Annotated in this window: 109 protein-coding genes, 1 other RNA gene and 1 pseudogene (2 of these 111 running past the window's edge); 50 read left to right on the top strand and 61 right to left on the bottom strand. The window is 66.3% G+C overall.

The features are described 5' to 3' along the window. Both BLW38_RS04580 and BLW38_RS16145 read right to left on the bottom strand, forming a co-directional pair. Positions 1-357: the beginning of a cupin domain-containing protein gene (locus BLW38_RS04580; RefSeq protein WP_177167420.1), read on the bottom strand. Its footprint begins 729 nt before the window's first position; only the first 357 of its 1,086 coding nucleotides appear in the window; the start codon lies at positions 355-357; the stop codon falls past the left edge of the window. An 86-nt stretch (positions 358-443) separates the two neighbouring features. Continuing rightward, the gene (locus tag BLW38_RS16145; RefSeq protein ID WP_177167421.1) at positions 444-614 is read right to left on the bottom strand and encodes a hypothetical protein; all 171 of its coding nucleotides are present in this window, start codon (positions 612-614) and stop codon (positions 444-446) included. Positions 615-705: 91 nt separating this feature from the next. On the opposite strand from BLW38_RS16145, the gene BLW38_RS04585 reads away from it, so the two are divergent. The 5 genes from BLW38_RS04585 (at position 706) to BLW38_RS04605 (ending at position 6,652) form a co-directional block, all read left to right on the top strand. After that, positions 706-1,398 carry an MBL fold metallo-hydrolase gene (locus tag BLW38_RS04585; protein WP_177167422.1) on the top strand — a complete coding sequence of 231 codons (693 nt, stop codon included), beginning with the start codon at positions 706-708 and terminating at the stop codon, positions 1,396-1,398. Positions 1,399-1,470: 72 nt separating this feature from the next. Then, positions 1,471-2,889 carry a CoA-binding protein gene (locus tag BLW38_RS04590; protein ID WP_092814891.1) on the top strand — a complete coding sequence of 473 codons (1,419 nt, stop codon included), beginning with the start codon at positions 1,471-1,473 and terminating at the stop codon, positions 2,887-2,889. Continuing rightward, positions 2,882-3,649, top strand: coding sequence for an acetate--CoA ligase family protein (locus BLW38_RS04595; RefSeq protein WP_092814895.1), 768 nt, complete (start codon positions 2,882-2,884; stop codon positions 3,647-3,649). Before BLW38_RS04590 ends, BLW38_RS04595 begins: the two co-directional genes overlap by 8 nt. Before the next feature lie 133 nt (positions 3,650-3,782). Beyond that, positions 3,783-5,300, top strand: coding sequence for an SLC13 family permease (locus BLW38_RS04600; RefSeq protein WP_218143026.1), 1,518 nt, complete (start codon positions 3,783-3,785; stop codon positions 5,298-5,300). Positions 5,301-5,422: 122 nt separating this feature from the next. Continuing rightward, positions 5,423-6,652, top strand: coding sequence for an FAD-dependent monooxygenase (locus BLW38_RS04605; protein WP_092814898.1), 1,230 nt, complete (start codon positions 5,423-5,425; stop codon positions 6,650-6,652). 35 nt (positions 6,653-6,687) lie between these two features. Here BLW38_RS04605 and BLW38_RS04610 read toward each other — a convergent pair whose 3' ends face one another. The 7 genes from BLW38_RS04610 to BLW38_RS04640 all read right to left on the bottom strand — a co-directional run bounded on the left by BLW38_RS04610 (position 6,688) and on the right by BLW38_RS04640 (position 13,828). Further along, complete coding sequence (locus BLW38_RS04610) at positions 6,688-7,011, bottom strand: hypothetical protein (protein ID WP_092814901.1); 324 nt, start codon at positions 7,009-7,011, stop codon at positions 6,688-6,690. A 523-nt stretch (positions 7,012-7,534) separates the two neighbouring features. Next, positions 7,535-8,296, bottom strand: a complete 762-nt coding sequence (locus tag BLW38_RS04615; RefSeq protein WP_092814904.1) for an IclR family transcriptional regulator — start codon at positions 8,294-8,296, stop codon at positions 7,535-7,537. A 104-nt stretch (positions 8,297-8,400) separates the two neighbouring features. After that, positions 8,401-9,447 (bottom strand): metal ABC transporter permease, encoded by a 1,047-nt coding sequence (locus BLW38_RS04620; protein ID WP_092814907.1) that lies wholly within the window; start codon positions 9,445-9,447, stop codon positions 8,401-8,403. Positions 9,448-9,449: 2 nt separating this feature from the next. Next, positions 9,450-10,190, bottom strand: coding sequence for a metal ABC transporter ATP-binding protein (locus tag BLW38_RS04625; protein WP_092814910.1), 741 nt, complete (start codon positions 10,188-10,190; stop codon positions 9,450-9,452). Next, positions 10,187-11,278 carry a metal ABC transporter substrate-binding protein gene (locus BLW38_RS04630; RefSeq protein WP_092814913.1) on the bottom strand — a complete coding sequence of 364 codons (1,092 nt, stop codon included), beginning with the start codon at positions 11,276-11,278 and terminating at the stop codon, positions 10,187-10,189. The genes BLW38_RS04625 and BLW38_RS04630 overlap by 4 nt, the downstream gene beginning before the upstream one ends. A 166-nt stretch (positions 11,279-11,444) precedes the next feature. Next, positions 11,445-12,911, bottom strand: a complete 1,467-nt coding sequence (locus BLW38_RS04635) for a hypothetical protein (protein ID WP_143040795.1) — start codon at positions 12,909-12,911, stop codon at positions 11,445-11,447. Next, on the bottom strand, positions 12,908-13,828 hold the full coding sequence (locus BLW38_RS04640) for a hypothetical protein (RefSeq protein ID WP_177167423.1): 921 nt from the start codon (positions 13,826-13,828) through the stop codon (positions 12,908-12,910). Before BLW38_RS04640 ends, BLW38_RS04635 begins: the two co-directional genes overlap by 4 nt. A gap of 120 nt (positions 13,829-13,948) precedes the next feature. On the opposite strand from BLW38_RS04640, the gene BLW38_RS04645 reads away from it, so the two are divergent. Further along, on the top strand, positions 13,949-14,890 hold the full coding sequence (locus BLW38_RS04645; RefSeq protein WP_092814919.1) for an alpha/beta fold hydrolase: 942 nt from the start codon (positions 13,949-13,951) through the stop codon (positions 14,888-14,890). A 189-nt stretch (positions 14,891-15,079) separates the two neighbouring features. Here BLW38_RS04645 and BLW38_RS04650 read toward each other — a convergent pair whose 3' ends face one another. Together BLW38_RS04650 and BLW38_RS04655 are read right to left on the bottom strand one after the other, a co-directional pair. Continuing rightward, positions 15,080-15,364: a DUF7545 family protein gene (locus tag BLW38_RS04650; RefSeq protein ID WP_021074329.1), complete on the bottom strand. Its 285-nt coding sequence runs from the start codon at positions 15,362-15,364 to the stop codon at positions 15,080-15,082. Positions 15,365-15,464: 100 nt separating this feature from the next. Next, entirely contained in the window at positions 15,465-16,715 is a 1,251-nt protein-coding gene (locus tag BLW38_RS04655; RefSeq protein ID WP_092814922.1) for an ArgE/DapE family deacylase, read from the bottom strand. A gap of 138 nt (positions 16,716-16,853) precedes the next feature. On the opposite strand from BLW38_RS04655, the gene BLW38_RS04660 reads away from it, so the two are divergent. Continuing rightward, entirely contained in the window at positions 16,854-18,176 is a 1,323-nt protein-coding gene (locus BLW38_RS04660) for a class-III pyridoxal-phosphate-dependent aminotransferase (RefSeq protein ID WP_092814924.1), read from the top strand. Positions 18,177-18,302: 126 nt separating this feature from the next. On the opposite strand, the gene BLW38_RS04665 is transcribed toward BLW38_RS04660, so the two are convergent. Genes BLW38_RS04665 through BLW38_RS04675 form a run of 3 tightly spaced genes read right to left on the bottom strand, consistent with a single transcriptional unit; the run spans position 18,303 to position 20,259 of the window. Next, entirely contained in the window at positions 18,303-18,695 is a 393-nt protein-coding gene (locus tag BLW38_RS04665) for a hypothetical protein (RefSeq protein ID WP_092814927.1), read from the bottom strand. 39 nt (positions 18,696-18,734) lie between these two features. Further along, on the bottom strand, positions 18,735-19,145 hold the full coding sequence (locus BLW38_RS04670) for a Rieske (2Fe-2S) protein (RefSeq protein WP_092814931.1): 411 nt from the start codon (positions 19,143-19,145) through the stop codon (positions 18,735-18,737). A 4-nt stretch (positions 19,146-19,149) separates the two neighbouring features. Then, positions 19,150-20,259 (bottom strand): amidohydrolase family protein, encoded by a 1,110-nt coding sequence (locus BLW38_RS04675; protein WP_092814934.1) that lies wholly within the window; start codon positions 20,257-20,259, stop codon positions 19,150-19,152. Positions 20,260-20,537: 278 nt separating this feature from the next. Between BLW38_RS04675 and BLW38_RS04680 the strand changes: the two genes are divergently transcribed. Beyond that, complete coding sequence (locus BLW38_RS04680; RefSeq protein ID WP_092814937.1) at positions 20,538-21,329, top strand: IclR family transcriptional regulator; 792 nt, start codon at positions 20,538-20,540, stop codon at positions 21,327-21,329. 319 nt (positions 21,330-21,648) lie between these two features. Here BLW38_RS04680 and BLW38_RS04685 read toward each other — a convergent pair whose 3' ends face one another. Next, positions 21,649-22,116, bottom strand: a complete 468-nt coding sequence (locus BLW38_RS04685; RefSeq protein WP_092814940.1) for a hypothetical protein — start codon at positions 22,114-22,116, stop codon at positions 21,649-21,651. Between the two features lie 125 nt (positions 22,117-22,241). On the opposite strand from BLW38_RS04685, the gene BLW38_RS04690 reads away from it, so the two are divergent. The 5 genes from BLW38_RS04690 (at position 22,242) to BLW38_RS04715 (ending at position 28,440) form a co-directional block, all read left to right on the top strand. Continuing rightward, positions 22,242-23,030: an NAD(P)-binding domain-containing protein gene (locus tag BLW38_RS04690; protein WP_092814943.1), complete on the top strand. Its 789-nt coding sequence runs from the start codon at positions 22,242-22,244 to the stop codon at positions 23,028-23,030. Positions 23,031-23,049: 19 nt separating this feature from the next. Then, entirely contained in the window at positions 23,050-24,579 is a 1,530-nt protein-coding gene (locus BLW38_RS04695; RefSeq protein ID WP_092814946.1) for a small ribosomal subunit Rsm22 family protein, read from the top strand. 130 nt (positions 24,580-24,709) lie between these two features. Then, positions 24,710-26,014, top strand: coding sequence for a dicarboxylate/amino acid:cation symporter (locus tag BLW38_RS04700; RefSeq protein WP_092814949.1), 1,305 nt, complete (start codon positions 24,710-24,712; stop codon positions 26,012-26,014). Between the two features lie 355 nt (positions 26,015-26,369). Beyond that, complete coding sequence (locus tag BLW38_RS04710) at positions 26,370-26,762, top strand: winged helix-turn-helix transcriptional regulator (protein ID WP_092814952.1); 393 nt, start codon at positions 26,370-26,372, stop codon at positions 26,760-26,762. Positions 26,763-26,997: 235 nt separating this feature from the next. Then, entirely contained in the window at positions 26,998-28,440 is a 1,443-nt protein-coding gene (locus BLW38_RS04715; RefSeq protein ID WP_177167436.1) for a dihydrolipoyl dehydrogenase, read from the top strand. Positions 28,441-29,370: 930 nt separating this feature from the next. Here BLW38_RS04715 and BLW38_RS04725 read toward each other — a convergent pair. The 9 genes from BLW38_RS04725 to BLW38_RS04770 form a co-directional block, all read right to left on the bottom strand. Beyond that, positions 29,371-30,375, bottom strand: a complete 1,005-nt coding sequence (locus tag BLW38_RS04725) for a proline racemase family protein (protein WP_092814958.1) — start codon at positions 30,373-30,375, stop codon at positions 29,371-29,373. A gap of 61 nt (positions 30,376-30,436) precedes the next feature. Continuing rightward, positions 30,437-31,318, bottom strand: coding sequence for a 4-hydroxy-tetrahydrodipicolinate synthase (gene dapA / locus BLW38_RS04730; protein ID WP_092814961.1), 882 nt, complete (start codon positions 31,316-31,318; stop codon positions 30,437-30,439). 52 nt (positions 31,319-31,370) lie between these two features. After that, on the bottom strand, positions 31,371-32,480 hold the full coding sequence (locus tag BLW38_RS04735) for an NAD(P)/FAD-dependent oxidoreductase (protein WP_092814964.1): 1,110 nt from the start codon (positions 32,478-32,480) through the stop codon (positions 31,371-31,373). A gap of 744 nt (positions 32,481-33,224) precedes the next feature. Further along, entirely contained in the window at positions 33,225-33,800 is a 576-nt protein-coding gene (locus BLW38_RS04745; RefSeq protein ID WP_092814970.1) for a peroxiredoxin, read from the bottom strand. 80 nt (positions 33,801-33,880) lie between these two features. After that, the gene (locus tag BLW38_RS04750; protein ID WP_092814974.1) at positions 33,881-34,804 is read right to left on the bottom strand and encodes a hypothetical protein; all 924 of its coding nucleotides are present in this window, start codon (positions 34,802-34,804) and stop codon (positions 33,881-33,883) included. Between the two features lie 86 nt (positions 34,805-34,890). Beyond that, entirely contained in the window at positions 34,891-35,010 is a 120-nt protein-coding gene (locus tag BLW38_RS04755) for a zinc ribbon domain-containing protein (RefSeq protein ID WP_092814977.1), read from the bottom strand. Between the two features lie 151 nt (positions 35,011-35,161). Then, positions 35,162-37,114, bottom strand: coding sequence for a threonine--tRNA ligase (thrS, locus tag BLW38_RS04760; RefSeq protein ID WP_092814980.1), 1,953 nt, complete (start codon positions 37,112-37,114; stop codon positions 35,162-35,164). Positions 37,115-37,751: 637 nt separating this feature from the next. After that, on the bottom strand, positions 37,752-38,885 hold the full coding sequence (locus tag BLW38_RS04765) for an NAD(P)/FAD-dependent oxidoreductase (protein ID WP_092814983.1): 1,134 nt from the start codon (positions 38,883-38,885) through the stop codon (positions 37,752-37,754). Positions 38,886-39,129: 244 nt separating this feature from the next. Continuing rightward, positions 39,130-39,915, bottom strand: a complete 786-nt coding sequence (locus BLW38_RS04770; protein WP_092814986.1) for an IclR family transcriptional regulator — start codon at positions 39,913-39,915, stop codon at positions 39,130-39,132. 140 nt (positions 39,916-40,055) lie between these two features. Between BLW38_RS04770 and BLW38_RS04775 the strand changes: the two genes are divergently transcribed. The 6 genes from BLW38_RS04775 to BLW38_RS04800 all read left to right on the top strand — a co-directional run bounded on the left by BLW38_RS04775 (position 40,056) and on the right by BLW38_RS04800 (position 46,446). Next, complete coding sequence (locus tag BLW38_RS04775; RefSeq protein WP_092814989.1) at positions 40,056-41,264, top strand: ABC transporter substrate-binding protein; 1,209 nt, start codon at positions 40,056-40,058, stop codon at positions 41,262-41,264. Positions 41,265-41,298: 34 nt separating this feature from the next. Continuing rightward, a complete protein-coding gene (locus BLW38_RS04780; RefSeq protein WP_092814992.1) occupies positions 41,299-42,177 on the top strand; it encodes an ABC transporter permease in 879 nt (292 codons plus the stop codon). After that, positions 42,177-43,016: an ABC transporter permease gene (locus tag BLW38_RS04785; RefSeq protein WP_177167424.1), complete on the top strand. Its 840-nt coding sequence runs from the start codon at positions 42,177-42,179 to the stop codon at positions 43,014-43,016. Before BLW38_RS04780 ends, BLW38_RS04785 begins: the two co-directional genes overlap by 1 nt. Before the next feature lie 253 nt (positions 43,017-43,269). Then, a complete protein-coding gene (locus BLW38_RS04790) occupies positions 43,270-44,556 on the top strand; it encodes a glycosyltransferase (RefSeq protein WP_092815001.1) in 1,287 nt (428 codons plus the stop codon). Then, entirely contained in the window at positions 44,549-44,938 is a 390-nt protein-coding gene (locus tag BLW38_RS04795; RefSeq protein WP_092815004.1) for a cupin domain-containing protein, read from the top strand. The genes BLW38_RS04790 and BLW38_RS04795 overlap by 8 nt, the downstream gene beginning before the upstream one ends. Then, positions 44,935-46,446: an aldehyde dehydrogenase family protein gene (locus BLW38_RS04800; protein WP_092815007.1), complete on the top strand. Its 1,512-nt coding sequence runs from the start codon at positions 44,935-44,937 to the stop codon at positions 46,444-46,446. The genes BLW38_RS04795 and BLW38_RS04800 overlap by 4 nt, the downstream gene beginning before the upstream one ends. A gap of 77 nt (positions 46,447-46,523) precedes the next feature. Here BLW38_RS04800 and BLW38_RS04805 read toward each other — a convergent pair whose 3' ends face one another. The 6 genes from BLW38_RS04805 to BLW38_RS04830 all read right to left on the bottom strand — a co-directional run bounded on the left by BLW38_RS04805 (position 46,524) and on the right by BLW38_RS04830 (position 55,233). Further along, a complete protein-coding gene (locus BLW38_RS04805) occupies positions 46,524-47,486 on the bottom strand; it encodes an ROK family protein (RefSeq protein WP_092815010.1) in 963 nt (320 codons plus the stop codon). Positions 47,487-47,492: 6 nt separating this feature from the next. After that, a complete protein-coding gene (locus BLW38_RS04810) occupies positions 47,493-48,524 on the bottom strand; it encodes an ABC transporter ATP-binding protein (protein ID WP_092815013.1) in 1,032 nt (343 codons plus the stop codon). 98 nt (positions 48,525-48,622) lie between these two features. Further along, complete coding sequence (locus BLW38_RS04815; protein ID WP_092815016.1) at positions 48,623-50,038, bottom strand: phosphohexomutase domain-containing protein; 1,416 nt, start codon at positions 50,036-50,038, stop codon at positions 48,623-48,625. A 651-nt stretch (positions 50,039-50,689) separates the two neighbouring features. Then, on the bottom strand, positions 50,690-52,348 hold the full coding sequence (locus BLW38_RS04820; RefSeq protein WP_092815019.1) for an aldehyde ferredoxin oxidoreductase family protein: 1,659 nt from the start codon (positions 52,346-52,348) through the stop codon (positions 50,690-50,692). Positions 52,349-52,839: 491 nt separating this feature from the next. Next, the gene (locus BLW38_RS04825; RefSeq protein WP_245710047.1) at positions 52,840-54,024 is read right to left on the bottom strand and encodes an ABC transporter ATP-binding protein; all 1,185 of its coding nucleotides are present in this window, start codon (positions 54,022-54,024) and stop codon (positions 52,840-52,842) included. A 51-nt stretch (positions 54,025-54,075) separates the two neighbouring features. Next, complete coding sequence (locus BLW38_RS04830; protein ID WP_092815022.1) at positions 54,076-55,233, bottom strand: ABC transporter substrate-binding protein; 1,158 nt, start codon at positions 55,231-55,233, stop codon at positions 54,076-54,078. 278 nt (positions 55,234-55,511) lie between these two features. Here BLW38_RS04830 and BLW38_RS04835 point away from each other — a divergent pair, with 278 nt between their 5' ends. Then, complete coding sequence (locus tag BLW38_RS04835; RefSeq protein WP_092815025.1) at positions 55,512-56,408, top strand: ABC transporter permease; 897 nt, start codon at positions 55,512-55,514, stop codon at positions 56,406-56,408. Positions 56,409-56,410: 2 nt separating this feature from the next. Then, a complete protein-coding gene (locus BLW38_RS04840; protein WP_092815028.1) occupies positions 56,411-57,256 on the top strand; it encodes an ABC transporter permease in 846 nt (281 codons plus the stop codon). Between the two features lie 143 nt (positions 57,257-57,399). Here BLW38_RS04840 and BLW38_RS04845 read toward each other — a convergent pair whose 3' ends face one another. Together BLW38_RS04845 and BLW38_RS04850 are read right to left on the bottom strand one after the other, a co-directional pair. Next, a complete protein-coding gene (locus BLW38_RS04845) occupies positions 57,400-59,736 on the bottom strand; it encodes an aminotransferase class III-fold pyridoxal phosphate-dependent enzyme (protein ID WP_092815031.1) in 2,337 nt (778 codons plus the stop codon). A 68-nt stretch (positions 59,737-59,804) separates the two neighbouring features. Continuing rightward, entirely contained in the window at positions 59,805-61,124 is a 1,320-nt protein-coding gene (locus BLW38_RS04850; protein ID WP_092815034.1) for a glutamine synthetase family protein, read from the bottom strand. A gap of 159 nt (positions 61,125-61,283) precedes the next feature. On the opposite strand from BLW38_RS04850, the gene BLW38_RS04855 reads away from it, so the two are divergent. Further along, positions 61,284-61,916, top strand: a complete 633-nt coding sequence (locus BLW38_RS04855) for a type 1 glutamine amidotransferase (protein WP_092815037.1) — start codon at positions 61,284-61,286, stop codon at positions 61,914-61,916. 42 nt (positions 61,917-61,958) lie between these two features. On the opposite strand, the gene BLW38_RS04860 is transcribed toward BLW38_RS04855, so the two are convergent. After that, entirely contained in the window at positions 61,959-63,284 is a 1,326-nt protein-coding gene (locus BLW38_RS04860; RefSeq protein ID WP_092815040.1) for an aminotransferase family protein, read from the bottom strand. 240 nt (positions 63,285-63,524) lie between these two features. Here BLW38_RS04860 and BLW38_RS04865 point away from each other — a divergent pair, with 240 nt between their 5' ends. From BLW38_RS04865 to BLW38_RS04890, 6 genes and pseudogenes are all read left to right on the top strand, one after another. Beyond that, on the top strand, positions 63,525-64,514 hold the full coding sequence (locus BLW38_RS04865) for an ornithine cyclodeaminase family protein (RefSeq protein WP_092815043.1): 990 nt from the start codon (positions 63,525-63,527) through the stop codon (positions 64,512-64,514). A 247-nt stretch (positions 64,515-64,761) separates the two neighbouring features. Beyond that, on the top strand, positions 64,762-65,166 hold the full coding sequence (locus tag BLW38_RS04870) for an arginase family protein (protein ID WP_143040796.1): 405 nt from the start codon (positions 64,762-64,764) through the stop codon (positions 65,164-65,166). A 254-nt stretch (positions 65,167-65,420) separates the two neighbouring features. Further along, on the top strand, positions 65,421-65,909 hold the full coding sequence (locus BLW38_RS04875; protein ID WP_092815049.1) for an Lrp/AsnC family transcriptional regulator: 489 nt from the start codon (positions 65,421-65,423) through the stop codon (positions 65,907-65,909). 258 nt (positions 65,910-66,167) lie between these two features. Then, positions 66,168-66,778, top strand: a pseudogene (locus tag BLW38_RS04880) (IS6 family transposase). A gap of 238 nt (positions 66,779-67,016) precedes the next feature. Beyond that, complete coding sequence (locus tag BLW38_RS04885; RefSeq protein WP_092815052.1) at positions 67,017-68,129, top strand: phytoene/squalene synthase family protein; 1,113 nt, start codon at positions 67,017-67,019, stop codon at positions 68,127-68,129. Positions 68,130-68,214: 85 nt separating this feature from the next. Beyond that, entirely contained in the window at positions 68,215-68,994 is a 780-nt protein-coding gene (locus BLW38_RS04890; RefSeq protein ID WP_092815055.1) for a VOC family protein, read from the top strand. Positions 68,995-68,997: 3 nt separating this feature from the next. On the opposite strand, the gene BLW38_RS04895 is transcribed toward BLW38_RS04890, so the two are convergent. Continuing rightward, positions 68,998-69,723 (bottom strand): ribosome assembly factor SBDS, encoded by a 726-nt coding sequence (locus BLW38_RS04895; protein ID WP_092815059.1) that lies wholly within the window; start codon positions 69,721-69,723, stop codon positions 68,998-69,000. 191 nt (positions 69,724-69,914) lie between these two features. Between BLW38_RS04895 and BLW38_RS04900 the strand changes: the two genes are divergently transcribed. From BLW38_RS04900 to BLW38_RS04915, 4 genes are all read left to right on the top strand, one after another. Further along, positions 69,915-71,300: a glycosyltransferase family 2 protein gene (locus BLW38_RS04900; protein WP_092815062.1), complete on the top strand. Its 1,386-nt coding sequence runs from the start codon at positions 69,915-69,917 to the stop codon at positions 71,298-71,300. 90 nt (positions 71,301-71,390) lie between these two features. After that, positions 71,391-71,765 (top strand): Asp-tRNA(Asn)/Glu-tRNA(Gln) amidotransferase subunit GatC, encoded by a 375-nt coding sequence (gatC, locus tag BLW38_RS04905; RefSeq protein WP_092815065.1) that lies wholly within the window; start codon positions 71,391-71,393, stop codon positions 71,763-71,765. Continuing rightward, entirely contained in the window at positions 71,766-73,043 is a 1,278-nt protein-coding gene (gene gatA / locus BLW38_RS04910) for an Asp-tRNA(Asn)/Glu-tRNA(Gln) amidotransferase subunit GatA (protein ID WP_092815068.1), read from the top strand. Between the two features lie 93 nt (positions 73,044-73,136). Beyond that, positions 73,137-73,667 carry an OsmC family protein gene (locus BLW38_RS04915; RefSeq protein ID WP_092815072.1) on the top strand — a complete coding sequence of 177 codons (531 nt, stop codon included), beginning with the start codon at positions 73,137-73,139 and terminating at the stop codon, positions 73,665-73,667. A gap of 45 nt (positions 73,668-73,712) precedes the next feature. Here the strand turns inward: BLW38_RS04915 and BLW38_RS04920 are convergent, their stop codons facing one another. The 3 genes from BLW38_RS04920 to BLW38_RS04930 all read right to left on the bottom strand — a co-directional run bounded on the left by BLW38_RS04920 (position 73,713) and on the right by BLW38_RS04930 (position 77,744). Continuing rightward, a complete protein-coding gene (locus tag BLW38_RS04920) occupies positions 73,713-76,346 on the bottom strand; it encodes a heavy metal translocating P-type ATPase (RefSeq protein ID WP_092815075.1) in 2,634 nt (877 codons plus the stop codon). Between the two features lie 141 nt (positions 76,347-76,487). After that, positions 76,488-77,300 (bottom strand): sulfite exporter TauE/SafE family protein, encoded by an 813-nt coding sequence (locus BLW38_RS04925; RefSeq protein WP_092815078.1) that lies wholly within the window; start codon positions 77,298-77,300, stop codon positions 76,488-76,490. Positions 77,301-77,303: 3 nt separating this feature from the next. Further along, complete coding sequence (locus tag BLW38_RS04930; protein WP_092815080.1) at positions 77,304-77,744, bottom strand: cupredoxin domain-containing protein; 441 nt, start codon at positions 77,742-77,744, stop codon at positions 77,304-77,306. Between the two features lie 97 nt (positions 77,745-77,841). Here BLW38_RS04930 and BLW38_RS04935 point away from each other — a divergent pair, with 97 nt between their 5' ends. Continuing rightward, positions 77,842-78,537, top strand: coding sequence for a protein sorting system archaetidylserine synthase (locus tag BLW38_RS04935; protein WP_092815083.1), 696 nt, complete (start codon positions 77,842-77,844; stop codon positions 78,535-78,537). Between the two features lie 34 nt (positions 78,538-78,571). Here BLW38_RS04935 and BLW38_RS04940 read toward each other — a convergent pair whose 3' ends face one another. Further along, the gene (locus BLW38_RS04940; RefSeq protein ID WP_177167425.1) at positions 78,572-78,883 is read right to left on the bottom strand and encodes a DUF7111 family protein; all 312 of its coding nucleotides are present in this window, start codon (positions 78,881-78,883) and stop codon (positions 78,572-78,574) included. Between the two features lie 82 nt (positions 78,884-78,965). Then, positions 78,966-79,253, bottom strand: a complete 288-nt coding sequence (locus tag BLW38_RS04945; RefSeq protein WP_092815086.1) for a zinc ribbon domain-containing protein — start codon at positions 79,251-79,253, stop codon at positions 78,966-78,968. Between the two features lie 85 nt (positions 79,254-79,338). Here BLW38_RS04945 and BLW38_RS04950 point away from each other — a divergent pair, with 85 nt between their 5' ends. Then, a complete protein-coding gene (locus BLW38_RS04950) occupies positions 79,339-79,635 on the top strand; it encodes a hypothetical protein (RefSeq protein ID WP_092815089.1) in 297 nt (98 codons plus the stop codon). Positions 79,636-79,686: 51 nt separating this feature from the next. Here BLW38_RS04950 and ffs read toward each other — a convergent pair. From ffs to BLW38_RS04970, 4 genes are all read right to left on the bottom strand, one after another. Further along, an RNA gene (gene ffs / locus BLW38_RS04955) (signal recognition particle sRNA) lies at positions 79,687-79,998 on the bottom strand. Between the two features lie 142 nt (positions 79,999-80,140). Then, positions 80,141-80,557 carry a DUF7548 family protein gene (locus BLW38_RS04960; RefSeq protein ID WP_092815092.1) on the bottom strand — a complete coding sequence of 139 codons (417 nt, stop codon included), beginning with the start codon at positions 80,555-80,557 and terminating at the stop codon, positions 80,141-80,143. An 88-nt stretch (positions 80,558-80,645) separates the two neighbouring features. Then, on the bottom strand, positions 80,646-81,140 hold the full coding sequence (locus BLW38_RS04965; RefSeq protein ID WP_092815095.1) for a redoxin domain-containing protein: 495 nt from the start codon (positions 81,138-81,140) through the stop codon (positions 80,646-80,648). 85 nt (positions 81,141-81,225) lie between these two features. Further along, on the bottom strand, positions 81,226-81,576 hold the full coding sequence (locus BLW38_RS04970) for a cupin domain-containing protein (protein ID WP_092815098.1): 351 nt from the start codon (positions 81,574-81,576) through the stop codon (positions 81,226-81,228). A gap of 105 nt (positions 81,577-81,681) precedes the next feature. On the opposite strand from BLW38_RS04970, the gene BLW38_RS04975 reads away from it, so the two are divergent. Further along, positions 81,682-82,479 carry an SDR family oxidoreductase gene (locus BLW38_RS04975; RefSeq protein ID WP_092815101.1) on the top strand — a complete coding sequence of 266 codons (798 nt, stop codon included), beginning with the start codon at positions 81,682-81,684 and terminating at the stop codon, positions 82,477-82,479. A 126-nt stretch (positions 82,480-82,605) separates the two neighbouring features. Here the strand turns inward: BLW38_RS04975 and icd are convergent, their stop codons facing one another. Continuing rightward, on the bottom strand, positions 82,606-83,868 hold the full coding sequence (gene icd / locus BLW38_RS04980) for an isocitrate dehydrogenase (NADP(+)) (RefSeq protein WP_092815104.1): 1,263 nt from the start codon (positions 83,866-83,868) through the stop codon (positions 82,606-82,608). 182 nt (positions 83,869-84,050) lie between these two features. Here icd and BLW38_RS04985 point away from each other — a divergent pair, with 182 nt between their 5' ends. Both BLW38_RS04985 and BLW38_RS04990 read left to right on the top strand, forming a co-directional pair. After that, positions 84,051-84,479: an EamA family transporter gene (locus BLW38_RS04985; RefSeq protein ID WP_092815683.1), complete on the top strand. Its 429-nt coding sequence runs from the start codon at positions 84,051-84,053 to the stop codon at positions 84,477-84,479. 105 nt (positions 84,480-84,584) lie between these two features. Next, positions 84,585-85,418 (top strand): YqjF family protein, encoded by an 834-nt coding sequence (locus BLW38_RS04990; protein ID WP_092815107.1) that lies wholly within the window; start codon positions 84,585-84,587, stop codon positions 85,416-85,418. Positions 85,419-85,543: 125 nt separating this feature from the next. On the opposite strand, the gene BLW38_RS04995 is transcribed toward BLW38_RS04990, so the two are convergent. Continuing rightward, complete coding sequence (locus BLW38_RS04995) at positions 85,544-86,833, bottom strand: Glu/Leu/Phe/Val family dehydrogenase (protein WP_092815110.1); 1,290 nt, start codon at positions 86,831-86,833, stop codon at positions 85,544-85,546. A 265-nt stretch (positions 86,834-87,098) separates the two neighbouring features. Between BLW38_RS04995 and BLW38_RS05000 the strand changes: the two genes are divergently transcribed. Together BLW38_RS05000 and BLW38_RS05005 are read left to right on the top strand one after the other, a co-directional pair. Then, positions 87,099-87,527, top strand: a complete 429-nt coding sequence (locus BLW38_RS05000) for a PH domain-containing protein (RefSeq protein WP_245710069.1) — start codon at positions 87,099-87,101, stop codon at positions 87,525-87,527. Further along, positions 87,524-89,278, top strand: coding sequence for a PH domain-containing protein (locus tag BLW38_RS05005; protein WP_092815116.1), 1,755 nt, complete (start codon positions 87,524-87,526; stop codon positions 89,276-89,278). The genes BLW38_RS05000 and BLW38_RS05005 overlap by 4 nt, the downstream gene beginning before the upstream one ends. Positions 89,279-89,287: 9 nt before the next feature. Here the strand turns inward: BLW38_RS05005 and BLW38_RS05010 are convergent, their stop codons facing one another. From BLW38_RS05010 to BLW38_RS05030, 5 genes are all read right to left on the bottom strand, one after another. After that, positions 89,288-90,043 (bottom strand): ABC transporter permease, encoded by a 756-nt coding sequence (locus tag BLW38_RS05010; protein WP_092815119.1) that lies wholly within the window; start codon positions 90,041-90,043, stop codon positions 89,288-89,290. Beyond that, on the bottom strand, positions 90,040-91,227 hold the full coding sequence (locus BLW38_RS05015) for an ABC transporter ATP-binding protein (protein ID WP_092815122.1): 1,188 nt from the start codon (positions 91,225-91,227) through the stop codon (positions 90,040-90,042). The genes BLW38_RS05010 and BLW38_RS05015 overlap by 4 nt, the downstream gene beginning before the upstream one ends. Positions 91,228-91,331: 104 nt before the next feature. Beyond that, the gene (gene cyoE, locus BLW38_RS05020) at positions 91,332-92,813 is read right to left on the bottom strand and encodes a heme o synthase (RefSeq protein ID WP_092815686.1); all 1,482 of its coding nucleotides are present in this window, start codon (positions 92,811-92,813) and stop codon (positions 91,332-91,334) included. Between the two features lie 106 nt (positions 92,814-92,919). Further along, positions 92,920-93,363 carry an adenylyltransferase/cytidyltransferase family protein gene (locus tag BLW38_RS05025; RefSeq protein ID WP_092815125.1) on the bottom strand — a complete coding sequence of 148 codons (444 nt, stop codon included), beginning with the start codon at positions 93,361-93,363 and terminating at the stop codon, positions 92,920-92,922. Further along, positions 93,360-93,956, bottom strand: coding sequence for a Mov34/MPN/PAD-1 family protein (locus BLW38_RS05030; RefSeq protein ID WP_092815128.1), 597 nt, complete (start codon positions 93,954-93,956; stop codon positions 93,360-93,362). The genes BLW38_RS05025 and BLW38_RS05030 overlap by 4 nt, the downstream gene beginning before the upstream one ends. A gap of 122 nt (positions 93,957-94,078) precedes the next feature. Here BLW38_RS05030 and BLW38_RS05035 point away from each other — a divergent pair, with 122 nt between their 5' ends. Then, positions 94,079-96,118: a DHH family phosphoesterase gene (locus BLW38_RS05035; protein WP_092815131.1), complete on the top strand. Its 2,040-nt coding sequence runs from the start codon at positions 94,079-94,081 to the stop codon at positions 96,116-96,118. 95 nt (positions 96,119-96,213) lie between these two features. On the opposite strand, the gene BLW38_RS05040 is transcribed toward BLW38_RS05035, so the two are convergent. From BLW38_RS05040 to BLW38_RS05050, 3 genes are all read right to left on the bottom strand, one after another. Further along, entirely contained in the window at positions 96,214-97,977 is a 1,764-nt protein-coding gene (locus BLW38_RS05040) for a phospholipase D-like domain-containing protein (RefSeq protein WP_245710048.1), read from the bottom strand. Between the two features lie 66 nt (positions 97,978-98,043). After that, on the bottom strand, positions 98,044-99,384 hold the full coding sequence (locus BLW38_RS05045) for a HEAT repeat domain-containing protein (protein WP_092815134.1): 1,341 nt from the start codon (positions 99,382-99,384) through the stop codon (positions 98,044-98,046). 118 nt (positions 99,385-99,502) lie between these two features. After that, the gene (locus BLW38_RS05050; protein ID WP_092815137.1) at positions 99,503-99,721 is read right to left on the bottom strand and encodes a hypothetical protein; all 219 of its coding nucleotides are present in this window, start codon (positions 99,719-99,721) and stop codon (positions 99,503-99,505) included. A gap of 138 nt (positions 99,722-99,859) precedes the next feature. Between BLW38_RS05050 and BLW38_RS05055 the strand changes: the two genes are divergently transcribed. Further along, positions 99,860-100,942, top strand: a complete 1,083-nt coding sequence (locus BLW38_RS05055; RefSeq protein WP_092815140.1) for an NADH:flavin oxidoreductase/NADH oxidase — start codon at positions 99,860-99,862, stop codon at positions 100,940-100,942. Positions 100,943-100,992: 50 nt separating this feature from the next. Next, positions 100,993-101,886 (top strand): DUF7547 family protein, encoded by an 894-nt coding sequence (locus BLW38_RS05060; protein WP_092815143.1) that lies wholly within the window; start codon positions 100,993-100,995, stop codon positions 101,884-101,886. A gap of 90 nt (positions 101,887-101,976) precedes the next feature. On the opposite strand, the gene BLW38_RS05065 is transcribed toward BLW38_RS05060, so the two are convergent. The 3 genes from BLW38_RS05065 to BLW38_RS05075 form a co-directional block, all read right to left on the bottom strand. Next, on the bottom strand, positions 101,977-102,399 hold the full coding sequence (locus tag BLW38_RS05065) for a PhlB family protein (RefSeq protein ID WP_092815146.1): 423 nt from the start codon (positions 102,397-102,399) through the stop codon (positions 101,977-101,979). Next, positions 102,396-103,556 (bottom strand): thiolase family protein, encoded by a 1,161-nt coding sequence (locus BLW38_RS05070; RefSeq protein ID WP_092815149.1) that lies wholly within the window; start codon positions 103,554-103,556, stop codon positions 102,396-102,398. The genes BLW38_RS05065 and BLW38_RS05070 overlap by 4 nt, the downstream gene beginning before the upstream one ends. A gap of 95 nt (positions 103,557-103,651) precedes the next feature. Beyond that, positions 103,652-103,849 (bottom strand): heavy-metal-associated domain-containing protein, encoded by a 198-nt coding sequence (locus BLW38_RS05075; RefSeq protein WP_092815152.1) that lies wholly within the window; start codon positions 103,847-103,849, stop codon positions 103,652-103,654. A 121-nt stretch (positions 103,850-103,970) separates the two neighbouring features. Between BLW38_RS05075 and BLW38_RS05080 the strand changes: the two genes are divergently transcribed. The 3 genes from BLW38_RS05080 to BLW38_RS05090 all read left to right on the top strand — a co-directional run bounded on the left by BLW38_RS05080 (position 103,971) and on the right by BLW38_RS05090 (position 105,590). Further along, positions 103,971-104,567 carry an AsnC family transcriptional regulator gene (locus BLW38_RS05080; RefSeq protein WP_092815155.1) on the top strand — a complete coding sequence of 199 codons (597 nt, stop codon included), beginning with the start codon at positions 103,971-103,973 and terminating at the stop codon, positions 104,565-104,567. Between the two features lie 85 nt (positions 104,568-104,652). Continuing rightward, positions 104,653-104,985, top strand: coding sequence for a DUF5798 family protein (locus BLW38_RS05085; protein ID WP_092815158.1), 333 nt, complete (start codon positions 104,653-104,655; stop codon positions 104,983-104,985). Positions 104,986-105,098: 113 nt separating this feature from the next. After that, positions 105,099-105,590 (top strand): TIGR00725 family protein, encoded by a 492-nt coding sequence (locus BLW38_RS05090; RefSeq protein ID WP_092815161.1) that lies wholly within the window; start codon positions 105,099-105,101, stop codon positions 105,588-105,590. Between the two features lie 21 nt (positions 105,591-105,611). On the opposite strand, the gene dph2 is transcribed toward BLW38_RS05090, so the two are convergent. Next, positions 105,612-106,655, bottom strand: a complete 1,044-nt coding sequence (gene dph2 / locus BLW38_RS05095; RefSeq protein ID WP_092815164.1) for a diphthamide biosynthesis enzyme Dph2 — start codon at positions 106,653-106,655, stop codon at positions 105,612-105,614. Between the two features lie 202 nt (positions 106,656-106,857). On the opposite strand from dph2, the gene BLW38_RS05100 reads away from it, so the two are divergent. The 4 genes from BLW38_RS05100 (at position 106,858) to BLW38_RS05115 (ending at position 109,625) form a co-directional block, all read left to right on the top strand. Then, entirely contained in the window at positions 106,858-107,508 is a 651-nt protein-coding gene (locus tag BLW38_RS05100) for an alpha/beta hydrolase (protein ID WP_092815167.1), read from the top strand. Between the two features lie 124 nt (positions 107,509-107,632). Further along, a complete protein-coding gene (locus BLW38_RS05105) occupies positions 107,633-108,007 on the top strand; it encodes a YlbF family regulator (protein ID WP_092815170.1) in 375 nt (124 codons plus the stop codon). A 78-nt stretch (positions 108,008-108,085) separates the two neighbouring features. Beyond that, positions 108,086-108,964, top strand: a complete 879-nt coding sequence (locus tag BLW38_RS05110) for a MinD/ParA family ATP-binding protein (RefSeq protein ID WP_092815173.1) — start codon at positions 108,086-108,088, stop codon at positions 108,962-108,964. A 31-nt stretch (positions 108,965-108,995) separates the two neighbouring features. Then, positions 108,996-109,625, top strand: coding sequence for an RAD55 family ATPase (locus BLW38_RS05115; RefSeq protein WP_092815176.1), 630 nt, complete (start codon positions 108,996-108,998; stop codon positions 109,623-109,625). A 66-nt stretch (positions 109,626-109,691) separates the two neighbouring features. Here the strand turns inward: BLW38_RS05115 and BLW38_RS05120 are convergent, their stop codons facing one another. The 3 genes from BLW38_RS05120 to BLW38_RS05130 all read right to left on the bottom strand — a co-directional run bounded on the left by BLW38_RS05120 (position 109,692) and on the right by BLW38_RS05130 (position 112,128). Further along, positions 109,692-110,729 (bottom strand): sodium:calcium antiporter, encoded by a 1,038-nt coding sequence (locus BLW38_RS05120; protein ID WP_092815691.1) that lies wholly within the window; start codon positions 110,727-110,729, stop codon positions 109,692-109,694. A gap of 76 nt (positions 110,730-110,805) precedes the next feature. Further along, positions 110,806-111,066 (bottom strand): hypothetical protein, encoded by a 261-nt coding sequence (locus tag BLW38_RS05125; RefSeq protein WP_092815179.1) that lies wholly within the window; start codon positions 111,064-111,066, stop codon positions 110,806-110,808. A 120-nt stretch (positions 111,067-111,186) separates the two neighbouring features. Further along, on the bottom strand, positions 111,187-112,128 hold the full coding sequence (locus BLW38_RS05130) for an FKBP-type peptidyl-prolyl cis-trans isomerase (RefSeq protein WP_092815182.1): 942 nt from the start codon (positions 112,126-112,128) through the stop codon (positions 111,187-111,189). Positions 112,129-112,383: 255 nt separating this feature from the next. Here BLW38_RS05130 and cyaB point away from each other — a divergent pair, with 255 nt between their 5' ends. Beyond that, entirely contained in the window at positions 112,384-112,971 is a 588-nt protein-coding gene (gene cyaB / locus BLW38_RS05135; RefSeq protein ID WP_092815185.1) for a class IV adenylate cyclase, read from the top strand. Positions 112,972-113,014: 43 nt separating this feature from the next. Here cyaB and BLW38_RS05140 read toward each other — a convergent pair whose 3' ends face one another. Beyond that, positions 113,015-113,017: the 3' portion of a uracil-DNA glycosylase family protein gene (locus BLW38_RS05140; protein ID WP_092815694.1), read on the bottom strand. The gene runs 672 nt beyond the window's last position; only the last 3 of its 675 coding nucleotides appear in the window; its start codon lies beyond the right edge, outside the window — the gene reads right to left on this strand; it ends in the stop codon at positions 113,015-113,017.

Here is a 113,017-nt window from a genome sequence, read left to right on the forward strand (position 1 = left end):
GATCGAGAACCGGAGCGCGTTCGCTCCGTGGCGGTGTGACGGAGCGGTTTCGCCCGGCGAGACCGTCTGGATCCCGACGTAGATGCTGTTGGAGATCGCGTGAGCGGTGTTGATCGGGACGGCGACGCGGCGCTGGAACCCCGGCGGCAGGTCGGCGATCGGCACGTCCTCCTCGATGTGGTCGATCGCCTCCCGGATGTCGTCCCACTTCCAGACGCCCGGCTCGGGGTCGTCCAGGGCGGTTCCCATCTCGTCCTCGACCTCCCACAGCGGACGGAGACTGTGCTCCTCGAGGATCGCCCGGGTTTCGGAACTCAGTTCCAGGAGCTCCTCGGGATCGGACTCTGTCTGTGCCATAGTGTCCCGTTCGCACAGGATCGACATAAGTGTATTGGAGGTCGATGCCGGTCGGACTGACTCCGGGACGCCTCGGATGACGTGCCCTATGTTTGCGCCTCGAAGACGTCGCCGGTCGCGAAGACCGCCCGACAATCCTCACAGACCATCCGCCGTTGGACTGCGTACTCCCAGAGCTTCCCCCCGCAGTCGAGACAGTCGAAGTGTGCCTGCACGAACGGGCTCTCCTCGGCGTAGGGGTTCTCGAACTCGGCCATACGCGACGACACGGGTGGACCGCTCAAAAGGATATCGCCGAGAACCGATCCGGAGAAAGATTGAATCGACGGGCGGTCGAGGTTCGGATCGATGATCGACGAGATCGCCCCTGACGTCTACGACGTGACCGTTCGCGAGCATGCCGGCGGCCGCTACCGCGTCTTCCTGTTCGACGGCGCGACCCCGACGCTCGTCGACGTCGGCTTCGCGGACACGGTCGATCGGGTCACGGCGGCAACCGACGAACTCGGGATCGAGCCGGAACGAGTCGTGATCACCCACGGCGACGGCGACCACGTGGGTGGGCTCCCGGGCGTCATCGACGCGTTCGATCCGGAGGTGTGGGCCCCCGAGGGGCTCGTGCTCGAGGAGGCGATCGATGCCGACCTCGAGGCGACATCCGATCGACGGACTGACGACGGCTCCGGCGCAGGCGGGAACGTGCGATCGATCCGGCGGTACGGCGACGGCGACACGATCGGCGCCTTCGAGGCCGTCGCGACGCCGGGTCACACGCCGACCCATCACTCGTTGGTGGACGAGGACGCCGGGATCGCGGTCCTCGGGGACGCCGTCTTCGGCGCCGACGCGCGCGGGCTCCCGGAGGGCTCCGTCGTCCTCCCGACCGCCCACTACTCGGCGGACCTGAACACGGCCGATGAGAGCCTGGAGAAACTCCTCGCGTTCGAGTTCGACGTCGGGCTCGTCTACCACGGCTCGAGCGTGCTCGAGGACGCGAGCGAGACGATCGACCGGTTCGTGAACTTTGCCGGGAAGGCCTGACGCGGCGGCGCCGCCACGGCTCGACCGAGGAGGTGTCGAAAGGGATATGCCGGCGGTCTCTGTACACGGCGTATGAACGTTGGTAGCCTGTTCCAACCGACGTCGATCGCCGTGGTGGGGGCTTCCCGGTCCCCGGAGAAGATCGGTCATCAGGTGCTCGTCAACCTCGGGGCGTTCGACGGCACGGTGTACCCGGTCAATCCCTCCGCAGAGGGGGAGATCCTGGGCCGGGAATTCGTGGGATCGACGGCGGAGATCGACGACGACGTCGATCTCGCGCTCGTGGCGGTGCCGGCACCGGTCGTGCCGGACGTGATCGAGGAGTGTGCAGCGGCCGGGATCGACGCCGCGGTGATCTACGCCGGCGGCTTCGCCGAGGCGGGTCCGGAGGGCGAGGACCGTCAGAACCAGATCGTCGAGACGGCGACCGACCACGAGATGGCGGTGCTCGGGCCGAACACGAGCGGGTTCGTGATTCCCGGCGACGGGTTGTGTGGATCCTTCGCGAGCGGCGTCGAGGAGGTTCCCGCGGGCGGTACCTGCGTGATCGCCCAAAGCGGCGGCGTCGCCCACTCGCTGGCCTTCCAGACGCTCCGGGAGGGACGCGGGCTCTCGGCGATGGTCGGACTTGGCAACCGCGCGACGGTCGGGTTTCCGGAGGCAATCGCCCACTTCGACGACCACGAGGGCACCGACGCGATCGTGCTCCACGTCGAGGGGACCGACCGGGGTCGCGAACTGCTCGAGGCGTCGCGAACGGCGGACACGCCGGTGATCGCCTACAAGGTCGGCGAGTCGGACGTGGGCGCGTTCGCGGAGTCACACACCGGCGCGTTGACCGGCGACCACGAGCTCTATCTCGCCGGCTTCCAGCAGTACGGGATCCCAACGGTCGAGTCGACGCAGGAACTGCTCGACGGCGCCGCCGTACTGGGTGACGGACCCCGTCCGTCCGGACCCAACGTCGGCGTCATCACCGCCCAGGCCGGTCCGGGGATCATCATCGCCGACCGGATCCAGCGCTCCGGCGGACGGCTTCCCGAACTCGCCGACGCGACGAGCGAGGAGATCGCTGCGATCCTGCCGGGGATCACTTACGCCGAGAACCCGGTCGACACCGGCCGGCCGATGCCCGAGTTCGGCGACGTCGTCGCCGCGGTTGCGGAGGACGACGCGGTCGACGTCGTCCTCGTGAACGAACTCTACGAGGAGGCCCTCGGGCTGCCCGTCGACCGGATGCGGTCGCTCGTCGAGACGGTCGAGAAGCCGATCGTCTTTGCCACGGACGGCCCGCCGGCGGACTTCGAGGCCGACGTCGCCGCGCTCCGCGATCTCGGGATCCCCGTGTTCCATTCGCCCGAGCGTGCGGCCGACGTCGTGAGCCTGCTCGCGCGGTACGGCGCGCTCGCGGGCGGTTCCGGCGGAGGGAGAAGGGGGACGGAGACGAACGACGAAACCGCCGAGTCGACGGGGGTGAGCACCGATGTCTGATCGGAGCGGCGCCGTCGACGGATCGACCGATCTCGACACCGCAACCCGGATCGACGGGGACGCCATCGCGTCGATCATCGAGCGTGCTCGTGCCGCGGACCGCACCACGCTGACCGAGGCGGAGTCGAAGTCGCTGCTCGATGCGGCCGGGATCGAGACGCCCGACCGCGCCGTCGTTGGCGACCCGGAGGAGGCGATCACGGCCGCGGAGGCGATCGGGTATCCGGTCGTCGCGAAGGTCTCCTCGGCGGCGGTCACCCACAAAAGCGAGTGGGCGGACGGCGCCGGGGTCGCGCTCGACCTGGCGGACGCGGACGCGGTCGCCGACGCGACTGCCGCGATCCGCGAGGCTGCGGCCGCCGAGGGGATCGACGCCGAGGTGCTGATCGAGGATGCCGCCGACCTCGAGGGAGGAACCGAAACCATCGTCGGCGGGATGAACACCCCCTCGTTCGGCCCTGTGACGCTCGTTGGGCTCGGGGGCGTCTTCGCGGAGGTCTACGAGGACACCGCCCACCGGATCGCGCCGGTCTCGGAGCCGGAGGCACGTGCCGCCGTCGAGTCGCTGACTGCCGCGCCACTGCTGTCGGGCTACCGCGGCCGCCCGCCGGGCGACGTCGACGCGCTCGTCGAGACGATCCGGGCCGTCGGCGACCTCCTCGTCGAGACGCCCGCGATCGACGAGATCGACGTCAATCCCGTGCTCGTCTCGCCGGACGGCGCGGTCGCGCTGGACGCACTCGTCGTCCTCGAGGGGTGACGCGAATGCGGGGTGAGACGTCGTCCCGAAGCGGACCGGGACGTCGGCACCGGAATTGGAACCGGCACCGAAACCGGGGGCTGCATCGGAATCCGGGTCGGGATCGCCGTCGACGCGATCCGGAGGTGGAGCCGTGACCGGACGGCTCCGCGAACGTCTCGATCGCCCCGCGGTCGCGTTCCCGATCGCGGCGATCGCTGGCGCGGTCCCCCTCGTGGCCGTCGGCGGCGATCCGGGGTGGATGCTCTCGATCACGGTGTTCTGCATCGGCCTCTGGGTGCTCGCGCCGATCCGGCCGGGATACACGAGCGTGATCGGGATCGGGCTGCTCGCGGCCGTCTTCTCGCCGGAGATGGCGCTGTCGGGATTCAGCTCGTCGGCGACGTGGCTGGTCGGCTTCGGCCTGTTGATGGGCGTTGCGACCCGCCGGAGCGGGCTGGCAGGACTCGCCAGCGACCGCGTGATCGCCCGCTGTGTGCCGGCGTCGGTCCGGTCCGGCGACGGGACGATGGCACCGACGCGGATCTATCGACGTCTCCTCATCGGACTCGGGCTGTCCGCGCACGCGCTCGCGTTGCTCGTCCCCTCCGCACTCGTTCGAGTGCTGTTGCTCGCGCCGATCCTCTCGGCGATCGGTTCGCGATTCGACGACCGGACGGCCCGGGTCGGGCTCTATCTGGGCCCCCTGTTTGCCACCTTCTACGGGTCGCCGGGGTTCCTGACGGCCGACCTGCCGAACATCATCATCTCCGGATTGGCGGCGTCGCTGGCCGATCACACGATCGCCTGGAGCGAGTGGGCGGTCCACCTGTATCCCGTGATGGGGATCACGCGCGTGATTGCCGTGATCGCGGTCGTCTACGTCCTGTTCCGACCCGACGCCGACTCGACGGTCACGTTCGCCGGAGCGGACGCCGACGTGGAAAACGTTGGTTCGGAGGACGTCGACGTGGAGGACGTCGACGTGGAGGACGTTGACGCGGAGGACGTTGGTGCGGGTACGGCCGTCGATCCGGAGGGGACCGACGACGCGGATGGACCCTCCCGACCCGGCCGGATGTTGGCGTTCCTGCTCGTCGGGACGGCGATCTGGATGACCGACTTCATCCACGGACTCGATCCGGTCGTCGGCGCGCTCGCGGTCGTCGTGCTCGCGTTCCTGCCGGGGATCGGCGTCGTCTCCTTCGAGATCGTCGACGCTGAGGCGGACTTCACGATCCTCTTTTTCGTCGCGGTCGTCCTCTCGATCGGCGACGGCCTCGCGTCGACCGGCGTCTCCGAGACTGCGGCGACGGCGCTTTTGGGGTCGATCCCGGCGGACGTCCCGCTCGCGGTGAGCCTCACGCTCGTCTACCTGAGCACCGCCGTCCTGGCGCTGTTGATGGAGGGACTGGCCGTGGCGAGCGTGCTCACCCCGGTGCTCATCCAGTTCGCCGAGGCGTCCGGGCTCCCGCTGACGCCCGTACTGCTCTCGGAGACGCTCGCGCTCAGCACCTACTTCTTCCCGTACCAGTCGGCGGTGTTGATCGCGATGCTCGCGGAGGGCGACGTCGAGACGGGCGAACTGATCCGGACCACCGCCGCCTGCTCGCTCGTGACGATGGTCGTCCTCTTCCCGCTTCAACTGCTGTGGTTCGGGGTGCTGTACTGAGGGGCCGATCGTGTCCGCGACGGGGGACGGAACGACCACGTCCACGGAGAACGGGACCGGCCGCACTCACGACGGGACCGCAAACGCTTTGATGCTCGTCGCGTAACGCGAACACGTCCCATATGAGCGAACCTACCACGGACGCGCCGGTGTTGATCGCCGGCGCCGGGCCGGTCGGGATGACGACGGCGCTGGCGCTGCACGCCCGCGGCGTCGAGTCGACGATCCTCGAACGCGACCCCGAAGACCGCGATCGGTCCGGAAGCCGGGCGATCTACGTGCACGGATCGACGCTGCGAACGCTCGAACGGATCCACCCCGGTCTCGGAACCGACCTCGTCGATGAGGGGCTCGTCTGGCCGACCCGCCACACGCGCTGGCGCGGCAAGCAGGTGTTCCGGCGGACCTACGACTCCCCGGGCGGGTCCGGCGACATTCCGCATTTCACCAGCCTCCCGCAGGTCGTGACCGAGGAGTACATGCACGAGGCGGTGGCGGAGGCCGGGATCGACATTCACTGGGAGGCCGAGGTCGACACGGTCGACTCCTCGAGCGACGGCGTCACCGTCGAGACGACCGACGGCCGCGAGTGGAACGGGGAGTACCTGGTGGGCGCCGACGGCGGCGGCTCACAGGTCCGCAACGAGATCGGCGCGAACTTCGAGGGCGACCAGTCCGAGAACTCCTTCATCATCGCCGACATCGAGGACCCCGACGAGGACCCCCTGCCGCTGGAGCGATTGTTCCACTACGACGCCCCCGAGACTGACGGCCGAAACGTCCTGCTGGTCCCGTTCGAGGGCGGTTGGCGGCTCGACATCCAGTGTTTCGAGGACGACGATCCCGAAGCCCTCACCGAGGACGGACGGATGCGCGAGTTCGTCCGCGACGTGATGGGCGAGGCGTACGTCGACCACATCACCTGGGTGTCGACCTACAAGTTCCTGCAGGTGATGGCGGACTCCTTCGTGGACGAGCACCGGCGCGTGCTGCTGGCCGGGGAGGCGGCCCACCTGCTTGCCCCCTTCGGCGCCCGCGGAATGAACTCCGGGATCGCCGACGCCGACGAGGCAGCCTCCGCGATCGCGGTCGCGGTAGACGCTCGGACCGATGCCGTCGCCCGCGACGAGGTCGAACTCTACGCCGCCCGCCGTGAGAAGGCGGCCGAGTTCAACCTGAACGCGGCCGGGCAGGCGCTCGAGTACCTCCAGGGTGACGATCCGGTCACCGTCCTCCGCAAGGAGGCCGCCGCGTCGCTGGCGGACCACTTCGAGTCGGCCGGCGAGTGGCTCGATGACGCGCCCTACGGCCCCCACGGCACCCCGCCGATCGTCTCGACGGGCAACTACTGATCACGGCACCCGACGGATGGACCGGTCGCGGTCAGCTACTCGAGATCGAGTTTCTTTGCGACCCAGTTATCGCGGGCGGCCATCACGAACGTCTCCTCGTCGGCGAAGTCCGTATGTTCCGCGACGAACGCGTCCCAGGTGCCGCTTGAAACCTCGCCGAGGTCGGCGCCGCTCGTCGCCTCCGAGGGGCTGGCCGCGACCAGGTCGTCGAACGTCTCGAAGTCGGTGTGTTCCGTGACGAACGCGTCGTCGAACAGCGCCGACAGCGGGATCGATTCCTCGCGGTCGTACACCTCGTCGGCGTCCGGCAGGTCTGTACGTGATTCGGCGGCGTCCTCGAGGTCGGCTCCGGTGACCATATCCATCGATCGATCCCCGGGTACCTAAATCCCTACGGTGGACGCGAACGCGGCCCGTGGTTCGACGGGGAGCGCCGGAACGAGATCTCGCGGTGCTGTCGACGCCGTGATGGCCGGTAAGCGTCCGGATCGACGATCGATGGCCCGCGAGACGCTCGCAATACTTATAAAGTTCTCTGAAGGAGAACAGATCTTCCGATGGGTTCGTGTCATATCACGCGTCGTCCATCATCCGCTCACCCCGGAGACGCGTCCATCCGGGTCCCGCCGATCGTGTTATTCCATTGTAATTACAGTAGTATATTTGTAATAAATATGGCGGGCGGGACGATTCGATCGGTGAATTTTGTTCTCTTATAGGAAATACATAGAATATATCTCTACCCAGATATTAGCGAAAAATTCCCACGTTTATTTGAATAATATTGGAATTGATGTTGCTCATCGTTTTTTAATGAGAATATATACTTTCTATTTTATTTTTGGAGTTATTTAATAGCGAACGATATGGCTGCCGATCGATTCACCGATAGGTGAGGTTCAACTCGAGGTCGTTGACGGCGGTGAGCAGGCGGTCGGCGTACTCCTCGTGGAGTCGCTCCTCGGTCAGTCGGTTCGCGGCTCCGGCGATCGACAGCGCGCCGCGAACGCGGTCACGGTGGATGATCGGGACGCCGACGGCGTGGATGCCGGTCATGTCCTCGGCGAGATTGAGCGCATAGCCGCGTTCCCGGACGGTTTCGAGCTCGTCGAAGAGGGCATCGGGATCGGTGATCGTGGCCTCGGTGCGTCGCGGGAGTCCGTGTCGATCGACGATGTCGGCGACGCGGTCCTCGGGAAGCCGCGAGAGGATCGCCTTCCCGCCCGAGTTGAGGTGGAGGTGTCGCCAGGATCCGACCAGTGAGTCGACGTTGACGTCGAGCGAGCCGCCGTCGCCGAAGAGGTACATCCCCATGCCGTTCTCCTCGGTGATGAGCCAGACCATCTCCCCGGTCTCGTCGGCCAACTCGCGGACCAGCGGCTTCGCCTTCCGGAACACGTCGTACCGCGTGCGGACGTAGGAGCCGTACCCGAAAAACCCCAGCCCGAGCCGATACTCGTCGCCCTCCTGGACCGCGAACCGGTGGTTTCGGAGCGTGCTCAGGTGTTTGTGCACCGCGCTCTTCGAGAGGCCGAGCTCCTCGGCGATCGTCGTCACCCGTGCGCCGTCGCGCTTGCGGAGCACCTCGATCACCTCGAACATCGTCTCGACCGACTTCACGGTTCCTGTGTTGCCGTCCGTCATAGCCGAATCCCCGCGGGCAGCGCCAAAAAGCGTTGTGTTCGCTCGTGAAGAACGAACGTTCTCGGCGTGTGGCTGCGACCGCGGCCGGCGGAATCGACCTCCCGCTACGACGCCGACCGTGCCGACAGCGAGATCTCGTGGTCCGCAAGCACCACCGCGAGGACGTACCAGGCGATCGCGATCAGGACGATGGTGCCGCCGGCGGGAATCCCGTAGGCGTAGCCGATCAGGAGCCCGGAAATCACCGAGGTTTCGCCGACGAGCACGGCGAGAGCCATCGCCTCCCGGAAGCTCGTGGCGACTTGGGAGGCCGCCGCGGTGGGGACGACGAGCATCGCCGCGACGAGGATGACGCCGAGCACCTGCATCGATCCCACGACGACCATCGCCGTGAGCACGATGAGCAGCCGGTTGTATCCGGAGACGTTCAGCCTCGCGACCCGGGCGGCCTGCTCGTCGAAGGTGACGTACAGCAGCTGTTTGTACCGCGACCCGACCGCCGCGAGGACGACCGCGGAGACGACGACCATCAGCCAGGCGCCGTCGACCGGGACGAACGAGATGTTGCCGAAGAGGAACGCCTCGATGTTGAGCCCGGAGAACCCGCCGCCCCAGGAGATGATGATGGTCCCGAGCGCGAACGACCCCGTCAACATGATCGCGATCGGGACGTCGCCGTAGGCGGCGGCGTGCTCGGCGAGCCACTCGACCGCGAGGGCACCGATCACGGCGGCGACGAGCGCCGAGGCGAGCAGCGGCGCCGACCAGCCGGTCGCGCTCCCGATCAGCAACCCGCCGGCGACGCCCGCGAAGGCGGTGTGTGCAAGCGTCTCGCCGATCAGCGCCATCTCCCGGTGGACGATGAAGATCCCCACGACCGGGCCGACGATCCCGATCAGCGCGCCGGTGGCGAGCGAGTACCAGACGAACCGAAAGCTGAACAGCTCGAGGCCCGTGATCGCTCCGAGCGCCCGCCCGACCAGGACGAGGTACGCCGCGAGGCCGCCGCCGGGGAGGCCGAGCGACGCGAGCCCGTCGCTGACCATAAACGCCAGGAGGAGGACGGTCGTGCCGGCGACGCCGACGATCGCCGCCTGCAACAGCCGACGCCGCGTGATGGATCTGGTCGTCGTCAGTAGTGATGATGGCATCGTCAGTGGTGGTGATGGACGACCGTTCCGGTCGCTCCGTAGGCGCGCTCGAGCGCGTCGCTTTCGACGAACGATTCGGTATCACCGTGGTGGTACAGCTCCCGGTTGACGCAGGCGATCCGCTCGGCACGGTCGGTGACGACGCCGATGTCGTGTTCGATCAGGATGATCGCGATCCCGTCGTCGTTGAGCTCGTCGAGGAGCCCGTAAAACCGGTCCCGCGACTCGGCGTCGACGCCGACGGTCGGCTCGTCAAGGGCGAGCAGGTCCGCCTTCGAGGCGAGCGCGCGGGCGATGTAGGCACGCTGGCGCTGGCCCCCCGAGAGCGCGTTGATCCGTCGGTTCCGGAGGTCGTCGACGTCGACTCGGGCCATCGCGTCACGGACGATCTCCCGGTCCTCGTCGGTGAGCCGACTGGCACCGCGGTGCGGATAGCGGCCCATCTCGACGACCTCCTCGACGGTGACTGGCATCGTCGACCCCTGCTGGGTCGCCTGCTGGGCGACGTAGCCGATCCGGCCGCCGTCCTCGAAGTCCGCGACCGGCTCGCCGAACAGCTCGATCGACCCCGAGTCGGGCTCCTTGAGTCCGAGCAACAGATGCAACAGCGTCGTCTTTCCGGAGCCGTTCGGCCCGATGAGCCCGAGGAACTCGCCCGCCTCGACCTCGAGGGAGACGTCCTCGATCGCGACGGTGTCGCCGTAGCGGAAGGTGACGTTTCGGGCGGCGGCGACCGCGCTCATCCGTCGACTCCCAACCCGGCTTGCAGGGCCGGCAGGGTGATCTCGGTCAGCTGTTCGATGTAGCCCCAGCCGCGGTCGTTCCATTCGGCGGTCGTTCCCTCCGCCGGCGAGACCTCTCGCACCTCCGAGGCGGTCGATTCGCGGACGATCGTGTTCGCCAGGTCGTTCGATCCGAAGTGGTCGGCGAGGATCACGTCGATCCCCTCGCGGTCGACGAGGTCGATCGTCGCCGAGATCTCATCCTGGCTCGGTTCCGCGTGCGGGGAGACTCCCTGCGGGGAATGCACGGTGAAGCCGTACCGGTCCGCGAGATACCGGTAGGAGTTGTGGCCCGCGAGGACGACCGTCTCGTGGGTGCGATCGGCGAGCCCCTCCTCGAACGTTCGATCGACGTCCTCGAGCCGGCTCCGGTACGCCTCGGCGTTCTCGGCGTAGGCGTCGGCGGTGTCCGGATCCGCAGCCTCGAGTCCCGCCCGGACGTTCTCGACGCTCCGTGATGCACGGATCGGGTCGGTCCAGTAATGTGGATCCACGCCCTCCCGCTCAGCGGCGCCGTGATCGGTGGTTTCGTCGTGGTCGTGATCGGTGGTTTCGTCGTGGTCGTGATCGGTGGTTTCGTCGTGGTCGGTCCCGGATTCATCGTGGGTACCGTCGACATCGTGATCCTCGCCGTCACTATGGGCGTGATCCTCGTCGGCCGCGAGCAGGTCGATCCCGTCGAGGGCGTCGACCAGTTCGACCTCGGGATAGTCCCGTTCGATCGTGGCGGCGGCATCCAGTGCCCAGTTCTGGAACCCCTCGATGTCGAGGTAGACGAACAGTTCGTGGGAGGCCACCTCGGTGGCCAGCTCCGGGCCGGCCTCGTAGGCGTGGCCCATCGTCCCCGCCGGGATCGGGTTCTCGATGGGAAACGTCTCACCACCGACGTGACTCGCGAAGTCGGACAGGGTGAAGAAGGCGGCGTATCCACCCTCCTCAAGCTCGCGCTCGCCGGCGATCTGACGGAGCTGACCGGTACATCCGGCGGTGGCGGACGCCGCAAGCACGCCCGCAGCCCCCGTCAGGAGGTCGCGTCGTGTGTGTGTCATACCTCCCGGTACGGCGTCTTCGCTTAAGAGAGTTATTATTTTCTAGGTTAGAGTTAATAATAACCGATCGCGTCGGTCGACGCGTTCGTCTTCGGCCGGTTGCCATCGTCGGCGTCGACGAAGCACACGCGCGAGGTCAGCATCGACGAAGCAACGGGGATGGCGATCACGTGAGCGCGTCCGCGACGGTCGCGGTCGCACCCGGAACGGTTCCTGCGAGGGTCCCGATCCACCGGTACTCCGCGTAGACGTCGGTGATCGGCCGGAGACCGTCCGTGGAGGGATCGGCGTCGACGCGCGTCTCGGTCGCGTCGGCCAGGCGCTCATCCGCCCGATCGAGGCTTCCAACCAGGCGGCGAGCCAGCCACCGATCCAGCGGTGCTTCGGACGACGCGCTCGACTCGATCGCGTTGATCGCGTCTTCACGTGCCGAGCGTATTTCGGCGCCGTCCGCCGGCAGGAACGGTTCGCCGGCCGCCAGATGCTCGCCCAGCACGTCGAACGCCTCGAGATGGGCGAGGGTCCGGTGGGTCCGTCGCAGCCGGGTCGCGGGATGGGTCGTCGAGAAGCCCGGCAACGCGATCGGGTCGAACCGTGCGTCGTCGAAGAACTCGCCCATCCGCCGCGAGAGGAGCCGAACGCTCGGCGCATCCCGGGGGAGCGATGACTGCTCACGGTAGACGTCCGAATCCGGATAGCGGATCGGATGCTCGAGCTCCTCGGGCGCGTCGGCCCCGTGGAGTTCGAGAAGTCGGTCCTCGACCCGAGGCGCGAGCGTCTCGAGGGCGTCCACGATGGCCGTTTCGACCGCGTCCGCAGACACGCCGTCGGACGAACCGTCCTCGGCCACGGCGGGGAGCGCGGCGTACCGATCCCGAAGGTGACGACCGGCGTCGATCCGCGCTTGGACGGTCTCGATGTCGCCGACGATCGACCCGGTTCGGAGCGGGTTCGCGGCCCCCGCGACCGCATCGGTGCCGGGAACGAGCGTCGATCGCCGCGCCACGTCGAGCCAGCGTTCGATCGCCCCATAGACGGCGACCCCCTCGTGAACGGTCCGTGCCGGCCCCGGCAGCGTCCCGCCAAACGTCTCGATCGTCGCGAGGGTCGCGTCCACGGACCGCGTCACATCCCCTGGCGCCCCGCGATCGGTGACCGCCGCCCACGTGCCGACCGCCTCCGCAGCGTGTCCGCGAGCAGCCACAAGTCGGTCCGTGACCGAGAGCGCTGGCGGCGGCGAGCGACGCTCGCGCAGTCGCTCGTGGTCGGCCAGCGCCGAGCGAGCCGCGGCCCGTTTCTCACGGATCCGGCCCCTAACCGCGCCGTTCGGCAGCGTGTCGGCGGACAGTGGATCGGGGATCGGGGCCAGCAGCGATCGCGTCCGGTCTCGAAACCGGTCGGCGACGTCGGGATCGAAGGGGACCGGCACGAGCGCGGGACGATCGGGGGCCGACGCCTCCCGAACCGATCCCAGCCCCGCCGGATCGAACTCCGGCGGGTCGTCCCAGACGGACCGGTTCGATCGCTCGGTACAGCCGGCGATCGAGGTTGATCCGGCGGCACAGAGCGCCCCGATCGCTGCGGACCCGATCCCGGAAAGCACGGAGCGGCGCGATCGATCCGGAGCGGTCACGAGCCGTCACCTCCGTCGGATACGCTGGATAGGTTGGGCGCATCGGACGCGCCGGACGTCTCGGACGCGTCAAGCGAATTGGACGCGTCGGGCGTCCCCGTAGTGGTGGACGTTCCCACGGTCACGGTCGCGGAGTCGGTCGGGTCGGAGCCAGTCGGACTGCGGTCGGTGGAGTCGGCATCGGAGTCGACGACGACCGGGGATCCCTCGACGGTGGCGTTCGCGTCGAGGCGATCGTACGTCGTGTCGACGTCACGACACGGGGACCGGCCGCTGGCGCCGGAACCGGACAGTGCCGTGGGCGAGCGAAAGGTGACCGGGAGCCGGATGAACAGCCCGACCGCATCCCACGTGTCAGCCGTACACGACCGGTCGGGAGGTCGGAGCTCACGGCAGTACTCGAACTCGACGTGGTCCCCCTCCCAGGAGACCGAGTGGATCCGATACCGCTTGCAGGACTCGATCCCGAGCGTCCTGAAGAACACCGACTGCGTCTCGAAGTCGGTCGCCGTGAGGAACGACCGCGCCGACGCGGCGGCCTCGGCGGGTACGCCATCCGCGAACGCGAGCTCGGCGACGCGGTCGGCGTCGACGATGAGTTCCTGTCGGATGGCTCCAGGGACCGCGCCGGCGGGTGGGCCGGCGGCGGGCCGTGAGGTGCTTCCGGTTCCGGTTTCGGCTGGACTGCCGGTCGACGCGGTTTCGGTGGCGGAAGCCTCCCGAAGGACGGACTGGCCGCCGGGGTTTCGGGGCGTTCGAACGGGCGGGTCGGTTTCGGTTCCGGTGCTCGGATCCGGGCCGCTTGGAGGATCCGGCGTCGATCCGGGGTCGGAGGCGTCGAGACAACCCGCGGTTCCGACCCCGAGTGCGATGCCGGAGAGCGCGTGCCGGAGGAGGCGGCGTCGCGACGGGGACATACCGGCGGAGTTCGACGGGAGAGCGGCAAAGGGGTTGTGCTTCCGCCCCTGCAGTATGGCCGGCGGACCCGAGCCGTTCCGGCACCGATTTCAACCTGGCAGACCGTAGCCTCCGGATCGATGCCGACGCAGCCCTCCCCACCGCGATCGGCGACGGTACCAGCGGCGTCGTCAACGCCATCGACCGGAACAGCGACGAAAGCGGACGCCGGGACCGTTCTCGTGGACGGCAACCGGCGGATCGCACACGCCGAATACGGCGATCCGGGCGGAACGCCGGTGCTATTCTTCCACGGGACGCCGGGGTCACGCCTGCTCGCCACGCTCCTCGAGCCGGCAGCCACGGAACACGGGATTCGGCTCATCGCGTTCGACAGACCCGGGTACGGTCGGTCCGACCCGCAGCCCGACCGGACGGTTCGCGACGCCGGGGCGAACGCGATCGCGGTGCTCGACGCGGTCGGGATCGAGACCGCGGGACTCGTCGGGTTTTCCGGCGGGAGCGCCCACGCGCTCGCGACCGCGGCCACCCACCCCGATCGGGTCGATCGGGTGGACGTGATCGCCGGGATCGCACCCCCTCGGTTCTCCGATTCGCGGTCGCGCGCACCCCGGCTGCTCGCGGGACTGGCGCGGCGGGCATCGTCGGTGCTCGGCTCAGTCCTCCAAGCGGACGCGTGGGTCGTCGAGCGACGATCGCCGGCCGCCGCGACATCGCGATACACATCCGACGCCGTCGACGAGCCGGTTCCCGACGACGTCGCGACGATCGTGAAGGCGGACCTGCTCGAGGCGGTCGATCGCTCCCGATCCGGGGCCGTGACCGAGTTCCGAACCACCGCGGCCGAGTGGGATCTCCCCCTCGAGCGGCTCGCCGAGGAGGGGATCGACGTGTGGTTCCGACACGGGGACACGGACACGAACGCATCGATCGCCGACGTTCGCCGGTTCTCGCAGGCGCTTGCGACCGCCGAGATCCGGGTACTGGAGGGAGCCGACCATCTCCGAACCCTCACGCGAGCGGGACCGACCGCCCTCTGCGAGCAGGCGGCGTCCCCGTGAATGGCGGTCGAGCGCTTGTGAGTGGCAGTCGAACTCGGCACAGCCGCCAGTTCGACCGATGATTCGTCTCACTCGTGGGGTCCGCGTCAGCCATCGTTGCTCCCTCGGCACCGAATCGGTGGGCGGACGATATAGAAAAACGGTCCCGATCCGAACGATCTCGAACGCGTCGATCCCCGGCGTCCGGAATTAATGCGAGTGGCCGAGCGCGTCCTCGAGCGACTGCCCGAACCGCTCCTCGAACAGTTCCTCGGCGGTCTCGTTGATCTCGCGGATGTCCTCGGGAACCTCGCCCTCGGCGTGGTGTGCGAACGCGTGGGCCTGCTGGGCCATCACCTGCACCAGCACGTCGGTCACGACGCGCGTCGGCTGTTCACCCTGGTCGGCCATCAGGTCGACGAGCCCCGCGGGGAGCTCGACGGTGTCCTCGTCGCCATCCGGTCCGGTTACCGTGTACGTCTCGGTGGCTGCCATACGTGCATCTGGCCGGCAGCACGTAAGGGTCTGTGGATGTTCGGTCGGGGGCACCGTCCCCGACGTGACGTCTTCCCCCGAGGACCCGACCGCCGCTCGTTCAGTGACCCCGCAAGAACCGTTCCACGGCGTCGGCGACGATCGACCGTCCGGTTTGCACGTCGCTCCAGGCGATCCGCTCGTCGGGCTGATGGGCGGTCGCGAGATCGCCGGGACCGAAGACGACCGCCGGTATCCCCGCGTCGATGAAGTGTCGCGCGTCCGTTCCGCCGGTGAATCCCGCGACCGGTGCCTCGACCCCGTGGTCGGCTGCGGCCGACCGGACGGCGTCGACGATCGGCTCCTCGGGATCGATTTCCGACCCCTCAAACTGTACCGAGAACCGCTCGAACTCGGGCGGGTGCTCGCGCAGCCACGCGTCGTCGTCGACGACCGCCTGCAGCCGGTCGCGGAACTCGGCTTCGACCGCCGCCACCGTCTCGTGAGGCGCGACGCCGATCCGGATCTCCGCCGTGAGTTCGGCCGGTACGCTCGAGGCCCAGTTGCCGGCTTCCACCGTCCCAAAGTTGACCGGCCACGGCGTCTCGTAGTCCGCATACAGGGGATGGGTGACCCGGTCACAGCGCTCAGCCTCGAGGTCCAGAAACGCCCGCCGGATGCGCTCGAAGTGGGGCAACACCGACTCTCCCTCCCAGGTCTGGGCGGCGTGTGCGGACTTGCCGAAGATGTGCAGCTGCATCATCAGGGACCCCTCCGCGGCGACGACCGCGTCGAAGCTGCTCGGCTCGGTGACGATCGCGGCGTCACGCTCGAAGGGGTAGGGGTTTCGCCGGGCGGCGACGGCCGCGCCGATGCCGCCCTCCTCCTCGCCGGCCACGCTCTCGACCACGATCCGGCCGTCCAGGTCCTCGGACTCGACGGCACGGTCCGCGACCGCCCGCGCCGCGAAGACGTTCAGCGCGAGGCCGCTCTTCATGTCGAGCACCCCGCGGCCGTAGAGCGTGTCCCCGTCGGCCCGAACCGTGAACGGGTCGCTCGTCCAGTCGGACTCGGTGACCGGGACCACGTCCGCGTGGCCGTTCAGGACGACCGTCGGGCCGGCGTCCGGATCGCCGAGCTCGAGGACGCCAGCGACGCTCGGACGGTCCGCGAGATCCAGCGTCTCGATCGCGGGGAACGACTCGTGGGCCGCCAGGACCTCGGGGTCGGGCTCCCACTCATAGGTCTCGAACCCGAGCGACTCCAGCGTGCCGGCCAGCCACCGCTGTACCCCTTCCTCCTCACCGGGGACGCTCGGGTACGACACGAGCGTCTCGATCGTCTCGCGCAGGTCATCGTGGCGGTTCCGCATCGGGTAGCGGTTTCAAAGCTCGCAGCATAACCGTTTCGACGGGGACTGTGGTGACCGTGGCAGAGACTATGGCAGGGATGGAACGGTCGGACGGTGACGGAGTCCCCTCTTAAATATCGTGACCGAGTAGATCGACGTATGCAACGAGAGACGGCCGAACCGAGCGTGGGGCAGTTCCCGGGCCCGAAGGCGAGCGAGTGGGCCGAGTTCCATCGGGAGTCCGCGGCGCCGAGCACGTACGTGTACGACTTCGTGTGGGACGTCACCGAGGACGCGGTCGGACCCTTCTGTACCGACCCGGACGGGAACGTCCTCCTGGATTTCACCAGCCACGTCGCCGCCGCCCCGCTCGGATACAACAACCCGCTGATCATGGACGAGCTCCGCGAGTTCGACCTCGTGGACCCGTTGAAGATCGCGGGCCAGGACTTCTACGTGAGTACCGGCGGGTCGCCCGCCGACCCCGACCTTCCGGGTCCCGCACACCTGATGGACCGGCTCGTCGACGTCACCGACCACTACGGGATGGACACGGTCTTCCTCTCGAACTCCGGCGCCGAGGCGGTCGAGAACGCGATGAAGATCTGCTACGACCACTGCGCAACCCCGAAATACGGGATCACCTTCGAGGGCGCCTTCCACGGGCGAACCCTTGGCGCCCTGTCGCTGAACCGATCGAAGTCCGTCCACCGACGGAAGTTCCCGGAGATTGCCGGGGTCCACGACGTCCCGCATAGCCTTGCGGGCGTGCGGCACCTGCGCGAGACGCTCGATCCCGAAACCGGGCACATCCCGGCCGACCAGGTCGCGTTCCTGATCCTGGAGCCGGTGCAGGGTGAGGGGGGATACCGGATCCCGAGCGCGGCGTTTATGCGCGAGGTGAACGATCTGTGTGCCGACCACGACATCCCGATCATCGCCGACGAGATCCAGTCGGGGCTCGGCCGGACGGGGAAACTGTGGGCGTCCGACCACTACGCGTTCGAGCCGGACGTCATTACGAGCGCGAAGGGATTGCGCGTCGGCGCCACGGTCTCCCGGTCGGAGATCTTCCCCGACGAGACGAGCCGGCTCTCCTCGACGTGGGGCGCCGGCGACGTCATCGCCTCGATCCAGGGCGCGGTGACCCTCGGCGTGATCCGCGAGCACGACCTGCTCTCACACGCGGAACGGATGGGCGACCGGTTCCTCGATCAACTCACCGAGCTCCGGGCGGCACATCCCGAAACCGTCGTCGACGCGCGCGGGCTCGGGCTGATGACCGCGATCGAGTTCGACACCAAGCAACGACGCGAGGCCGTGATCGACGCGGCGCTCCAGCGCGGGCTGCTCACGCTGGGCTGTGGCCACACGACCCTCCGGCTTCTCCCGCCGCTCGACGTCCGCGAGCGCGAACTCGACATCGCGGTCGACCTGCTCGACGACGCAATCGAGGACGTCGCAGCAGACGCGACCGCCTAGTCGATCGGACTGACCGCTACACCCGTTCCCCTTCATCGATCGCCGCGATCGTCTCGCCTTGCAGACCGCCGCGGTCGTCTCGCCCGGTCGGCCGTCGAGATCGTCCCGCCCAGCCGACCGCCGCAGCTACCCCGTCTCGATCGCGTCCGCGACGATCGCCTCGAACCGATCGGCCGTGATACCGTAGCGCGTCTCGCCCGCGCGCGTTCGCTCCCGACCCACCGTCGCGACGTCCCGACCGCCGACCCGAACCGTCCACGGATCGCCGTGGCGAACGCCGACCCCGACGAGCGTGACGTCGACGTCGTACGCCGTCTCGAGACGATCGATCACCGGCTGTACGATCGTTCCGTCTATGAAGCGTGCCGGCAGGTAGGTCGGGCCGTCGACCGGGCCGTGATCCGGATCGTGATCCGTGATCGCGCTCCGCCACCAGGACGGCAGCTCCTCGACGTCGACGTCCGCATACGGGTCCTCGTCGGTCGGATCGTACGCCCCGATATATCGATTCTCGATCATACTATATGATGTATATCAAATATGAATGACCACCCGCCATCACAGTTCGATATAGACGTCGCCGTCCTCGGCGTAGGCCTCGTAGACCGGGAGCCGGTAGCGATCGCTTGCGGTGTGGTGGCCGTCAGTCACGTCGAACTCCCAGCCGTGCCAGGGACACGCGACGATCTCGCCGGCGCGATCCCAGACCAGCTCGTCGTCCCCGTCGACCTCGAGCGTTCCGCTCACCAGCCCCTCACAGGCGGGGCCGCCCTGGTGGGGACAGTAGTTCGAGAGGGCATGGTACTCGCCGTCGACGTTGAACACGGCGACTTCGCGTCCCTCGACGTCGACGACGACGCGGTCACCCGGCGGGAGGTCCACCGCGGCCGCCACGCGATGGCGGTCGGTATGCTCATCCGCCTCGATCGGTTCGTCCGTGCCGGTCGAAGTGGGTGTGTGGTCCGTCATCGGTTTACAAGTCGTAGACCTCGGTCGCGGTCTCGCCGTAGACGTTCCGGAGCGCCTGCCCGTCGAACTCCGACCGGAGGATGCGCAACAGCGCGTCGGTGTCGTCGAAGTCGAAGTGGGGGTAATCCGAGGAGAACATGAGGTTCTCGTCCCCGTCGAAGAGCCGCATCACCGCGTTGAGGTACTGCGGGTCGTCGGCGCCCTCGACCGGCTGACTCGTGAGGTAGAACTGGTCGTCGAGGTACTCGCTGGGGAGCTTCTCGAGCATCGGGGCATCCCACTTCGCGCCCATATAGTCGTGGTCCATCCGGCGCATGAAGTAGGGATACCACCCGAGTCCGGACTCCTGCACCACGAACTCGAGGTCGGGGAAGCGCACGGGGACGCCCTGGGTCAACATGTCCGCGAGATTCGTCTGGTGCATCATGTTGTGCGAGGTCACGTGCACCGGGAGTGCCCGTGACATCGACTTCCACGTCGACGGGAACCGGGTCATCATCGTCCCGCCGGCGTTGTGCATCTTGATCGGGAGCCCGGCGCGTTCGCAGGCCTCGTAGAGGGGGTAATACCGCTCGTTCCCGAGCGTGGGATCGACCGAGCCGCTCGGGATCATCACGGCGGCGATCCCGTCCTCGTCGGCGCGGCGATCGACCTCCTCGGCGGCCTTGACGGGCTTTTGGGGCGCGACGACTGCCGCCCCATAGATGCCCTCGTCCGTGTCCACGATCTCGTCGAGCAGCCAGTTGTTGTAGGCGGTCGCGAGCCCGGCGGCGAGGTCGTCGTGGTGGACCGCCCCCAGATAGAGGTTCTGGGTCGGCGTCGCGATCGCCGCATCCCAGCCGATGAACTCCTTGCCGGCGAGGACGTCCTCGCGCGTCCGAACCGTCTCGGAGTCGGCCTTCCCCATCGTCACCGAGTAGACCATTCCGGTGGCCGGGTAGACCCGGCCGAGGTAGCCGTAATCGTCGCCGCTAGCGGACGTGAGCATCTCGTCGAACGGGCTCTCGAGGTACGGGAAGATGTCCTCCTGCCGTTCAGTCAGGTGAAAGTCCGTGTCGACGATCGTCCCGAGATCGTCGAGCGACCGGACCTGATCGGGTGTTGCCGAAGCCATCGATCGATCCGTCGTCGGGGACGTATTTATACCCGGATCGGATTAGGGATCGAGAAACGCCGATCGAGGCTGTGAAACAGCCGAAATCGGGAGCTGATCGAATACTCAACCCCACGAACGGACCCGATGACCGGGCGAAAATCGCGAACGGGATTCCGTCCCGTTCGGCGAGAATCCATTCCGGCCGCCCTCGATCGTGTGTCCTCTTGAGAAACAGACTTGATTTTCGTTTCTCGATCCGAAATCTTTACTGATCCCGGACGACATACCTAATATCGATGAACGAGTGGAAACCAGGCGGAGTAGGGCCCGAAAGCGATGGATCAACGATCGGGAGCATCGACACCTCGTTCGCCATCGTGACAGCCCTGCAGGACCTCGACGGCGCCGGCGTCACGGAGCTGGCCGACGCGACCGGGCTTTCGAAGAGCTCGGTCCACAAGCATCTCCGATCGTTGGCCAAACACGACTTCGTGACCAAGGACGGCGACGAGTACGCGCTCGGGCTTCGCTACCTCGATCTCGGCGCACACGTTCGATCACGAATACCCGGGTCGGCGCAGATCAAACACAAACTCCGCGAGCTGGCGGACGAGACCGGCGAGAGCGCACAGTTCGCGGTCGAGGAGCGGGGCCACGCGGTGGTCGTGTACCGCGAGGTGAGCCACGGCGGCGTCTACTCGCGGGGCCGGGTCGGGCGCCGGTTCCATCCCCACCAGACCGCCGCCGGGAAGGCGATCCTCGCGCGCCGGTCCGACCAGTGGATCGCGGAGCTGATCGATCGCCGCGGGCTGCCGGCGGCGACGCCCCACACGATCACCGACCGCGAGGAGCTGTTCGAGGAGATCCGCGCGACACGCGAGCGCGGCGTCGCGCTCAACAGCGAGGAGAGCACCGAGGGCCTCCGCGCGGTCGCGGTTCCGGTGACCGATCCCGACGGCGACGTCCTCGGCGCCTTCGCGGTCGCGGGACCGACCCACCGGATCAGCGGCGACCGGTTCGAGACCGACATCCCGGACCTCCTCCGGAGCGTCGTCAACGAGTTCGAGTTGAACCTGGCGCACTCGTGAATCCTGGGCATTTATATATTAAATTTTAGATACTTAGTATTATATTTGTATTACTTATGAACGTGGAACGCTCCACGACGTTTATTTTCCTCCTTTTCCAGCCGGATCATCCGTTTGAACGCCCTGCACATCCACCTTTTTCTTCGTCGGGTGTGCTCGCTTCGCTCGCACACCGCTCCTCGAAAAATCTGGACCAAAAAGTCCGACGTCGAGGTCAAAGGCCGAGACGTCGGTGAACCACTCACTCCGGTCGTGGATGCGTGGCGTCGATACCTGTCCCACCGATACTGATCGCTAAGTTGGTGTGTATAGCACCTGGCTATGATTGATCGAGTCCACTCTGCACTGCTTCGCTTGATGGAAACTCGTCATAACAAGCAAGGTTCAATCGGACGTTAACAGGCGTCTCGTTCTCGATTTGTACGTAGATGGCGTCACCGGTGTACTCGCCGGAACAATCCAGCGTGTGCTGGCCGGTTGCTTTCAAGCCGTCACCGAACGACGCTGTCACGTCGAGAGACGTATTAGTGGGCATCTCACCGAGCGCGATCTTCGTCTCGACTGTCACCCCTGCGTCGGGATCAGTCGCAGCAGCAACCTCCACATACTGGTGAACTATCTCCGTGCCGTCGGCTTCAATGCGAACATAGCCCTGATGATGTGAGTCAGAATAGTTGTTGACCGCGAGCAGAAGGGGCTGCTCCGGGTCGGAAAGAGCTGAACACCCGGCAAGCGCGGTGAGTCCGCCTGTACCTGCAAGGAGGAACTGCCGACGAGTGGGAACCATACACTTGTCTTTGCAGGTCAAGTTGGAATATGTTTCCCGGCACTGACACGTGGACACCCTCTCACCACCGACCCGCCGGTCGAGCGAATTCCTTTAACCGTTGCCGCCGAAACCGGTGATAACCGATGGAACTGCTCGTCGTCGGCGCCGGGGAAATGGGGCGGTGGATCGCCGATACGGTGGCGTCCGCCGAGGCGATCACGGAGCCCGCCGTCTCGTTCACCGACCTCGACGTCGAACGCGCGCGTGATGCCGCGGCGGACCGCGACGCACGAGCCCTCGAGGCGTCCGCGGTGACGGCGACGGCGGACGGCTTCGAGGTGGTCTGTCTGGCCGTACCGATCTCCGCGGTCCCGGACGCCGTGGCGGCCTACGCCGACGTGGCCGAGGGCGCGATGATCGACGTCTCCGGCGCGATGGCGGAACCGATCGCGGCGATGCGTGACCACCTCGATCCGGACGTCGAACGCGCCAGCCTGCACCCGCTCTTCGCGCCGCCCCGCGTGCCGGGGAACGTGGCGGCCGTCGTCGACCGGGACGGACCGCGCGTGACGGCGGTGCTCGAGGCGATCGAGGCGGGCGGAAACGACGTCTTCGAGACCACACCCGCGGAACACGACGAGGCGATGGAGACCGTGCAGGCGGGCGCCCACGCCGCCATCCTGGCGTGGCGGCTGGCGGGCGCGGACGTCCGCGAGGAGTTCCACACCCCGGTCTCGGCCGGCCTCGAGGACCTCGCCGACACCGTCACCGAGGGCGCGCCCGAGGTCTACGCCGAGATCCAGCGCGCCTTTGACGGCGCCGACGACGTCGCCGATGCGGCGCGGGAGATCGCCGAGGCTGACGCGTCGGCGTTCGCCGAGCTGTACGAGCACGCCCGCGGTGAGGGAACCGAACGGGAGCGACACGAGTGATGAGGAGAAACCGATACCGATGATCGACGAGCAGGCCGTCAGGGATAGTGCGAAGTACCTCCGGAACGTGCGCCCGATCGATCCCGGGGAGGTCGCCGACTACGTCTCGGGCGGCGCACATCCGGCGGTGGTTCGGCAAACGCTGCGGGAGGCGTCCTACGACCTCGGGCTCCGCGAGCGCGAGGACGGGACGTTCGTCCCGGTCGATTCGGATCCGGTTCCGGATCCGGAATGGGGTCCCGAGGCGTTTCCGGAGCCGTACGCCCGCGCCCTCGAGGACGAGCTGGTCGGGGAGTACGGCGCGAACTGGCACGTCGGGGACGCCGGCGACGAGCTCCGGGCGGCGATCCGGCGGCTCAAACGCGACTACTACCACGAGAACCCGGTCGAGTACGACCGGACCGCGGCGCTCGGGTACGCGATCTATCACCTCCCGGATTACTACGCCGTGATCGGGTACGTCCTGGCGGACCTGATCGAGAACGGCCTACTCGACCGGCGTCTGCGCGTCCTCGACGTCGGCGCGGGCGTGGGCGGTCCGGCGCTGGGACTCCACGACGTCCTTCCGGCGGACGCCGTCGTGGAGTACACCGCGATCGAGCCGAGCCCGGCCGCCGACGTTCTGGAGACGATGCTCGACGAAACGCGTCCGAGCTTCCGGTCGACGATCCGGCGTGAGACCGCCGAGTCATTCCTCGGACTCGAGAGTGAGAAGAAGAAGAACGCGAGGGACAGGAACGGAGACGAGGCGGACCGAGCGGACACGGACCAGCACGCGAACGGGGACACCTATGACCTCGTCCTGTTCGGGAACGTCCTCTCGGAGCTTGCGGACCCGGTTGCCGTCGTGACGGCCGCCCTCGACGTCCTGGCGGACGACGGGTCGATCGTCGCACTCGCGCCAGCCGACCGGAACACCGCCACCGGGCTTCGGGAGATCGAACGCGCCGTCGTCGGCGAGTCGGCGGGCGATGAGGACGGCGCCGACGCGTCCCCGAACCGGGACGTGACTGTCTACAGCCCGACGCTCCGCCTCTGGCCGGACGCGGAGCCGGACGACCGCGGCTGGTCCTTCGACGTTCGGCCCGACCTGGCGGTTCCGCCGTTCCAGGCCCGCCTCGACGAGGCAGCCGACCGCGGCCCCACGGACGAGCCGGGTGAGTTCGTCAACGTCGACGTCCAGTTCGCCGACGCGATCCTCCGCACCGACGGCACGCGCCGCGTCGACGTCCGCGCGGATCCCGAGCGACACCTCCGGATGGCCGACAGCGAGACACACGTCACCGACCGGGTCGACCTGCTGTGTGTCAAGCTGAGCCACGACCTCGCCGACGGCGGCAACCCCCTGTTCAAGGTGAGCGACGGTTCCGAAACCGTCGACCACTACGCGGTGTGTACGCGCGAAACCTCGCTGAACGACACGCTGTGTACGGCCGGCTACGGCGCCGTCCTGTCGGTCGAAAACGTGCTCGTGCTCTGGAACGGCGACGAGGAGGCGTACAACCTCGTCGTCGACGACGGGACCGTGGTCGATCTGGTGGCACCCTGATCGACCGGGGAGAACCCTGACCGGCGGAAAACCGCCTGAGACACGGTCCACAGCGGGGTCGGCGTCGGCGATAGCCGCACGATCTAACGAGATGCGTGTCCCTTTAAGCCGGAGTCCGCACCGATCGGATATGGCCGGGTCGCTCGCATCACTGTGGAAGCGGTATCGATCGGTTGGATTGATCTATCGGATCGCGGTCGCGTTCGTGATCGGGTCAGCCGCGGGGATCGCCTTCGGCGAACGGATGGCCGTCGTCCAGCCGCTCGGCGACCTGTTCCTCCGGCTGCTCAACATGCTCGTGGTCCCGATCATCGTCTTCACCCTGCTGACGGGGATCCGGCAGCTTTCGCCGGCACGGCTGGGCCGGATCGGCGGCGCGACGGTCGCGCTGTACGCGGTCACGACGACGGTCGCCGGCGTGATCGGGCTCGCGGTCGCGAACGTCCTCCAGCCCGGTCGCGGGGTGGAGTTCGTCGCCGGTGAGGCCGAGTCACAGGCGCCGCCGTCGCTGACCGAGGTCGTCCTCGGAATCGTGCCGAACAACCCCGTGACGGCGATGGCCGAGGGGAACCTGCTCGGCACGGTCTTTTTCGCCATCGTCTTCGGGATCGCGTTGACCTACGTCCGGGCGAACAAACCCGAATACGCCGAGAGCGTCGATTCGCTGTTCGAGGCCTTCGAGGTCGGCGCGGAGGCGATGTTCGTCGTCGTTCGCAGCGTGCTCGAATACGGCGTCATCGGCGTCTTCGCGCTGATGGCGGCCGGGATCGGCACCGAGGGCGTCGGCGTCTTCTCCTCGCTGGGCGAACTCGTGCTCGCGGTCGCGATCGCGGTCCTCATCCACATCGTGGTCACCTACCTCGGATTGTTGATGACGGTCGTCTCGGACGTCTCGCCGGTCGCCTTCCTGCGGGGCGCCAAGGACGCGATGGTGACCGCCTTCGCAACCCGGTCCTCAAGCGGGACGCTCCCGGTGACGATGACGAACGCCGAGGAGGACCTCCGGATCGACGAGCGCGTCTACTCGTTCGCGCTGCCGGTGGGCGCGACCGCGAATATGGACGGCGCGGCGATCCGCCAGGCGATCACGGTCGTCTTTGCCGCCAACGTGGTCGGCCAGCCGCTCGCGCTGACCGAACAGGTCCTCGTGTTGATCGTCGCCGTGCTCATCAGCATCGGCACCGCCGGCGTTCCGGGTGCCGGGATCGTGATGCTCACGGTCGTGTTGACCCAGGTCGGCCTCCCGCTCACCGTGGTCGGGTTCGTGGCCGGCGTCGACCCGATCCTCGGCCGAATCGCCACGATGAACAACGTCACGGGCGATCTGGCGGTGTCGACGGTCGTCGGCAAGTGGAACGACGCGATCGACTTCACGACCGGCGTCTGGGCCGACGGGGCGACCGCCGTCGGCGACGCGGCGCCGGCCGAGGACTGATCACCGACCCACAGATCGACTTCCTGAACCCTGAGAGCGTTGTGTGGGACTCGGTGAGAGAGACCGTTGAAGAGAACGCCGTCATCGACACGCTCTGCCGGCTCCGCGACGCCGTTGAGAACGGCTTCGAAGTACTCACCGACCGACGACGTCGTGAAGCGTCTGGCGACGGCGGAGGAGGGCCACGTTCACGGTAGGGGGATCGGAGCAGCCCAGGACGACGGGGGAATTATCACGTGGGATCCATCTCCGCGGTGTATCAAGTTCCATCACAGCACGTTTCATAATACGGTTACCATCTATAATCTAGTATCTCTCAGTAACTGTTATAGTGTTAGATACTCAATAGTCGATCATGTCCGACAGAACCGAGCAAACCGACGCGATCGACAAACTCGAGGTGTGGTGTGCTGGCGAAGAGTGGTGTCCGGTTACGACTACCGCAACACTCATCGGCAAGAAGTGGCATCCCGTTATCGTTCATCGACTCCTCGAACATGGTCCGAGCGGCTTCAACGAACTTAAAGAGAACGTGGATGGAATCTCGAGTAAAGTGCTCTCCGACAGTTTGGACGATCTCGGCGAGAAACAGCTCGTTGACCGCGAGATCATCAGCGAGAAGCCAGTCCGCGTCCGGTATTCGCTCACCGATCACGGTGAATCACTCAAACCAGTCATCTACGCTATGCGAGATTGGGGGTTAGAACACATTACGGAATCGGACGACAGGAACTCGTCGATCGTGTGATCCCTCGGATTCCCGGTCGCTCATCGTCTCTCTTGTATTCACCGTCGCTGTCGTGTTTTTCGGTGGTGTCGCGAGATCTCTTCGAGCACCTCGGATTCCCCAGTGAGGACACGGTTCGCTGAAGTTGATCAGAATTGAGGCGAGAATACCCCGCACTCAACGAACGATCACCGGACGCGAGTAGGGCGGGGATGAATCTCTCTCCCGTAACTGGGATTTCATAAGGCGGGGCCGAATAGTACCTGTATGGACGGGTTTGATTATCGGGTCGGGATCCGGGCTCGATGTCGCGAACGTCGCGACGAATCAGGGGCAGTCCGTCGCCATCGTCGAAAAGGGCCCACTCGGTGGGACGTGTCTCAACCGGGGTTGCATTCCCTCAAAGATGCTGCTGTATCACGCCGACGTCCTCGAAACGATCGAACGCGCCGACGAGTTCCACATCGACGCAACCGTATCCGACGTTGCGTTCGACGACATCATCAGGGAGGTGACCGAAGAGGTGACCGCAGATGCGGAGTCGATTCGTCGCGGTCTGCGGTCGTCCTCCCAGCATACGCTGTTCGAGGGCACAGGGCGGTTCGTGGACGAACGGACGGTCGAACTCGTCGACGGCGACGACGAAGGAGTACAGCTTCGAGCAGAGACGATCCTCATCGCGGCTGGTACCCGGCCGTCGATCCCGAATATCGACGGGATCGAGGACGTGAACTACCTCACGAGCACTGAGGCTCTCCAGATTGAGACGCTCCCTGATCATCTGGTCATCGTTGGCGGGGGGTATATCGCTGCCGAACTCGGGCACTTCTTCGGGACGTTCGGGAGCGACGTGACGATCATCGGACGCCGTCCAAATCTACTGCCGGAAGCCGATGAGGAGGTCGCAAAAGCGTTCACCGAGCGCTACGCCGAGAGATTCACCGTCCACACCGGTCACACAGCCACCGCAGTTTCGGAGACCGGTGGAACAGTCACCGTCGAGGCGCATCCGTACGAATACGGTCCCGACGGCGGCGTCACTGACGAAGAGTCCGTGACCGTAACCGGGGATGAACTGCTCGTTGCCGCAGGTCGCAGGCCGAACACGGATCTGCTCACTCTCGATGCGACGGGAGTCGAAACGGACGACCGGGGGTTCGTCGAAACGGACGACTACCTCCGAACCACTGCCGACGGCGTGTGGGCGCTCGGCGACATCGTCGGCGAGTACCTCCTGAAACACAGCGCGAACCACGAGGCGCAGGCAGTCGCACGCAACATGTTTGGAGACGAATTACGGCCCGTCGACTACACGGCGATGCCGTCCGCCGTCTTCGCCTCCCCGGAAGTCGCCGGCGTCGGCGTCCGCGAGGAAGAGCTCCAAGAGGAGGGTCGAGAGTACGCAGTCAACACGTATCGTTACGAAGACACCGCACGCGGTGATGCAATGAAGGCAAACGGGTTCGTGAAGGTCCTCATCGACCTCGACGGCGAGATCCTCGGCTGTCACATCATCGGCCCCGAAGCGCCCGACCTCATTCAGGAGGTCGTCGTGGCGATGAAGGCAGGCTCGGGGACGGTACAAGGCGTTCGGGAGTCGGTCCACATCCATCCGGCGCTCTCCGAAGTCGTCCAGCGTGCGTTCTCCGGACAGTTTTCTCGGGGTGATAGAGAGCACAGTCACAGCCACTCACACTGATGACGGCTCTGTTGATCGTATCGCGGCCTCATCGACCGGGTTCGATGCCGAATCGAGAGGCAATGCCGATCGAGAGACTCGCTGTCGAAGAGTGTCTTCAGAACGACGGACAGGTTTCCCAATCGCTTTTCCAGAGAATCGGGGCTCACTGACGATCTGACCTGTCTCACCAAAGACGGAGAGGGGTTCCCGTCCATCGAGTTCGGCTTCGGCACCCAGACGGTGCACGGAACTGACGAAGACACGACGATCGAGATCCTGGTTCGAAACGCCATCAGCTACGGCACACTTCCCGTCCTGTACGAACAACTCACGGACGTTGACAAATGGTCTCGGGTGTCGGCGGGATGATAGTCGCGCTGATGACGCTCGTTATTCTGATCGCCGGAATGACGAACGGACTGGCTGGCTTCGGGTTCGCCCTCGTCGTGACTCTCGGCTGCGTCGCGACGGCTCAGCGACGGATTCCCCTTCCTGAATGGTCGTCAGGTGGGATCGGGGACGTTCGGTCAAACGCGAGTCGGGATGCTCGGTGTCGGCAGCATCTCGGGGCTGCTGTTCGGCGGGACGAACGTCGGGGTACAGCTCATCGCATATCTTCGGAGTTTCGACCTCTCACACGGATTGGTTCAACGTATGCGTCGCAGGGATCTTCTCGCCGGGGAAACTGCTGGGTCGTCGGACCGTTGACCGGCTGTCTCGGCGGCGTCAACGCTCCTCGGAACGACGCCGACCCTTCCTCGAACGAACTGACGGCGGCTGGTGGGAGCCGACCGTTCTTCCCCACGAATCGATCGCCTAGGGCCGGAGCACGACGACGTACGATCCCGGCGAGCCGATCACCGGACGGTTCATCGTCACCACACATCCAGAGACCGACGACAACTGCTGGCAACCGTTCCAGATGTCGGGGACGTAGGGACCACGCGGTCAGGTTGAGACGTCGAAACTGTGGACGGGGTCGTCGGGGTCCAGCAGGAACGTGTGTTTTGCGACGACGTAGGCCGACCCGGTTATCTCGGGATCGACCACGGCGTAGCCGTCCCGCCGTCGTACGTCGCGAAGTCGCCCCTCGAAGCGCGTGCCGATGACGCTCTCGTGGCGGTACGGCTCGCCCACGTCCAGTTCGCCCGTTGAGTGCAACAGCGCCATCTTGCCGCAGGTACCGGTGCCACACGGCGACCGGTCGACGGACCCCGCGGAGAAGACGACGACGTTTCGATCGACCTCCGCGCACGGTTCGTAGAACTCCGTGTGGTCGACGACCAGCCGATCGCCCGAGAACGGGTCCTCGAAGTCCGCGGCTTCGTTCACACGGTCGCGAACCTCGACGCCGTAGTCGACGAACGTCGCCGTGTTGTCGGGGGTAACGTCCATACCGAACGCCGAGGCCGGCACCATCGCGAAGACGTTCCCGGCGTAGACGACGTCGACCGGGACGTCCACGGGTTCGCCGTCGACGTCCATCGAGAGCGTCATCGAGTCGAGGACGTACGAGGAGACGTTCTCGACGGTCACGTGCTCCACCCCGCCGTCGGTCGACAGTTCGGGGTCGGCGGTCACCAATCCCGCCGGCGTTTCGAGCGTGACCGGACCGTCGGGATCCAGGTAGCCGGTCTCGATGAGCGCGGTCACCACACCCATCGTCCCGTGTCCGCACATGTCCTTGTACCCGCCGTTGTCCACGAAGAAGACCCCGAGGTCGGCTTTCTCGGCCGCCGGCGGGACGGGTATCGCGCCGTACATATCGTCGTGGCCACGTGGCTCCTTCATGAGGAACGTTCGCACGTCGTCGGCTTCCTCGCGGAAGCGGTCACGCTGTTCCTCGACGCTGCCGCCGGCGAACCGGTCCGTGTTCAATCCCCCGGTCACGATCCGCGTCGGCTCCCCGCCCGTGTGCGTGTCCACAGCCTCGATGAGGAGTTCCGTTTGCATCGTTCTGTGTCCGGGGAGTAGCAGTATGAATGTTTGGTACGTCAGGGCAGGCCACTGTGGCTTATCCGCTCCGGAACGCGTCGACGGCGGCCACGACCTGCTCCCGTTGGTCGGGATCGAGTTCATACTGCGGCGCACGGACGTTCGCGGGCGCGTGGCCCATGTACGCCAGAGCGGCCTTGACGGTTATCTGGGGGTTCTTGACGACGAGGGCGTCCTCAAGCGCGATGACTTCGCGGTGGATCTCCGATGCGGTCTCGCGGTCGCCGTCTCTGGCCGCCGCGACCAGCTCCGCCAGCGCGCCCGGGAAGACGTTCCCGGAGATGCCGATGAGACCGGTCGCCCCGGCGTTTATCGCGGGCCAGGCTAACGAGTCCCACCCGGAGATGACGTCGAAGTCCGTCTCCTCGGTGCGGCGAATCAGTTCGTGAATCTGTCGCAGGTCTCCAAGCGAGTCCTTGATGCCGACCACGTTGGGATGGGCGGCCAGCTCGACCACGACGTCGGGAGCCAGGTTGAACCCGAACGCAGCGGGATAGTTGTACAACAGGATCGGGATCTCGGCCGCGTTGGCGACCTCCCTGTAGTGGCGGACGACGTCGTCGTCGCTCGGGGCGCTGTAGTAGGGCGCGTGGACCATCGCCGCGTCCGCACCGACGTTGGCGGCGTGCTGTGTCAGCTCGATGGCCTCCCACGTCGAGGACGACCCGGTCCCCGCGATGACCGGTGTCGAGGCGTGTTCGACCGTGAACTCGATGACGTCGCGGTGTTCCTGTGGGCGGAGCGTGGACCGCTCGCCCGTCGACCCACAGGAGGTGATCCCGGAGACGCCGTTTCGTTCCAGCCGGTCGACGTTGTCCGCGAGCGATTCGTAGTCGACCTCGCCGTCGTCGTCGAACGGCGTCACGATGGGTGGAAACACACCCTCGGTAATGTCACTCATACGTACCTCGATCCGTTTCCGCGAGCTAATAAGTGGTTTGGTGGTGTGCGTGTTACTGGTTCGGGAACCGGTCGAGCGCGAGCGACTCCAGGAGGTCGGGTTTGCGGTCGGTGGTGAGCCACTCGGCGACGAGTTCGCCGATGGCGGGAGCGATGGTGACGCCGTATCCGCTCATCCCGCAGGCGAGGACGTACCCCTCGACGTCGGTCTCGTCGACGATAGCCCGCCCGTCGGGCGTGACCGTACGAAGCCCGTTCCACTCGTTGATGACGTCGAAACCCGGCACGTCCGTCAGGTACGTCTCGACGACGTCGGCCACGTGGAGGTACATCGACTCGTCGATTCCCCGTGTGTGGTCCGGGTTCTCGGCCCGCGCGTTCTCGTAGTCGGTCGCGAGACTCCCGGCGAACGCCTGCGAGGGTCCCTCCTCGCGGAGATACACGCCCTCCTCGAAAAAGACGAACGGGAGCGAGAACGGCTGGCCGGCCTCCAGCACGACGATCGGTCCCTGCGTGTGTCGGAGTGGGACGCTGACGTCGACCAACCGGTTCACCCGCGGTGCCCAGGGACCGGCCGCGTTGATGACGGTGTCGGCTGCCTGGAAGCCGTCGCTCGTCTCGACGCCGGTCACCGCGCCGTCGTCGGTGGCGACGTCGGTCACTTCGACACCGGTCTCGACGTCGACGCCCGCCTCGCGCGTCTCCTCGGCGAAGAAGCCGACGATCTCACCCGAGTCGAGGACGCCGTCGTCGGGAAACCACAGGCCACCGCGGAGGTCGTCGCTCGCGAGGCCGTGTGCGGCGATCTCGTCGGGCGAGAGGACGTCCAGGTCCAGGCCGAAATCGGCGAACGACGCTTGCATCTCCCGGATTGCCTCGTCCTCGGCGTCGCTTTTCGCCAGGTGGAGCGTCCCGATTCGCTCGAACTCGATCTCGCCGTCGTCCCTCTTCTCGTCGTACCACTGCCGGGCCCGCTCCCGAAGATCGTACGTCTCACGTTCGGGGTCGTCCTGGTGGTGGGTGAACATCGACGCGGATTTCGCCGTCGTTCCGGCTCCGATCATGTCCTTCTCGAACAGGCGGACGTCCAAGTCGGTCGTTCGGAGCTGGTACGCGATGCTGGTGCCGATGATGCCACCGCCGACGATTACCACGGTCTCCATACCGTCTTGTCTCAGATTTCTATTAAAAATGTTTTCCCCAGAGTCGCCCGCCGAACGCGATTGACACTGACGCGTGTGCCCGAAGCTTGAGAGGGAGCGACCGGCAGCTACGTCTCTCGCGTTAAATCACAACTATATATTTGTAAGTTTAATCGGACGAGCGGGTGATCGATCCCTCCGCTCGGGACGTTGATCCCCGTCCGACCCGGACATCCACTGATGGTGGATCTGGACGTTCTCGGCGTCGGCGGCATTCCGGTCGACGATGGGTTTCGGGTTGCAGCTCTCCGTTGCAGAAGTATCAATTTAAAATAGTACATACACTTCTGATACGTATGGATATAACGCAGTCAAGCGGTCGTTCATTAGTGGGTACGGAACGTCGATCGATACCGTCTGAGCTGCCAGTTCAGATCGGGTCGTCGTCGATGAGAGCACGGTTTGAATCACCGATCAGCAGTTCTGGCTCTACGTGGGAGCCGATCCAGCAACGGAGCACGGCCACCATAGTCAGTCATTTTTGACGGATATAACCATAATATCTGAAATACTGCTTCGATAATCTCCTGAGAAAGACGATGTGGCTGATGCACCGTTTCTCGTCGATGATGCTGAGTGACTTCACACGGCTCTCCAACGCCACGGCCTCGATATCCACTACGAACGTCACGGAAACCGCAACAGCGTTGAACGTGTCATCGATAACGTATAAACCGCACCTCTTTGTTTCCAAATTATTTCATCTCACCGATCCTCGTTCCGGGTCTCCCGAAGCCACTCGAGCACCTCGCCGGCGTGTTCGTCGGGTGGGAAGATCGGGTAGAAGACGTCGTCGATACGTCCGTCCGTGACCACCATCGTGAGCCGATGCAGGTAGTCGTCGCCTTCGATGTGGAACCGCGGGAGGTCGAGCGCGTCGGCGAGGTCCCAGTCGGCGTCGCTGAGCAGTTCGAACGGGAGATCGAGGCGATCGCGCGCCTCCCGCTGGTAAGCGGTCGACTGCGTGGACAGGCCGTACACCTCTCCAGCGCCCGCGTCCCGAAGCTCGGCGTAGTGGTCGCGGAACCCGCAGGATTCCGGCGTGCAACCCCGGGCTCCGGGGATCTCTTCCCATCCCTCTGGGATGTTGTCGGTGCCCGGCCGTCCAGTGAGCGGATATACGTACACGACCGTCCGCGGCGGACACGCGCGAAGGTCGATCGTCGATCCGTCGGTCGCCGCCAACGGGACGTCCGGAATCGTGGTTCCCTCGAGGTGGTCGACGGCGCCGTCGTCCCCCGGTACCGGCAGGTTGTCCGGCAGCGGAAAGTCCGTGGCCATACCCGCCGATCGGGAGCCTCGTACATACCGTCATCGACTCCGCGGGAGGTGGTCACACGGGGGGCGGTCACTCGGATCTGTCACTCGGAACCGTCACACGCTGCAGCCCGCTCGAGCCGGTCGGTGACGGCCTCTCGCCATCGGTGGGGATTGTACCAGCCGCAACCCGAACATCCGACGTCGTCCTCGTACTCCCGGCCGCCCTCGTAGTAGAACTCGATCCCGAGGAAGGGCGGCCGCTCACCGGTCTCGACGCACCGCTCGCACTTCCGGCTCTTGAGGAGGTTGTGCTTTCCCGAGAGGATCTGGAAGTGTTCGCGGACCGCCGCGTCGCTCATCGACTCGTAGTCGAAGTCCTCGGGCTCGTCCCACCGGATCCGTGGCTTTCGGTGGTCGACCTCCGGCGTGCCGCCCGGCGTCGAGAGATCGAACGCGTCGCGGCCGTCGTAGAGCTCTCGGACCCGCTTTTTGAACGGTTCGGGCATCTCCTGGCGGGTGATCGGCTTCGCGCTCGGGAAGGCGTACTTCATCCGCCGGTGAGTCGTCTCGTCGTCACAGGTCCGGCAGTAGCGGCGGTCGTACTCGCCGCGGCCGTCGGTCGTGCTCACGAACTCGAACCCCTCGTCGCGGAAATCGCGGATGTAGGCAGCGGGCTGTGACCCCGAGAGCTCACACTCCGAACAATGCCACTCGCCGTCGGCGAGCACGTCGAAGGTCCGGCCCTTCTTGGTGGTCATCGAGGAGGGGTTCCAGTCCTCGATGAGGACGAACTCGGCCCCCCGTTCGCCCCAGTCGGTGAGCACCACCCGGCCGTCGTCCGTTCGTTCGAGGAGCTCCTGTTCGATCGCCGTCTCGAGGATCCCGGACAGTTCCTCGCGGCCCAGGCCGGTCTCTGACCGCAACTCCGCCGGCGTTCGGGGCTCCTCCTCGAGGAGTTCCACGACGCGTGTGCGTGCGTCGTCCTGGCGAAGCTCGTGGATCAGCTGGGCAGTGGCGTCGTCCATCGGTTGGGTACGATCCCATAGGCGGACGGCCGATATATATGCTGGCCCCGGGTCGCGTCGTCGGTGCCGCGATGATCGGGTTGGCCTCACGGTCCCGCAGCCGCGTCAGGCAGCGGGGTCCCGCAATCGGGACACGTCTCATCGCTCGTCGTCGCCGGAGCGTCACAGGTCGGACAGAACACGCGGTCACACGGTCGATCGCCCATGTGTCGGGGTTCGATCCCCAGCGCCTTCAGGCTACCTCCGGTTCAGCGGCTTCAGGTACCCCCAGTTCGGTGGCTTCGGGGTGTTCCGGTTCGGATGGTGGGTCTTCAAGGCGCCTTCACTCCGGACGTCGACGGTGCCGGTGGACGCTCCCTAGACGTCGATGAAGTCCGGCTCGGCCCGTTTCTCGTCGCGTTCGGCGACGAGATGGTCGACGAACGTCTCGACGTCGACGTCGTCGGCCTCGTTCTCGAAGCGGTCCCGGACCGAGATCGTGTCCGATTCCTCCTCGTCGCCACCGACGATCACCATATACGGCAGGCGGTCGTCGTGCGCCTGGCGGATCTTGCGGCCGACGGTCCAGTCGCGGTCCTCCACCTCGACCCGGAGTCCGGCGTCGTCGAGCGCGTTCTTCACGCGGTGGGCGTAGCCCAGCGTGTCGTCGGAGACGGGCAGGACGCGGACCTGTTCGGGAGCCAGCCACAGCGGGAAGTTCCCCTTGAAGTGCTCGATCGTCACGCCCATGAACCGCTCGATGCTGCCGAGCAGGGCGCGGTGGATCATCACGGGATGGTGCTCGTCGTTGTCCTCGCCGGTGTAGGTCAACTCGAGCCGCTCGGGGATGTTGAAGTCGACCTGCACGGTGCCGATCGTCCACTCACGGCCGATCGCGTCCCGTGCGTCCAGGCCGATCTTCGGGCCGTAGAAGGCGGCCTCGCCGGCCTCGACGTCGTACTCGAGCCCCTTTGACTCCAGGGCGTTCCGCAGGGCGTCGGTGGCGGTCTCCCAGATGTCGTCGCTCCCGACGGAGTTGTCGCCCTGCGTCTCGATCTTGTAGATGATCTCCAGACCGAACTGGTCGTAGATGTCCTCGATGACGCCGATCGTTCGGCGGATCTCGTCCTCGATCTGGTCCGGGCGGACGAAGGCGTGACCGTCGTCCTGGGTCAGACCGCGGACGCGCAGGAGCCCGGACAGCTCGCCGGACTGCTCGTTGCGGTAGACGGTGCCGAACTCGGAGTAGCGCAGCGGGAGGTCCCGGTAGGAGTGCTGGTCGTCGTCGAAGATGTGCGCGTGGTTCGCGCAGTTCATCGGCTTGAGACCGTACTCGGTGTCGTCCTGCTCCCAGGCGAACATCTCGCCGGCCTCCTTGAACGCGTCGTAGTGGCCGGTGGGCTTCCAGAGCTCGGCCTTGTTCAACTCGGGTGTCCAGACCTCCTCGTAGCCGAGTTCGTCGTTCTTCTCGCGGATGTACTCCTCGAGCTCGCGGCGGATCCGCATCCCGTTCGGGTGGTAGTGGGCACAGCCGGGCGAGTGGTCCGGGATCGAGAAGAGGTCCATCTCGCGGCCGATCTTCCGGTGGTCGCGTTCGGCGGCCTCCTCGCGCATCTCGAGGAACTCCTCGAGGTCGGCTTCGGACCCGAAGGCCGTCCCGTACACGCGGGTGAGGCTCTCGTTGTCCTCCTCGCCGCGCCAGTAGGCCGAGGAGATGTTGAGCAGCGTGACGGCGCCGATCTCGCCGGTCGAGTCGACGTGTGGCCCCTGACAGAGGTCCTGCCAGTCGTCCTGGACGTAGAAGCTGACCGGGTCCTCGCCGGCCGCCTCGGTCTCGAGGATGTCGCGTTTGAACTCGTTGTCCGCGTAGGCGTCGAGCGCCTCCTCGCGGGATCGCTCGACGCGCTCGATGTCGTAATCGGCCTCGAGGATCGCCTCCATCTCCGTCTCGATCTCGGCGAGATCGTCCTCGTCGAGGTCGACGCCGGTGACGTCGTAGTAGAACCCGTCGTCGGTCGGCGGACCGATCGTCAACGTCGCCTCCGGGTGGAGTCGCTGCAGCGCCTGGGCAAACACGTGGGCCGCGGAGTGACGGAGGACCGTGAGGTACGCGTCGGAGTCCTCGGTCACGATCTCGATCTCGGCCCCGTCGTGGACGGCGTCGTGTTTGCTCACGAGTTCACCGTCGATCTTCCCGGCAACGGTGTCGCGACCGAGCCCCGGGCCGATCTCGTAGGCGACGTCCTCGACTGTCGACCCGGCCGGTACGGTAAGGGATGATCCGTCCGGGAGGACGACCGTGACGTCGGCCTGCGCGTCGGTCTCGCTCATACTTCCGCGAAGCCGGAGGATCGGGATAAGTGTTGTTGGATGGCGGGACGGGAACGGACGTGACGACGGGATCGGGTGGACGTGACCGATGGGGCGGGGTGGACGTGACCGATGGGACGGGGTGGACGTGACCGGTGCATCGACGATCAGGGTGGGAATCGATGTCCCGTTCCGTCGACATCGATCGAGCGCTGTCTCAACGCCGTACTCATCAAATATGTATATATTAGATTTAAACTGATATTAATTCACCACATACCATGTTCGAGCTGGGTATCCAGTCCACGGAGTCGATCCGGGTCGGTCCCGCTCGAACGGAGCCCGACCAACACGGGCGAATCGGTCAGTACAGTCGCTACGTACTCACAGGGCGACCACGTGGTGCCACCACGTTTTTCCCTACTCGACGAGTAGATACGGCGTTCCGTGTCCGGATCCGAACCCATACAGTGTCCGATCTGTGGCTGGACGGGCGAACAGTCCGATCTCGAAGGAACGGAGGGCGGGGTCGTCTGCCCGGTATGTGATGAACCGATGGTGATCGAGTAGCCGCACGGAATGCGCTGGTGATGGACTGGGATCCACACCGGGTATAGTAATCGTATAGTTACACCTACTCAGTAGTATTTGGCAGGTGTCACACCTCCGACGTCGAGATATACTCGAAATCCGCCCCGACGTCCTCGAACCGGTCGGCGTCGAACGGGTCCGTCGGGAAGGGGGCCTCGGCGCCGGTCAGCCGGTGGCGGACCGTCGGCCCGACGACCGGCGAGGTCATCACGCCGAGTCCGTTGAAGCCGGTCGCCACGATCAGCGAGTCGGGCGCGCCGACCGGCGAGTCGATGATGGGACGGGTGTCCGGCGAGGCGGTATCGACGCCCGCCCACCCGTTGACGAAGCCCGCCTTCTCGGCACCCGCGAAGAACGTCGGGAGGAACTCCGCAACCTCGAGCATGAACGACTCGTCGGCGTCGGCCGAGGCCGCCCGCGGATCCGCGATCGTGTCGTGTGCGCCGCCGATCAGGAGGTCACCGTTGTGCTCGGGCCGGAAGTAGAGGTGTTCGCTGCCGATCCGGCCGGTCGGGAAGGTGTCGTCGAGCGGCGCGTCGGGTTCGACGACCACGCATTGGGTCCGATACGGGCGGATCGGGACCGAGAGACCGGTGGGAAGGAGGTCGCCGGTTCGCCAGCCGGCCGCGACGACGACCGCGTCCGCGTCGATCGGTCCCGTGGCGGTGTCGACGCCGCGAACGGTCCCGTCCGTGCGGATCCCGGTGACCTCACGATCGAGCTCGAAGGCGGCGCCGCGTTCCTGTGCGGTCTGCCGGAGCGCGTTCGCGTACGTGTAGGGATCGACCCAGCCGGTGTCGCCGTAGCGAACGGCGCCGGCGAAGCCGTCGGCACGGATCCCGGGGAACCGATCCCGGAGTGTGGACGCCTCGAGGAACTCCACGTCGAAATCCGCCGCCGCGAGAGCGTCCGCGGTCGCCCGTCCGTCCGCGACTTCCGCATCGGTGAGGACGTCAAGGCGGTCACGCGGCGTGAACGTGAACTCGTGAGTGCCGTCGAAGTCGCGGAAGAACCGGTTCGCGTGCCGGGCGATCGCGGGCTCGTCGTCGTAGTAGTTCGTCGGTGCCACGAGGCCGGCGGAAACGCCGGTTGCCTCCGCGGCGACGCCCGATCGGTCGATGACGGTGACCTCGTGATCGACGGCGAGATCGGCGGCGGCGTGGCACCCGGCGACGCCCGCTCCGACGATGAGTACGTGCATCGGTCAGTACCCTCCACAGTGACGTGTCATTGCCACACGTATGATGACATCTGATATTAATAGTTGCGTTCCCGGATATCCAATCAGTTTGTATATGACGAAGTATATCCCGTTCTAGATAAACAATTACAAAACTATGTATGTGATTCTTTGTGTGGGAAAATACCACACCACCCGCCGATCCGTGCCACATTCGTGGACGAAACCGTTCCCATCCCTTTCGTTTGTATATGACGAAGGTATGTTACTCCGAGTGAACCGGATCGGACCGTTGGATGTTGATCTCGATCCGGTTTGCGGTCTCCTTGAGCGACGGGAGCAGATCGGTGATGTAGTCGTCGTCGAATCGGGTTTTCGGCCCGCTTGCACAGATAGCCCCCGCCACGCCCCGATCGGGGTGAGCGATGCTCGTCGCGACGGTGCGGGAGCCGAGGAACTCCTCCTCGTCGTTGAGGGCGTACCCCTGTTCGGTGATGCGTTCGAGTTCCTCGCGGAACTCGTCGCGATCGACGATCGTCTTTTCGGTGACCGGTTCGAAGGTGAGCTCCTCAAGGACGTGCTCCCGCTTCTCGTCGGGCATCGCCGCAAGCAGCACCTTCCCCGCGGAGACGGCATGGAGCGGTCGGACCGTCCCGACCGACGTCGCGGGTTCCGGAGCATCGGCGCCGCGTGTCGGATACAGGTAGTACACGCGCCCGCGCTGTTCGACCGCGAGGTAGACGAGGTCACCCGTCCGCCGTGCCAGGTCATCCGCCGGCCCCGTACCGTGACGGTAGACGGGTATCCGTTCCCGGAGTTCGGTGCCCAGGGTGAACCACTCCAAGGTGAGTCGGTACTCCCCGTCCTCCTTGTACACCAACCCGTCGGCCCGGAGCGTGTTCAGATAGGTGTGCATCGTCCCGTCGGAGACGTCGAACTCGGCCGCCAGGTCGGTCACTCTGGCGCCGTTGTGGCGCTTGAGCGATTCGACGATCTCGACGGCGTTCCGCACCGTCCGAAGGTGCCGGCCGTCGTTCGCCTCGCTTGTCATATACCGTCATCTCGGTCCCCCTCCTCATAAATTTTGAGATATACGAACTCTCGCACCGCTCGATCGTGGGAGTCCATCTATGGATACTGCCACTCGTTCACAACTGTTATATAGTATGGTTGCGCTTGTCGTGACGAACCATGACAAGAAAGCAGTCATCGAGTCGCGCAGATCCGACTCCGTCGAACGACAGGCGTGGATTCCTCACCAAACTCGGCGTCGTCGGGGGTCTCGGAACGGGGCTTGCCGGGTGTCTGGGAAACGGCGGCGACGGTGGAAACAGCGGTAACGGGAACGAGGGCGGATCCGGAACCGGCGGTGGCAACGGCGGCACGCAGGGCAGCACGGGTTCCGGCGACCGAACGCTCACGATCCTCGGGTACAACTTCTATTACCCCGACTCGATCGTCGAACCGTTCGAGGAGGAGCACGGCGTCGACGTCGAGGTGATCAGTCTGACGACGAACTCCGAGGCGGTCGGGCTGATGCGAACGCAGTATCAGGGCGAAGTCGACGTGATCGGCGTGACTAACAACTGGGTCGAACCGCTGTGGAACGCCGACCTCGTCCAACCGATCCCGACCGACGACATGAGCCACTTCGGGAACCTGGTCGAACGCGCCCGGACCGCTCCGGGCTGTGTCATCGACGGGACGCAGACCGCGATCCCGTACGCGTACGGAATGACCGGGCCGATGTACCGCACCGACGTCATCGACGAGGAGCCGGACGAGCTCACCTGGGACTACCTGTTCAACCCGGAGACGATCGAGTCGAACGACCTCGACGGCCGGACCGCGATGCGCGATTGGCCGATCGCAGCCTTCGCCGATGCGGGATACTACCTCGGAGACGATCATCCGCATCCGCCGAGCGACCTCGAGGCCTGTCGGGACGCCCTGGAGGCGGCCTTCCCCGCCTATCGAACGCTCTGGTCGACCCAGGACCAGCATCTGAAGCTGATCGCCAACGAGGAGGTCGTCGTCCAGCACGGATGGGACCTCACCGGATTCCTGGCGATGGATCAGGGCCATCCCGTCGAGATGGCGGTTCCGCCCGGCGGAACCGACGGCTACGCGGACGCCCACCAGCTCGCCACGGACGCGCCCAATCCGGACCTCGCGGTCGAGTTCATGGACCACTACTCCTCGCCGGACGCGTCGATCCAACAGATGCGGAACGCGGGGAACCTCCCGATAAATCTCGACGCCCGCGATCGAATGACCGAGACCGAGCGCGACCATCGGTCGGTCGTCCTCGAGAACGAGGACCGGCTCCGGATGCGCCGATACTTCGGCGACGAGGAACTCGAGACTGCCCAGCAGATGTGGCAGGAGCTGAAGGGGTAGCTCGCGTGCTCGGCACCGATATTCGACAGCCCCTATGAAACTCACGCGCACCCTCTCACGCGGCCGGGGACGCACCGCCGTCGATCTGCTGTTGACGGCGCCGGCGATCGCCGTCATGGTCGGTATCGGCCTGTTCTCGCTCGTGTGGGCCATCTACTTCAGCTTCTGGCCGATGCAGGGGAACCTCTGGAGTCCCGGCTTCTCGCTCGAGCACTACCGGGTTCTGTTCGATTCGACGCGGACGATCGTCATCTTCGCCGAGACGCTCGCGAAGGTCCTCACCATCGCGGTCGTCACGACGGCGATGGCGTTCCCCGTGGCGTGGTACGGCGGCCAGACGCTCGACGGGCGGGCGGGGACGCTGTTCATTCTCGTCGCCATCGCCCCGTTCTGGACGAACTACATCGTCCGGACCTGGGCGTGGATGCTGATGTTGGGCGATCGGGGGTTCATCAACGAGGTGTTGACCGGGATCGGCGCGGTCGCGGAGCCGATCAGCCTGCTGTACACCGAGTTCGCGGTGATCGCCACGATGGTGTACATCTATCTCCCGTACTCGCTGTTCGCGATGTACGGGTCGGTGGACGCGATCCCGGGATCCCAGATCGAGGCGGCCTACGACCTCGGGTCGAACCGGTTCGAGGTCCTTCGATACGTGATCCTGCCGCTCGCGATGCCGGGGATCGTCCTGTCGTTCGTCTTCATCTTCGGGCGCGCGATCGGCGCGTACGTGACTCCCGAACTCGTCGGATCCCCCCGGACGTTGTGGTACGGGAACGTCCTCGTCAACCAGTTCAAGGACAGCTTCAACTGGCCGCTCGGGGCGGCATATAGCGTCGTCCTGTTCGGGTTCGTCCTCGTGGTGCTGGCGGGGCTCTCGCGATGGCTCACTCTCCGGAAGGTGATGACCTGATGGCGGGCAAGTCGGCACTCGGAACGCTCGGCGACCGCGTCGACGCCCGGCTGCCGTCCGATCTCGACGCCACGCGCTGGCTCGCCGGGTTCACGATCGTCTTCCTCTATTTCCCGTTGGCGCTCGTGATCGTGATGTCGTTCAACGCAAACGATCTCGGATTCTTCCCGTTGACCGGCTTCACTCTCGAATGGTATCGGCAGTTGGCGGCCGACGCCGAGTTCTGGACCGCGCTGTGGTTATCGGTCCGACTGATGGTCGCCAGCGCGGTCGTCGCGACGCTGTTGGCCCTGCCAGCGGCGTACGGGTTCGCGCGACTGGAGGCTGACGGCGCCGGGGAGTGGATCAAGGGACTCCTCGGATCGATCCTCCTGCCGATGTTCATCCCGGTCATCTTCATCGGGATCGCGTTGCTGTTGTACCTCTCGGCGATCGGGCTCGACTTCGGGTTCCTCTCCGTGCTGCTGGGCCACGTGATCTACGTGTTCCCCTACACGTTCCTGATCATCTACGCCGCCGTCCGCTCGTTCCCGCCGGCGATCACGGAGGCGAGCCGTGACCTCGGCGCGAGCCGGGGCGAGACGTTCGCGCTGGTCGTGCTCCCGCAGATCTTCCCGTCCGTGATCTCCGGGTTCGTCTTCGCGATGCTGCTGTCGCTCAACGAGTTCATCATCACGTTCATGGTGAGCGGTCCGGACACGTTCACGATGCCGCTTTTGATCTTCGATCGCCTCCGTCGCCACCTGACGCCGGAGATGAACGCCATCGGCGCGATGCTGTTGCTGTCCGGAATCCTCGTGGCAGTGTTCGCGGCCCGGTTCGATCCCCGTATCGACTGATCGAACCGGCCGCGACCGCCGCGAGACGTGAACTCGGTCGCCGTGTCCGAATCTGACCGCAACGTCCGAATCCGACCGCGACGTTCGAATCCGACCGCGGTGTCTGATTCCGGATCGACAACGCGCGCCGTGTGGTAACGTGAGTTTTATATCCTGTCGGTCTGTTCTCTCGAACCATGGGCGTTAGCAACACGCACCGAGATAGAGTCGCGAGACGCGTGGCCAATCCCGAATCGACCGCCGGAGGTGACCGATGAGCGACGGCGCCACGATCGCCTTCTTCCCGGAGGCGGCGTATGGCCCGGCGCTCAATTCGGTCGGGATCGCACAGGTGTGCCGCGATCGCGGCCACGAGCCGGTGTTCATCTGTGACCCGAGTATGGAGGGCGTCTTCGAGGACTACGGCTTCGAGGAGCACTACGTGCCGATGTCGGATCCCGACGCCGACGCGGGGTGGGAGGAGTTCATCAACACCCACATCCCGAACTTCGACAAGGATCCGATCGATCAGCTCGACAACTACGTCGAGGAGACCTACGATGCGATCGTGGCCTCCGCGGAGTGGGCCGAGACGGAGCTCCCCGAGGTCCTCGACGAGATCGATCCCGACCTGATCGTCGTCGATAACGTGATCCTGTACCCGTCGACCAAACAGTACGGCGTCCCGTGGGTCCGGATCACCTCGTGTTCGGAAAACGAGATCCCGGATCCGAACATCCCGCCGCACCTGTCCGGCGCCCGCGCGGATGACGTCGAGCACTACCACGAGTTCCAAGGGCGCTACGAGGACGTCATCGAGGACGTCCACGAGCGGTTCAACGACTTCCTCGAGGAGCACGGCGAGGACCCCTACCCGCGGGGCCTGTTCTACGAGACGTCGCCGTACCTGAACCTCCTCAAGTACCCCGAGCGGCTCCGATGGGACCGGTGGAACGAGCTCGACCCGGACCGGTTCCAGTACCTCAACGGCTGTATCCGCGAGGAGAACGAGTCCTACGAGGTCCCCGATCTGGACGCCGCGGACGACGCGCCCCTGCTGTACCTGAGCTTCGGGAGCCTCGGCGCCGGCGACACGGACCTGATGAAGCGGCTGATCGAGTTCCTCGGGACGCAGGAGTACCGCTGTCTCGTCAACGTCGGCGACTACGAGGACGCCTACAACGACTTCGAGGTCCCCGGCAACGTGGCGATCGAGAGCTGGTTCCCCCAACAGACCGTCATCGATCGTGCGGACGTCGTCATCCACCACGGCGGCAACAACACGTTCAACGAGTGTCTCTACTACGGAACGCCGGCGATCGTGATGCCGTACGTCTGGGACGGCCACGACAACGCGACGCGCGTCGACGAGACCGACCACGGGATCAAGCTGCACCGGTCGAACTGGACCGACGACGAGCTCGCCGGAGCGATCGAGACGTGTCTCACCGACGAGACGATCCGGGAGAACGTCGACCGCACCGCCGAGGACATGCAGTCCAGCGACGGCCGGAAGAAGGCGGCAACGCTGCTCGAGGACGTTCTGGAGACCCATGGCTGACGACGGAGTGTCGGCGGCTGACGGCGAGGCGCCCTCGGCGAGCGTTCTCCAGGACCCGGCCGCCCTCGCGGACGCGGACCTCGATGACTGGGGCGTCGTCGACGAGCCGATCGAGGGCGAGTCGCGCACCGCCGGAACGGTCATCCACAAGGGCCCCGACGGTCGCTCCGAGTGCGGCGTGTGGACGTGTACTCCGGGCACGTGGAAGTGTGCGGTCGACCGCGACGAGTTCTGTTACTTCCTCGAGGGCCGTGCGACCTACACCCACGAGGACGGCACCGTGATCGGGATCGAACCCGGGACTACGGTTCTGTTTCCGGCCGGCTGGACGGGGACGTGTCGCGTCGAGGAGACCGTTCGGAAGGTGTACATGATCCGATGACCGGGTTCGACCCCTTCGGACGACAGGTCTTCCGCGGGAACGAGTATCGGGAAAGCCGGTCCGAGGAAACGATGGCGGTGATCGACCCCGCCACCGAGGAACCGGTCGGGGAGATCGCAGTCTGTGACCCGGCGGAAGCCGAGTCGGTGGTCGATGACGCCGTCCGTGCGCAGGCCGAGTGGGGACGGACGGACGCCGCGACCCGGGCAGCCGCGCTCCACGAGGTCGCCGACGCGATCGAGTCGGCGGACGTCGAGGCCGACGCGACGCTGATGACGCGGGAACACGGGAAGCCGTATCCGGAGTCGGAGGGCGAGATCGACAACGTCGCGCACGTCTTCCGGTATTACGCCGAGTTGGCCCGCGACGAGGCGGGATCGATCCCCGGACCCAATCAGCCGGAGTCGTTCCAGTTCCACCGGTATTTCCCCTACGGCGTGACCGTCCACATCGTCCCGTCGAACTTCCCGGTCCTCCTGACCGCCTGGACCGTCGCCGCGTCGCTGGCCGCCGGCAACGCCGTCGTGGTCAAACCGTCCGAGCAAACGCCGCTGTCGACGCTACGGTTCATACGTCACTTCCGGAGCCTCCCCGAGGGACTGGTCTCGTGTGTCACCGGCGACGGCGAGACCGCCCAGGCGCTGATACGCTCCGACGACACCGACGCGATCGCCTTCACCGGCGGCGTCGAGACCGGCCGTGCGGTGAACACCGCGGCCGCCGAGGGACTCAAGCCGAGCGTCATCGAGGCCGGCGGGAACGACCCGATGCTCGTCTCGAAACACGCCCCGATGGCGGTCGCGATCGCCGGATCCGCCACGGCGGCGTTCCACCTCTCGGGACAGGTCTGCACCTCCTCCGAGCGCTTCTTCGTCCACGAAGACGTTCACGACGAGTTCGTCGACGGCCTCGTCGAGATGGCGCGCGATCTCCGGATCGGCAACGGCCTGGAGGACGCCGAGATCGGCCCGCTCGTCAGCGAGCACGCCCGTGACGAGGTCGACCGGCAGGTCCAGGAGGCGGTCGACGCCGGCGCCACGATCGAACACGGCGGTCGCGTCCCGCCGGACCAGGAGGTCGGTTGGTTCTACGAGCCGACCGTGCTGACCGACGTGACGCCGGAGATGGCGGTGATGCGTGAGGAGACCTTCGGCCCCGTGGCGCCGATCTGTTCGGTCTCGTCCTTCGAGGAGGCGATCGAACGCGCCAACGACACCGAATACGGCCTCGGCGCCTCGGTGTTCACGACCGACCTCGAGGAGGCGATGCGCTCCTACGAGGAACTCGAGGCGGGGATGGTCTGGGTCAACAACCCGATGATCGACAACGACGCGATCCCCTTCGGCGGCTGGAAACACTCCGGGATCGGCCGGGAGCTGGGCCGCGAGGGCCTGAACGCCTTCCGGCGGACGAAGATGGGGGTCATCGACTGGAACCCGACCGTCCAGGAGTGGTGGTACCCCTACCCCGACGACTGGTTCTACAGTCACGGCGCCGAGCGCTTTTAAGCGTGAACGCGCGTCGGGGTGACGTCTCCCGAGGCGAGGGTCCGAACGGGGATCGATGCCTCCGGACCGGCTCACGCTTACGCCCGCACGTCGTCGGGCAACGCGAGCACGAGCGCCCCCTCGAGCACCGCCGCGTCGCCCCGGTCGCTGACGGTGACCTCGGGCGTGTCGACGACGAGTTTCGGCGGGAGTCGGTCCCGGATCGGATCGACGATCGTGTCCGGGTTGTTGGTCACGACCGCGCCGCTCAGCGTCACGACGTCTGGCGCGTACGCGTGCACCACGTTCGCGACGCCGAGCACGTTCAGCGCCGTCACGCGGTCGATCACGTGGTCCGCGAACGCGTCCCGGCCCGCGTACGCGAAGACGTCCGCGGCGGTGAACGACTCGTCGTCGATCGGCAGCGCCGTGTCGGACGTCCCCTCCTCGAAGAGACGTCTCGCGAACCGCGGAATGTTGTTCCCCGAACAGTACGCCTCCCAGTGACCCGGCTGCCCGCAGCCACAGGTCATCGTTCCGTCCGCGTCGATCGTCTGATGGCCCACCTCGCCCGCGTTCGAGTTCCGGCCCCGCAGGAGGTCACCGTCCGCGATGACGCCCGCGCCGATCCCCGAGGAGATGGTGAGATACACGAGGTCGTCGACTGCCGGATGCGCGTGGAACCGGTCGCCGATCGCGCCCGCCTGCGTGTCCCCGCGAAGGGTCACCGACTCGGGGTCGAGATCCAACAGGGTCGCGACGGGCTCGACCAGGCGGATACCGTCGATATCGTCTCCGAGGTTCGACGGGACCGTCACCGTCCCTGCGTCGACGTCGAGCCGCCCCATCGAGGCGAGCCCGGCACCCGCGACCGCAGCCGGATCGACGGCCGCCTCCGCACACGCCGCCCGGACGACTTCGCGAACGGCTTCGGTGACGGCCTCTCCGGTCGGTCCGTCCGGCGTCGGTTCGCGTGCGCTCGCCGAGATCGTCGCCGTCTCGTCCCCGACGGCCGCCCGGACGTTGCTCGCGCCGAGATCGACGCCCACGTAGTGTGGCATCGACGGTCACTCGAAGATCCGCACGTCGTCGATCGTCACCGACGCCTCGTCGCCGATCTCGAAGCCGGTCTCGTCGGATTCGATCTGGATCTGTCGGTCCCGTCCGGCCGTCGCGATATACCGCGTCGATGAACCGTGGTACTCCTTGTTCGTGATCCGTACTGCGAGTCCGTCCGTCTCCGCTCCGTGCAGACGGACGTGTTCCGGGCGGACGACGACCGTCGCCTCACCGACCGCATCGACGTCCGGGATCGGGAGCGAGAGGTCGCCGTCGGTGAGGGTTGTGACCCCATCCTCGACGCCGATCCGGCCCGAGAAGGCGTTCGCGTCGCCGATGAAGTCGGCGACGAAGGGGTTGGCCGGCTCGTCGTATACCTCCTCAGGGGTCCCTATCTGCTGGATCTTCCCGTCGCGCATGATCGCAAGCCGATCCGACATACTCATCGCGCTCTCCTGATCGTGGGTGACGTAAAAGAACGTGACCCCGGTCTCCGACTGGATCCGGGCTAATTCGACTCGAAGCTCCTTGCGAAGCTTTCGGTCGAGACTCGCCAGCGGCTCATCGAGCAGGACGATCGGCGGCTCCTTGATGAGCGCGCGTGCGAGCGCGACGCGCTGCTGTTGGCCGCCGGACATATCTCGAACGTCCCGGTCCTCGTACCCCGCGAGGTCGACGAGTTCGAGGTACTCGGCCACGCGGGCGTCGATCGTCTCCGCGTCGACGCCGTCACGTTTCAGTCCGTACGCGAGGTTCTCACGGACCGTCAGGTGTGAGAACAGCGCCAGCTCCTGAAAGACCAAATTGACGTCCCGCTCGTTCGGCGGCACGTCGTTGACGACCTCGCCGTCGATGTGGACGGTTCCGTCGCTTTGCGTCTCGAACCCCGAAACGATCCGGAGCGTCGTGGTCTTGCCGCTGCCGCTCGGTCCGAGTAGGGAGAAGAACTCCCCCTGTTCCAACTCGAAGGACACGTCGTCGCAGGCGACCACGTCCCCGAATCGCTTGATGACACCGTCTACCGTGAGAGCCGCAGCCATGGAACGTGATACTAACACTGCCTATAAGGATGTTTCGGGAGCCGACCGGCGAAAGGGTCTCGTCGCGGTCGGTCAATCCTGCGGGACGTCGCGTTCGGTCAGTCCTCGCCCGTCCCGCCGAGCCTGGCGGCGACCAGGTCGCTGCCGGCATCGAGGAGCGGCTCGAGTCGGTCCGGATCGGTGGTCTCGGCGTACACCCGGATCTTCGGCTCGGTTCCGCTCGGGCGGAGCAGAACCCACGAGCCGTCATCGAGCAGGAACTTGAACCCGTCGACGGTGACGGTTTCGGCAACCGGATCGCCCGCGATCCGGTCGGGGACGTCGGCCTCGAGCGCCTCGACGAGCCGGGGTTTCGCCGCCTCGTCACACGCCACGCTCCGTTTGTCCGCATAGATCCGCCTATGCTCCTCGAAGAGTCGGTCCAACCGGTCATCGAACGGTTCGACGGCGGCCACCGCCGCCGCAAGTAGCGCGATCAGGACGCCGTCCTTGGTGCCGATGTGGCCGCGGATCGTGTACCCGCCGGACTCCTCGCCGCCGAAGAGGCCGTCGTGGGTCGCCATCCCGTCCGCGATCCACTTGAACCCGACCGGGACTTCGTGGACGTCGACGCCGTGTGCTTCCGCGATCCGATCGATCAGGAACGTGGTCGAAACCGTTCGGATGGCCGGTCCCGTCGCGTCCGCGTCCGTCAGCAGCGCCTCGAAGAGCACCGCGAACAGGAGGTGCCCGCTCAACACCCCTCGATCCGGAGAGCAGACCGTGATCCGGTCGGCGTCCCCGTCGTTGGCGATCCCGAGGTCGGCATCGTGTTCGGCCACCGCCTCCGGGAGCCCCGCGAGCGTCTCGGGGCTCGGCTCCGGAGCCTGACCGCCGAAGGTCGGGTCCCGCTCACAGCGGCGCCGGATCACGGTCGCACCGGCCTCCTCGAGCAGCGTGTCCGTCACCCCGCGGCCGCTCCCGTAGATCGCGTCGTAGACGACCGTGAGGTCGGAGAGGTCGACGTCGAGGAAGTCACCGACGAGCTGTCGGGAGTGCTCGGCGTGCAGCGCCACCGGGTCGAACCGTTCGACCGTCCCGTGGTCCGTCTCGGGGAGCGCTGTCGGCGCCCCGAGCCGCGCCTCGATGGCGTCCGTCACCGACGGCATCGCGGAGACCGCGTCCCCCGGGATGAACTTGATGCCGTTGTACTCGGGCGGGTTGTGGGAGGCCGTCACCATCACCCCGCCGCAGTAGTCGCCCCGGGCGACCGCGTACGCGAGGACCGGCGTCGGGCGATCCCGATCGGTGACCGAGACGTCGAACCCGTTGGCCGAGAGCACGTCCGCAAGGCTTTCGGCGGCGTCTTCGGAGGTCGCCCGCGCGTCGTATCCCACCGCGACGGCGCCGCCGGTTTCGACCGCCGTATCGCGGAGATAGGTCGCGATCCCCTGTCCGACGATGCGCACGCGCTCGTCGCTGAAGCGGTCGCCCCGTGCTCGCCAGCCGCCCGTGCCAAAGGTGATGTCGTCCATACCGGTTCCTCTCCACAGCGGAGTATAAATGCTGCCGAAACCTGCCGCCCCAAGGGGCTCCTGCACGGTCGCCGAGATGGACGAGCGTCCCTGACGCCGTGGCGCTCCCGTCATCGACGGGATGGTGACACCACGACACTACCGATCGAATATGTGACTTCCTATCAATACTCTACGATATCATACACGTTCGATCCGTTCGCGTCCTGCACGGTACTTACAAAACGGGTGTTCGAACCTGTATGCCGTCTCTCTCTTTAGTATGCGGTTGATACAGCATCTGCGTTGGTGATTCGATCGACGAACGTCGATCGTCCATCGCAGTCCGATGATCGTTGCCCTATTCAGCAGATTCGATGTACGGGAGCGCTGTAGCGTGTCGTCTCTCGTATTCTCTCGTATTCTCTCGTTCCTCTCGGGCCTCTCGGGCCTCTCGTCCCGCTCGGCAGCCTCGTCCAATCCCCGGAGATCTATCTGATTGATGTATATTGTTGATAACCTATATTTGTGCCGTGTCACCTCGTTCGGCGGACTCATCACACTCGGCGGACTCATCGCTCCGAGTGTCGTGATGGCGACGGCGAAACCGTACGCGAGATGGGGATCGGCGGGAGATGCTTCGATCGCCTGGATTCTCCGTCGTCGACGCGATCAGGCCGGAACGGCCGCGTCGGGGACGACGCCGTCCTCCCAGCCGCGGGCGTCGTAGTACTCCCCGAGGGCCTCCTCGAGGTCCGGCAGGTCGTACGGGAGCGTGTCGTCCTCGCGGTCGAGACCGCGCTGGTTGTTGAAGTGGCGCTCGAGCGTGACGATGCGGTCACCGACGGCGAGGAGGTCCTCGAAGTCGGCGCCGAACAGCGCCTCGTAGCGGTCCGGGTTCATGTAGTCCCGGGAGAACTTGCAGACGACGCCGGCGTCGTTGACCGCCATCAGGTTCTCGCGCTCGACGAGCCGGTCGGCCTTCCCGAGGGTGCCCTCGGGATCGAGGGCGTCCTCCTCGGGAACCAGGGGATACTCGACGGAGTAGAAGACCGAGTACATGTGGTCCGCGCCGCGGTTGGAGACGGCGTAGGAAAGCCCCTGTCCGTGAAGGACGCGCCCCTCGTGGGCCGCGAAGTCCATCCCCTTGACCGTCCAGTTCTCGACGCCGAGCTCCTCGTAGCATCGGTCGATCCCCTCCGCAAGCGTGTCCCCGATCCCCTCGCGGCGGGCGATCTTCTCGACGGTCTCGTGGATCAGATCGACGTCGCCGAACGCATCCTCGCTGGCGAGGTAGGCGGCCACGGTGTTGCCCGCCGAGATCGCGTCGAGGCCGTACTGGTCACACAGCTCGTTGGACTGCATCACGTCGACGATGTCGTCGACGCCGGAGTTCGAACCGAACGCCATCGCGACCTCGAACTCGGGGCCCTCGGTCTCGACGCCGCGCTCCTCGTCCCTCGTCGGGAGCTTGCACGCGAACGCGCAGGCCGAGCAGGTTCCCTTCTTGTACTTTTTCTCCTCGACGGCCGAGCCGTTGATCCCCTCGACGCCCGCGAACTCGCGCTCGGAGAAGTAGTAGGAGGGCAGCCCCTCCATCGCGTTGGCGAGATCCATCACCGCGACCGTCCCCTGTCGCTTCATGATGTTGTCGTCGGTGGCGGCCTCCCGATGGATCTCCATCTGGGTCGACGGGATCTCGATCTCGGGTGCCGAGTCGCCGCCGACGGTGATCGCCTTGACGTTTTTGGACCCCAGGACGGCGCCGAGCCCGCCGCGGCCGAACGCACGCTCCTCGGAGGTCATGATCGAGGCGAACCGGACCTGGTTCTCGCCGGCCGGGCCAATGACGGCAGTCTGGTCGGCGGTGATGTCGTGTTCTGCCTCCAGGTACGCCACCGTCTCGCCAACCGTCTCGCCGGCCAGTTCCGGAACCGGCTCGAACTCGACGCCGTCATCGCGGATGTGGATCGCGATCAGCTCGTCGCTTGCGCCGGTGATCTCGACCGCGCTGTAGCCCGTGTCGGCGAAGTTCCGGGACATAAAGCCGCCGGCGTTGCTCGAGAGCAAGCCGTCGGTCAGCGGCGAGACGCCGGTACAACTCATCCGCCCCGTGAAGCTCATCGTCGACGACTGCATCGGCCCCGTCGAGAACACGAGCCGGTTCGCCGGCCCGAGCGGGTCGGCGTCGAACGGGATACGCTCGTGGGTGAGTCGGGTGCCGACGCCCCGGCCCCCGATGTACTGCTCGTTGATCTCGGCGATGTCCTCACGTGCCGTCTCCCGGCTGCCGACGTCGATCGTCAACAGCGGACCGCGGTTGTGGAGCATACGTGACGATCTGCAGTGGACGGTAATAAACCTTCATCGACGGTCGTCATCGAACGCCGCTCCGTCCCCAATGGTGTCAGATGTTTATCGTTATTTTGGGGATATCACGGCCGGATACACCTGGGTGTCGTTTGAATCCAGTTCGAATATTTGGTCTCAATATTACTCTTGCTTGTCTATCCGTTTCGCTTCCAATGGATGGGTGAATGTATATACTCGCCGTCGGATCGAGATTTCGGAGTATATCAACGACAGACAACACATCGAATGAGCCGATACCGGGATTCACCACCGGCTTGAGCAGGCGGATGGTACTGGTCGCCGAGGTGGCCGAATACGACGGCGCATCCGGACGCTACGAGACGGCGCATCCGGACGCCACGAGACGACGCGCTATTCAAAAACACCGGCACTGATCGATCCGACACACCGGCACTGATCGATCCGACACACCGGCACTGATCGATCCGACACACCGACGCGGATCGATCCTACTCGAGGATCACTTCGCAGGCGCCGACCGGGAAGCTCACCGTGACGTCGTCGCCGGCCTCGAACTCGTCGACTTCCTCGTTGACCTGCCGTTCGACCTGGAAGGTGTGGCCGTCGACGTCGACCTGGTACACCTTCAGCGATCCCTTATAAATGGCGTCGGTGACGGTCCCGGTCCACTCGTTGGCGTAGCCGCGGCTCTCGCCGGGTGGCGTGAGGACGACCTCCTCAGGTCGGACCGAGACCCCGACGGATCGACCCGCGTGGTCAGGATACTCGCCGATGGCGACGTCCGGCCCCTCGTCACTCTCGAGGACGGTGCCGTCGTCGTCGATCGTCCCCTCGAACAGGTTCGTTTCGCCGATGAACGTGGCGACGAACTCCGTCTCCGGCGACTTGTACAGCGAGTCGGTCGGCCCGACCTGCTCGATCCGGCCGTCGTTCATCACCGCGATCCGGTCGGACATCGTCAGCGCTTCCTCCTGATCGTGAGTCACGTAGATGAACGTGATCCCCAACTTCTCCTGGATATCCTTGAGCTCGACCTGCATATGCTGGCGGAGCTTCCGATCGAGGCTCGCCAGCGGCTCGTCCAGCAGGAGGACGTCCGGCTCGCGGACGATCGCACGTGCCATCGCGACGCGCTGTTTCTGGCCGCCCGACAGCTCGGTCGCCTGGCGCTCGTGATAGCCGGGCAGCTCGACCATCTCCAGCGCCTCCGTGACGCGTTCCTCGCGCTCGTCCTCGGGAACGCCGTCCATTTCGAGGCCGAAGGCGATGTTCTCCTCGACGGTCATGTGCGGGAACAGCGCCCACTCCTGGAACACCATACTGGTGTTGCGCGCGTTGGCGGGTACGTTCGTCACGTCCTCGCCGCTGATCGATACCGTTCCGTCGGTGGGGGTCTCGAGGCCGCTTATCATCCGCAGGGTGGTCGATTTCCCGCAGCCGGACGGGCCCAACAGCGTGAGGAACTCGCCGGCCTCGATCTCGAGGTTCACGCCGTCGACCGCGACGACGTCGTCGAACTCCTTTCTGAGCGCGTCGAGTTGGACGGTACCGCGCGTCGACGCCGCCGCGGCGCCGTCCATTGACGGGGTCGTTCCTCCGTTCCGGTCCGCCGCCTCGTCGTGGTCCGTCTCGGCCGATTCCTCGGGGTCGTGTGTATCCATTTTGGTACTCATAATGAACTCCCGGGTAATGAACGCCCGGGTGTTGACCGCTGCTGCGGGCGCTTAGATGCTGCTTTCGGCCTTCGCTTCCTCCCACATATCCGTCCACTGGTCGGTCATGGGGGAGAACTCGTAGGGCGTGGTTCGGTTGGCGATGTCCTCGGCCGCGTCGAAGCCTTCGTCGGTGAACATAAGCGCCTCCTGTTCGTCGGCGCTGAAGAGGTCGAACGACTCCGTGTTGACCGGCGGGCTCTTCGCGGCGGGCTCCCAGGCGATGCTGCGCTGGCCCTCGGGGGAGATGACGGTGTTCATGAACTCGATCGCGAGCTCGCGGTTCGAGGGGTCCTTCACAAGACACAGCCCCTCCGTCCACTGCATCCCGCCCTGCTCGGGCAGGACGACGTTGACCCAGTCGTTGCCCTCCGCGCGCAGCTCCGACATCGTGAAGTTCCCGACCGGCGAGATGACGATGTCCTCCTGGAGGAACGCCTGACGGATGGCGCTGGTCCCGCTGTAGATCGCGGTGAACTGGTCGAACATCTGCACCAGGTGGTCGAAGACGTCGTCCAGCTGCTCGTCGGTCTGTTCGAACGGCGGGTATCCGAGCGTCTGTGCGATCTTCGGGATGTTCCAGGTCGGCCAGTCCATGATCCCCATTCGATCGGTATACTGCCCGTCCGGCCCGCCCGTCCAGAGGACCTCGTAGGAGTCGTAATGGCCCTCCTCGACCTGGTTCGTGTTGACTGTCAGCGTGTCCCATCCCCATCGGGTCGGGAGCGCGTACATCTCGTCGTCGTACTCGAAGGAACTGAACGGCCACTGGAACTCGCTCAGGAAGTTGTCCATCGCCGGGAAGTCGTCCGGATTCAGTGGCTCGATCGTCCCCGCCTCCGCGTGGCGGGCCGCCCAGGTGTTGTTAAGCGTGAGCAGGTCGTAATCCTCCGTCCCGCCGCTCTCGAGGATGTTCAGCCCCTCGGGATCGCTTGAGAGGAGGCTGATGTTGACCGTCGCGTCGTGTTCCGATTCGAACGCATCAACGATCGTGTCCGTGCCGTACCCCTCCCAGGTGAGGACGTTCAGTTCGGTCGTACCGCCGCCGCCGAGACAGCCGGCCACCGCCGCGGTTCCGACCGCGCCGGCAGCCTGAACGAACCGACGGCGTGACGCCGCGGAGTGCCCGGATCCGGTCGTGTCACTCGAGTCAGGTGTGGGGGAAGTCATCTTGGGTCTACAGTAGCATGCCTCGCTATCGTATATAAATCTTTCTTATTTATCCATCATTTTGGGCGTATCGTACGACCGAGTTCAACTACCTTGCCCTTTCTTGAATTTTAGTTCGATTCAAGCGGGATCGCGCCACGCGGCCCATCGTTGCGTCGCCGCCCCCTCCCCCCGTCTTGCCGCTTTCGTGGCGCCGTCGGCCGTGAACCGGATACGTCTCCGAACTGTGGGTGTCGCGATCGGAAGATATATTGGATAGAGTTCGATCAAAGGGGAGTATGGTGGAGACTCACAGTAGAACAGATACCATAGTTCGAACCATACTCGATCGCGTCCGCGAGTCGAACAGCTTCCTCGTGACCGGCGGGCCCATCCTCCTTCTCGAGGTGCTGTTCTTTCTGGCTCCCGTGGCGATCATGTTCTACATCGCCACGACCGGGATGGAAAGCCTCGCGTTAACGGTGGATTTCGGCCTCAGTAACTACACCGCGGTGTACACGAGGGCGGCCAACCGGGTGGCGTTCATCAACACGACGCTGATCGCGCTGGTGACGACCGCGACGGCGGTCGTCGTCGCCTATCCGTTCGCCTACTACATCGCCCGGTTCGGCGGGAAATACAAGAACATCCTGCTCGTGCTCGTGATGATCCCCTTCTGGACGAATTACATCGTCCGCGTGTACGGCTGGCAGATCATTCTCGGCACGCAGGGCGTGCTCAACGGGCTGTTGGTCTCTCTTGGGATCATCAACGAGCCGATCGGCTGGCTCCTGAACACCAAGTTCTCGATCTGGCTCGGCTTGACCTATCTCTGGTTGCCCTTCATGATTCTCCCGCTGTACACGAGCCTCGAGAAGCTCGACGAATCGCTGATCGAGGCCGCCTACGATCTGGGAGCGAGCCGACGTGAGGTGTTCAAGCGGATCGTTCTCCCGCTTTCGATCCCCGGGCTGGTCGGGGGGATCATCTTCGTGTTCATCTTCAGTATGGGCGCGTACATCGTGCCCGCGATGATCGGCGGCGGCGAACTGTTCGTCGGAACCCGGATCGCGTACGCCTTCGGCATCGGTAGCGACTGGCCGCTCGGGGCTGCCCTCGGCAGCGTCCTGATGTTGATCGTCGGCGGCGTGCTGTGGAGTCTGATGGGCTACACCAATATGGAGGAGATGTTCTGACGATGAGCGTCGACGCCACACCCTCCGACGGGACCGCCGCCGAGGAGTCCGCAGGCCAGTCGCCGATGAATACGGTGTTGAACGCCGTCAGTGGATACTGGATGCCGGTCTGGGCGATCCTCGTCTTCGGGTTCCTGTACGCGCCGATCGCCGTCCTGATCCTCTTCTCCTTCGAGCAGGGAACCTTCTCCGGGTTCCCCTGGGACGGGTTCACGATGCAGTGGTACGTCCAGATGGTCAACGACGACCGACTCATCCAATCCACGCTCAACAGCCTCTACGTGGGCGCGTTCGTCACCACTGGCGCGACGATCCTCGGCACGCTCGGGGCGATCGCCTTGGTTCGCGGCAGCTTCCGCCGGAAGGGACTGTTCCGCGCGCTCGTCATCGCACCGATGACGATTCCCGGACTCATTCTCGGGATCGCGTTGCTGCTCTGGTTCAACATGATCGGGTTCAACACGTCGCTGCGCACCGTGATGCTCGGACAGCTCGTCTTCGTGACCCCGTTCGTGCTCATCACCGTGAGTGCGCGCCTGCGCGGGTTCGACCCCGAGCTCGAGGAGGCCGCCCGCGATCTGGGTGCCAGCAAGTGGCAGACCTACCGCCGGGTGACCCTGCCGATCCTGATGCCCGGGATCATCAGCGGCGCGCTGTTCGCGTTCACGCTCTCGTTCGACGACTTCCTGATCGCCTTCTTCACCAGCGGCGTGGAGAACACGCTCCCGATCTACATCTGGTCGAAGGTCCAACACGGGACTGACCCGGTCATCAACGCGATCAGCGCGATGGTGCTGCTGTTCAGCATCTCGCTCATCGTCGTCAGTGAACTGCTTCGACAGCGGTAGGGTCGCTCCCGTTTCGAACGCCGTTCGCTTCCGCGACGTGGTCGACGTTTTTCCCACACGGCGCCTGACGGTCTGCTCACACGTACACGCCGGTTGGCGCGGTCGAACCGATCGCTTGAATGGATCGCCCGAACCGATCGCTTTCAGCCGTGACGTGGGAGCTCCGAGAGGACGTCGTCCAGCGCCGCAAGGAGTCGGTCCGCGTGTTTCCGTTCGAACACCAGCGGCGGTCGGATCTTCAGGACGTTTCCGTCCGCGCCGGTTGACCCAATGAGTACCCGGCGCTCACGGAGTCCGTTGACCACCGCAGTCGTCTCGTCGGGTGCCGGCTCCCACGTCTCGCGATCGCGAACGAGCTCGACGCCGATCATCAGTCCGCTCTGCCGAACCTCGCCGACGAGTTCGTGGTCGGCGCCGAGTTCCCGCAGTCCGTCTCCCAGGCAGGCGCCGACGTCGACGACGTGGTCCAACAGGTCCCGGTCATCGATCTCGTCAAACACCGCCAACGCGGCCACACAGGAGACGGGGTTCCCGCCGAAGGTGCTGAAAAAGCCGGTTCGGTCGTACAGGGCCGACGCGACGTCCGACCGCGTCACGACGGCAGCGACCGGGTGTCCGTTGCCCATCGGCTTGCCGAGCGTGACGACGTCGGGAACGACGTCCGCGTTCCGGAAGCCCCAGAGGGCCTCTCCCGGTCGGCCGAACCCGGACTGTACCTCGTCCGCGATGACGAGTCCTCCCGCCTCGCGAACGCGATCGGCCATCGACGTCAATCGTTTCTCGTCGGGCGGATGGATCCCATCGCTCGTGAACAGCGGATCGAACATCCACGCCGCGGTTTCCGTCCCCCGTTTCTCGAGGGTTGCCAGCGACTCGGTCATCTTCTGGACCGGATCCGTCCCTGCTCGGTCCCCGTGATGAGCATCGTCGATCGGGGGAGCGACGGTCTCGACGTGGTCCGGATCCATCCCCTCGGGCCAGATCGTCGGGGACTGTGCGGTCGTCGCCTCCGTGATCCCGTGATACGCGTTCCTCGAGACGATCGCGCCGCCGTTGCCGGTGGCAGCCCTGGCCAGTCGCCACGCGGTGTCGGTCGCTTCGCTGCCGGAGTTGACGAACAGGACGCGATCCAGCTCCTCGGGCATCGTCGCCAGGATCCGGTCGGCCAGCTCCACCGGCGCTTCGTGAAGGTACCGCGTGTTGGTGGCCAACGTACGGGCCTGTCCCGCGATGGCGTCCGCGACCGCTGGGTTCGCGTGCCCCACGACGGGGACGTTGTTGTACGCATCGAGATACTGGCGACCGTCCGGGTCGAACAGCCACACTCCATCGCCGTCGACGAAATGAACGGGGTCGTCATACGAGAGCGGCGACGATCCGAGCACGTCCCGTCGTCGAGACAGTAATTCAGACGTGTCCGTCCGAGAATACGGGACGGCTCCGGATTTCGCGGCGGCTTGGAGGCGGCGACCGACGGCGTCCAGCCCCCGTTCATCGAGCGATCGCAGGAGGTCCCACCCGTCATCGACGCCGTCCACGCTGTGGGCGTCCGTCTTTTCGGGATGCTCCGCGAGCCGCCACGCGACGGTGACGCCCCAGGTGAGGTGTCGTGCCGCGACGAGATCCGCCAGCAATTCCGCCTCCTCGTCCTCGAGGGGTGTGACGCTGACGTACCCTCGGATCACGTCCTGGGCCGCCTCGATCGGGTCCTCGCGACGGTACATCACGCTCGCCACCGCCATCACCAGGTCACTCACGAGCGCGGTGTGGGTGAGATCGCCGAAATCGACGATGCCGCCGACGCGATCGGCACCGTTCAGGAGGACGTTATCCAGCGTGAGGTCGTTGTGGATCACCTGCGCACGGAACGAATCGAACTCGGGCTCGACCCGGTCCTCGTACCGATCGAGGATCCGTTCCGCGAGCTCGCGTCGCTCGGCGTTGGTCACGCTGTCGAGCAGCGACCGAAGTTCGGGGACGTGCCGCAGATCCCACAGGATATCGTAGTCGGCGTCGGGATGGAAGAAGCCGCGCAATGCTTTCCCGAGCCGTGCCACGACCGCCCCGTATTTGAAGAGCGCCTCCGCGTCGAGGTCCTGGCCCGGAACGGGGCGTCCCGGAACGTGGGTGAACAGCCGCACGTGATACGTCTCGTCATCCTCGATGGTCGTCCATAGCGATCCATCGGTCGTCGGCACCGGCTCCATCACCGGGAGGTCGGGATCGGTCCGTTGGATATGACGCAGCGCCTCCGTCTGCAGATCGAGCGATGCCTCGTCATCAGCCGGGCTGGAGACCTTCAGGACGTACGCCTCGCCGTCGTCGACGTCGATCCGAAAGTTCTGGTCCCGTTCCCCGCCGAGTTCGGTGGCCGTCCCCTGGGTGCCGAACTCCCGCTCGGCGATCCGCGCCGCCCGCCGTTCATCTATGGTCGGGGGTTGTACGACAAATGGCTCTATCAAGGTGGCTGCATCCGTCATAGGTCTTCTCTACGCGCTCCAACGAAAGGAACCATACTGAGTGTTTCCCCGTCCCACCAGAGGGACCCCTAGACCGTCTTCACGTACTGGTCGCGTTCCCAGTCGGTGACGTGGTTCCGGAACGCCTCCAGCTCGCGCCGCTTGGAGGCCGCGTATACGCGCACGACGTCCTCGCCGAGGAGATCGACCATCGCGTCGTCGGTTTCCAGCGCCCGCAACGCGACCTCCGGCGAGCGCGGGAGCACCGGCCGATCGTCGGTCGGGTCGCCGGTCGTCGGGGTGGGCGGCTCCAGCTCGCGCCGGAGCCCGTCGAGACCGGCGGCGATCGTCCCGGCGATGACGAGGTAGGGATTGGCGTCGGCACTGGCGATCCGCGTCTCCGTCCGGACGACCCCCGGCGGCACGCGGACCGCGGTCATCCGGTTGTCGTACCCCCACGAGGCGGTGTAGGGCGCGAACGAGTTCGGCTCGAACCGTTTGAAGCCGTTGATGCTTGGCGTCCCCAGCGCGGCCAGCGCGTCGGCGTGGTCCATCAGGCCGCCGACGAAGTGCCGGCCTCGCTCGGAGAGGGTTCCGTCCGCGTCACCCGCGTCGGCCGTCTCGAAGACGTTCTTCTCGTCGTCGAACGCGCTCACGTGGAGGTGGTAGCCGCTACCCGACCGGTCGTCGAACGGCTTCGCCATAAACGTCGGCCACTGGTCAAAGCTGCGGCCGGCCTGCTTGACGAGCCGCTTGAAGTCGAACGTCGTGTCCGCCTGTTCGAGCGGGCGGCCGTAATCGAACAGCACTTCCAGTTGTCCGGGCCCGTGCTCGTGGTGGAGTGCGGTGAGATCGATGCCGTAGTCGCCGGCCCAGTCGACGATCCGGTCGTAGAATCCCGCGACCTCCTCGGTCGCCCAGGAGACGCACTCGTGGTTGTCGTCGGTGGCCGGGGTGAACTCGCCGTCGGGGGTCTCCTCCAGGAGGTAGAACTCCAGCTCGCTGCCGGCGTAGAAGTCGAATCCGAAGTCGTTGGCCGACAGCACCGATTCGAGCACCGCCCGCGGCGAACACGCCAACCGCTCGTCCTCGTGGAAGAACCGACACAGGACTCGCACGGCGTTCTCGCGCCAGGGGAGCCGCATCGTCGTCTCCGGAATCGGATGCACGGTTCCGTCGGCGTGACCGATCTCCGCGCCAAGCCCGGATCCCTCGGGGACGTGGTTGCGCGGCGTCTGGGCCAACAGCACGAGGTTCATCGCGAACCCGTCCGCCCACTTCTCGAGGAACGCGTCCGCGGTGAGCTGTTTCGACCGGGAGATCCCGTTGACGTCGGCGAACTCGATGAACACGTGGTCGATCGCGGGATCCTCGATCGTCTCGACCATCCGGTCTGCCGCCTGGCTCATTCGAGCATCGCCTCCCTGCGGGCCGATCCCCAGCGGGCTGATCCCCAGCTGGTCGATCGCTGTGTGGTATCTAGTCTCATTGGTTATGTGCCACCGTCTGGATGTGGGTTACAGTCAAGGTACAATAATTTATCCTTCTTGGGATACGAGGGACGATCGATGATCCTCGTCCTCGACGACGAAGTACAGCCTGAGTACCGATACCTCGGCACGGAGATCGCCGCGTTCACGCCCGATAGCGAGTATCACGTCTACGCGGAGGACCCGGAGACGCCTCCGCTCTCGCGGTTCGACGGCGTGATCGTGAGCGGCTCCACCGCGAGCGTCTACGAGGACGGCTATGACTGGTTCGACGACCAGCGCTCGCTCGTTGAGACGTGTCGGGAAGAATCGATCCCGCTTTTAGGCGTCTGTTTCGGCCACCAACTGATCAACGACGCCTTCGGCGGCGAGGTGATCGAGGATCGCCGCCGGGCGACGTTCGTCGAGATGACCACGCTCGACGCGGACGACCCGATCCTGGCGGGCGTGAACCCGGTCGTTCCGGTGCTTCACTCGGACCTCGTCGTCGAACCCGGCGAGGGAATGGAGCCGATCGCCGAGACCGACTACAACAACCACTTCTGCACCCGCCACGTCGACGCGCCGATCTGGACCGTGCAGTTCCATCCCGAGTTCACCGAGCGCGTCCGCGACCGGCCGAGCGACTGGTCCGACGGCGATCACTCCTTCGGCGAGTGTAACGCGACGGCGGTGTTGGAGAACTTCGCCGCGTACTGTCGGGACCGATAGCGCGCGAAAAAGCCGATAGCACGGGAACGGCCGACGGCTACCTCACTCGAAGACGGCGGCGAACGATTCGTCGAGCGCGTCGAGGGCCTCCTCGACGTCGTCCTCATCGATGCATAGCGGCGGCGAGAGGGTGATCTGGTAGTCGGGCCGGCCGAGCCCCACGAGGACGCCGCGATCCTTGGCCTCGCCAAGGACCTCGCTGACGGGGTTGTCGACGTCGTCGTCGACCCAGGAGTTCGCGAACGGCTCGCCCGTCTCGGGGTTCTCCACCACGATACCCCACAGGAGCCCCTTCCCGTGAACGTGGGAAATCTCGTCGTACGAGTCCGCGAGATCGTGAAGGCCCTCCTCCAACAGCGCACCCATCTCCCGGCCGTTCTCGATGAGGTGGTCCTCGTACTCGTCGATCGCCGCGAGTCCGGCGGCACAGCCCAGCGGGTGGCCCGCGAAGGTCTGTCCGACATCGGTGCCGTCCTCGCGGATGTCGTCGGCGATCTCCTTGCGCATCAGGACGCCCGCAAGGGGAACGTACGCGCTCGTCACGCCCTTCGCGAAGGAGATCATGTCCGGATCGACGCCCTCGTCCTGCATCGCGAACATCTCGCCACAGCGGCCGAATCCCGCGATCACCTCATCGGCGATGAGCAGGACCCCGTACTCGTCACAGATCTCCCGCAGGCGCTCGAAGTAACCCTCGGGTGCGGGATAGGCACCGCTCGAACCCGCCACCGGCTCCATCAGGATCGCGGCCACGGAGTCGGGGCCCTCGTTGCGGATCACGTATTCGACGTGGTTGGCGGCCTGTTCGGCGAGCTCCTCGCCCTCGGCGTCGAAGACCGACGGGAGGGGCGGCAGGAACTTGCCCGATCCGGTCACCGCGGCGTGGGAGTTGACGTTGTTCCGCGTGCTGGGGTCGGCGGTGAGCGCCGCGGTTCCGTAAGTGCTGCCGTGATAGGACTGCCACCGGGTCAGGACCTTCGAGGCGTCGCGGTACTCGCGGGCGTACTGGACGGCCAGCTCGTTCGCCTCGCTACCCGACACCGAGAAGACGACGTCGGTGAGCGGCTCCGGCGAGACCTCGGCGAGTCGGCGGGCCAGCTTCGTCCGCGTGTCGTTCTCCTTGCCCGAGGAGACGTACGGAATCCGGTCGAGTTGCGTCTTGACCGCGTCGATGATCGCCTGGTTGTCGTGGCCGGCGTTGACGCAGTAGAGCGACGCGATGAAATCGAGATACGACTCACCCTGGTCGTCGATCACCCGCGCACCCTCGCCGTGGGTTATCGGCGCGCTGTCGCCGTCCGGATCGTACCAGTGGGGGATCCAATCTGGATCGTCAGCCAACTGTTGTGCACTTTGATCGGAGCTCATCCGAGTAAATCCTTCACGGTCATACTATATATTAGTTGTGCGTCACCGGCGGAACGGCGATGTACCGGCGGAAGACGGCCGTGAGGCCGTCGTTCGGTCCCGTCACCGATCGGTGCCGCAGGGCTGTGGCGGCCCGTCCCGCGGAGTTGGATAGGATCTAACGAGACGTTCATCGGTGAAAGGGAAGACAAGGTTTCCGGAATAATTGGTTTTATTATCCTAGACTCGAGAGAGTCTGGTATGTCTGTCCTGTTGCTGTCCAGCGAGGACGTCGAAACGCACGCCCGTATGACCGACGTCATCCCGGCCGTCGAGGAGGCCTTCGCGGCCTACGAGCGCGGCAGCGTTCAGATGCCCGCAAAATCATACATCGAACTGGAGCGGTACAACGGCGACTTCCGGTCGATGCCGGCGTATATGGATGCCGGCGACTGGGACGCCGCCGGGATCAAGTGGGTCAACGTCCACCCAGACAACCCCGAGAAACACGATCTGCCCACGGTGATGGGGACGATGATCTACTCGGACCCCGAGACCGCGCTGCCGCTGTCGATCATGGACGGTACGGCGCTGACGATGCAGCGCACCGGTGCCGCGGCGGCGGTTGCGACCGACCATCTGGCGATCGAGGACGCCTCGACGCTCGGGATCGTCGGCGCCGGCATCCAGTCGTACACCCAGGTCGAGGCGATCGCCGAGGTGCGACCGATTACCGAGATCGTCGTGAGCGATCTCGATGAGGATCGGATCGCTCGGTTCATCGACCACTTCGAGGACGACTTCGACGTTCGCGCGGGCTCGATCGCCGAGGCCGCCTCCTGTGACGTCCTCTCCACGGTCACGCCCGTGCGCGAACCGATCGTGAGCCTCGATGACGTGGGTGAACACACCCACATCAACGCGATGGGCGCCGATGCGGCGGGCAAACAGGAGCTCGAGACCGCGGTGTTGGAGGCTGCCAAGTTGACGATCGACGACCACGCGCAGACCACCCACTCCGGGGAGATCAACGTCCCCTACGGACGGGGAGAGATCGAGGATCCCCACATCTACGCCGAGATCGGTGAGATCGTCGCCGGGGCCAAGCCCGGCCGAACCGACGACGACGGGATCACCGTGTTCGACTCCACCGGCCTGGCGATCCAGGACGTCGCCGCCGCGCGCGTCACCTACGAAGCGGCCAACGACGCGGACGCTGGGACGACCTTCGACCTGATCGATACGTCCTGATACAGTCGGACGAAACTCCGCGAGGAGTTTCGCCCGCCAGTAGTCACCGAGTTGGAGTGTGCTCGAGCCGCTCTCGCCCGGGCTATCGTCTGATTCCTCGCAATTCTCCGTCCTCGTCGACGGACGGGTTGGGTATCGTCGTCGGTCACGTACGTTTGTCCGACAGTATGTCGTGATCAAGGCGGTCACCGACGCGAGACGGCCCACCGGCCGAAAGAGTGAGATGACCACCACCCGTGCGGCCGATATGACACGCACGGCGACCGTGTTCCGGCACGGCAGCTTCTGGTACACGACGATCCCGCCGGCGAGAACGGGGCCGAGTGGACCGGGCGGCTCGCCTACCGCGAGCACCATCCGGATCGACCCCGAGTGGGTCCGCACCATCAACCGGATCCTCCGGATGGAGATCTCCGACCGGATCGAGTGGGTAGAACCCGATCTGCAACTCGTCAGCGCCGGCCAGGATCCGGGGGCGGTCGATCCGCTCGCCGGGATCGACGCGAACGTCGACGCCGATACCGTCGCGGATGCCGCGACCACCACGCGGAGTACTGGTCGACGCTCGAATGAGCTGAATTCCCATCCAAGAGTGAGTAATAAATCAGGATATTGTTCCGAGTATCGTGGTATTTTGAACTTTTATTCATAATTCCTGGCAGGGGAAACAAACTTACAACGCTAAGCGTGTAATAACGTTCCAGAGTGATCAAACAGTCACATGGTGTCACGACGGACACCCGGCAGAAGGGCGATCGATGCTCGAACGCGCGTGCGAAACCCGTTCCGATGGGAAAGAATTAATACGTAAGTCGAACTATGCTTCCATAACTGAACGTGGTTCAAACACACACGGAACGGCGGTCGGTTCGTCGGCGTCGAGCCACGTTCGAGCCCGCGACACCTATGGACGAAAAAGACCTGCGTATCCTCAAGACGATCGCATCGGAACGGATCAACAGCCCGGAACGGATCCACGAACACACGGGGATCCCCAAATCAACCGTTCACTACCGGATCGAACAGCTTCGAGAAAAGGGCGTCATTCTGAACGATCTTTACGAGATGGACCTCTCGAAGGTGGGACTCTCCATCGTGTTGATAAGCGAAGTGTACGCCGAGTACGAGGAGGATTACCACGAGTCCGTCGGCGAGCGGATCGGCGAGATCGAAGGGGTCAACCAAGTGTACTTCACGATGGGCGATACCGACTTCATCGTCATCGCCCACGTCACCGACCGGCGGATGGTCGAGGACCTCGTGGAGTCCTACGAGTCGATCGACGAGATCCGCCGCACCAGCTCGAAGTTCGTGATCACCACGGTCAAAAACGAGAGCCACCCGATCAACGACTTCGAGCACGAAACGCTCGTCGAGGCGATCCTGGAGGAGTAGGCGGTCTGGCCAGCGATTCCACCTCCCGGGGAACCGTCACCGCGTCCGCCATCCGGATAGTCCTCAGCTCGTCGTTTCGGCCGTCGTTCAGCTTACCGGTCGCTCCTCACTCACTCACTCGCGTCGATCGTCTTGGGTCACGTCAGCATCACGCTCCCGTTCGTGATTCTCGTGGTCTTCGTTAGGGCTGCAACGTGAGAAGGCTCAAACATAAGATATCTGAAACGTGAGACGAGCCGAATTTCGGCTGGTCAATGGCTGCAATCGCTCACCTCGCGGTTGTCGCGACTGGCTCACGTGGATTTTGTGGAGCGACAGCGGCCGCCGACTGAGCTGATGAAGCTCGGTATTCGGCTGTATGTGATAATTATCATTGTAAAATACTATATTTAAATTTGAAACGTTTCGTGTCTATTGATCATAAAATGGCGTTCACGACTGGATACAAAAAGCCGATCGATAGCCCGCCAGCGACGCGAGTCCGAATCAGATCGCAGTTGAGGAAACGGTGGTCCGAATTACTGGACAGCGGTTCTGGCCGTCTACTGTCTCCGATCCAAAAAACCAACAGAGTCCGGTATGTAAGGCCGTATAAGACGACAAGAACAGTAGTAATGCAGCAATTTCTTCACGGGCTTCGTGAGAAACACGACGGTGAAAACGCCGGTTTCTCGTCGATTATGGAGAATATCTCGCAACTTCGCTCCGTCGGTCTAGGCTTCGATTCCGGACAATTCGTCACGGAAATCGGCACATCATTACATATATATTTATAGATATACAATAGAATATATTATTTTCATCAATATTTTAGGTATGCTGATCCGACAACCGTCGAAACCTTGGTTCAGGCCTTTTGTGTCTGGTGAAGATCGCTTCCCTACACAGGATGGTCACGCTTGTCCGTAGTGGCCGGCCGAGAGGATCAGGCTGGCTGTGGTGCCCTGCACTGTGTTTGTGGTGTCCTGCACTGTGTTTGTGGTGTCCTGCACTGTGTTCTGTGTGTGACCGTGGAAGGGGGTGACCGATGGCCACCGGTACGGACTTCCTGGTCCACCCCATCCCCACGAGACTTTTTACCCCGCACGTTCTATGGTCGGTATCTGAATGAGCGGACGTAACATATCCGCCGGCGAGTCCGACGTCGAGTCGGCCGCCGGTGGCGACCACGAGGCCGCCCGGGCGGACCTCGACTGGTGTCACGAGGCGGTGCAAGGCGTGTCGCGCACCTTCGCGCTGACCGTCGACGTGCTCGAGGAGCCGATGGCGAGCCACATCTGTCTCGGCTATCTCCTTTGCCGAGTCGCCGATACCGTCGAGGACGCCGGCCACATCCCGCCGGCGGCCCAGACCGAGCTGCTCGAGACCTACGACGCCGTTCTCGATCCCGACGACGACACCGACATCGACGAGTTCCGCGCGGCCGTCGACGAGTGGGTCCCGCCCGAGGCGGAGCGGAACGCGGACTGGGCGGTCGTCGCCCGGTCGCCGACGATCGTGGCGACCTTCCAGGAGTTCCCCGAGGACGTTCGGGCGGCCATCGTGCCCCCGGTCCGCGAGATGGTTGACGGGATGGCGATGTTCCTCGACCGGCACGCGGAGGCGGGCGGGCTCCGGATCGACGACCGTGACGAGCTCGAGCAGTACTGTTATTATGCCGCCGGCACCGTCGGCACGCTGATCACCAACCTCCTGACCCGGGCTGACGTCGACGACGATCGCGTGCAACGGCTCTACGACACCGCCGAGGAGTTCGGCCTGCTCCTCCAGCTCGTCAACGTCTCGAAGGACGTCTACGACGATTACACCGCCGAGAACAACGTCTACATCCCGGCCGAATGGCTCGCCGCCGAGGGCGTCGACCAGGAGTCGATCGTCGACCCCGAGAACCACGACTCCTCTGCCCGCGTCGTCGACCGGACCGCCGAGTACGCCCACTCGTTCCTCGACGACGCCCAGGCGTACTTGGAGACGATGCCGCTGAAACACGGCAACACGATGGCCGCCTGGAGCGTCCCCTACCTGCTTGCGGTCGGAACGCTTCGGGAGATCCAGTCGCGCCCGGAGGACGCGCTCACCGAGACCGGCGTGAAGGTCTCCCGCAAGGAGGTGTTTGCGGTGATGTCAGCCGCCAGCGACGCCGGTCGCGACTCGCTTGCCGACCTGCGGGAAACGATCGCGAACAAGCCGTTCCACCGCGCGATGAGCGCGGGCGAGTAGCCGGCACGCCACTCGACGCCGACACGCGTTGCCGGAACCGGACGCTCGGTGATTCCCCCGCGGTCCCCTGTCGCCATCCCCACCGATGACCATCACCCGACTCACACACCTCGCGCTCGAGGTCCAGTCGCTCGATCGCGCACGCGAGTTCTACGAGGATCGACTCGGGCTCGGCCACGAGCGCATTCACCGGACCGATCGGGAAGTCGCCTATGCGGTCGGTGATACCGGGTCACGCCTCGTGCTCCGCCGCCCACGGTCGATCCCGCGTGGCGGCGTCCACACCCATTTCGCCCTCTCGACGACCGCTGACGCCTACGACGCCTGGATCGATCGCTGTGCGGATCTCAATCCCGTCGAACGGACGTTTGGGGCGTATCGGTCCCTGTACGTCGATGACCACGACGGGCATTGCGTCGAGATCGGGACGCTCGAGGGGACTGACGACGCCGGCACTCGTGGAGACACGCCGGCACTCACAGGGATCTTCGAGGTCGTTCTCGAGGTCACGTCCCTGGATCGGAGCGAGGCGATCTACCGTTCGCTCGGCTTCGAGGTCGTCGATCGCGGCGACGACCGACCGCGTGTCCGCCTCCAGGGGCCGTTCGATCTCGAACTGTGGGAACCACACATCGGGATCGCCGACGCGCGTGGTGGGTGTCACGTCGATCTCGGACTGGCGAGCGACGACCCCGACGCCGATGCCGATCGGCTCGCGGACGCGATCGCGACGGCGGGTTCGGCGGATTCGGTGGGTGGAACCGATGCGACTGGGGAAGCAGCGACCGAGATCGTGGAACCGATCGACGGCGGCGTCCGCGTTCGCGATCCGGACGGACACCGGATCGCGATCGTCGCTGAGTGACCGCTATCGCGTTCGGAGGTCGTCTTTGTCCTTGACGACCTGCGTCTCGGCGTTCCCCGAGGAGACCTCGTTGGCCAGGTCGTAGAAGTCGTTTTGCAGGCCGGCCGGGAAGGTCACGACGCCGACCCAGGATCCGTCGTTTTGCCACTCCTCGCGCTCGAGGTCGCCGAATTCGCGTATCTGCGCCTGGCCGGATCCGGCGTAGTCCGGCGGCAGCTGCACGGCGACCGTGATCTCCTCGAACCGGATCGGGATCACGGGTCGCAGCGCTTCCAGGGCGTCGTCGACCTGGTTCTCGACGGGCTCCATCGGATCGATGGTGAACCCGGCCTCCTCGAGGGCGCGGTCGATGCGCTCGGGCGGGTGCGGCGAGTCGTCCATCTGGGGATTGATCGCGTTGCGCGCGATCGTGTTGATGAGCTGTTTGCGCTTGCGCTCCTGCATCTCGCGGCGTTGATCGGCGGTGATCTGGATCTCGCCGCGCTCGACCACCTCGGGGATGATCGCCATCGGGTCGGTCGTTCCGAACACCTCCTCGAGGGCGGACTCGCCCGGGCGATCGCCGCGTGAGGCGTTCTCGAAGACGTCCTCGGCGGCGATCACGTCCTCGAGGTCGCCCTCGAAGTCGCCGCGTTTCATCGCCAGCGCCGCGTCGGGGTCGATCAGCACCTCGAATCGCTCCCCGTGTGATTCGAGCCGAGCCGTGACGGCGTCCTCGAGTGAGATCATACTCGCCGGTTCCTCCCCCGTGGTAAAAAGTCTCCCGCGTCAGAGTCACACGATCCTCCGACGGTCGGTCCCGACGGTATGATCCCCGATCGTCCGCGATCGTCCGTGATGAACGCCATCGACCGTCACGGTACTCGGCAGTTGCCGTGACCGAGCCAAGCTTCATATACTGTGGGCGAACAGTCTCTGGCGTGCTTGAACCGTCGGTTGCCGCGCTGTTGAACGTGTTCGTGGCCACCCAGATCATCTACGGGCTGGTCAACCTCTCGGTGGCCTTGCTGTTATATACCCAGCCGGTCAACCGGGTCGACGAGGCCCTCGCGATCCCGTTCGGCGGTGACGACGCCGACGTTCCCGTTTGGGGGAGCGATGTCGGCGGCTCGGCGACGGCGGATGCGGGGACGACTCGGGCCGATCGGTTTCGACCGATCCACGTTCTCCTGGCGATCCGCAGCGAACGACGGGCGGTCATCGAGGAGACGATCGCCGACGTGTTCGCCCAGGAGTACCCGACCGATGCGATCCACGTCTACGTGGTTTACGAGGCGGACGACGACGTCGTCGGCGGGTACGTCGAAGACCTCGCCGCGGCGGCGGCCGAACGTGGGTGGGACGTCGTCCCGCACGTGGTCGACCGGGAGGGGCTGTCGTATTACCTGCAGGCGAACGCGCGATTGATCGCCGGCGACTTCGTCCCCCGAACCAAGGCCGCGGCGCTGACGTACGCGTTCGCCTCGCTATCGTTCGAGCCGGACGACGTGGTCACCGTCTCCGACGCCGACACGACGCTTCCCGCGGACACGTTTCGGCTCGCGGTCGGCGGACTCGAGGAATACGACATCGTTCAGGCCAAACAGACGGTTCGAAACGTCGCGGACGGCTGGTTGCCGACCCTTGAGGCGATGGGAATCGTTGCCTGGTCGGACGCGATCTACACCCGAACCAGCACGGGACCCTATCAGCTACTCGGAAAGGGCTACTTCATCGGCGTCGCCGACCTGTACGCGCTTGACGCCTGGGATCCGGACGCCATCACCGAGGACATGACCCTCGGCGTCGCGGCCTACCTGTGCGGCTACCGACTCGGGGTCATCGACCGATATGTACAGGACCTCTGTCCGCCCGACTTCCGGGACTGGGTCCGGCAGAAGCGTCGTTGGGTCGGGGGCCCCTACGGCCACCTGTTCCGCACGGAGTTCACGCTGCGGGAACGGGTCCGGTTCTGGACGTTCACCGTGGCCAATCAGGCCATCTCGGTGGCGAACTTCCTCGGGATCCCGGTTGGCGCGGTCGTCGCGTGGTCCGTGCTCGTCGGACCGGGGATCACGCTCCCGACCCCGGTGACCGTCCTCGTCGCGTTCAACCTCCTCTGTTGGATCGAGTTCACGCGCCGGACGTACGCGGCGACGCGGCGCGCGGTTCGCCTCGAGACCCGCCGTCAGAAGGCTCGATTCTACCTGATCTCGAACCCGATCACGCAGGCGATCTACGCGGCGCTGTGGGCAGTCCCGATCGCGAGCGCGGTTTGGGGAACCCTGCGCGGTGCGACCCCCGATTTCGAGGTGACGCCGAAGTGAGGGGGATGATTCGGATCCACCGGGCCGAATCGTGGATGCGGTGGTCGTCGGATTCGAAACCCTTACTCCCGGGCCGTCACACTCATCGGTATGAGCGATTCGCCCGACGAACGGTCCGAGGCGGCTGCGGACGCGGCGGACGCCGCAGACACCGCAACCACGGACACGACGGAGGCTGTCGACGCGACCGACGCGACCGCCGTCGACGTCGAGGACGTCGACCACGTCGCGAGCCTCGCGCGCGTCGACCTCGAGGAGGCGGAGCGGGAGCAGTTCCCCGAACAGTTCGCGGAGATCCTCGAGTACTTCGAGACGCTGGATGAGGTCCCCGAACACGACCGCGAACCGGAGCTCGTGAACGTGATGCGTCCCGACGAGGTCCGTGAGGGGCTCACCCAGTCGGAGGCGCTCCGGAACGCCTCGGAGACCGAGGACGGCTACTTCCGCGGCCCGCGGGTGTCGTAGATGGCGGCCGACCTCAACGCGTTCATCACTGAGGAATCGATCGAGGGTGCCGACGCGGGGCCCCTCGCGGACGCCACCGTCGCGGTCAAGGACAACATCTCGACGGCCGGCGTCGAAACGACCTGCGGGTCCCGGATGCTCGAGGGCTACGTCCCGCCCTACGACGCCACCGTCGTCGAGCGACTCACGGACGCCGGCGCGACGATCGTCGGCAAGGCGAACATGGACGAGTTCGGGATGGGGACGACCACGGAGACGTCACAGTTCGGCCCGACGCGCAATCCGGTCGATCCGGACCGCGTCCCCGGCGGCTCATCGGGCGGCTCGGCGGCCGCGGTCGCCGCCGGCGAGGCCGACCTCGCACTCGGAACCGACACGGGCGGGTCGGTCCGCTGTCCGGCGGCCTTCTGCGGCGTCGTCGGGATCAAACCGACCTACGGGCTCGTCTCGCGATACGGGCTGATCGCGTACGCGAACTCCCTCGAGCAGATCGGCCCGATCGCCGGGACCGTCGAGGACGCGGCGGCGCTGCTTGACGTCATCGCCAGCCCCGACCCGCACGACGCCACGACCCGAGAGGCCGGCGCGGACGCGAACTACGCGGCCGCCGCTGACGGCGACGTCGACGGGATGACGATCGGCGTCGTCCCCGAACTCTTCGAGGGCGCCCACGAGGGCGTCGTCGAAACCGTCCGTGCCGCGATCGACGACCTCGAGGCGCAGGGTGCCGAGACGGTCGAGGTCTCGCTCCCGTCGGTCGAACACGCCGTTCAGGCCTACTACGTCATCGCGACCTCGGAGGCCTCCTCGAACCTCGCGCGCTTCGACGGCGTCCGATACGGCCACTCGGCCGGCCACGACGGCAACTGGAACGAGACGTTCGCCGAGACGCGCTCGGAGGGCTTCGGCGAGGAGGTCAAACGCCGGATTCTGCTGGGTACCTACGCGCTCTCGGCCGGCTACCACGACAAGTACTACAAGAAGGCACAGGACGCCCGCGCGTGGGTCCGATCGGACTTCGACGACGCCTTCGCGGACGTCGACGTGATCGCCTCCCCGACGATGCCCGTGCTCCCCTTCGAGCTGGGCGAGGGGATCGACGATCCGATGACGATGTACCTCGCCGACGCGAACACGACCCCGGTCAACCTGGCGAACCTCCCCGCGATCTCCATCCCCGCCGGCACCGCCGAGGGACTTCCGGTCGGCCTCCAGCTGATCGGCCCCCAATTCGGCGAAGAGACGATCGTCCGGGCCGCAAGCGCCGTCGAGGAGTAGACGGTCGGCGCGCCAGGACGAACTACGTCCCAGACGACGGCGGTATTTGTCGCCCTCCAAATCCGTTCCTGTCCTCACCACCCACCGATGGGTATGTCGGAATCCACCGATCGGGACTTGCCGGAGATCCAGAAGCCGCTGAAGGCGGAGTACGAGGAGAACCCGGACGCGGCGAAGGTGACGCTGTCGGCCACCGGTGCCGAGCAGGCCGAGGAGGGACGCGCCTGCAACGTCGACATCGGCCGGGCGATCTACGAGGCCGAGCTCCACGAGGGCGCCGGCGGCCCGGGCTCGGGGGCCTGCTCGGGCGACCTGCTGCTCGGCGCGCTGGCGGCCTGTTCACAGCTCACCGCGCAGGCGGTCGCGGAGAACTTCGGCATCGACGCGGACGTGAGCGTCGACGTCGAGGGCGACCTCGACCTCCGGGGCACGATGGGCGTCGCCGAGGACGCGCCGGTCGGCTTCGAGGACATCCGCCTCTCGATCGACGTCGATCCGGCCGACGGGGAGTCGATCGATCCCGAGACGGCGGTCACCTTCGAGCGGGCGACCGAGAAGTACTGCGTCGTCTACCAGACGCTCATCGACCCGCCGGAGATCGAGACCGACTGGAACGTTGACTAAAGCAACCACCGACTGGAACGTGAACGAGCCGGGACGGTCGGGCTCTCACTCCCCGTCGTCGCCCACGAGCGGTCGCGAGGAGTTCGCCACCACGAGCAGGCTGCTCGTTCCCATCGCGATCGCGGCGAACAGCGGGTTTAGGACACCGAACGCCGCAAGCGGGATCGCGATCGCGTTGTAACAGAACGCCCAGGCGATGTTCCCCTTGACGCGCCGGCCCGCGGCGCTCGCGAGGTCGAAGGTCGTCGTCACCGACCGGAGGTCGTCGTCCACGATCGCGACGTCGGCGGCGTCGGCCGCCATCGCGGTCCCGCCGCCGAGCGCGATCCCCAGGTCCGCACGCGCCAGCGCCGGCGCGTCGTTGGTCCCGTCGCCGACCATCACCGTCGTCCCGGTCGCCGCGAGCCGCCCGACCGTCTCGGCTTTCCCCTCCGGCGGCACGCCGGCGAACACCCGCGAAACCGCGTCGTGGTCGGCAAAGACCGTCGCCGCCCGCTCGTCGTCCCCGGTGAGGACGACGACGTCAACCCCGCGGTCGTCGAGTTCCGCAACCGTCTCCCGCCAGCCATCCCGGAGGTCATCACCGACCACGATCGTTCCCTCCGCCTCGCCGTCGCGGCCGACCGCGACCGGGACGCGACCTACCGCGCGTGCGTCCGCGATCCGGTCGGCGATCGCGTCCGGAACCGCCCAGCCACGCTCCGCGAAGAGGTCGGGATGGCCCACGAGCACTTCCTCGCCGTCGACCACGCCCGACACGCCGGTTCGGTGGCTTCGGAAGGACTCGACGCGATATGGCTCGGCGGGCTCCTCGATCGAACCCGTCCCGTCGCTCGTTGCGGTCGCGGCCGCCATCCCATCGTCGTCCGGTGCCTCCTCGGCGGCCGATCGCGTGGACGTGACCGACGACCCGCCGTCCGTTGCGGTCACGCCCCGTCCCTCGTCGGCGTCGCCAGCGGTCTCATCCACGACCGCGTTCGCGATCGCGGTGCCGACGGGGTGGGCGGACCGACCCTCGAGGGCGGCGGCGCATTCGAGGAGGTCGGGGTCAAGGTCGTGGTCGACCACCCGCGTCTCGCCGGTCGTCAGCGTGCCGGTCTTGTCGAGGACCACCGTATCGGCCTCGCGGACGCGCTCGAAGACGGTGTCGTCGAAGACGACGATCGACCGCGCGAGCGCGTCGCGGATCCCGGCGGCGACCGCAAGCGGCGTCGCTAGTCCGAGCGCGCATGGACACGAGACGATGAGAACGGTGAGTCCGACCAACAGCGCCTCCGCGGGCGGCGCCCCGACCAGGAGGGTTCCGACGGTCGCCACCGCGGCGATGGCGAGCACGACGGGCACGAAGACCGTCGCGAGCCGGTCGGCGAGCGCCTGGATCCCGTGGTTGGAACTCTGGAGGTCCCAGACGAGCTCGGCGATCCGGTCGAGGCTGCTCGTCGCGCCCTCGCCGACCTGCACGACGAGCGCTCCGTCGGCGAGGACCGACCCGCCGACGACCGTGTCGCCCGGCCGCTTGTCCACGGGCAGCGACTCGCCGGTCACGACCGACTCGTCGACCGCGCCCTCACCATCCACGACCTCGCCGTCGACCGGGACGCGCTCGCCGGCCCGAACGAGCAGGCGATCGCCCGAGCCGAGGTCCTCGATCGCGACGGTCTCGGCGTCGGCGTCGACACCTGGTGGATCCGACGCGTCTGCGTCCGCCGTGGGTTCGCCACCTCCGACCGTGCCGTCGTCTCCGGTTCTGTCCGTGTCGACCAGCCGGCGCGCCTCGTCGACGCGAACGGCGGTCAGATCCGAGAGTCGCTCGGTCGCGCGGCGTTTGATCGACGTCTCGTAGTGGGTGCCGATCGTGACGATCACGATGATCGCGACGGTCACGTCGAAGTAGACGTGTTCCTTCCCGGTCGCGATCGAGAGCACCGAGTAGGCGTACGCGCTCATTGCCGCCAGCGCGACGAGCAGGTCCATATTCGGCGACCGGGTCCGGAGACTCACGTACGCGCCACGGAGGATCGGCTTGCCGGTCACGACCACGACGATCGTCGTGAGGATGCCGATGAAGCCGTAGAAGTACGTGCTCGAGGAGTGCCGGAGTGCATCCGAGAGGAACCGGGCCATCGCGTCGGTGTAGAACAGGCCGTCGAAGTAGGTCGGATAGATGATCGCGACGTACTGCAACATCACCATCATCCCGACGAGCACGCCGACCGCGAGCCGGACCGTCGCGATGGCGTCGGCGCGCCGGCGGCGGAAGGCGTCGTCCCGGTCGTACGCGCTGTAGCCGAGCCCGGAGACGGCCTCCCGTAGGTCGGCCGCCGAGACCGCCTCGGGGTCGTGGTCGATCCGCACCGTCTCGGTCACGTAGCTCGCGCTCGCGTCGCTGACGCCGTCGGTCGCTGCGGCGGCCGACTCGATGAACGCCTCGCAGGTCGCACAGTGCATCCCGTCGACCTCGAGGAACGTGGGCTCGTGGTCGTCGGGCACGGTCGGTTCCCCCTCGGCTCCCTCGGAGTCGTGTACACGCTCCCGGACGTCGGCGGCATCGACGTCGTCGACCGACCCGAGCGTCTCGTGGACGTCCCGGCAGCCGGGACAGCAAAACGGGTTGCCGGCGGCGTCGACGATGTCGGCGGCGGGAAGGTCACAGAGCGTGCAGGTCTGGTCCTCGGTCATGGGATGCGGGCGTGGGTCGGCCGATTCGCCGCGACGTGCTCGGTCGTGACGAGCCGACCGTTCGCGTTGTGTTGGGTTCGATCCGGAGGTGAATGACTGTTGCGTCTGGGAACGGCCTCGATCAGGGAGTCGTGACCCCGGTCAATGGCCGGCGGCCCCGCTCAGGGGGTCGTAGAACGGGAACATCGGGTGGGGAACGTGAATGCCCAGGCTCATCAGCCCGTGGGCGAACAGCACGTATCCCAGCGCCAGGAACACGACGCCGAGCAGGCGGTGCAGTCGTCGGCGGTGGACCGCGTCGACCGCCTCGATGACGGTTCCATAGGCGAAGACGGCCGGGATCGTTCCGACGCCGAGCGCCGCAAGCGCGAGCGCGCCCGATCCCGCGGAGCCACTCGCAAACGCGTAGAGGTACGCCGGGTAGAGGATCGGACACGGCAACAGTCCGTGGAGGCCGCCAAGGACGATGATCCCGGGGCCGTTTGCGAGCCGGTCGACGTGGGTCATCAGTCGTCCCGTGACGCGGTCAAGCCCTGGCAGGTGGATCCCGGCAGCCGCGCTTCCGAGTAGGTATTTGACGCCGATCGCGACCACGAACAGTCCGACGAGGACGCCGACGACGCCCCGAACCAGTCCCGCCGTCGACGTGAGCGTCTCCGCAGTGAGAAAGACGGCGCCGCCGAGCGCGCCCACAAGCGCCCCAATCAGGGTGTAGCTCGTCGCTCGCCCGACGTTGAACAGCGCGTGCTGGCGGACCTCGTAGGTGGTGAGGTGTGAGTCCCGACTCCCCCCAGCTGCGCCGTCGCTGGCTGCATCCGATCCGGGCCCCATCCGGTCGGCGTAGACCGTAACGAGGGGCCCACACATTCCGATACAGTGGGCGCCGCCGAGCAGCCCGACGAGCAGGAACAGCGCGACGTCGACGCCGAACAGCTCCGCGGCGGTCGGCACCATCGGTCACTCCTCGACGATGACGGCGCCGATCATTCCGGCCTGCTCGTGGGGGATACAGACGTAGTCGTACCGACCCGGAACCTCGAAGGTTCGGGTGAACTCATCGCCGTTCTCCAGGGCGCCGCCGCGATCGCTCCACCACGCGTCGCGGGCGGTCGCCTCGTCGTCGTATCCGCCGGTCGCGAAGAACTCCGCGTCCTCGGGAATGGCACCCTCGTAGGCGGTGACGGTGTGGGTCCGCGCGCTCGTGTTCCGCCAGGTCACGGCTTCGCCGACGGCGATCGTGACCTCCTGGGGGCGAAACGTCGTCGCGGTCATTCCGACGTCGTAGTCGGACTCGTCACCGGACCCACCCGCAGCACCGCCCAGACAGCCGGCGATCGGGAGCGTGGCGGCCACCGTCGCCGACCCGGCCAGGCGCGAAAGGAACCGTCTCCGCTGCATATCTCCTCGTCAGCGACCCGCGGGCTTATGTACGGCGGTCCGCTCCCGGGTTCTGAGAATAACAACAGGTAAAAAGCCCGTCCACGACCCGATGGGTATGAAGCCGCGGTTCGCCGGCCGACTCGGGCTCGCGGACGCCGTCACCGTCGCGAACGCGGCGATCGGCTTTCTGGCGGTCGTGGCGGCAACGATCGACGTCGAGCTCGCTGCCCGGCTCGTGCTGTTCGGCGCCATCGCCGACGCGCTCGACGGGATCATCGCCCGGACGCACGGCTCCACGCCGGCCGGAGACCACCTCGACTCGCTGGCCGACGTCGCGACCTTCGGCGTCGCTCCCGCGACGATCGCCGCGATCACGCTGGAGTCGACCGGGATGGCGACGTCGAACCCCGCCTTCCTCGCCGGAATCGCCGTCGGCGCGGCGTACGTCGCGATGGCGGTCACCCGTCTCGGGCTCTACGCCGCCTACGACCTCGAGAGCGACGAGACGAAGGGCGTGCAGACGACCCTCGCCGCGACCCTGATCGCGGCGACCGTCCTGGCGGGCTACACCGATCCGGTCGTGCTGGTCCCCGGGACTGCACTGCTTGCGGTCCTGATGGTCTCGCGGGTGACCTACCCGGACCTCCACGCACAGGACGCGATCGTTATGGGCGTCGTGCAGGCGATCACGATCGTCCTCACCGGCTACTGGGGGCGCGTCTTCGCGTTCGCGCTGCTGTTTCTGGCCGGCAGCTACCTCGTCTTCGGCCCCTGGTTCTACTGGCGCGACGAGTTACATCTCGGGGAGTGACCGGAGCAAAACGGTCCGTCACGTCCGCCAGCGGTCACATCCCCATATCCGCGGCCGCCTCCGGAATCGGGAGGTCGGCGACGGCCACATCCAACCGCTCGGCGACGTGGTCGAGCGCCATATCGAACCCGTAGTAGCGCTCCAGCTCGTCCCCGTCCGCCGCGGTTCGAACCTTCAGCATCGCGTAGCCGTCGACGTTCTGTGCGATCGCCGCGGTCCGTCCCTCGCGGTCGAACGCGAGCACGCGCTCGCCGTCGGTTTCGATGTATGTCGCGGTGACGTCGCCGGCGTCGACGGTAACCGTGGACGAGCCATCGCTCGCGTCGGTTCGGGTCGGATCAGCCATACCTCGCGTTCGGGCCGGGGGCCTTCGAACCCATCGATCGACGCGAGGACGGGAGCCGCTCGTCGGGCGTCGGTGCCGACGTCTACCTCGCTCGCCCGCCACGTTGGGCCTTCGAGTCGAGATAGCTCGTGTAGCCGCCGACGGCGAGGCCGAACCCGACGACCGCGAGCGTGAAGCCGATCCAGCGGGTGAGTCCGACGGTAAACGCCCCGAGCAGGAACCCGAACAGGAACGCGAACACCCCGATCACGACCGCCCCGGCGGCGAGAATCGGCGTCGGCTGGAGCTCGCCGCAGTGGGGACACACGCGGGCATCCGCGTCGATCACCTCCTCACAGCCGAGACAGCGGACCGTCCGTCGATCGGCCACGTCACCACGTTCGACCGGGATATCTTATAAAGGCACGGCTCCGGGTGCCGGACGACTGAAGGGGATCGCCGCCGTTGGTGCCCGTATGAGCGAGCCCGATCCGTGGACGACGATCGACCTGGCCCGCCCGGACCGAACCTCGATCGACGTGAGCGTGGGGGAAAGCGACCTCTCGGTCGGGGCACCCGGCGAATCTCCCGATTACGCGTCGATCGACGTCGAGACGACCGACGACGAGGACCGGATCATCGTGAGCATCGAGACGACCGCGGGCGACCACGGAACCGGGATCGCGAGCGCGGAACTCACCGCCGCGGAGGCGGGGCAACTCGCGGACATCCTGACCGACGTCGTCGCCAAGCAGGAAGATCGGTCGGAGTAAGGAACGCACGGCTCACGGACGAACGACGGGACGGGATGAACGGCGTATGAATGGTGGACGACCGGATTCGCCCGGCGTTCCGACACGGGGAATCCCGGTTGCCTCCTCCACCCCGCGATCCGACGAGCGACGCACGTCCGGCGGTGGGCTGCTCGCTTCCGCGCCTGACCCGGTACCACCGACGAACCACGACGGACCGCTCCTGCGAGCGGACGCCGCGAACCGCTGTCCCCGTCGGACGAGGTTTCCACGTTGGCTCCCGGGGCCCGAGTCGGTCCGACCGGACTCCCCCGGCGTTCGGTCCCCGCTGAAGACTACCTCACGGGTAACGGGCGGGGCCTAACCGCCCGACCTAGTCCGCTCGGTCGTACACCGGTCCGCCTTAAGGGCCTTTCGTTCCACGGGGTCGGTCGTCACCGTCGACGCCGACGACGCCGACGATCTCCGAGGCCGATGATCCCTGACGCCGCGGGCCACCCTTGACCACCAGTCCGACAACCGTCGATCACTCAAGCACCGATCGGGCGTACACGCCGGCGCTGGCGGCGACCCCGATCGCGGCGACGACGACCGCCGACGGATGCCACTCGATCCAGCGATACTCCCGTGGAAAGCTGTACAACACGGTGTCGTCGAGCGCGAACCACCAGAGCACCGCACCGACGAGGACGACGACGCCCAGCGCGACGAGCCCGCCGGCCATCGTGACCGGATCGACGTTCCCGCGCTCGGCCGAGGCGAACGCGACGCCGCCGACGGCGGTAAAGAGGACGATCGCCGTGAGTCCGATCGGGCCGGCGCCGTAGTAGGCGCCGATCAGATCGGCGTACCCGTCGATCAGGAGAAACGGTGCCGCGGCGACGATCACCGTGAGAAAACAGACCAGCGCGCCGACCCGGGGCGCGAGGTGACGGACGTTCATACCGCCGGCTTCGTGCGGGGCAGCTTAAAAAGGGACGATCGACGCGAGCGGCCGAGAGACCCCACTCGGCAGCCGACCTGCAGGCGTCTCACTCGGCGGCGGCCGCGACGGCCTCGCGGACCTCGGGAACGAACGTTTCAAAGTCGGGATTCTCGCCCTCGCGGATCCACCGATAGGTGACGATCCCGTCGTCGTCGATCACGAACACGCTCCGCTGGGCGACCTCGATCCGGTCGTACATGTCTCCGTAGACGACGTCGTATTTCCGGATCACCTCGTGATCCCAGTCGGAGAGCATCGGAACGTCGATGTCCTCGGTCTCCATCCAAACGTTCTGCGCGAACGGGAGATCGACGCTGATGCCGTAGACGTCGGCGTCGAGCGCTTCGAAGTCCGACAGCCTATCGCTGAAGGTACACATCTCCTCGGTACATCCGCCCGTGAACGCCGCGGGGTAGAACGCCAACACGACGGGGCCATCGCCGATCCGGTCCGAGAGCCGAAAGTCGTCCAGATCGTTGTACGCCGCGCCGCCGGCGAGCGGGACCGCGAAATCGGGTGCTTCGTCTCCGACGTCGACCATACGCCCCGTGAGACGGGGACGGCATATATACACCCGTGCTCGGGAGCGCAGGTGGGACCCCACGGGACACCGATACCGGCGACACTCACTCCTCGCGGTCGGTCCAGAAGTCGAACGAGCGGCCGGGCGCGAAGACGTCGAGCCCCACCGCGCGCTCGTCGCCGGTGTTCTCGACGCGATGCGCCTCCCACCCGTCGAGTTTCACCGAGTCGTACCGCTCGAGCGTGACCGTCTCGCCCGAGTCCGACTCCACGGTCAGCTCGCCCTCCAGACAGAGGCACACCTGCTCGTTCTCGTGGTCGTGCATCGGCGAGCTGTGTCCCGGTGGCTTCTCGAACCACTCGACGGAGAACTGGTCGCTTCCTGCCAGGGCCGCCCGCATCCAGCCGTCGTCCGGTTCGTACGTCTCCGCGTCGTCGAATGCGACGTGGTCCATACCCGATGTTGGGACATCGTCGCAAAACGGTTCCGCATTATGTGATCCCGGCGCGTCCTGCGGGATGCGAGAAACGTTTCCGTATTCGACCCGATATCGTTCCGTATGGACCTCGAAATCGCCGATAATTCGGCACTGGTCACGGCATCGAGCCGTGGATTGGGGAACGCCTCGGCGACCGCACTCGTCCGCGAGGGTGTCAACGTCGCGATCAACGGTCGGGATGTGGACGCACTGGAGGAAGCTGCTGCGGAGCTTCGCGAGGAAGCCGCCGGCGACGCCCGTGTGCTCCCGATCCAGGGTGATCTGACCGACGAGAACGACATCGAAACCCTCGTCGAGACCACCGTCGACGAGTTCGGCGGTCTCGACCACCTCGTGACCTCCGCGGGCGGTCCGCCGAGCGGTCCCTTCCTGGAGACCGACGACGAGGACTGGTACGAGGCCTACGACCTGCTCGTGATGAGCGTCGTCCGCCTCGTTCGCGAGGCCGCCGATCCGCTCCAGGCCGACGGCGGCGGCACGATCGTCAACATCACCTCCCGCAGCGTCAAGGAGGCGATCGACTCGCTGGTCCTTTCGAACTCGGTCCGGATGGGCGTCATCGGGCTCGAAAAGACGGTCTCGAAGGAGCTCGCACCCGAAGTCCGTGCCAACGCGGTCCTCCCAAGCGCCCACGAGACGTCCCGGATCGAGGATCTGATCGAACAGGGCGTCGAGCGCGGCGAGTACGAGAGCTACGAGCAGGGGCTCGCGGAGCGCGGCTCCTCGAACCCGCTCGGTCGCATCGGTGACCCGATGGAGCTCGGCAACACCGTCGCGTTCCTCTCCTCGCCGAAGGCCGGCTACATCAACGGCCAGGCGATCCCGATCGACGGCGGTGCCGGCAAATCGAACCTGTAGCGAGCGACGGCATCGACGCACAGCCGACGCGGTGTCTCCGCCGCTCCTCGCTCTGTACGTCGCTTTGGAGGCGCCCGTTTCGAAAAATACGGTGTCGTCTGTAGTTCCGCCGTCGGTGGTGGCCGGTTAGGCCAGATCGTGGATGTTCTCGACGACCGTGTCGGCGAACTCGCTGGTGGAGAGCTTCTCCCCGCCCTCGATCTGTCGATGCAGGTCGTAAGTAACCGTACCGGCGGAGATGGTCTCCTCGACGGCGTCGCGGACGAGGTCGGCCGCGTCGTTCCAGCCGAGGTACTCGAGCATCTCACGGCCCGAGAGGATCATCGCGGTCGGATTGACCTTGTCCTCGCCGGCGTATTTCGGCGCCGACCCGTGGACCGGCTCGGCCAGACAGCGGCCGTGGCCACGGTTGATCCCCGGCGCGATGCCGAGTCCGCCGATCTGGGCGCCGGCGGCATCGGACATATAGTCACCGTTGAGGTTCATCGTCGCGATGACCGAGTATTCGTCCGTCCGAGTGAGGATCTGCTGGAGCATATTGTCGGCGATGCGGTCATTGACGACGACCGTTCCCGCCGGCTGCTCGCCGTCGTATTCGTCCCACAGCTGGTCCTCGGTGATGACGTTCTCGCCGTACTCCTCCTCGGCGACCTCGTAGCCCCAGTCCCGGAAGGCCCCCTCGGTGAACTTCATAATGTTGCCCTTGTGGACGAGGGTGACCGAATCGCGTTCGTTGGCGACCGCGTAGTCGATCGCCTCGCGAATGAGCCGTTTGGAACCGAACTCGGAGATGGGTTTGACGCCGATGCCGACGGGACCGTCGTGGATGACGTCCGGGACGTCCATCTCGTCCTCGAGGTACGTCCGGACCTGCTCGGACTCGTCGGTGCCGGCCTCCCACTCGATGCCCGCGTAGACGTCCTCCGTGTTTTCCCGGAAGGTAACCATGTCCATCTGCCCGGGATCTTTGACCGGCGATGGGACGCCCTCGAGGTGATAGGTCGGACGGACGTTGGCGAAGAGGTCGAGCTTCTTGCGCAGCGCGACGTTGAGACTCCGGAACCCGGCGCCGACCGGCGTCGTGAGCGGGCCCTTGATGGCGACGCGGTGTTCGCGGATCGCGTCGACGGTCTCCTGTGGGAGGTTTTCATCGTACTTTTCGCGGGCGGACTCTCCCGCATACACGCGCATCCAGGCGATCGATCGGTCGGTCGCCTCAGCGGCGGCGTCGAGCACCGTTTGGGCGGCCGGACCGACGTCGGTACCGATCCCGTCGCCGTAGATGATCGGAATGATCGGCGTGTCGGGAACGTTCAGCTCGCCGGTCTCCTCGTCGACGAGCGTGATCCGTGTTCCGTCCTCTGGGGCGGATATATGGTTCGTACTCATAGTCGGCTAAGGCTTACCAAACCGACCTAAAAAAACACCCGCTTTCCCGGCGTAGGCGCCCCGGATCGCCGATTCGGATCGGGTGTCTCTCTCCGATGCACGCCCGCTATCGGTTCGTCCGGTTCCGGAAAGACGTTCACCGATCGGAACCGACAAGCCGACACCGGCACAGGGTCCGAATGATGCAACCGTACGTCCCCTACTCGCTGTTGGCCGTCGCGGCCTACGCGCTCGTCGCCCCCCTGATGCGGATCGCGACGTCCGGGTCGAACGCGATCCCGAGCGACGTCGCCGCGGCGATCTCGAACCTCATCCTCGTCGTCGCCGCGGTCGCCGTCGTCCTGTTCAGCGGACAGGACCTCGCGGGTCATCTCGGGAGCCCGAAGGTCGTCTACGTCCTCGGCGCGGGCTGTTTCCTCGCGGTGGGGATCCTCTCGTACTACCGTGCCCTCGCGCTCGGTCCCGTGAGCGTCGTCACGCCCATCTTCGCGACCTTCCTCGTGTTCAGCTCCGTCATCGGAATCGCCGTGCTCGGCGAGTCGCTGACGCTACAGAAAGCCGTCGGGATCGCCTTCGCCATCGGGGGCGTCTACCTCGTCTCGACGGCCTGAGGCGTCGACGTCGTACTCGGAGCCGCGATATTGCGATCGACAGTCCGCTGGGGTCACGCTTGCGCTGGAGTCAAACCTTTGAGTCGGCCGCCCCCATCTCCCAGTATGTTCGGCCGCGATCCGATCGAGATGACCTGGGAAGACGTCGGGTTTCTCCATTGGCCCGTCGATCCCGCCACCGTGGCGGATCGACTACCGGACCGGCTCGAAGTCGCGACCGTCGACGGGGACGCCTACCTCGGCGTCGTTCCCTTCGTGATGCGCGACATCCGGATACGGGGACTCCCGATCGGACTCTCGTTCGTCGAACTCAACCTTCGAACCTACGTCGACGGCCCGGCCGGACCGGGTGTCTACTTCCACTCGCTGGACGCCGACGATCCGATCGGTGTCGCGATCGCACGGACGCTATTTGCGCTGCCGTACTACCGCGCCGACACGTCGGTTAGGCACGAGATCGCCACCGGGGCCCGGTCGGGCGCGAGGCCGAATATGGGGACGGAGCCAGCCGCCGAGACAACGCCGGAAGCAGCCACGCCGAACGAGAACGTGTCCGGAGTCGTCGAGCCATCGATCACGGCGGTTCACGTTCGGAGTCGGCGCACGCACGGCGGCGCGGACCCTGCCGACTTCGACGCGACCGTTCATCCGACCAGCCCCGAAACCGGCGGCCCGACCACGCCCGAGCCTGAAACGCGGGCGGCGTTTCTCACCGAGAACTACCGGTTTTACGCCACAGCGGGGGACGCAGCGCTACTTCCGAGCGGACTCTACTGCGGGGAGATCGACCACGAGCCCTGGCCCCTGCGGGAGGCGAGTGCGGAGATCCGGGCCAACGCGCTGTTCGCGGCGAACGGGTACGACCGTCCGGATGGCGATCCCCTGGTTCATTACTGTCGATCGCTTTCGGTCACTGCCGACCGGATCCGCCGAGTGTGAGAGCAATGAGTATGCGGGCAATGAGTGTGAGAGCAATGAGTATGCGGGCAATGAGTGTGAGAGCAATGAGTATGCGGGCGATGAGTATGCGGGCGTCAGGTGCGATAGTCCGGCGTCGGCGTGGCCTACGGGAACAGACCACGGTACTCGTGGGCACGCGCGATCCGCTCAAGCGCGATCGTGTACGCTGCGGTCCGGAGATCCGGAACGTCGCCCTGGTCGTACCGCTCGATGGTCTCGTCGAAGGCCGAGCCGATCCGCCGCTCGAGTTCGGCATTGACCGTCTCGAGGGGCCAGGAGAACTCCTGGGAGTTCTGGACCCACTCGAGGTAGGAAACGATGACGCCGCCGGCGTTCGCGAGGATGTCCGGCACGATCTGCACGTCGCGCTGGGAGAGCACCTCGTCGGCCGCGACCGTGGTCGGCCCGTTGGCGGCCTCGACGATCGCGTTCGCTCGGACCCGGTCGGCGTTCTCGGCGGTGATGACGCCCTCGACGGCCGCGGGGATGAGCACGTCGACGTCGAGTTCGAGCAGGTCGGCGTTGGATATCTGCTCGGGCTCGTCCCACTGTGTGCGCTCCGCGCCCTTGAGATCGCCGGCGGTGTACTCCTCGATCAGCCCGCCGGCGTCGACGTGCGCGCCGAGCGTCGGGACGTCGAGCCCGTCGGGATCGTAGGCCGCACCGGTCACGTCCGAGGTTGCCACGATCCGCGCGCCGGCGTCATCGAGCAGCCGCGCGGCGTGTGACCCCACGTTGCCGAACCCCTGGACGGCGACCGTCGCGTCGCCGAGGTCGTCCTCCAGATACTCGAAGAGACGCTCGGTGACGATGGAGACTCCCCGGCCGGTCGCGGCCACGCGTCCGGGCGTCCCGCCGATCTCGAGGGGCTTGCCCGTGACGACCTTCGGGACCGTGTATCCCTCGTACATCGAGTAGGTGTCCATCATCCAGGCCATCGTCTGCGGGTTCGTGTTCATATCCGGCGCCGGCACGTCGGTCTCGGGGCCGATCAGCCGACGAATCCCCTCGGTGTACCGCCGGGTGAGCCGTTCGAGGTCGTTGTCGGTGAGATCCTTGGGCTCACAGATGACGCCGCCCTTGGCGCCTCCGTACGGAAGGTCCACTAGGGCGCACTTCCAGGTCATCCAGCCCGCGAGGGCCTCGACCTCCCGCTGGGTGACGCTTGGGTGGTAGCGGACCCCGCCTTTGAACGGACCGCGGGCGCTGTCGAACTGGCACCGATACCCCTCGAACACTTCCACGCCTCCCGATTCGAGCTCGACCGGGAGCGTCACCTTGAGCGTCCGCTCGGGGTATTTGAGCCGCTCGAACACGCCGTGGTCGACGTCGGCGTACGCCTCGGCGCGGTCCATCTGGGCGAGCATGTTCTCGAACGGATCGTCGTTGCCCATATCCCGAGTGCAGCATCCCCCCCGAAATCAGTTTCGGGTATCTTCGGTTGTGACAATTATTGCCAGTCCACGGTTCAGCAGTCATCTCGGTCGAGCGTCGTCGCCGGTTCGGTGCGAACGGGGCGGTCGCCGCCTCCCGAGACTTATATCCGACGCCGAACAAGCCGGGGGTATGGCTGCCGACCCCACCTCCGACTCCGCGGCCGAGTCGCCACCCCCGGATCCGGCGACCGTCACCCGTCGACTCGACGGCCGGATCCGCGTCGTGTGGATCCTCCGTTCGGTCCTGATCGCCGCTCTCCTCGCCGGCCTCACGGTCGCCATCGGCCGGTTCGTCGAAACGCCGCGGTGGCTGCCTGCCCTGGTCGGCGGCCTCACGCTGGCGCTGGCGGTTCCGTACGCGATCGTCCGATACCGGCGCTGGTCGTACGCCATCCGCGAGGACGCGCTGTACCTCGATCGTGGGGTCATCACCCGCGTTCGAACGGTGGTGCCGCTCGTCCGGATCCAACACGTCGACTCCCGCCGCGGCCCGGTCGAACGAGCCACCGGCTTGGCGTCCTGCGTGGTGTATACGGCCGGATCGCGCGGCGCCGACGTCCGGATCCCGGGGTTGACCCCCGAGGACGCCGACGACGTCCGCGAGACGCTCAAACGGCTCGCGATCCGTGCCGACGGGGAGGACGCGGTGTGAAACTGTCCCCGCTCTCGATCCCGTACCGCGCCCTTCAGAAGGCGTCGACGGTCCTCGTCGCGCTGTTTTTCCTCGGCACGTCCGGGACGGTCGATGGTGTCGTCACGATCGGCATCGGCGTGCTGGTCGCGGCAGCCGCGCTCGCCTACGAGACCGCCTATTATCGGCGGTTCGAGTACGAGTGTACTCTCGACACGTTCGACATCGCGTCCGGCGTGATCTCCCGGCGTGATCGGGAGATCCCGTACGGACGGATCCAGAACGTCGACGTCTCCCGGAACGTCCTCCAGCGGCTTCTCGGCATCGCCGCCGTCGATCTCGAAACCGCCGGTGGGTCCTCCACCGAGGGCGCGATCCGGTACGTGGCCGCCTCGCGGGCGACCGATCTCCAGCGGGAGATCCGGCGACGAAAGGCGACACGAGCTGACGAACGGTCGGCGGCGCAGGAAGCCGACCGGCGGGCCAGCGATCTGGATTCCGCCGATGGCTCGAAGCCTCCCGTGCCGACCGAGGACCCGGAAACGGAGCTGTTCACCCTCTCGCCTGCGGAACTGGCTCTCGTCGGTGCGCTCTCGTTCGATCCACGGCTGATCGGCCTCCTGGCGTTCGTCGGCTCCGGGTCGGTCCCCGTTCTCTCGGGGTTTCTGCCGTCGACGACCGCTTTCGTCGTCACGATCACCGGGGTCATCGCCCTCGGGCTGTTGCTCGTGGCCTCCTGGATGGTCGGCGCGGCGGTCGCCATCACCAACTACTACGGGTTCCGGTTGACCCGGACGGGTGACGACCTTCGGTACGAGCGAGGGCTGTTCAAACGGTACTCCGGGTCGATCCCGACCGACAAGGTGCAGAGCCTGACGATCACCGACAACCCGGCGAAACGGCTGGCTGGATACGCGACGCTGACGATCGAAACGGCGGGCTATGCCCCCGGACAGGGCGGCACGTACGGTAGCCAAGCGGCCGTACCGCTTGCTCGCCGCGATCGGGTTCGCGAGCTGGCGCGTGAGATCGAGGCGTTCGACGACCCCGACTTCCGGCGACCGCCTGCGCGTGTTCGCGTTCGATACGCGATCCGATACGTCGCGATCGTCGTGGCCCTCACCGCGATCGCGTTCGGCGCCGATCGGTTCGTTGCCGCCACGATACCGTGGTACGTCACGGCGGCGCTCGTTCCCGTTGCCGTGATCGCGGCCCACTACAAGTGGGTTCACCGCGGCTACTGGCTCGGCGAGAACCACCTTCTCACGCGTGTCGGGTTCTGGAAGCGGAAGACGCGTGTGGTTCCCTACTACCGGATCCAGACGCTGATCGACGCACGAACCGTGTTCCAGCGTCGATGGCGGATCGCGACGGTCGTCGCCGATACCGCCGGCTCCAGCGGGTTCATCGGGCGCGATGCCGCCGCGTTGGACGTCGACGCCGCCGACGCCGATCGACTCCGCGCGGACCTCTCCGACCGGCTGCGAACGGCGCTGGCTGAACGGCGTGGTCGCGGGAGCTCGAACGCTACACCCACCGATGTGACGGCCGATCCGGAGCGTCCGCCGGTCGAAAACGAAACGGGGACACCGGACGTTGATCGGTCAGCGGGCGATGGCGAGTTTCGGTGGGTCACGGACGAGACTCAGTCAGCGGCCGACGCATACTCATCGGAGACGGGTTCCAACGCTGACGTGGATCCAGACGCCGACGCGGATCGGCACTCCGACGCGGATCCCGACGCTGATGGGAATTCCGACGACGAACGGTGACCGTACCCCTCACTCGGTTCGCGGGAGCAACCGCGCCCCGACGGCGAGCGTGAGAACGGCGATCGCCGCGAGCACGGCCAGATCCCCGGCCCACGGCCCGCCGTCGTAGGTGATCGCTCGCACGCCGCGCGCGAAGTAGGTCAACGGTGAGACCGCGACGGCCGGCAGAAACCACCCCGGGAGCAGCGACGGCGGGACGAAGGTCTCGGACAGGAAGAGAAGCGGGAGGGCGATCGTGTTGCTGGCGGCGATCACCCCGTCCTGCGTGTCGGCCACCGATCCGAGGACCGCGCCCACGCCACAGAACGCCGCCACGCCGACGGCGACGAACGCGGCAACGGCCGCCAACGCGGGAGTGATGCGAACGGCGGCGTCGGTAACGAGCAACACGAGTCCGAAGACGAGCAGACTTGCAACGCCGATGATCGCGACGTTCACGAGCGTGTGTGCGAGCAACCACTCGACTCGGGTCAGCGGCGTGGTCGCCAGTTTTTCGAACCGGTTCCCGTCACGATGGCGGGCGATCTCGGAGCCGACCCGCGAGAGGGGGGTGAAGAGGACGACGACGCCGATGTAGCCGGGGAGGTAGTAGCCGGCCGGCTCGGCGAACAGGCCGCCGCCGGTCGGCTGTGTCCGGACCAGCGCCCCGAAGATCACCACGAGGATCACCGGGAAGAAGAACGTGAAGAAGACCGCCGTTCGCCGCCGCAGGAACGATCGGGCCGCCGCGATCGTCTCCGACCGAATCCGACGCAGGCGGCTCATCGGCTCCCTCCATCGGTCGCGGCACGCGACGAGGACGGCCCGGATCCGGCGGTCGAGTCGGCGGTGTCGATCGACTCCTCGGTTCCGGTGGGACGGTACGCTTCACCCGTGAGTTCGAGGTAGACGTCCTCGAGCGACGGCTCGCTCCAGGACACCGACTCGACGTCGATCCCCGCCGCGGTCAGCGCGTCGAGCACGTCGTTGATCCCCTCGAGCGGAACGTCGTCCACCTCGATCGCCGTCCCGTGAGGTCCGTGGGTCCCATCGGCTGTCTGACCGGCAGTCGGGTCGGCAACCGAGTCGGCGTGTGCCCCCCGCTCCCGGATCTCGAAGTGGGTGTTCGATCGGATCGCGGCGACGCCGGCTTCGCGAGCGGTTGCAGCGTCGGTGGGGCCGTCCGTCTCCGGAATCTCAAGCGTGACCGAGAGCGTGGGGTGCCCGCCGTACTCCGCGATCAGGGACGTCGGCGAACCGACGGCGACGATCGTCCCCTCACGCATCAACCCGACGCGATCGGCGAGTTGCTCGACCTCACTCATCGCGTGGCTCGTCAGGAAGACCGTCGTTCCGGCCGCGGCGGCCGCCCGGATCACGCGGTGGATGTCCCGGCGACCGGCGGGATCGATGCCGGTCGTGGGCTCGTCCAGAAAGAGCACGTCCGGGTCGTTGACCAGCGCGGTCGCCACACACGCGCGCCGTCGCTGTCCCCCCGAGAGCGTTTCATACCAGGCGTCCGCGTCCGACTCCAGCCCCACGTCGGCCAGGACGGCATCGACGTCGCGGGCATCCGTGTACAGCCCGGCATAGTACGACACCAGTTCACGGGCCGTGAGCCGCCCGGGTGGATCGAACGACTGCGGAAGCAGGCCGATCCGTTCCGGATCGACCGCCGCCGGCTGGGTCCCCAGGACGCGCACGGTTCCGTCGACCGACGTCGTCCCGGTGAGCGCTCTGACCAGCGTGGTCTTGCCGGCGCCGTTCGGACCGATGAGCCCGAACACCTCGCCGCGACCGACCGCGAGGTCGGCCCCCGAAAGTGCCGTCACGTCGCCGTAGGACTTGTGCACGTCGGCGGCGTGCAGGACCGGCTCGCCGTCGTCGGCCCGTCCGCCGTCGTTGGTTCCGCCGCCCGTATCGGCAGTCGTCCCGCCACCGCTCCCGTCGGCGTCGGAATCGGTTCTCATACCCGTCGGTCGGAGTCGAGTCCGCCTAAGGGATTCGCTTTCCCGAATCGAGATGGACGTCACGATGGAGGACGCGGCTCCGATGCGGGGCGAATACGCCGAGGCTACACGACGAGCGAGTCGAAGACGACGGCCAGCAACACGAGCCCGAGATACGCGTTCGACGCGTGGAACGCGCGGAACGCCGCCGTTTCCGTCTGTTCGTAATGAAGCCTGACGACGGCCCACAGAAAGACCGCGCCGAGCGCGACGCCGACCACGAGGTAGACGACCCCCAGCGCGTCGGCGGTCGCGGCGAGGACCGCCGCGGCCACGAGCGTCGCACCCAGGTACCACAGGATGTGTCGACGCGTCGTCGTCCCGCCGCGGACGACCGGCATCATCGGGAAGCCGCCGCGCTCGTAGTCGTCGCGGTACGCCAACGCGAGGTTGTAGAAGTGCGCCGGCGTCCACAGGAAGATGAGCGCGGCCAACAACAACCCGCCGCCGCCGATCTCGCCGGTGACGGCCGCCCAGCCGATCAACGCTGGCAGCGATCCCGCGGCCCCGCCGATGACGGTGTTCTGGACGGTGTTCGGCTTCAATACCAACGTGTAAACGACGCTGTAGAACGCGATCGCGGTGACCCCGAGCGCCGCCGCAAGCGGGTTCACCAGCCAGAACACCCCCACCGAGATCACCGTCAGCGACAGGCCGAAGGCGATCGCGTGGCTGACCGGGATCAGATCGAGCGCGAGCGGTCGATCGGCGGTTCGTTGCATCCGCTTGTCGACGTCGCGCTCGAACACGTGATTGAACGTCCCCGAGGCGCCGATCGCCAGCGATCCGCCGACCAGGGTGAAGGCGATGGTTCGCGGCGTGAACGCCGCTCCGTCGACCATTCCGTCCGCAAGCGCCATCGCTGCCGCGGCGACGAGACACAGCAGCCACATCAACCGGGGTTTCATCAGCCGGAAATACGCCCGTGCGGTCGCCACCCGTCGCGGCCAGCCACCGGCCGGGATGGACGGGGATTCGGAGGCGGAGGCGGAGGCGTCGTCGGTGTCGGGGTCGAGGGATACGGTCGGGTTGGCGTCGCCGGTCGAACCGGGCTCAACGACGGGATCGTCGTGGACGGATCCGGCCGGCGTCGGGTCCTCGTCGGGATCCCCGGTTTCGGCCTCGAGCCACCACGTCAGTGCCGCCAGCGACGTGACAAAGATGGCGATCCCCGTCACCAGATGTAGCACCGAGACGGATCGCGTGATGTCCGTGGTCGCGATGTAGGCACCGAACCCCGCCTGTATCGGGTACGCGAGAAGGACGAGCGCCGTCGCGGCTTTGACCCGGGTCGCGGCGCGGTCGCGAAAGACCGCCACCGCCGCAGCGACCACGAGAAGGCCGACGACGATCGCGGCCACGCGGTGCCCGATCGCGATCCACCCGATCGGGTCCGTCGGCGTCGTGTATCCGGTTCCACACGCCGGCCAGGCGGCACAGGCGGTGGTCGCGTCCGAGAGAGCCGTCGTCGCGCCGACGACCAACAGGAGATAGATCCCGATCGTCGCGGCCGAGAGCAGCGTCGGGACGCGGTCGGATACGGTCACTGATCCCGGCTTCGAGTCGGCCACATATATCTCCCGCGCTTTGGCGAACGTCTCCCGAGTCGATCCGCCGGGTCGATCGGTCCGAGCGAGCGATCCTCAGGACGCCCTACCGGTCAACGTCGCCGCCGCGCTCGGCGAGGATCCGGTCGATGATGGCGCCCGTGGAGAGGACCTCGTCCGCGTATTGCTGCTCCCGAGGACTGGCTCGCTCGACGCGGCAGTCGATCCCCCGGCCCGCGAGCTGCTCGGCGATCGCCTCCCGGTCGTGGTGCTGGTCGTATCCGAGGACGATGACGTCCGGATCGAGCCGTTCGACGGGGACGAAGATGTCGGATTCGTGGCCGAGATGGGTCGTGTCGACCGCGGCAAGGGCGTCGACCATCTCCCGTCGCTGTTCGTCCGAAAGGATCGGCGGACGCTTGTGGGTCACGTTCGCCGCCCGAGCCACGATGACGTGCAGTTCCTCGCCGTAGGTCGCGGCGTCCTCGAGGTAGTGAACGTGTCCGGGATGCAGGAGATCGAAGGTGCCCTGTGCGAGGACGCGGGTCACCGAAACCACCCGCCGGCGTCGTCCCCGTCGTTTGCGTCGTCATCGCGGTCGGAGCGGCGCGTCTCCCCGTTCTCGGCGTCCGTCGCCGTGTCGACGTCGACGCCTTCCGCCTCCAGTTCCCGATCGATGTCCGCCTGCGTGAAGTCGAAGAAGTGTGACTCCGGTAGATCGACGTCGAGTACGTCGATCGTCGTCGGATCGCCCTCGTTGTCGAAGACCCGCCAGTCGCCCCACTTGTAGGGTGCGCCGACGATGATGTGGATCTGTCCCTGTCCGAACGTCGCCAGATCGGCCGCGCTCGGACGGAGCGCTCCGTTCGGGTGGGAGTGAACCGATCCGACCGATTGGACGTCGTTCGGCTTCATGTTCGTTCGCACGGTCGCGCTGACCGGGTTCGACTCCGTCCCCGGAATCACGAGGACGTCCGTGATAACCTGTCCGGATCGGTCCGTATCCAGGTCGAGCTTGCGTGCGTCCTCCGCGCGGAGGAATCCCATATACTCGTTCGGGTGCGTGTCCTCGCACGCCTCGAGGATGAACTCCATCGTCTCCCGGGCGATCCCGAGAAGTTCGTCCGACCGGAACAGGCGCATACGTCGCCCTCCGAGCCGTCGATTCAAAGGGATTCCGGAGTCATCGCCCGCCGGCACACCGACACGCACGCGCGAAACCGAAGATAACAAGCTTAACACCGGCTCGTCCGCAACCGATCGGTATGACCGACCAGACCGCCGGGGATTCCGGCACGCGGGACGATTCGAGTCCCGAACCCGAGGCCGAACACGCCGAGGGGACCGACGCGTTCGAGTACGTCGACGATGCCGATGTGGGAACCGCTTCCGACGCGACCCTCGAGGACGACGTTCCCGCCGACCCCGACGCGAGCCCAGAGGACGACCGGCCGGTCGTCTACGACCTCGCACCGGACTGCACACGCGTCGACGTCGAGACGGGCGCCTACTATCACGCCGAAGTCAACGGCGTCGTGGAGTACGGCGTCTTCGTCGACGTTTCGGATGCGGTCTCCGGACTCGTTCACGAATCGAATCTCGCGGGCGACTATGACGTCGGCGATCGGCTCGTCGTCGACCTCGAGGAGATACGGGAGAACGGCGACATCGCCTTCGACGACGTGTCGCTGACCGACTACCGAACCGAGATAATCGAGCACGAACCTGCCATCACGCGTGTTCGCGGCCTCGAACCGGCGACGAACGTCACGATCGAGGGTGAGGTCGTGCAGGCCAAACAGACCGGTGGGCCGACGATCTTCGCCGTCTCCGACGCCTCCGGGATCGTCTCCTGTGCCGCCTTCGAGGAGGCGGGCGTTCGGGCGTACCCCGAGATCTCCGTCGGCGACCTCGTCCGGGTCGGCGGTGACGTCGAGATCCGGGAGGATGCCATCCAGATCGAGGTCGAGTCGATGACGCCGATCTCCGGCGATCGAAACGGCGAGGCTCGAGCGCGGCTGGAGTCGGCGATCGAGGAGCGGGCCGAGCCCCGCGATGTCGATCCGCTCGTGGAGTGGGACGCGTTCGCCCCGATCCGGGAGGACCTCCGCGACCTCGCCAGGCTGTTGCGGCGGACCGTTCTTGAGGGGCGACCGATCCGGGTCCGTCACCACGCCGACGGCGACGGAATGTGTGCAGCGATCCCGGTCCAACACGCGCTCGAAAACTTCGTGCAGACGGTCCACGAGGACCTGGACGCGCCGCGACACCTGTTCAAGCGGCTGCCCAGCAAGGCGCCCTACTACGAGATGGAGGACGTCACCCGCGACCTCAACTTCGCGCTGGACGGCCAGGCGCGCCACGGCCAGAAGCTTCCGTTCCTGCTGATGCTCGACAATGGGTCGACCGAGGAGGACGTCCCAGCCTACGAGAATCTCGCCCACTACGACATCCCGATCGCGGCCGTCGACCACCACCATCCGGACCCGGAGGCGGTCGAGCCGCTGTTGGACGCCCACGTCAACCCGTACCTCTACGACGAGGATTACCGGATCACCACCGGGATGATGTGTGTCGAGCTCGCCCGACTGATCGATCCCACGATCGACGGCGAGTTGAACCACGTTCCGGCGGTCGCCGGCCTCTCCGACCGGTCGAAGGCAGAGACGATGAGCGACTACCTCGAGCTGGCCGACGCGGCCGGCTACGACCGCGACGACGTCCTCGACATCGGCGAGGCGCTCGATTACGCCGCCCACTGGCTCCGCTATTCGGAGGGCAAAACGCTCGTCAACGACGTCCTGAACGTCGGCTGTGAGGACGCCGATCGACACGAGCGTCTCGTGGAGTTCCTCTCGGAACGCGCCGAACGCGACGTCGACCGGCAGCTCTCGGCGCTCGATGGCCACGTCGAACACGAGCGTCTCGCCTCCGAAGCACATCTCTACCGCATCGACCTCGACGAGTACGCCCACCGGTTCACCTACCCCGCGCCGGGGAAGACCACCGGCGAGCTTCACGACACCCGGGTCCAGGAGACCGGCGATCCGGTGATAACGATCGGCTACGGCCCGGACTTCGCCGTCCTGCGCTCGGACGGCGTCAGACTCGACATCCCGCGGATGGTCACCGAACTGAACGATGAGCTTCCGGAGGCAGGCGTCTCGGGCGGCGGTCACCTCGTCGTCGGCTCCATCAAGTTCGTGAAGGGTCGGCGAGAGGAGGTCATCGAGTCGCTCGTCGAGAAGATGGCCGACGCCGAGATCGACGAGGCGCTCTCCTCGGCGACAGTCCTCGAGGAGTAGGTCGGTACCCCGCCGTCGACGACGCGTGACGGGTTGCTGTTCGGGTTCCGCAGACATCTGTTTTCACTTGATCCGTACCGGATCCGTCGTGAGTCTCACGCGAACGCCACCCGTCGACGGACCAGCACCAGCGCCGCGCCGCCGACGGTCACGAGTCCCCCCGTGATTCCGATCGGGAACCGGACGCTGCCGCCGCGCCAGTCGGCGACGAACACCCTGTGGAAGTAGTCCGCGGCCGTGGCGCTCTCGAACGCGACCAGTACCTCGCGGTTCCGGGTCGCGGCTGACGGGTTCCAGTTGAGACTCCCGACGACGACGGTGTCGTCGGCGACGAGACCTTTAGCGTGGATCTTCGCGTATCGGCTCCGGGGTTCGGTCACCGCAACCGACAGCGGGATCGAGTCGGCGGCGGCTCGGGCGTTCAGCCGCGCGGCGAGCGCCTCGTTCTGCTCCGCGTCGTACCACGCGTTCGAGAGGAGGAGACGACTGTCGACGCCTCGCTCGGCCGCTCGAATGACCGCGTTCAACAGCCGCCACTCGGGGCCGTCGCTTCGGGGGACGGTCACGAGCACGCGCTCGTCGGCGGCGTCGATCCGCTCGACGATCTCGTCGGCCGCGTTCTCAGGGGCGAGCAGCAGCTCGACGTTCGAGGCGGTCGTCCGGTGGGGTTCAAACCGCGTCGGATAGGTCCCGTTGGCGCGTCCCCCTTCGTGGGTGGTCACGGTTTCGCGGGCCCGTCGCCACGGCACCGCGTCGATCGCGGTCGCATCCCGGTCGAACACCGACGCAAGCTCGTCGGCAAACCCGCGGTCGAACACGGTGACGCCCCAGCCGCGGTTCCCCGCGCCACCGGTTCCGGAGGGCTTCCAGTTCTCGGTGAGAACGACCGCTCGACCGTCGACGACCGCGTACTTCGGGTGGTGGTAGGCGAACCGGGATCGCGGTCCAGCCAGGACGCGTGGTTCGATCCCGGCCGCGGCGAGGCGATCCAGCGTTCGCGCGGTCTCCGCGGAGAACCCGCCGACCGGATCGCCCTCGACGAGAACCCGAACCGTCACGCCGCGCCGGTGCGCCTCGATCAGCTCGTCGGCGATCCGCGTCGACGAGAACGTGTAGCCGGCGAGAAACAGCCGGTCTTCGGCCCCCTCGATCGCCGATAGCGGCGCGTCGCTCGCGTCCGGGAGGACGAACGCCTCCACCGTCGCGGAGCGGTTCGCCGGGTCGGCGGACGGATCGATGCTGTCGGAGCCGTGCGGTCGGTACCCGTACGGACGCCACCCGTTGCCGCGGAGTCCCTCCCACGACCGGTTCCAGACCTCGGCCTCCCGAGCCCGTTCGTAGGCGACGACGTCGACCGGCTCGCCGTCATAGGCGAGGACGATCCGGTCGCCGGATGCCGACAACGGAAAATACCCGGGCAACCGGTGAACGAGAACGTCGACGTGGATGCTTGCGGCATTCGGCGCCGTACTCAGGGCGATCCGACCGGAGACGTTCGACGGGAGCCGCGTGTCGTAGTAGCCGTCCGAGAGGGTCCAGTTCCCGGCGACCGGCAGGTCGACGATCAGGTATTCACCCTCGTTACCCGCCGCGATCGGGTTCGGATACAGTTCGACGATGACTCCACCGGAGGCGACCGAGGTGTTCTTCCGATCCGTGACGGTCCCCGTCGCTCCACCACCGGTGGTCGCCGTTTCCCCGTCCACGGTCTTGCTCGGCGCCAGCGTCGTCGATTCTGACGCGCCGGCGGCGGCCGTCGGGACGCTCACGCCGCCGATCGCCGCTCCAAGCAGGAGCGCGACGACGAGGAGGAGACGGCACCACCGCGGGCCAGTCGATGTGGCATCGATCGAACGCACGGGACGTCTGGCGCGGTTTCGCTTATAAACATCCGGAGAAGAAACGAGGGCAAAAAACCGAACGGCTTACGCGGGCGTTGCAGCGGTCTCGAGGGCCGTTTCGGCCTTCTCGGCCTCGGTTTGAACGATGAAGACGCGTTCGCCGGTGTACTCGGCGACCGCCTCGAGGGCGTCCGTCGTCCCGATCTGGCGTAGCGCCCACGCGGCCGCGGCGCGGACGTCGTCTGAGTCGTCGGACTCGAGAGCCTCCGCCAGGGGTTCGATCGCGCGTGCGTCGCCGAGGAGTCCGAGCGCACGGGCCGCGTACGGGCGAACCTGATCGTTCTCCATCTCGAGTTTGTTCGCGAGCGGCTGGACGGCCTCGGTCGCGCCGATCTCGCCGAGCGCCTTGAACGTCACCTTCTGGAGCTGCGGGTCCGAGTCCTCGTCGACGTACTCGACCAACGTCTCGGTGGCTTCCGTGGCCGCCATCTTGCCGAGGATCCGGATCGCCGGCTTCTCGCGTTTGCCGGCCCGCTGGAGCATCCGGTCGACTGCGTCGTCGGTCGCCGCGCGTTTGCCCATCCGTTCGAGGGCCTCGAGGCAGTGTCGTTCCATGAACTCCGACTGGAAGGCGTCGAGCGCGAGGAGGATCATCTCGACGTTGCCCTCCTGTTCGTGGACCTTCAGCGCGGACCACTCAACCGGATAGTCCTTGTAGTGGCCGAGCACGTCGTAGAATCCCTGCGCTTGCAGCTGTTCGTTCGTCTTCAGGTCGTCCCACTCCTCGGCGGCCTCCAGGTCGTCCGATAGCGTCTCGACGCTCGCCACGAGCGCGTCGATCGTGTCGGCGTCCGCGTCCGCATCGAGGTCGGCGTCCGCGACCGCCTCGGCGATGGACTCGAGGGTCAACACGAGCGCCTCGACGTCGTCGGTCTCGGGCTCGACGTCGACGTCGATCTCGTCCGCGACGTCGGCAGCGAACGACTCGATCGCGGCCTCGATATCGACGGTGCCGGCGTCGGTCCATTCCGTGTTCTCGATCGTCTCGATCGCCGTTTCGATGGACGCGACGACGTCTCCGGCGTAGGGACCACGAGCGTCCTCGAGGTCGGCTCGGAGGTCATCGATCCGGGACTCGAGCGCTTCCTGGGGATCCGCGGCCTCTTCGTCCTCATCGTTCTCGTCCTCGGTCTCCGCGTCTCCCAGGTCGGCGTCGGTGAGCGACGATTCGGCGTCATCGAGAAGCGCCTCGACGTCGTCGAGATCCGCCTCCGTCTCGGCGTCCGCCAATAGCGTCTCGATCTCGTCGAGATACTCGTTCAGGCTCTCCTCGGTGGCGTCCTCGGGGAGTTCGGGTGCCGCCGCGTCCTGTTCCGTTGACGCCTCCTCGGGGGCGTCGTCCGCGTCGTCCTCGCCGTTGCTCATATACCGAAACTGCGCGCGTAGTCCATTAAGTCGTTTCCCTTCGCCCGTCGTTGTGGGTGGCCACCACGAACCGACGAGTGCCACGTGTGGTCGCGGTCGACTGTCGTCCCGTGGATCGCTATCGTTCGGGTTCGACGGCGAGATCGGTCGCGATCCAGCCGTCGGGGTTATTGGCTTCGGAGAAGACACGTTTCCCTGGAGAGGTGCGAGAGACCGTGACTGCCGGGCGTGAGCACGTTTCAGCCGGATCGTGGTCGTTTCGTCGATCGCCGTCACCGACGACGGTCCCGTCGACCGGCGTCGGTCGATCGGTGTCGGTCCCGTTCCCAGGGGGCATTATCGGTCCGTATTTCGCTCGAACACATAATGGTTTTGGTCGGCCTAAATGATCGGGGGGCCAGGGACAACCCGGTGGTTCGGTGCGTCTCTCGGCAGCGATCGGTGCGACTTACCGTTCCGGAACCGTTGGTCCGATATGCCGTCGTTGTTCTCCCCGGTCACGCTCCGGGATACCGAGATACGGAACCGCGTGATGGTATCACCGATGTGCCAGTACTCCGCCAAAAACGGGTTTCCGACGGAGTGGCATCGGGTCCACTTGGGATCCCGCGCGGTCGGCGGTGCCGGGATCGTGATGACTGAGGCGACCGCCATCGAACCACGGGGGCGGATCTCCCCGCAGGACCTCGGAATCTGGTCGGACGACCACGCAGAGGCACTCGAGCCAATAACCTCGTTCATCCGGTCGCAAGGGGCGACGCCCGGGATCCAGCTCGCACACGCCGGCCGGAAGGCCTCGACCACGCGACCCTGGGAGGGACACGCCCCGCTCGGGCCCGAGGAGGGCGGCTGGGAGACGATCGCCCCGAGCGGGCCGTATCCCTATCCGGACGCCGAGCCGCCGCGCACGCGGACGATGGATCACGACGACATCACGGACGTGATCGACGCGTTCGTCGCCACGGCCGAACGGGCTCGCGACGCCGGTTTCGAGATCGCGGAGGTCCACGCCGCCCACGGTTACCTGCTTCACGAGTTCCTCTCCCCCGTCGCAAACGATCGGGACGACGAGTACGGCGGAAGCTTCCGGAACCGAACGCGGTTGACGCGGGAGGTGACCGCGGCGGTCCGGGACGTCTGGCCCGACGACAAGCCGGTCTTCGTCCGGGTCTCCGCGACCGACTGGCTCCCCGACCGTGCGGCGTGGGACCTCGCGGACTCGATCCGGCTGGCGCCGGCGCTGGCCGAGGCGGGTGCGGACCTGATCGACGTCAGCAGCGGCGGAACCCATCCGGATCAGCAGGTCCCCGAGTCCGGACCGGGCTACCAGGTTCCGTACGCCGAGTCGATCCGTGAGGACACCGACGTGCCGGTCGCGGCGGTCGGCAAGGTGACCGAGCCGACCCACGCCGACGCGCTCGTGCGGAACGGACGTGCGGACGTGGTCGCGCTCGGCCGGGAACACCTCCGCCATCCGCAGTGGGCGCTCGAGGCGGCCCACGAACTCGGCGCCGAGATCGAATGGCCGGTCCAGTATAGTCGCGCCCGCTTCGAGTAGCCTCGTCATCTCCCCACCCACTTTTGGTGTGGGACGACGTATCCCGGATAATGGCTCCCTCCGACCGTGATCGCTCCGACGAGACCGGACCGACCGATGCTGAACCCCTTGAGGACCGACTCGCCGAGCTGACCGACGTGCTCGCCGAGCTCCGGTCGGACCTCGAGGCCGATCGTCGGGGGTCAGGGCGATGGTTCGGTTCCGACAGCTCGATCTCGGGGTCGGACCGACGCCCGCCGTTCCGTCCGCCGAACCCGGTCGAGCTGTTGCGGCTCACCGAACGCTACACGATCCCGACGCTGATCGCGCTCCTTGAGACGACGATCCGGTCGCTCGAGCTGCTCCAGGCGTCGCTTCGCCTCGCGGATCCTGACGGCAAGCTCCGTCCGACGGACGATCGCTCGATGCCCGGGCGTCGCGGCAGCGATCGAGCCCGAACCGGGGACGATCGGCTCGCGGACGTTCGCGACGGCGCGGCCGCCGGGCTCACGCGATCGCTCTCCGAGCTTCACCGTGCCCTCTCGGAGTCGGATCTCCCGCGAGAGGCGACTTCCCGGGAGATACTCGAGGATGCACGCGAACTCACCGCCGAGATCGAGACGCGACTGGCGGACGCGGAGACTCGTGACCGAGCCGGAAACGCCGATCGAGCCGGACGCGATTCCGCGGCGGAACCGGTCTCGATCGACGTCACGGAGCCCACACAGGACGCCGATTCGGACGACGAGCAGAACGGAGGACCGGGCGACGGGCAGGACGAAGGCTCGGACACGCCCGACGTCGACGTTGACGCCGAACTCGAGTCGATAAAGCGGAACATCGAGAGCGATGCTGGATCGGAAGCGACCAACGAGGAATCGGAAGCAACCGACGACGGAACGAAAGCGAACACCGACGAGGACGAGCAAGCCGACGACGAGAGGCAAACCGACGAGGACGAGTGAACGCGCCGAGCGGAGGCGGAATCGTTCCTCCCCGCCCTCGAACTCGAAACCCCGACGACGACCGGCGCTCGGATCGCTCGTCCGGTCCGACTACTCGATCGGCTCGAACCGGAACCCGTCCCAGTCCTGGCTGTCGGGCTCGCGGATCCCGGCGTCGGGGTCGCGGAGCTCCTCGACGTAGACCGGCGTCACCGGATCGCCGACCGCGACGTCAATGTCCTCGACGACCTGGCCGATCGCCCGGACCGGCGGGCCGTCGTATTCCGTGCCGAGATCGAACTCCACGATCGCGAGGGTGTTCGGCGCGCGCACGCCCGGCGGCGTCGCGGTCGACTCCGTCCAGGTGACCACCGTCGCCTCGTACTCCCGGAGGTCGACCGTCCCGACGCGCTCCGCTCCGTTCGGGCCGACCGGGTGCGGCGGGTAACTCACTGTGCCGTCCGCGTACTCCGCCGCCTCGAAGACCGGGTCGTCGGTCTCCTCGTCGCCGGCAGCAGCGTTCGGCCCGCTCATCGTCCCGCCTCCATCACGGTCGTCGTCACGCAGTTGCCGAACCCGCCGACGTTACACGCCAATCCCACGTCGGCCCCGACCTGCCGCGCGCCGGCCTGCCCGGTCAGTTGGGAGAATATCTCGTAGACTTGGGCGACGCCGGAGGCGCCGAGCGGGTGCCCCTTGGACTTCAACCCGCCGGAGGTGTTGATCGGCAGCTTGCCGTCTCGGTCAGTGACGCCCTCCTCGACGGCGCGCCACCCCTCGCCCTTCTCGAAGAAGCCGAGGTCCTCGGATTGGAGGAACTCCAGGATGGTGAACATGTCGTGTAGCTCCGCGACGTCGACGTCGTCGGGCTCCATCCCGGCCATTTCGTAGGCGATCTCGCTCGAGTCGACGACGCCGCCCATCGTGGTCGGATCCGCGCGCTCGTGGACGACGTGGGTGTCGGTGGCGCCGCCGATCCCCGCGATCGTGACGTAGTCGTCGGCCGGGACGTACTCCTCGGCGACCGATTCCGGGCAGAAGAGGAGCGCGGCCGACCCGTCCGTGATCGGACAGAAGTCGTACAGGCGCAGCGGGTCGGCGACGATCGGCGACTCGAGGACGGTCTCCAGATCGACCGCCTTGCGGAACTGGGCGTGGGGGTTGTCGACGCCGTTGCGGTGGTTCTTCACCGCGACCTTGCCAAGCGACTCGCGGGGTGCGTCGTAGGTCTCGAGGTAGAGGCGGGCGGTCAGCCCCGCGAACGAGGGGAGCGTCACGCCGTGTTTGTACTCGACCGGATGCGTGAGCGAGGCGATCACGTCGGTGGACTCGGCGGTGCTCCGATGGGTCATCTTCTCGCCGCCGACGAGCATCGTCAGCTCGGAGGCGCCGGAGGCGACCGACTGCCAGGCGGCGTACACGCCCGCGCCGCCCGAGGAGGAGGTTTGGTCGATCCGAGCGGTGTAGGCGGGCGTCGCCGCCAGGTCGTGGGCCAGCGCGTTCGGGATGCCGGTTTGGCCCTCGAACTCGCCGCTGGCCATATTCGATACGTACAGGTGGTCGAGCTCGCTCGCGTCGACGCCGGCGTCGGCGAGACAGGCCGTCCCCGCCTCCGAGAGGAGATCGAGCACCCACCCGTCACGCTCGCCGAACTGCGTCATCGACGCACCGATGATCGCGACACGGTCCATACCGGTCGATGCGACGCCCCGGTCGTATACCTTCCCCTTCCCGTTCCGGTTCCCGTCACCGATCCCGTCCTCGCAGGTGAATCCCGTGGTGAGCGTCAGGCGTCGACGACCTCGTAGCCCGCGTCGTCGATCGCGGCCACGACCGCCTCGGCCTCGGCATTGCCGGAGACCGTGACGATCCCGGCCTCGTGGTCCGCGGTTGCGTCCTCGACGCCGGGGACCTCCGAGAGCGCCTCGACGACTGCGGTTTCGCATCCGTCACAGGCCATTCCTGACACCGTGTATTCCGTCATACCGATACCTTGGGCCCGATGATTGATGTCGATTTCCCTTTCGATCCGAATTCGATCACCCCAATTCGAACCAGAAACGCATAGCCGATCGAGGTTTAAACTTGGATAGCCAAAGTACCCTATGCGAACCCTCGACGACACCGACCGCGAGATCCTCGCGCTGTTGAGCGAGGACGCCAGACGCCCGTTCAGCGACATCGCCGACCGAGTCGACCTCTCGGCGCCGGCGGTCTCGGATCGGGTCGACCGACTCGAGGAGATCGGCGTGATCGAGGGGTTCACACTCCGGGTCGACCCCGGGACGCTCTCGAGCGGCGTCGCCGTCCTCGTCCGTCTCGACCTGCCGCTTTCGGCCGTCGACGACGCCTACGGCACCCTTCGCGGGCACGATTGCGTTGACCACGCCTTCAAGACGGCCGACGGCGAGGTGGTGTGTACCGCCACTCTCGATCCGGCAGCCGTCGGTGACCTGATCGCGGACGTCCTCGACGACCCCGACGTGGCCCGGGACGTCTCGGTCCGGCTGCTCGAGTCCCACGCGTGGGACTCCACGATCGGTCCGGACGTCGACCTCGCGATCGACTGTGTGGAGTGCGGCAATTCCGTCACCGAGGAGGGCGAATCCGCACGCATCGACGGCACGCTGTACCACTTCTGTTGCGGGTCCTGTCTTTCACGATTTCGGGACCGATACGACCGGATCGAGGAGGGCGCGTGACCGGGTCGGGAGAACGGAGGCGGATCAGGATCACGATCGGTCCGCGAACGGAAACGCACACATACCTCCGGCCGTATCGGAGCGTATGGGACTCGGCGGCACGGCCAAGAAGATCCAGACGCTCGCGGAGAAGGCGGAACAGACCTATCAACGACTCAACGATCTGCGCGAGGAGGTCGAAAAGACCCAGGAGACGGTCACCGAGACCGGCGATCGGGTCCGCCAGCTCGAGACCGAGATGGCCGAACAGCGCGCGGTCCTGGACGCGGTCGCCGAGGAGGTCGGCGTCGACCTCGAGGCGGTCAGCACCGACGCACACATCACCGAGGCCGAATCGGATGACGAGGCCGACGACGCTGGCGATGACGGCAGCGCCGACACGGACGGTGATGATGAGGCGGTCGACGACGACTCCTGACCGGCGTTGAAACGACGCCCGAACGACGCTTGAACGGCCTCGGCACGGCGCCGCCATCGGGAGCCGAACCGGCGAACCGATCCGCCTAACTCGTTCTTCGGCCAGGTTCGGATATGCGCGTCAGCGTCATCGGCGGGAGTTCGATCGACGACTCGGAGGCACGGATCGCCGAGGCGGTCGGCCGCGAACTGGCCGACCGTGGTCACACCGTCGTTTGTGGCGGCCTCGGCGGGACGATGGCGGCCGTCTGTCGCGGCGCTCGGGCCGCCGACGATCCGGCCGAAACGATCGGGATCCTCCCCGGAGACCGCCGGTCGACGGCGAACCGGTTCGTCACGATTCCGATCGCGACCGGGATCGGCCACGCGCGGAACGCGCTCGTGGTCCAGAACGGCGACGCCGTGATCGCACTGGCTGGAGGCGCCGGAACCCTTTCGGAGATCGGGATGGCCGCCGTCTACGACCGCCCCATCGTCGGGCTCGGAACGCACGACTGTGAGGGGATCAAGGCGCTCGATCGGTTCGAAGCGGTCGAAACGCCGGCTGAAGCGGTCGCAGTCGTCGAGGCGGCCGTCGACGACGGTCACGTCCGAGACTCCGACTGATCGGAAACGTCGCGAGAATCGTTACCAGGTTCCGTGGAACGTGTCGAACTCGATGTCCTCGAGGGGACGCTGGCCGACGGCGGCCTCGTACTCGCCGGGCGTCAACATCGGCTTGTGGAACTGCGGGCCGTCGTCGGTCGTGATCCGGGGACAGCCCGTGTTCACGAACGCGTCCATATCGAAGTTCCGGAGTCGATCCGGGGTGACCTCGTCCATCGTGATGAGATAGGCGTCGTCGTTGTTCTCAAGGATCTCCTCGGCCTGTTCCCAGCGGCCCTGTCCGATCTTCGTACAGAAGATGACGCCCCACGTCTTGGCGTCCATCGCCCGGTGAACGGCGCCGTAGCGCTGTTTGAGGAACTTCTCGTGGTCGGCGATCGTCACGACGTTGTTGACCGGGTCGGCGATCACGACGTTCTTGTCGGGATGTTCCATCGCGAGCCCCACGGGGTGGAACTTCCCGCCGCCGACGTACAGCACCTGGTCGGCGTCGATGTCGGCCGACGCGTAGTTGCAGCCGAGCACCTGTCCCTCCTTGGTGAGCCGGTCGTCGCCGCGGCGCGTGTGGACCTCGTAGCCGCGCTCCTCGAGCCATTCGGTCATCTCGTCGAACCGGTTCATGTGCTGGGCGGTCGTGACGAGACCGACGTTCGGGTCCACGTCGGTGTCGGCAAGTTCCCCGAGTGACTCCTCCATAATCGGGAACGGGTCGACGTTCGAGAAGAGGGGGACGTAGATGATCTTGTCCGACTCCTTCATCGGCGTGTGACCGAAGTGGACGAAGACATCGGTTCGCCGCATCAGGTAGGTATCGAGATCGCAGGCGCCGTAGCAGGGCTGCCCGGAGAGCATAAACGTGACGTCGTCGGGCGCGCGCTCGCGCAGGTCGTCGGCGACCTTCGGGCCGCGCCGCTTGAGTCCTTCGGGGAACTGCAGTCCGACGGTCGAGGCGTCCCGCTCCTCGATCGCGTCGATGACGCGCTCCAGCTCGTAGTCCCACTCTCGGTCGTGTTTGAGGGCCATCCCCGTCCGCGTGAGATCGCCTTCCGTTGACCCGCCGCTCATACCCGATCGATACCGTCCACGACGGTTAAATCGCCCGTTCGGGCCCGCTATCCCGTGCCGTTCTCTCGCACGCCGGCGCCGTCACCGGCCTCGCTCCCACCTGCCTCGGCGCCGCCGACCCCACCGCATCCACCTCGCCTCCACCGACCACATCGCTGTCCGAGCCGACACGCACATCCCGACGGCGGGCGAATGAGGGGGTATGAGCGAGATCCCGCTCGAGCACGTCCACGTCGCGCCCGATGACGATCCGGCCGGGAAGCCGGCAGTTTTCGTCCTTCACGGACGCGGAGCCGACGAACAGGACCTCCTGCCGATCGCCGGTGAGCTCGGCGACGACGTCCACGTGGTTAGCTTCCGGGCACCCGACCCGCTCCAGGGCGGATACACGTGGTACGAACTCGACCTCTCCAACGGCGGCCTCCATCAGAGCCAGCCGGATCCGGAGGACTTCAGACGGAGCCTCGATGCGGTCGCCGAGAGCGTGTCTGCGGCGGTCGACGCCTACGACCTCGATCCGGATGCCCTCGGACTGCTGGGGTTCAGTCAGGGCGCGATCACGAGTCTGAGTCTGGTTCTCGAGTCGCCAGAGACGTTCGCGTGGGTCGTCGGGCTGCACGGCTATCTCCCCGACTCCCACACCGATCTGGATCCGGACGGGATCGTGGACAAACCCGTCTTCATCGGCGGCGGAACCGGTGATCGTGTCATCCCGATCGAACGCGTACAGGGTGCGGCCGAGCGGTTCGAGGAACTCGGCGCCGACGTCACCTCCGAGACGTACCCGGTCGGTCACGGGGTCGGCCCCGACGAACTCGCCGACGTCGTCGCGTTCGTCGACGCCCATCGCTGACGCAGCGCCGATGACGCGACACCGGACGCACGCCATTGGACACCCTGTATCGGTGTCCGGTGCCGGATGGCTCGGATCCGTCGCATCCGGCAGGTTGAAACCGTCGCATCACCAACCATATCCTATGAGTGCCGAAGCGATCACCGTCGAGGACCTCGGCCGACAGATCGGCGACCGGATCACCCAGCTCCCCGAGTACGAACGGTTCGAGGCGGCCAGGACGGCGGTCGAGAACGACGACGCTGTCCAGGAGAAGATCGACGAGTTCGAGGGACTCCGCCAGGAGTTTATGGCGGCCCAGCAGACTGGACAGGCGACCCAGTCCGGGCTCAACGAGGTCCAGCGCGTCCAGGAGGAGCTCCACTCGATGCCGAAGATGGCGGAGTACCTCGACGCGCAGGAGGAACTGACCGACCGACTTGCGGCCGTCAACGAGGCGATCTCGGAGCCGCTCTCGATCGACTTCGGCGGCGAAGCCGGCGGCTGCTGTCACGACTAGCTCGCAAGCGATCCGCAGTCTCGTCTCGGTCCGGGGGTTGACCCGACGTTTATATCCAATACCGACCCAGCCTGCCCTATGATCGCCGTCGCCGGCGGAAAGGGCGGGTGTGGGAAAACGACGACCACCCTCGGGCTCGCGCGGACGCTCCCTGGAACGATCCGTGCCGTCGAGGGAGACTGGGATATGCCGAATCTCCACGCGCTTGCCGGGATCCCTCGTGACCCTCAACACACTCCCGGTGAGACACGGCGCACTCCCCGTGAGTCCCAACCGGCCCCGGGAGAGCCGTCGACCCGCGACGCGACGATCGGCCATCGATCCGACGGCACAGTTCGAGTCATCCCGCCGCCGATCGATCTCGGCGACGCGGACGTAGCCTATCATCTCGACCGATGTCGTGAGTCGAGTAGCGAGTCGGTCGTCGCGACGCTCGTCGACTGTCCCTCCGGAGCCGGCCCGGACGCGGCCGTACCGCTGTCGGTCGCCGATCGGACGCTGCTCGTGACCACGCTCTCCCCGCCGGCGCTTCGCGACACGGCCAAGACCGCGGCGATGGCTCGAGAACTCGACGCCGACCCGATCGGGGCCGTCGTGATGCGGGCTGAAGCCGTACCGGAAGACGTCTCGACGTTCCTGTCGACACCCGTCCTCGGCGCCGTTCCGGCCGTTCGCCCGCCGGTGGTGTCTGACGCCCGCGTGCGCGCCGCCTACCGGGAGATCGCGGACGAACTTCGACAGTCGATCGGTGACGATACGTCCCCACGATCGATCGGTAACCGGAGTGAGGACGTGGTCCCGCCGACCGAGCGCACGCCCTCAACCGATCCACGGGATGATCGGATGACGCCCGGTCCACGGGGTGATCGAGCGGCGCCCGGTCCACGGGACGACCGGACGACGTCCGGCAGACGGACGACCGACGTCGACCCGTCGAACTGGGCATATCCGCGATAAACGGTTTAACCCTGGAACGCGTAGTCGACCTATGGCGCGGCTCCCGACCGGAATCTCCGTTCTCGACCGCCAACTCGGCGGCGGCATCCCGAGCGGGAGCATCGTCGCGCTGACGGCGTCGCCGGCGAGCCAGGTCGAGTTGTTCCTCTACGAACTCACGGCCGCCCGCGGCACGCTCTACCTCACGACGATCCGGTCCGAGGAGGCCGTTCGTGACGGGATCGAACGGTCCACGACGCGCGTCGGCGACCCGACGATCCGGGACATCGGCGGGGATACCGCTCTCGATCTCGACCACGCCAACGACCTGATCGCGACGCTTCCGGAGGAGGCAAACCTCATCATCGACGCCGTCGATCCCCTCGAACGCCACGACACTGCCCGATATCGGCGATTCCTCAACACCTTACAGACGCATATGACAAACACGGGCAGCGTCGCCGTCATCCACGCGATGAAGGGCCGGGACGTCCCGTCGAACCGCGATCTCACGGAACACGTCGCGGACGTCGTGTTCGATCTCCACACCGAGGTCACCGCCAACGAGGTCATCAATCGCCTCGCCGTGCCGAAGTTCCGCGGCGGCGCCGCCCTCGATGAACCGGTGAAGCTCAAGCTCGCGGAGTCGGTCACCATCGACACGAGCCGCGACATCGCCTGAGGACGTGGATTCCGTCCGACCGATCGGGCCGGTGGACCCATGCCTGCTGCGTCGTCCGGCGTCGCTTCACCCGACGTGTATGAGCCCGGTGAGGCCGATCGTCTCGGCCACCATCCACGCGATGAACAGCGTGTAGACCGCGAGCAGCGCATAGGACTCGATCGCGGTGAGCCGGAGCCCGGTTCGAAGGAACGCGAACAGGACCACCGTCGCGAGCGTCAACACGCCGAACAGCGGGGCGGCGACCGCGAAGTTCACCGGGACGCTCCCGACGAGCAGGACGCCGATCGGGATCGCGACGAGGAGGTCGAAGGTGTTGGATCCGAGCACGTTCCCGAGGCTCGTGATTCCCTTCTCGTCGGTCGCCGACCGGATGCTCACGAGCGCGTCGGGGAGGCTCGTGGCGGCGGCGACGATCGTCACTCCTGCGAGGAACTCGGGGATGCCGAACGTCGTCGAGAGCGACTCGACGCCCCCGACGAGCGTCTGGACGGCGATCAGAATCCCCAGGAGGCCGCCGACGAGCCGTGCCCACTCGCGACCGACCGAGATGTCGGTCGGGGGCTCGCCCGCGACGTGGTCGCCCACGTCCTGCCACTGGATGAAGAGATACAGCCCGTAGAGTCCAAGCGGGATCACGGCCAACGGTCGGGTGAGCTCCCCGACCAGCGCCGGCGGCTCCGGCACCGGAACGTAGATCACCGCGAGCGCGAAGGTCACGACGAGTGCGGAGATGGCGATCATGTAGAACTGCGCCTCCTTGTAGACGATCGCCCGGTTCGTATCGAGGTCCGCATCGGTCGCGAGCGCCGACAGCGCCGGGATCACGAGCACGTTGAAGATGGCCGACCCGACGATCGCTCCCACCCCCATCTCGAAGACGCCGGCCAGGGCCGTCACCACGACGCTTGCGAACTCCGGGAAGCTCGACCCCACCGCCACGACGATCGAGCCCTGGACGACCGCCGGCAGGCCGTATTGTGCCGACAGCGCCTCGGCCGCCTCCTCGAGCCAGCCGCTTGCGACCCAGACGACCGCGGTGGCGATCGCGATGACCACGACGTCGGCGGCCGGCGTCGACGGGAGGAGACCGCCGAGTGCCAGCGGCACGCCGTCCGTCATCGGCATCGGTCTCCCGTCATCGGCACCGGCCCCCACATCCGCGACGCTCGTCCACCCGTCATCCGAGAATCCCGTACCCGATCGCCGCGAACGCGCTTGCCACCGCGAGCAGGCCCCAGTTGCGAACCGTATCGAGGGCGGTATAGGGGCCGCCCTTGCGGGTGAACAGGTACAGCAGATACACCCCGATCGGCGCGAGGGTGGGCACGGTTCCGGGGTCGGTGACCGGAACCAGGCGGCCGACAACCGCGACCGCGATCGTCGAGACTGCGGCGACGGCCGCCACGATCACGTCCTCGCGGGCGTCTTCGAGGTCCATACGCGTGGCTGTGTGTGCGACCGTTCAAAAGACATCGGTTCGCCGTGTGAACGCCCACGGTCGCCCGTTTCCGGCCGGCGGGCCGGTCGGCGGGCCGGATGGCGTGGGTGGCGTGTAGCGTTACTCCTCGTCGAGGTCTTCGAGTTCCTCGGCCAGGTCGTCGGCGTCGACGTCGACGTCCTCGAGAGCGTCCTCGATGTCGCCGGCGCCGCCGCCACCCATACCGCCCATCATTCCACCGAGACCACCCATCCCGCCGCCCTCGATGACCTCCTCGATGACGACGCGGTCGAGGTCCAGCCGGTCCATCAGGTCCTGGGCGACCTGCTGTTTCTGGAACATCCACTGCTGGTTCATCTGCATCCCGGGGGAGGCCTCGATGTAGAGGACGTCCGTTTCGACCTCCTCGGTCTCGGGCTCCTCGTCGTCGTCCTCTGCCGGAACCTCTTCGGTCTCGGTGACCGTCTCGATCCGGACCTCGGGTTCCTCCTGGAGGTACATTCCGAGCATTCCGGTGGCCTTCTCCGCGCGGTCCTCGATGACCTCGAGAACCTCGTACTCGTACTCGAGGTCCTCGCCGGCCAGCGGATGGTTGAAGTCGACGCGCGCGCGGCCGCCGATGATCGTCTCCAGGCGGCCCTGCTGGCCGTCGATCTGGATCTGCGCGCCCGGGTACCGCTCGTCCTCACCGATCTTGTCGGCTTTCACCGTCTCGACCTCCTCGGGGTCGTACTCGCCGAACGCCTCCGCCGCAGGCACGTCGACGGTCCCCTCGTCGCCGGCCTCGGCGCCGATGAGCGCGTCCTCGACGCTGGCGAAGACGTGACCGGCGCCGATCGCGATGATGCGCGGCTCGAACTCGTACTCCTCGGTGTCGATCTCGGCCTCTTCGGCGACCGCCTCGTCGGTCGTGTCGATGACCTGGTCGTCGTCGGCGGTTCGGATCGTGTAGGCGATACGGACGAAATCGCCGTCCTGCAGGCCGGTTGCTGCGTCCTCGGTCTCCTCGCTATCGGCCTCGCTGGCGTCCGCGGCCGCGTCGGCCTGCTCTTGGTCACTCATACCCCAACGATCCCCCGTTGCACCCTTAAGAAGCACGGTTCTCCCCCACGAGTCCGCTCCGATCAGTTCGGGTATAACGCGGGAATTCGGGGAGTACAGACGACACGCGCCCATTTCCCGGGTATCCAGCTACTGCTTCCGGACAGCGGTCGTTGCCTGTCGGGTGACAGCGGTCGTTGCCTGTCGGGTGACCGTGTTCCGGTCGTCGACGCCGCGAACGGCGGCCTTTTCATCGGCACGGTCGTCGAGGGGTGTATGTACGAGGTCGAGCTCAAGGTGGCCGCCGATGTCGCCGCCGTTCGCGATCGGCTCTCGTCGACCGACGCTGATCGGTTGGAGGCGATCCGGCAGGTCGACACGTACTACGACGCACCCGACCGCGACTTCGCCGCGACCGACGAGGCGCTTCGGATCCGGGTTGAACGACCGCTTGCCGGGTCGGAAGCCGCTGGGTCACGCACGGATGATGACGGCACGACGCCGCGAACGAAGGTGACGTATAAGGGGCCCCTCGTCGACGAGGCGTCGAAAACGCGCGAGGAGCACGAGACGACCGTCGCCGACGGCGAGGAGCTGGCGGCGATCCTCAACGGGCTCGGATACACGCCGACCGCGACCGTCGAGAAACGCCGCGAGTTCTACCGGCTCGACGGGTACACCCTGACGCTGGACCGCGTCGACGACGTCGGCGAGTTCGTCGAGATCGAACGGGAGATCGAGACCGCGGACGGGATCGACGCCGCTCGCGATCACGCCGGCGACCTGCTCCGAGAGCTCGGCCTCGACCCGGACGACCAGATCCGAACGTCCTACCTCGGGTTGTTGCTCGACGGTGACGCCTGACCGGCGGTGAGGGCGTGTTCCGGATCGGACAGTGAACCACCGGTCA

This window comes from Halopenitus malekzadehii (assembly GCF_900108505.1).
GTDB lineage: Archaea > Halobacteriota > Halobacteria > Halobacteriales > Haloferacaceae > Halopenitus > Halopenitus malekzadehii.

Bases quoted from the DNA above. Each gene is read 5' to 3' on its own strand.
- BLW38_RS04775 (WP_092814989.1), top strand. From the start codon at position 40,056: ATGACAAGAAAGCAGTCATCGAGTCGCGCAGATCCGACTCCGTCGAAC.
- BLW38_RS05055 (WP_092815140.1), top strand. From the start codon at position 99,860: ATGCCGTCGTTGTTCTCCCCGGTCACGCTCCGGGATACCGAGATACGG.
- BLW38_RS04845 (WP_092815031.1), bottom strand. From the start codon at position 59,736: ATGACGGATGCAGCCACCTTGATAGAGCCATTTGTCGTACAACCCCCG.
- BLW38_RS04860 (WP_092815040.1), bottom strand. From the start codon at position 63,284: ATGAGCTCCGATCAAAGTGCACAACAGTTGGCTGACGATCCAGATTGG.
- BLW38_RS05105 (WP_092815170.1), top strand. From the start codon at position 107,633: ATGAGTGCCGAAGCGATCACCGTCGAGGACCTCGGCCGACAGATCGGC.
- BLW38_RS04595 (WP_092814895.1), top strand. From the start codon at position 2,882: ATGTCTGATCGGAGCGGCGCCGTCGACGGATCGACCGATCTCGACACC.
- BLW38_RS04990 (WP_092815107.1), top strand. From the start codon at position 84,585: ATGTTCGGCCGCGATCCGATCGAGATGACCTGGGAAGACGTCGGGTTT.
- BLW38_RS04585 (WP_177167422.1), top strand. From the start codon at position 706: ATGATCGACGAGATCGCCCCTGACGTCTACGACGTGACCGTTCGCGAG.
- BLW38_RS05045 (WP_092815134.1), bottom strand. From the start codon at position 99,384: ATGAGCAACGGCGAGGACGACGCGGACGACGCCCCCGAGGAGGCGTCA.
- BLW38_RS04985 (WP_092815683.1), top strand. From the start codon at position 84,051: ATGCAACCGTACGTCCCCTACTCGCTGTTGGCCGTCGCGGCCTACGCG.
- BLW38_RS05130 (WP_092815182.1), bottom strand. From the start codon at position 112,128: ATGAGTGACCAAGAGCAGGCCGACGCGGCCGCGGACGCCAGCGAGGCC.
- BLW38_RS05010 (WP_092815119.1), bottom strand. From the start codon at position 90,043: ATGAGCCGCCTGCGTCGGATTCGGTCGGAGACGATCGCGGCGGCCCGA.
- BLW38_RS04785 (WP_177167424.1), top strand. From the start codon at position 42,177: ATGGCGGGCAAGTCGGCACTCGGAACGCTCGGCGACCGCGTCGACGCC.
- BLW38_RS04950 (WP_092815089.1), top strand. From the start codon at position 79,339: ATGAGCGAGCCCGATCCGTGGACGACGATCGACCTGGCCCGCCCGGAC.
- BLW38_RS04965 (WP_092815095.1), bottom strand. From the start codon at position 81,140: ATGGTCGACGTCGGAGACGAAGCACCCGATTTCGCGGTCCCGCTCGCC.
- BLW38_RS04810 (WP_092815013.1), bottom strand. From the start codon at position 48,524: ATGGCTGCGGCTCTCACGGTAGACGGTGTCATCAAGCGATTCGGGGAC.
- BLW38_RS04770 (WP_092814986.1), bottom strand. From the start codon at position 39,915: ATGACAAGCGAGGCGAACGACGGCCGGCACCTTCGGACGGTGCGGAAC.
- BLW38_RS04920 (WP_092815075.1), bottom strand. From the start codon at position 76,346: ATGACCGAGGACCAGACCTGCACGCTCTGTGACCTTCCCGCCGCCGAC.
- BLW38_RS04710 (WP_092814952.1), top strand. From the start codon at position 26,370: ATGTCCGACAGAACCGAGCAAACCGACGCGATCGACAAACTCGAGGTG.
- BLW38_RS04620 (WP_092814907.1), bottom strand. From the start codon at position 9,447: ATGCCATCATCACTACTGACGACGACCAGATCCATCACGCGGCGTCGG.
- BLW38_RS05015 (WP_092815122.1), bottom strand. From the start codon at position 91,227: ATGAGAACCGATTCCGACGCCGACGGGAGCGGTGGCGGGACGACTGCC.
- BLW38_RS04745 (WP_092814970.1), bottom strand. From the start codon at position 33,800: ATGGCCACGGACTTTCCGCTGCCGGACAACCTGCCGGTACCGGGGGAC.
- BLW38_RS04700 (WP_092814949.1), top strand. From the start codon at position 24,710: ATGGCCGGGTCGCTCGCATCACTGTGGAAGCGGTATCGATCGGTTGGA.
- thrS (WP_092814980.1), bottom strand. From the start codon at position 37,114: ATGAGCGAGACCGACGCGCAGGCCGACGTCACGGTCGTCCTCCCGGAC.
- BLW38_RS04870 (WP_143040796.1), top strand. From the start codon at position 64,762: ATGACACGCACGGCGACCGTGTTCCGGCACGGCAGCTTCTGGTACACG.
- BLW38_RS04840 (WP_092815028.1), top strand. From the start codon at position 56,411: ATGAGCGTCGACGCCACACCCTCCGACGGGACCGCCGCCGAGGAGTCC.
- BLW38_RS05030 (WP_092815128.1), bottom strand. From the start codon at position 93,956: ATGCGCCTGTTCCGGTCGGACGAACTTCTCGGGATCGCCCGGGAGACG.
- BLW38_RS04750 (WP_092814974.1), bottom strand. From the start codon at position 34,804: ATGGACGACGCCACTGCCCAGCTGATCCACGAGCTTCGCCAGGACGAC.
- BLW38_RS05060 (WP_092815143.1), top strand. From the start codon at position 100,993: ATGGCTCCCTCCGACCGTGATCGCTCCGACGAGACCGGACCGACCGAT.
- BLW38_RS04625 (WP_092814910.1), bottom strand. From the start codon at position 10,190: ATGAGCGCGGTCGCCGCCGCCCGAAACGTCACCTTCCGCTACGGCGAC.
- BLW38_RS05070 (WP_092815149.1), bottom strand. From the start codon at position 103,556: ATGGACCGTGTCGCGATCATCGGTGCGTCGATGACGCAGTTCGGCGAG.
- BLW38_RS04815 (WP_092815016.1), bottom strand. From the start codon at position 50,038: ATGGACGACATCACCTTTGGCACGGGCGGCTGGCGAGCACGGGGCGAC.
- BLW38_RS05065 (WP_092815146.1), bottom strand. From the start codon at position 102,399: ATGAGCGGGCCGAACGCTGCTGCCGGCGACGAGGAGACCGACGACCCG.
- BLW38_RS04835 (WP_092815025.1), top strand. From the start codon at position 55,512: ATGGTGGAGACTCACAGTAGAACAGATACCATAGTTCGAACCATACTC.
- BLW38_RS04690 (WP_092814943.1), top strand. From the start codon at position 22,242: ATGGAACTGCTCGTCGTCGGCGCCGGGGAAATGGGGCGGTGGATCGCC.
- BLW38_RS04695 (WP_092814946.1), top strand. From the start codon at position 23,050: ATGATCGACGAGCAGGCCGTCAGGGATAGTGCGAAGTACCTCCGGAAC.
- BLW38_RS05125 (WP_092815179.1), bottom strand. From the start codon at position 111,066: ATGGACCTCGAAGACGCCCGCGAGGACGTGATCGTGGCGGCCGTCGCC.
- BLW38_RS05100 (WP_092815167.1), top strand. From the start codon at position 106,858: ATGAGCGAGATCCCGCTCGAGCACGTCCACGTCGCGCCCGATGACGAT.
- BLW38_RS04615 (WP_092814904.1), bottom strand. From the start codon at position 8,296: ATGACGGACGGCAACACAGGAACCGTGAAGTCGGTCGAGACGATGTTC.
- BLW38_RS04675 (WP_092814934.1), bottom strand. From the start codon at position 20,259: ATGGCTTCGGCAACACCCGATCAGGTCCGGTCGCTCGACGATCTCGGG.
- BLW38_RS04895 (WP_092815059.1), bottom strand. From the start codon at position 69,723: ATGATCTCACTCGAGGACGCCGTCACGGCTCGGCTCGAATCACACGGG.
- BLW38_RS04875 (WP_092815049.1), top strand. From the start codon at position 65,421: ATGGACGAAAAAGACCTGCGTATCCTCAAGACGATCGCATCGGAACGG.
- BLW38_RS04590 (WP_092814891.1), top strand. From the start codon at position 1,471: ATGAACGTTGGTAGCCTGTTCCAACCGACGTCGATCGCCGTGGTGGGG.
- BLW38_RS04685 (WP_092814940.1), bottom strand. From the start codon at position 22,116: ATGGTTCCCACTCGTCGGCAGTTCCTCCTTGCAGGTACAGGCGGACTC.
- BLW38_RS04655 (WP_092814922.1), bottom strand. From the start codon at position 16,715: ATGCGGAACCGCCACGATGACCTGCGCGAGACGATCGAGACGCTCGTG.
- BLW38_RS04850 (WP_092815034.1), bottom strand. From the start codon at position 61,124: ATGAGCCAGGCGGCAGACCGGATGGTCGAGACGATCGAGGATCCCGCG.
- BLW38_RS04975 (WP_092815101.1), top strand. From the start codon at position 81,682: ATGGACCTCGAAATCGCCGATAATTCGGCACTGGTCACGGCATCGAGC.
- BLW38_RS05115 (WP_092815176.1), top strand. From the start codon at position 108,996: ATGGCGCGGCTCCCGACCGGAATCTCCGTTCTCGACCGCCAACTCGGC.
- gatA (WP_092815068.1), top strand. From the start codon at position 71,766: ATGGCGGCCGACCTCAACGCGTTCATCACTGAGGAATCGATCGAGGGT.
- BLW38_RS04820 (WP_092815019.1), bottom strand. From the start codon at position 52,348: ATGCTCCACAACCGCGGTCCGCTGTTGACGATCGACGTCGGCAGCCGG.
- BLW38_RS04970 (WP_092815098.1), bottom strand. From the start codon at position 81,576: ATGGACCACGTCGCATTCGACGACGCGGAGACGTACGAACCGGACGAC.
- BLW38_RS04755 (WP_092814977.1), bottom strand. From the start codon at position 35,010: ATGGGCGATCGACCGTGTGACCGCGTGTTCTGTCCGACCTGTGACGCT.
- BLW38_RS05090 (WP_092815161.1), top strand. From the start codon at position 105,099: ATGCGCGTCAGCGTCATCGGCGGGAGTTCGATCGACGACTCGGAGGCA.
- BLW38_RS04660 (WP_092814924.1), top strand. From the start codon at position 16,854: ATGCAACGAGAGACGGCCGAACCGAGCGTGGGGCAGTTCCCGGGCCCG.
- BLW38_RS04670 (WP_092814931.1), bottom strand. From the start codon at position 19,145: ATGACGGACCACACACCCACTTCGACCGGCACGGACGAACCGATCGAG.
- BLW38_RS04885 (WP_092815052.1), top strand. From the start codon at position 67,017: ATGAGCGGACGTAACATATCCGCCGGCGAGTCCGACGTCGAGTCGGCC.
- BLW38_RS04650 (WP_021074329.1), bottom strand. From the start codon at position 15,364: ATGGCAGCCACCGAGACGTACACGGTAACCGGACCGGATGGCGACGAG.
- BLW38_RS04645 (WP_092814919.1), top strand. From the start codon at position 13,949: ATGCCGACGCAGCCCTCCCCACCGCGATCGGCGACGGTACCAGCGGCG.
- BLW38_RS04640 (WP_177167423.1), bottom strand. From the start codon at position 13,828: ATGTCCCCGTCGCGACGCCGCCTCCTCCGGCACGCGCTCTCCGGCATC.
- icd (WP_092815104.1), bottom strand. From the start codon at position 83,868: ATGAGTACGAACCATATATCCGCCCCAGAGGACGGAACACGGATCACG.
- BLW38_RS05075 (WP_092815152.1), bottom strand. From the start codon at position 103,849: ATGACGGAATACACGGTGTCAGGAATGGCCTGTGACGGATGCGAAACC.
- BLW38_RS05110 (WP_092815173.1), top strand. From the start codon at position 108,086: ATGATCGCCGTCGCCGGCGGAAAGGGCGGGTGTGGGAAAACGACGACC.
- BLW38_RS05085 (WP_092815158.1), top strand. From the start codon at position 104,653: ATGGGACTCGGCGGCACGGCCAAGAAGATCCAGACGCTCGCGGAGAAG.
- BLW38_RS04995 (WP_092815110.1), bottom strand. From the start codon at position 86,833: ATGGGCAACGACGATCCGTTCGAGAACATGCTCGCCCAGATGGACCGC.
- dph2 (WP_092815164.1), bottom strand. From the start codon at position 106,655: ATGAGCGGCGGGTCAACGGAAGGCGATCTCACGCGGACGGGGATGGCC.
- BLW38_RS04805 (WP_092815010.1), bottom strand. From the start codon at position 47,486: ATGCCACACTACGTGGGCGTCGATCTCGGCGCGAGCAACGTCCGGGCG.
- BLW38_RS04735 (WP_092814964.1), bottom strand. From the start codon at position 32,480: ATGGAGACCGTGGTAATCGTCGGCGGTGGCATCATCGGCACCAGCATC.
- BLW38_RS04630 (WP_092814913.1), bottom strand. From the start codon at position 11,278: ATGACACACACACGACGCGACCTCCTGACGGGGGCTGCGGGCGTGCTT.
- BLW38_RS04610 (WP_092814901.1), bottom strand. From the start codon at position 7,011: ATGGTCACCGGAGCCGACCTCGAGGACGCCGCCGAATCACGTACAGAC.
- BLW38_RS04855 (WP_092815037.1), top strand. From the start codon at position 61,284: ATGATCCTCGTCCTCGACGACGAAGTACAGCCTGAGTACCGATACCTC.
- dapA (WP_092814961.1), bottom strand. From the start codon at position 31,318: ATGAGTGACATTACCGAGGGTGTGTTTCCACCCATCGTGACGCCGTTC.
- BLW38_RS16145 (WP_177167421.1), bottom strand. From the start codon at position 614: ATGGCCGAGTTCGAGAACCCCTACGCCGAGGAGAGCCCGTTCGTGCAG.
- BLW38_RS04605 (WP_092814898.1), top strand. From the start codon at position 5,423: ATGAGCGAACCTACCACGGACGCGCCGGTGTTGATCGCCGGCGCCGGG.
- BLW38_RS04890 (WP_092815055.1), top strand. From the start codon at position 68,215: ATGACCATCACCCGACTCACACACCTCGCGCTCGAGGTCCAGTCGCTC.
- BLW38_RS04930 (WP_092815080.1), bottom strand. From the start codon at position 77,744: ATGCAGCGGAGACGGTTCCTTTCGCGCCTGGCCGGGTCGGCGACGGTG.
- BLW38_RS04830 (WP_092815022.1), bottom strand. From the start codon at position 55,233: ATGACTTCCCCCACACCTGACTCGAGTGACACGACCGGATCCGGGCAC.
- BLW38_RS04780 (WP_092814992.1), top strand. From the start codon at position 41,299: ATGAAACTCACGCGCACCCTCTCACGCGGCCGGGGACGCACCGCCGTC.
- BLW38_RS04960 (WP_092815092.1), bottom strand. From the start codon at position 80,557: ATGAACGTCCGTCACCTCGCGCCCCGGGTCGGCGCGCTGGTCTGTTTT.
- BLW38_RS04680 (WP_092814937.1), top strand. From the start codon at position 20,538: ATGAACGAGTGGAAACCAGGCGGAGTAGGGCCCGAAAGCGATGGATCA.
- BLW38_RS04935 (WP_092815083.1), top strand. From the start codon at position 77,842: ATGAAGCCGCGGTTCGCCGGCCGACTCGGGCTCGCGGACGCCGTCACC.
- BLW38_RS04915 (WP_092815072.1), top strand. From the start codon at position 73,137: ATGTCGGAATCCACCGATCGGGACTTGCCGGAGATCCAGAAGCCGCTG.
- BLW38_RS04825 (WP_245710047.1), bottom strand. From the start codon at position 54,024: ATGAGTACCAAAATGGATACACACGACCCCGAGGAATCGGCCGAGACG.
- cyaB (WP_092815185.1), top strand. From the start codon at position 112,384: ATGTACGAGGTCGAGCTCAAGGTGGCCGCCGATGTCGCCGCCGTTCGC.
- BLW38_RS04765 (WP_092814983.1), bottom strand. From the start codon at position 38,885: ATGCACGTACTCATCGTCGGAGCGGGCGTCGCCGGGTGCCACGCCGCC.
- BLW38_RS05050 (WP_092815137.1), bottom strand. From the start codon at position 99,721: ATGCCCCCTGGGAACGGGACCGACACCGATCGACCGACGCCGGTCGAC.
- BLW38_RS04925 (WP_092815078.1), bottom strand. From the start codon at position 77,300: ATGGTGCCGACCGCCGCGGAGCTGTTCGGCGTCGACGTCGCGCTGTTC.
- BLW38_RS04795 (WP_092815004.1), top strand. From the start codon at position 44,549: ATGGCTGACGACGGAGTGTCGGCGGCTGACGGCGAGGCGCCCTCGGCG.
- BLW38_RS04725 (WP_092814958.1), bottom strand. From the start codon at position 30,375: ATGCAAACGGAACTCCTCATCGAGGCTGTGGACACGCACACGGGCGGG.
- BLW38_RS04865 (WP_092815043.1), top strand. From the start codon at position 63,525: ATGTCTGTCCTGTTGCTGTCCAGCGAGGACGTCGAAACGCACGCCCGT.
- BLW38_RS04940 (WP_177167425.1), bottom strand. From the start codon at position 78,883: ATGGCTGATCCGACCCGAACCGACGCGAGCGATGGCTCGTCCACGGTT.
- gatC (WP_092815065.1), top strand. From the start codon at position 71,391: ATGAGCGATTCGCCCGACGAACGGTCCGAGGCGGCTGCGGACGCGGCG.
- BLW38_RS05035 (WP_092815131.1), top strand. From the start codon at position 94,079: ATGACCGACCAGACCGCCGGGGATTCCGGCACGCGGGACGATTCGAGT.
- BLW38_RS04800 (WP_092815007.1), top strand. From the start codon at position 44,935: ATGACCGGGTTCGACCCCTTCGGACGACAGGTCTTCCGCGGGAACGAG.
- BLW38_RS04665 (WP_092814927.1), bottom strand. From the start codon at position 18,695: ATGATCGAGAATCGATATATCGGGGCGTACGATCCGACCGACGAGGAC.
- BLW38_RS04790 (WP_092815001.1), top strand. From the start codon at position 43,270: ATGAGCGACGGCGCCACGATCGCCTTCTTCCCGGAGGCGGCGTATGGC.
- BLW38_RS05080 (WP_092815155.1), top strand. From the start codon at position 103,971: ATGCGAACCCTCGACGACACCGACCGCGAGATCCTCGCGCTGTTGAGC.